68 protein-coding genes, 1 tRNA gene and 1 riboswitch (1 of these 70 only partly in view) are annotated in these 82,097 nt (G+C 48.7%); of the genes, 36 read left to right on the top strand and 33 right to left on the bottom strand.

Going from position 1 to position 82,097, the window contains the following annotated elements; all coding sequences use genetic code 11:
- A tRNA-Asn gene (locus QL223_RS20665) sits at positions 1 to 76 on the bottom strand.
- Between the two features lie 756 nt (positions 77 to 832).
- Between QL223_RS20665 and QL223_RS20660 the strand changes: the two genes are divergently transcribed.
- Both QL223_RS20660 and QL223_RS20655 read left to right on the top strand, forming a co-directional pair.
- A complete protein-coding gene (locus tag QL223_RS20660) occupies positions 833 to 1,600 on the top strand; it encodes a class II aldolase/adducin family protein (RefSeq protein WP_281545814.1) in 768 nt (255 codons plus the stop codon).
- A gap of 33 nt (positions 1,601 to 1,633) precedes the next feature.
- A complete protein-coding gene (locus QL223_RS20655) occupies positions 1,634 to 2,809 on the top strand; it encodes a mandelate racemase/muconate lactonizing enzyme family protein (protein WP_002541964.1) in 1,176 nt (391 codons plus the stop codon).
- Between the two features lie 82 nt (positions 2,810 to 2,891).
- Here the strand turns inward: QL223_RS20655 and QL223_RS20650 are convergent, their stop codons facing one another.
- Positions 2,892 to 3,737, bottom strand: coding sequence for an amidohydrolase family protein (locus tag QL223_RS20650; protein WP_281545813.1), 846 nt, complete (start codon positions 3,735 to 3,737; stop codon positions 2,892 to 2,894).
- 2 nt (positions 3,738 to 3,739) lie between these two features.
- A complete protein-coding gene (locus tag QL223_RS20645; RefSeq protein WP_281545812.1) occupies positions 3,740 to 4,468 on the bottom strand; it encodes an SDR family oxidoreductase in 729 nt (242 codons plus the stop codon).
- Positions 4,469 to 4,644: 176 nt separating this feature from the next.
- On the opposite strand from QL223_RS20645, the gene uvrB reads away from it, so the two are divergent.
- From uvrB to QL223_RS20630, 3 genes are all read left to right on the top strand, one after another.
- Positions 4,645 to 6,669 carry an excinuclease ABC subunit UvrB gene (gene uvrB / locus QL223_RS20640; RefSeq protein ID WP_281545811.1) on the top strand — a complete coding sequence of 675 codons (2,025 nt, stop codon included), beginning with the start codon at positions 4,645 to 4,647 and terminating at the stop codon, positions 6,667 to 6,669.
- Positions 6,670 to 6,972: 303 nt separating this feature from the next.
- Positions 6,973 to 8,424: a quorum-sensing sigma-54 dependent transcriptional regulator LuxO gene (luxO, locus tag QL223_RS20635; RefSeq protein WP_002541958.1), complete on the top strand. Its 1,452-nt coding sequence runs from the start codon at positions 6,973 to 6,975 to the stop codon at positions 8,422 to 8,424.
- A gap of 3 nt (positions 8,425 to 8,427) precedes the next feature.
- The gene (locus QL223_RS20630) at positions 8,428 to 8,787 is read left to right on the top strand and encodes an Hpt domain-containing protein (protein ID WP_002541956.1); all 360 of its coding nucleotides are present in this window, start codon (positions 8,428 to 8,430) and stop codon (positions 8,785 to 8,787) included.
- On the opposite strand, the gene yvcK is transcribed toward QL223_RS20630, so the two are convergent.
- Together yvcK and QL223_RS20620 are read right to left on the bottom strand one after the other, a co-directional pair.
- On the bottom strand, positions 8,749 to 9,636 hold the full coding sequence (gene yvcK, locus QL223_RS20625; RefSeq protein ID WP_281545810.1) for a uridine diphosphate-N-acetylglucosamine-binding protein YvcK: 888 nt from the start codon (positions 9,634 to 9,636) through the stop codon (positions 8,749 to 8,751). The genes QL223_RS20630 and yvcK overlap by 39 nt on opposite strands.
- Before the next feature lie 163 nt (positions 9,637 to 9,799).
- Positions 9,800 to 10,369: an LON peptidase substrate-binding domain-containing protein gene (locus tag QL223_RS20620; RefSeq protein WP_002541953.1), complete on the bottom strand. Its 570-nt coding sequence runs from the start codon at positions 10,367 to 10,369 to the stop codon at positions 9,800 to 9,802.
- Between the two features lie 485 nt (positions 10,370 to 10,854).
- Positions 10,855 to 10,990, top strand: a riboswitch (molybdenum cofactor riboswitch).
- Between QL223_RS20620 and moaA the strand changes: the two genes are divergently transcribed.
- The 5 genes from moaA (at position 10,979) to moaE (ending at position 13,684) form a co-directional block, all read left to right on the top strand.
- Positions 10,979 to 11,965 (top strand): GTP 3',8-cyclase MoaA, encoded by a 987-nt coding sequence (gene moaA, locus QL223_RS20615; protein ID WP_002541951.1) that lies wholly within the window; start codon positions 10,979 to 10,981, stop codon positions 11,963 to 11,965. (Overlaps the previous riboswitch by 12 nt.)
- A gap of 37 nt (positions 11,966 to 12,002) precedes the next feature.
- On the top strand, positions 12,003 to 12,515 hold the full coding sequence (gene moaB / locus QL223_RS20610) for a molybdenum cofactor biosynthesis protein B (RefSeq protein WP_002541950.1): 513 nt from the start codon (positions 12,003 to 12,005) through the stop codon (positions 12,513 to 12,515).
- Between the two features lie 3 nt (positions 12,516 to 12,518).
- Complete coding sequence (moaC, locus tag QL223_RS20605) at positions 12,519 to 12,998, top strand: cyclic pyranopterin monophosphate synthase MoaC (RefSeq protein WP_039850558.1); 480 nt, start codon at positions 12,519 to 12,521, stop codon at positions 12,996 to 12,998.
- Entirely contained in the window at positions 12,995 to 13,240 is a 246-nt protein-coding gene (moaD, locus tag QL223_RS20600; RefSeq protein ID WP_002541946.1) for a molybdopterin synthase sulfur carrier subunit, read from the top strand. Before moaC ends, moaD begins: the two co-directional genes overlap by 4 nt.
- A gap of 3 nt (positions 13,241 to 13,243) precedes the next feature.
- Positions 13,244 to 13,684 (top strand): molybdopterin synthase catalytic subunit MoaE, encoded by a 441-nt coding sequence (gene moaE, locus QL223_RS20595; protein WP_046307874.1) that lies wholly within the window; start codon positions 13,244 to 13,246, stop codon positions 13,682 to 13,684.
- A 77-nt stretch (positions 13,685 to 13,761) separates the two neighbouring features.
- On the opposite strand, the gene QL223_RS20590 is transcribed toward moaE, so the two are convergent.
- Positions 13,762 to 16,278 (bottom strand): glycosyl hydrolase family 18 protein, encoded by a 2,517-nt coding sequence (locus QL223_RS20590; protein WP_281545809.1) that lies wholly within the window; start codon positions 16,276 to 16,278, stop codon positions 13,762 to 13,764.
- A gap of 789 nt (positions 16,279 to 17,067) precedes the next feature.
- Between QL223_RS20590 and QL223_RS20585 the strand changes: the two genes are divergently transcribed.
- The 6 genes from QL223_RS20585 to oppF all read left to right on the top strand — a co-directional run bounded on the left by QL223_RS20585 (position 17,068) and on the right by oppF (position 23,412).
- The gene (locus QL223_RS20585; protein ID WP_281545808.1) at positions 17,068 to 17,226 is read left to right on the top strand and encodes a hypothetical protein; all 159 of its coding nucleotides are present in this window, start codon (positions 17,068 to 17,070) and stop codon (positions 17,224 to 17,226) included.
- 654 nt (positions 17,227 to 17,880) lie between these two features.
- Positions 17,881 to 19,521 (top strand): ABC transporter substrate-binding protein, encoded by a 1,641-nt coding sequence (locus QL223_RS20580; protein WP_002539136.1) that lies wholly within the window; start codon positions 17,881 to 17,883, stop codon positions 19,519 to 19,521.
- 72 nt (positions 19,522 to 19,593) lie between these two features.
- On the top strand, positions 19,594 to 20,517 hold the full coding sequence (oppB, locus tag QL223_RS20575; RefSeq protein WP_002539138.1) for an oligopeptide ABC transporter permease OppB: 924 nt from the start codon (positions 19,594 to 19,596) through the stop codon (positions 20,515 to 20,517).
- Between the two features lie 13 nt (positions 20,518 to 20,530).
- Complete coding sequence (gene oppC, locus QL223_RS20570; RefSeq protein ID WP_281545816.1) at positions 20,531 to 21,442, top strand: oligopeptide ABC transporter permease OppC; 912 nt, start codon at positions 20,531 to 20,533, stop codon at positions 21,440 to 21,442.
- Between the two features lie 9 nt (positions 21,443 to 21,451).
- Positions 21,452 to 22,417, top strand: coding sequence for an ABC transporter ATP-binding protein (locus tag QL223_RS20565; protein WP_281545807.1), 966 nt, complete (start codon positions 21,452 to 21,454; stop codon positions 22,415 to 22,417).
- Positions 22,417 to 23,412, top strand: coding sequence for a murein tripeptide/oligopeptide ABC transporter ATP binding protein OppF (oppF, locus tag QL223_RS20560; RefSeq protein WP_281545806.1), 996 nt, complete (start codon positions 22,417 to 22,419; stop codon positions 23,410 to 23,412). Before QL223_RS20565 ends, oppF begins: the two co-directional genes overlap by 1 nt.
- A 226-nt stretch (positions 23,413 to 23,638) precedes the next feature.
- Here oppF and QL223_RS20555 read toward each other — a convergent pair whose 3' ends face one another.
- From QL223_RS20555 to QL223_RS20535, 5 genes are all read right to left on the bottom strand, one after another.
- Positions 23,639 to 24,772 carry a cupin domain-containing protein gene (locus QL223_RS20555; protein ID WP_281545805.1) on the bottom strand — a complete coding sequence of 378 codons (1,134 nt, stop codon included), beginning with the start codon at positions 24,770 to 24,772 and terminating at the stop codon, positions 23,639 to 23,641.
- Between the two features lie 117 nt (positions 24,773 to 24,889).
- Positions 24,890 to 26,260, bottom strand: coding sequence for an adenylosuccinate lyase (gene purB / locus QL223_RS20550; RefSeq protein WP_062714054.1), 1,371 nt, complete (start codon positions 26,258 to 26,260; stop codon positions 24,890 to 24,892).
- Between the two features lie 22 nt (positions 26,261 to 26,282).
- Positions 26,283 to 26,903: a high frequency lysogenization protein HflD gene (gene hflD / locus QL223_RS20545; RefSeq protein ID WP_281545804.1), complete on the bottom strand. Its 621-nt coding sequence runs from the start codon at positions 26,901 to 26,903 to the stop codon at positions 26,283 to 26,285.
- A gap of 13 nt (positions 26,904 to 26,916) precedes the next feature.
- Positions 26,917 to 28,029 carry a tRNA 2-thiouridine(34) synthase MnmA gene (gene mnmA, locus QL223_RS20540; RefSeq protein ID WP_046305232.1) on the bottom strand — a complete coding sequence of 371 codons (1,113 nt, stop codon included), beginning with the start codon at positions 28,027 to 28,029 and terminating at the stop codon, positions 26,917 to 26,919.
- Between the two features lie 84 nt (positions 28,030 to 28,113).
- Positions 28,114 to 28,773, bottom strand: coding sequence for a pseudouridine synthase (locus QL223_RS20535; RefSeq protein ID WP_281545803.1), 660 nt, complete (start codon positions 28,771 to 28,773; stop codon positions 28,114 to 28,116).
- Between the two features lie 244 nt (positions 28,774 to 29,017).
- Here QL223_RS20535 and icd point away from each other — a divergent pair, with 244 nt between their 5' ends.
- Positions 29,018 to 30,265, top strand: a complete 1,248-nt coding sequence (gene icd / locus QL223_RS20530) for an NADP-dependent isocitrate dehydrogenase (protein ID WP_002539149.1) — start codon at positions 29,018 to 29,020, stop codon at positions 30,263 to 30,265.
- A gap of 48 nt (positions 30,266 to 30,313) precedes the next feature.
- Here the strand turns inward: icd and QL223_RS20525 are convergent, their stop codons facing one another.
- The gene (locus tag QL223_RS20525; protein WP_281545802.1) at positions 30,314 to 31,807 is read right to left on the bottom strand and encodes a cytochrome c peroxidase; all 1,494 of its coding nucleotides are present in this window, start codon (positions 31,805 to 31,807) and stop codon (positions 30,314 to 30,316) included.
- Between the two features lie 323 nt (positions 31,808 to 32,130).
- Positions 32,131 to 32,352, bottom strand: coding sequence for a cold shock domain-containing protein CspD (cspD, locus tag QL223_RS20520; RefSeq protein ID WP_002539152.1), 222 nt, complete (start codon positions 32,350 to 32,352; stop codon positions 32,131 to 32,133).
- Positions 32,353 to 33,165: 813 nt separating this feature from the next.
- Between cspD and clpS the strand changes: the two genes are divergently transcribed.
- Positions 33,166 to 33,486 carry an ATP-dependent Clp protease adapter ClpS gene (clpS, locus tag QL223_RS20515; protein WP_002539153.1) on the top strand — a complete coding sequence of 107 codons (321 nt, stop codon included), beginning with the start codon at positions 33,166 to 33,168 and terminating at the stop codon, positions 33,484 to 33,486.
- 58 nt (positions 33,487 to 33,544) lie between these two features.
- A complete protein-coding gene (gene clpA / locus QL223_RS20510; protein WP_002539155.1) occupies positions 33,545 to 35,809 on the top strand; it encodes an ATP-dependent Clp protease ATP-binding subunit ClpA in 2,265 nt (754 codons plus the stop codon).
- Between the two features lie 88 nt (positions 35,810 to 35,897).
- Here the strand turns inward: clpA and infA are convergent, their stop codons facing one another.
- The 7 genes from infA to ald all read right to left on the bottom strand — a co-directional run bounded on the left by infA (position 35,898) and on the right by ald (position 43,654).
- Positions 35,898 to 36,116, bottom strand: coding sequence for a translation initiation factor IF-1 (infA, locus tag QL223_RS20505; RefSeq protein ID WP_002539157.1), 219 nt, complete (start codon positions 36,114 to 36,116; stop codon positions 35,898 to 35,900).
- 195 nt (positions 36,117 to 36,311) lie between these two features.
- Positions 36,312 to 37,016: an arginyltransferase gene (locus QL223_RS20500; protein ID WP_281545801.1), complete on the bottom strand. Its 705-nt coding sequence runs from the start codon at positions 37,014 to 37,016 to the stop codon at positions 36,312 to 36,314.
- Positions 37,009 to 37,725 (bottom strand): leucyl/phenylalanyl-tRNA--protein transferase, encoded by a 717-nt coding sequence (gene aat, locus QL223_RS20495; protein WP_281545800.1) that lies wholly within the window; start codon positions 37,723 to 37,725, stop codon positions 37,009 to 37,011. The genes QL223_RS20500 and aat overlap by 8 nt, the downstream gene beginning before the upstream one ends.
- A 109-nt stretch (positions 37,726 to 37,834) precedes the next feature.
- Entirely contained in the window at positions 37,835 to 39,556 is a 1,722-nt protein-coding gene (gene cydC / locus QL223_RS20490) for a cysteine/glutathione ABC transporter ATP-binding protein/permease CydC (protein WP_281545799.1), read from the bottom strand.
- Positions 39,549 to 41,318, bottom strand: a complete 1,770-nt coding sequence (gene cydD, locus QL223_RS20485; protein WP_281545798.1) for a cysteine/glutathione ABC transporter permease/ATP-binding protein CydD — start codon at positions 41,316 to 41,318, stop codon at positions 39,549 to 39,551. The genes cydC and cydD overlap by 8 nt, the downstream gene beginning before the upstream one ends.
- A gap of 136 nt (positions 41,319 to 41,454) precedes the next feature.
- Complete coding sequence (gene trxB, locus QL223_RS20480; RefSeq protein WP_281545797.1) at positions 41,455 to 42,417, bottom strand: thioredoxin-disulfide reductase; 963 nt, start codon at positions 42,415 to 42,417, stop codon at positions 41,455 to 41,457.
- Positions 42,418 to 42,538: 121 nt separating this feature from the next.
- The gene (gene ald / locus QL223_RS20475) at positions 42,539 to 43,654 is read right to left on the bottom strand and encodes an alanine dehydrogenase (RefSeq protein WP_281545796.1); all 1,116 of its coding nucleotides are present in this window, start codon (positions 43,652 to 43,654) and stop codon (positions 42,539 to 42,541) included.
- Positions 43,655 to 43,819: 165 nt separating this feature from the next.
- Between ald and lrp the strand changes: the two genes are divergently transcribed.
- From lrp to QL223_RS20445, 6 genes are all read left to right on the top strand, one after another.
- Positions 43,820 to 44,314: a leucine-responsive transcriptional regulator Lrp gene (gene lrp / locus QL223_RS20470; RefSeq protein ID WP_040528471.1), complete on the top strand. Its 495-nt coding sequence runs from the start codon at positions 43,820 to 43,822 to the stop codon at positions 44,312 to 44,314.
- A 263-nt stretch (positions 44,315 to 44,577) separates the two neighbouring features.
- Entirely contained in the window at positions 44,578 to 47,382 is a 2,805-nt protein-coding gene (locus QL223_RS20465) for a DNA translocase FtsK 4TM domain-containing protein (protein WP_281545795.1), read from the top strand.
- 11 nt (positions 47,383 to 47,393) lie between these two features.
- A complete protein-coding gene (gene lolA / locus QL223_RS20460) occupies positions 47,394 to 47,990 on the top strand; it encodes an outer membrane lipoprotein chaperone LolA (protein ID WP_002539169.1) in 597 nt (198 codons plus the stop codon).
- 15 nt (positions 47,991 to 48,005) lie between these two features.
- Positions 48,006 to 49,340, top strand: coding sequence for a replication-associated recombination protein A (locus QL223_RS20455; RefSeq protein ID WP_281545794.1), 1,335 nt, complete (start codon positions 48,006 to 48,008; stop codon positions 49,338 to 49,340).
- Between the two features lie 158 nt (positions 49,341 to 49,498).
- The gene (gene serS, locus QL223_RS20450; protein ID WP_002539172.1) at positions 49,499 to 50,785 is read left to right on the top strand and encodes a serine--tRNA ligase; all 1,287 of its coding nucleotides are present in this window, start codon (positions 49,499 to 49,501) and stop codon (positions 50,783 to 50,785) included.
- A gap of 313 nt (positions 50,786 to 51,098) precedes the next feature.
- Positions 51,099 to 52,661 carry a PAS domain-containing methyl-accepting chemotaxis protein gene (locus tag QL223_RS20445; RefSeq protein WP_281545793.1) on the top strand — a complete coding sequence of 521 codons (1,563 nt, stop codon included), beginning with the start codon at positions 51,099 to 51,101 and terminating at the stop codon, positions 52,659 to 52,661.
- A gap of 69 nt (positions 52,662 to 52,730) precedes the next feature.
- Here QL223_RS20445 and QL223_RS20440 read toward each other — a convergent pair whose 3' ends face one another.
- Positions 52,731 to 53,546 (bottom strand): hypothetical protein, encoded by an 816-nt coding sequence (locus QL223_RS20440; protein ID WP_281545792.1) that lies wholly within the window; start codon positions 53,544 to 53,546, stop codon positions 52,731 to 52,733.
- A 228-nt stretch (positions 53,547 to 53,774) separates the two neighbouring features.
- On the bottom strand, positions 53,775 to 55,811 hold the full coding sequence (metG, locus tag QL223_RS20435) for a methionine--tRNA ligase (RefSeq protein ID WP_281545791.1): 2,037 nt from the start codon (positions 55,809 to 55,811) through the stop codon (positions 53,775 to 53,777).
- Positions 55,812 to 56,017: 206 nt separating this feature from the next.
- On the opposite strand from metG, the gene apbC reads away from it, so the two are divergent.
- The 4 genes from apbC to QL223_RS20415 all read left to right on the top strand — a co-directional run bounded on the left by apbC (position 56,018) and on the right by QL223_RS20415 (position 60,835).
- Positions 56,018 to 57,112 (top strand): iron-sulfur cluster carrier protein ApbC, encoded by a 1,095-nt coding sequence (gene apbC, locus QL223_RS20430; protein ID WP_281545790.1) that lies wholly within the window; start codon positions 56,018 to 56,020, stop codon positions 57,110 to 57,112.
- 186 nt (positions 57,113 to 57,298) lie between these two features.
- Positions 57,299 to 57,940, top strand: a complete 642-nt coding sequence (udk, locus tag QL223_RS20425) for a uridine kinase (protein ID WP_165012848.1) — start codon at positions 57,299 to 57,301, stop codon at positions 57,938 to 57,940.
- Between the two features lie 83 nt (positions 57,941 to 58,023).
- Positions 58,024 to 58,611 (top strand): dCTP deaminase, encoded by a 588-nt coding sequence (gene dcd, locus QL223_RS20420; protein WP_002539182.1) that lies wholly within the window; start codon positions 58,024 to 58,026, stop codon positions 58,609 to 58,611.
- Between the two features lie 82 nt (positions 58,612 to 58,693).
- Complete coding sequence (locus tag QL223_RS20415) at positions 58,694 to 60,835, top strand: AsmA family protein (RefSeq protein WP_281545789.1); 2,142 nt, start codon at positions 58,694 to 58,696, stop codon at positions 60,833 to 60,835.
- A gap of 79 nt (positions 60,836 to 60,914) precedes the next feature.
- On the opposite strand, the gene QL223_RS20410 is transcribed toward QL223_RS20415, so the two are convergent.
- Positions 60,915 to 61,358 carry a CBS domain-containing protein gene (locus QL223_RS20410; protein WP_281545788.1) on the bottom strand — a complete coding sequence of 148 codons (444 nt, stop codon included), beginning with the start codon at positions 61,356 to 61,358 and terminating at the stop codon, positions 60,915 to 60,917.
- A 490-nt stretch (positions 61,359 to 61,848) separates the two neighbouring features.
- Here QL223_RS20410 and QL223_RS20405 point away from each other — a divergent pair, with 490 nt between their 5' ends.
- A complete protein-coding gene (locus QL223_RS20405; RefSeq protein WP_281545787.1) occupies positions 61,849 to 62,892 on the top strand; it encodes a metal-dependent hydrolase in 1,044 nt (347 codons plus the stop codon).
- 55 nt (positions 62,893 to 62,947) lie between these two features.
- Here QL223_RS20405 and cobO read toward each other — a convergent pair whose 3' ends face one another.
- On the bottom strand, positions 62,948 to 63,538 hold the full coding sequence (gene cobO / locus QL223_RS20400; protein WP_281545786.1) for a cob(I)yrinic acid a,c-diamide adenosyltransferase: 591 nt from the start codon (positions 63,536 to 63,538) through the stop codon (positions 62,948 to 62,950).
- 244 nt (positions 63,539 to 63,782) lie between these two features.
- Between cobO and QL223_RS20395 the strand changes: the two genes are divergently transcribed.
- From QL223_RS20395 to QL223_RS20385, 3 genes are all read left to right on the top strand, one after another.
- Positions 63,783 to 64,511 carry a dienelactone hydrolase family protein gene (locus tag QL223_RS20395; protein ID WP_281545785.1) on the top strand — a complete coding sequence of 243 codons (729 nt, stop codon included), beginning with the start codon at positions 63,783 to 63,785 and terminating at the stop codon, positions 64,509 to 64,511.
- 86 nt (positions 64,512 to 64,597) lie between these two features.
- Positions 64,598 to 65,068: a low molecular weight protein-tyrosine-phosphatase gene (locus QL223_RS20390; protein WP_002539190.1), complete on the top strand. Its 471-nt coding sequence runs from the start codon at positions 64,598 to 64,600 to the stop codon at positions 65,066 to 65,068.
- A 160-nt stretch (positions 65,069 to 65,228) separates the two neighbouring features.
- Positions 65,229 to 66,203 carry a LysR substrate-binding domain-containing protein gene (locus tag QL223_RS20385; protein WP_046302957.1) on the top strand — a complete coding sequence of 325 codons (975 nt, stop codon included), beginning with the start codon at positions 65,229 to 65,231 and terminating at the stop codon, positions 66,201 to 66,203.
- A 49-nt stretch (positions 66,204 to 66,252) separates the two neighbouring features.
- On the opposite strand, the gene QL223_RS20380 is transcribed toward QL223_RS20385, so the two are convergent.
- A complete protein-coding gene (locus QL223_RS20380) occupies positions 66,253 to 66,642 on the bottom strand; it encodes a hypothetical protein (protein ID WP_281545784.1) in 390 nt (129 codons plus the stop codon).
- An 8-nt stretch (positions 66,643 to 66,650) separates the two neighbouring features.
- Positions 66,651 to 67,970: a putrescine-ornithine antiporter gene (gene potE / locus QL223_RS20375; protein WP_046302959.1), complete on the bottom strand. Its 1,320-nt coding sequence runs from the start codon at positions 67,968 to 67,970 to the stop codon at positions 66,651 to 66,653.
- 384 nt (positions 67,971 to 68,354) lie between these two features.
- Here potE and adiA point away from each other — a divergent pair, with 384 nt between their 5' ends.
- On the top strand, positions 68,355 to 70,649 hold the full coding sequence (adiA, locus tag QL223_RS20370; RefSeq protein ID WP_281545783.1) for an arginine decarboxylase: 2,295 nt from the start codon (positions 68,355 to 68,357) through the stop codon (positions 70,647 to 70,649).
- A gap of 57 nt (positions 70,650 to 70,706) precedes the next feature.
- On the opposite strand, the gene QL223_RS20365 is transcribed toward adiA, so the two are convergent.
- The 7 genes from QL223_RS20365 to QL223_RS20335 form a co-directional block, all read right to left on the bottom strand.
- Positions 70,707 to 72,176 (bottom strand): multicopper oxidase domain-containing protein, encoded by a 1,470-nt coding sequence (locus tag QL223_RS20365; RefSeq protein ID WP_281545782.1) that lies wholly within the window; start codon positions 72,174 to 72,176, stop codon positions 70,707 to 70,709.
- Between the two features lie 218 nt (positions 72,177 to 72,394).
- Complete coding sequence (locus QL223_RS20360) at positions 72,395 to 73,582, bottom strand: M20 family metallopeptidase (protein WP_281545781.1); 1,188 nt, start codon at positions 73,580 to 73,582, stop codon at positions 72,395 to 72,397.
- The gene (locus QL223_RS20355) at positions 73,583 to 74,032 is read right to left on the bottom strand and encodes a hypothetical protein (protein ID WP_046302963.1); all 450 of its coding nucleotides are present in this window, start codon (positions 74,030 to 74,032) and stop codon (positions 73,583 to 73,585) included.
- Positions 74,033 to 74,035: 3 nt separating this feature from the next.
- A complete protein-coding gene (locus QL223_RS20350) occupies positions 74,036 to 74,860 on the bottom strand; it encodes a DUF3100 domain-containing protein (RefSeq protein WP_002539200.1) in 825 nt (274 codons plus the stop codon).
- 299 nt (positions 74,861 to 75,159) lie between these two features.
- The gene (locus QL223_RS20345; protein WP_281545780.1) at positions 75,160 to 76,458 is read right to left on the bottom strand and encodes an ABC transporter substrate-binding protein; all 1,299 of its coding nucleotides are present in this window, start codon (positions 76,456 to 76,458) and stop codon (positions 75,160 to 75,162) included.
- 10 nt (positions 76,459 to 76,468) lie between these two features.
- On the bottom strand, positions 76,469 to 78,442 hold the full coding sequence (locus tag QL223_RS20340; protein WP_039850096.1) for a methyl-accepting chemotaxis protein: 1,974 nt from the start codon (positions 78,440 to 78,442) through the stop codon (positions 76,469 to 76,471).
- A gap of 377 nt (positions 78,443 to 78,819) precedes the next feature.
- Positions 78,820 to 79,575: a hypothetical protein gene (locus QL223_RS20335; protein WP_002539204.1), complete on the bottom strand. Its 756-nt coding sequence runs from the start codon at positions 79,573 to 79,575 to the stop codon at positions 78,820 to 78,822.
- A gap of 319 nt (positions 79,576 to 79,894) precedes the next feature.
- On the opposite strand from QL223_RS20335, the gene cysB reads away from it, so the two are divergent.
- Together cysB and QL223_RS20325 are read left to right on the top strand one after the other, a co-directional pair.
- Positions 79,895 to 80,869: an HTH-type transcriptional regulator CysB gene (gene cysB / locus QL223_RS20330; RefSeq protein WP_002539206.1), complete on the top strand. Its 975-nt coding sequence runs from the start codon at positions 79,895 to 79,897 to the stop codon at positions 80,867 to 80,869.
- 81 nt (positions 80,870 to 80,950) lie between these two features.
- On the top strand, positions 80,951 to 82,097 hold the 5' portion of the coding sequence (locus tag QL223_RS20325) for a methyltransferase (protein WP_281545779.1). It continues 62 nt past the right edge of the window; only the first 1,147 of its 1,209 coding nucleotides appear in the window; its start codon is at positions 80,951 to 80,953; its stop codon lies off the right edge, out of view.

The raw sequence follows: 82,097 nt of genomic DNA, 5'->3' as shown, positions 1-82,097 counted from the left end.
TGGCTCCCCCTGCTGGACTTGAACCAGCGACATACGGATTAACAGTCCGCCGTTCTACCGACTGAACTAAGGGGGAATCGCTCAAAGCGGGGCGAATCTTAGCTATCGCCCTGTGGGCTGTCAACCACCGAAAACGCACATTTTGAGGAATTTAAATCATCTGCTTAATGTGCGATCAAGATTGGCTGATTTTTTGTTCTGTGGGCTTTGTATGGTGCAAATAAAGGCTTGGATCTCTGTCTATTTAAAAATTTTCAGCCGTCTTCACTACACCTCTAACGGGCGATGTGTTTGCCTATGTCATTACGCTTCGGATAAAGGCTTTACTTAGATTGAACAAAACTTAAGCAATGCTGGGGTTGGGTGTGTCTGCCTGTTGGCTTAAGTGCGCAAGATGGTAACGAGATCCGGTAAATTGATAGTGTGATATAGCTCTCATAAGTGCTTTTCGTGTGCGATCAGTCGATTTACTGTCGAATATGGGAAAAAGGGTTTGACATTTTGGAACACTTTTCTGGTTTGCCTTCGCGAGGGTTACCCACAAAATCTGTGGATAAGTGTGTTAATCAACACTTTTATCCCCATCAGATCTCATTGTTGAGTATGCTGAGTAGAAGAAGAATTGAACGCTTTAGTACGAAAAGCTTTAAATACAAAGTGATTGAATGATTTTTGTCCAGTTGATCGTCGGTAAATGATAATTTCGAGTTGTGCACATTGCCTGTGTTAATTATTTTCTTCCCAAGGCCGCACAAATTCGCCAGTTATTTGCCTGCCGAGCACAAATAAGACAAGCTGAAAGGGCAGGGAACGAGCAAAAAAGGAATAAACTGTGGAAGCGCTACCCAAACTGAACCTCAAAGGAAAAATCAGCGAGATTGAATGGCAACGTCGAGTCGACCTAGCGGCTTGCTATCGTCTCGTCGCCCATATGGGCTGGGATGACCTTATCTATACGCATCTCTCTTTACGTATACCTGATACCGATACTTATCTGGTGAATGCCTTTGGTGTGGCATTTGACGAAGTCACCGCTTCGAATCTAGTAAAAGTCGATTTGGATGGAAATATCCTCGACGACACCCCTTTCAATATTAACCCTGCCGGTTTCACCATTCACAGTGCAATCCATGAAGTGCGTTCTGATGCACACTGTGTGATCCATCTGCATACCAATGAGACCATTGCGGTCGCGAGCCAAAAAGAAGGTTTATTACCGCTTAGCCAGTATTCGATGTTTTCACTGCCTTCGCTTTCTTATCACGGATACGAAGGTCTTGCGGTGAATGCAGATGAGCGAAAGCGATTGCAGGAAGATCTTGGTAACACCAATCATATGTTGCTGGTTAACCATGGTGGTTTAACCTTAGGCCCAACCGTGGGCGACGCCTTCATGCGTTTTTACGATATGCAGCGCGCATGCGAAGTTCAGTTAATGTTGCAGGCAGCAGGCAAAGAAGCCGTTTCTGTTCCTCAGCCTATTCAGAACAATATTTTTGCTCAGGCAAATGTTGTTCATTCCGGTGCGACAGGCGGGCAACTCGCTTGGCCATCACTTCTTCGAAAAGCTTGGCGCATTGACCCAAGCTTTATGGAATAAAGACAAAATAAAAAGACGATTTGGAGTACATGGATGAAAGTCACGTCAGTCGAAGTTTTCGATATTCATTGCCCGGAAAGACCGCCTTGGAACCCGGTATTTGTGCGTATTCACACTGATGAAGGGATCAGTGGTGTGGGCGAGGCAGGCCTTGCTTACGATTTGGGGCATAGCGCAGCCGCAAACATGATTAAAGAAATGGCCGAGGCATTCTTAATTGGTCATGACCCATTTCAGACAGAAATGTTGTGGTCGCGTATGTTGCGAGAGAGTTTCTGGGGATTAGGTGGTGGTCCTGTTGTCTATGCCGCGATGAGTGCGATTGATACTGCGCTTTGGGACATCAAAGGAAAGGCACTTGGCCTTCCTGTCTACCAACTTCTGGGTGGTAAGGTAAATGACAAGCTGCGTACTTATGCTTCTCAGCTTCAGTTTGATTGGGACAAAGAGTTCAAAGCACTGTCACAGCCGGAAGAGTATGCAGAAGCGGCGCTTAAAGCGATTGCTGAAGGTTATGATGCGGTCAAGGTTGACCCCATCATGTACGACAAAGATGGCAACACCTACTACGAGCGCACCAAAATCATTTCCCGTGCAGAAATGAAATTGTACCGCGCGCGTATGAAAGCCATTCGTGAAGCGGTAGGTGACGAAGTGGACATCATTTTTGAATGCCACAGCTTGCCGGGTGCAACAACGGCGATTCAGCTGGGTGAGATCGCTGAAGAGTTCGACTGCATGTATTACGAAGAGCCGGTGAACTACCTCAACCATTCCCTGCATAAGAAGGTGGCTGACCGCGTTAACGTGCCAATTGCCGGTGGCGAGCGTTTGTATAACCGTTGGGGTGTGCGCCCGTATCTGGAAGACCAAAGCGTTGACGTGCTGCAGCCGGATATCGGCCTGTGTGGCGGCTTTACTGAAACGAAGAAAGTCTGTGATTACGCAGATATCTTCGATGTTCGCATTCAGGCGCACGTTTGTGGTGGCCCTGTGGCGACTGCGGCTTCATTGCATCTGGAAACGGCAATTCCTAACTTCCTGATCCACGAGCATCATACATATGCGATTAAGTCCTGGAACCGCGAGCTATGTATTCAGGATCCTCAGCCGGTGAATGGCTTCTTTGAGGTGTCAGAAGAGCCGGGTATTGGCATTGAGTTGAACGATGAAGTGGTCATGCGCTCACCACGTATTGAGATTAAGTAATCGCTCGTTCGGATAGTTAAGAAACAACCCGCCTTTGAGCGGGTTGTTTTTTCTCTACCGTTCAGCCAAAGATCAACAGATCCTAGAAACGATAAAACGTGGAGGCGTTTTGGTACATGATCTTCTGGAAATATTCCCTGGGAAGATTGAGTGCCAGATAGTCCTGCCAAAGCTCGGTGTAAGACGTTCTAAACAGTGTCAGAGGGAAATTGCTCGCCAGCATGACTCGGTCATGTCCAAATGCTGCAACTAAAGTTTCGACGGTTTGTGCAATGGCTTTAACCGAGAAGTGTCTGTCCGTCATTTCCCAACCTGATGCCTTCACCCAAAGGTTATTCAAACCAGAAAGCTTCCCAATATTTTCCTTCCAACCCGATGAATCTGCTGGTGGTGGAAAACCAGCGTGATTAAGGACAACATTGAGAGAAGGTAACTGACCAATGACATCGAGAAATGCTGCAACAGCTCTGTCGTCGTTGGCATCAAACTGTGCTTCGAAAATCAAACCTTCTTTTTCTAGATGGATGAGATTCCGCTTTACCTGCTGATTGCTTAACAAGGCTACTGCGTCATTGTCCAGTATATGTCGGACCCCCACCACAGAGCTCAGCGTTTTTAAGCGTGTCACTTGTTCACTGAAGGCTTCGGAAGAGAGAGTCAGATCAGCGCAGGCAATACTTCTGAATGGCAATTGGCAGGTACTTTCCAGCCATTCAATTTCTCGCCAGGGGGCTTGATTATCGAACCCTGCTTCAACGTGCACAAAGCCCGCGAGTTCTGCGGGTGCAGAAACCTGCAAGTCTGCTTCAGAAAAATCCCTTTGTATAACGGCTTTATCCTGCCAGAAGGGGGGATTGCCAGTTTGTAGCCAATCGTATTTACCTTTGTGGCGATCGAATAAATGCAGGTGAGGATCGATAAACTTCATGGTTATTGTGCCGTGTAGCCGCCATCAACAGCATGAAGGCTGCCCGTGATAAAACTGGCTTTGTCGCTGGCGAGGAATACGACCATGTTGGCTACTTCTTCCGGCTGAGCGATGCGTCCCAGTGGCTGCAAATTACCTTCTTCTTTGTGAACGGCTTCTTTATCTGCACCTGAACGCTCGCAGTAGGCATCAATTGCTTTATGATACAGCGGCGTCTCTGTGGTACCAGCACATACGGCGTTGGCGCGGATGTTGAACTGGGCATAATCGAGCGCAGTGGTTTTTGCCATCGACGCAATCGCGTGCTTACTCAGGTTATAAGCAAAGGAATTGCCTTTAGCGATGGTGCATTGGTCTGAACCAAGAAGCACGATACTGCCAGATTTCGCCGCTTTCATGGTTGGCAGGCAAGCACGAATCGCGTAGTAAGCGCCTTTGACATTGATGCTCATGACGCGATCGAAGTCTTCTTCACTGGTGTTTTCAATGTTTGAGCTGAAATGGACACCAGCGTTACATACCAAGGCATCAATCTGACCTTCGTTAGCAATGACCTGATTAACCGCGGCATTGACAGCAGCTGAGTCCGTCACGTTGCAATCCACCCAGTTTCCGCGAGGGCCTTGCTGAATATCCAGCGAGTAAACGGTGTATCCCTCTGCAATAAATCCATCGACGACCGCTAGGCCGATCCCTGCTGAGCCACCGGTTACTACCGCTACTTTTTTCATTATTTTCCTTAGAGTTTCATGTTGGTGGACTGTGCCGACCTCTTTAGTATGGAAGAGATCTTCGGTGTGGAAACCGAGCGTGTCAACAACTCTGAGCCTTGTCAGCATCTTGTCAGTTGACTTAGGGGAATGAGCGCGCAAAATGAGTGGTTTGATGATTGAGCCACGGAAGCAAGATGGGCAAGACTTTTAAACTGCAATCACCATTTAAACCCGCAGGCGACCAGCCTACCGCCATCAACCAATTGTTGGATGGACTGGATTCTGGTCTTGCACACCAAACGCTGTTGGGTGTGACAGGTTCGGGGAAGACTTACACCATGGCCAATGTGATTGCCGAGGCGGGACGCCCAACCATGATATTGGCGCCTAACAAAACGCTGGCAGCGCAGTTATACGGTGAGATGCGAGAGTTCTTCCCGGAAAATGCGGTGGAGTATTTCGTTTCTTATTACGACTACTACCAACCAGAAGCCTATGTGCCTGCTTCCGACACCTTTATTGAAAAAGATGCGTCTATCAACGAACACGTTGAGCAGATGCGTCTCTCCGCAACCAAAGCCCTGATGGAACGCCGCGATGTCGTGATTGTTGCTTCCGTCTCTGCGATTTACGGTCTGGGTGATCCTGATTCCTATCTCAAGATGATGCTGCACCTGCGCCGTGGTGACATGATAGAGCAGCGCTCGATTCTACGCCGGCTTGCAGAGCTTCAATACACCCGGAACGATCAGGCTTTTAGTCGCGGTACCTTCCGCGTTCGTGGTGAAGTGATTGATATCTTCCCGGCAGAATCTGATCGCGATGCTATTCGCATTGAGCTATTTGATGATGAAGTGGAATGCATCAGTGTCTTCGACCCGCTGACGGGAGCGATTTCTGAACGTAATCTGCCTCGGGCGACGATTTATCCGAAAACCCACTATGTGACGCCGCGTGAGAAAATTCTGGACGCCATTGAGCACATCAAAGTTGAACTGGCTGACCGGAAAAAAGTCTTGTTGGAAAACAATAAGCTGATTGAAGAGCAACGTATTTCCCAGCGAACCCTATTTGACCTCGAAATGATGCAAGAGCTGGGTTATTGCTCAGGGATCGAGAACTACTCTCGCTACTTGAGTGGCCGAACGGAAGGGGAGCCGCCTCCAACACTGTTTGACTACCTGCCTGCTGATGGTCTTCTCATCATCGACGAATCGCATGTGACTGTGCCGCAGATAGGCGCGATGTATAAAGGTGACCGCTCGCGCAAAGAAACGCTGGTGGAGTATGGCTTTCGGTTACCTTCAGCACTGGATAACCGTCCGCTCAAGTTTGACGAGTTCGAAGCACTGGCACCGCAAACCGTCTATGTGTCTGCAACGCCGGGTAAATACGAGCTGGAAAAATCTGATGGGGAAATCGCTGATCAGGTTGTGCGACCGACTGGTCTTCTTGACCCAGAAATAGAAGTGCGTCCAGTAGCGACTCAAGTGGACGATCTGCTGTCAGAAATTCGCCTTCGCACGCAAAAAGATGAGCGTGTATTGGTAACGACGCTGACTAAGCGCATGGCAGAAGACCTCACTGAGTATCTGGAAGAGCATGACGTGCGTGTTCGTTACCTGCACTCAGACATCGATACAGTAGAGAGGGTAGAAATCATCCGGGACTTACGCTTGGGTGAATTTGATGTACTGGTAGGGATTAACTTGCTGCGGGAAGGTCTCGACATGCCAGAGGTGTCACTGGTGGCCATTTTGGATGCGGACAAAGAAGGTTTCCTGCGTTCAGATCGTTCGCTTATTCAGACAATCGGGCGTGCAGCGCGTAACTTAGCAGGTAAAGCCATTCTCTATGGCGACACTATCACGGGCTCGATGCAGCGTGCGATTGAGGAAACCGAGCGTCGCCGCGCCAAACAACAGGCACACAATGAAGAACATGGCATCGTGCCGCAGAAGTTGAATAAGAAAATTGCAGATGTGATGGAACTTGGCGGCAAGCGTCGACCTCAAAAACCGAAAGTGTCTGCATCACTTAAAGCAGTGGCAGAAGAAGATGCGGCCTATGTGGCTAAATCACCTCAACAGATTGAGGCACAGATTCAGAAGTTGGAAGCGCAAATGTATGAGGCTGCCCAGAACCTGGAGTTTGAAACAGCAGCGGGCTTGCGAGACGAAATCGCTGATTTGCGTGCATTATTCATTCGAAACAGCTAAAAAAAAGCCAACCGCAAATAGGTCGGTTGGCTATCTTGTTTCAGTGAACGAAGTGCTCACAAACAACGTCAGTTGGCTAGGTGACCCAGAAGGGTCGCTTTTAATAATGCAGTAAGTGTGCCAACATTTTTACCGCTCAATATCGCAATTTCGGTTCATTAGAACAATCTTATTTGCAATTTCTTTTGCAAATTGCAATGCAAAACGCGCCGATAGTGCTGTGTAGACAAAAATCGGCGTTATACTGGTACTGACTTTCTAATAAAAAGATAGATTTATTTGGGGATCGATGGCGGGGGTTCAATGCTAGATTCTGGCGCCAAAAAACGCATTTTAATGGTGGAAGACACGGCTTCAGTGGCTGCTTTGTACAAGTCTTATCTTAACCCACTTGATGTGGAGGTTGAGATTGCAAGTACTGGCCAAGAGGCCATCCACCACTTTTCTTCAGGCAGCTTTTCATTGGTTCTTTTGGATCTGCGCTTGCCTGATATTTCCGGTTTCGACGTGCTTTCCGAAATTCGACAACACCACCCTGACATTCCGGTGGTGATCATGACTGCGCATGGATCAATTGATGCGGCAGTTGAAGCCATGCGTTACGGGGCGAGTGACTTTCTGATCAAGCCGTGCGAGGCGGACTTGTTACGGGTAACTGTCAATAACGCACTGAAACCAAAGAGTAAAATCGGAGGGCAATCACCTGAGGGAGCATACTACGGCTTTATTGGTCACAGTGTTCCGATGCAGGCGGTTTATCGTGTTATCGACTCGGCAGCACCGAGTAAAGCCACGGTATTCATTACGGGTGAAAGTGGCACAGGTAAAGAGGTGTGTGCGGAGGCCGTGCATGCGGCAAGCTCGCGTGCCAAAAAGCCGTTTGTGGCAATCAACTGTGCAGCGATACCCAAAGATCTCATTGAGAGTGAATTGTTTGGCCATGTAAAAGGTGCCTTTACTGGTGCTGCGTCCGAGCGCGAAGGCGCGGCGGAAATGGCCGATGGTGGTACCCTGTTTTTGGATGAAATCTGCGAAATGGATTTGGATCTTCAATCCAAGCTGCTGCGTTTTATTCAAACGGGAACCTTCCAGAAAGTAGGTTCTTCCAAAGTAAAACAAGTCGATGTGCGGTTTGTTTGTGCGACAAACCGTGACCCTTGGGAAGAAGTGCTGAAGGGCAATTTCCGTGAGGACCTCTACTATCGACTACACGTTATTCCGTTGGCATTGCCTCCTCTGCGTGATCGTGGTGAAGACGTGGTTGAGATCGCGCAATCGTTGTTGCTGATGTTTGCGATGGAGGAAGGAAAAGATTTTCGTACCTTCAATGCTGAGGTGACCAGCCGTCTGTTGACCTACGAATGGCCCGGAAACGTTCGCCAGTTGCAGAACGTTATTCGCAATATTGTCGTGTTACACAATGCGCGAGAAGTCACAGAACAAATGCTGCCACCGCCGCTAAATACAGTTTCTGGTGTCAAAATTGCATCTACTCCTGCTAGAGCAACTGCGCAAGCTGCAATTGCTCCTTCGCGCGACGAAAATTTTGCTGTCGCGCCAGCGTTAGTAAACCAGGGGACAGTGACGAAAGCTGACATTGAACCTCTTTGGTTGGTTGAAAAGCGAGCGATACAAATTGCGATTGACGCGTGTGATGGAAACATCCCGCAGGCTGCAGGCCTGTTGGAAGTGAGCCCATCGACTATTTATCGCAAGCTGCAAAGTTGGCAAGAATCACAAGAAAAAAGGAACTGAGTTATGGCGTCGACAGTGAATCATGAGACGTTGCGGCGGCTGGCGGTTGAAGTAGGCGAAGACACGGTATCTTCGCTTCTCGTGGTATTTAGTGACGAACTAACCCGATATTCAGATCAACTTTCAGAAGCACCAAGCGCAATGCAGGTACGTGAAATTAGCCACGCAATCAAAAGTAGTGCGGCCAGTTTCGGCGCAGACGAATTGGCAGAATTGGCACGTGAGTGTGAATCTCGTGTCAAACAAGGCCAAGAATCATGGGTTCATGACCAATTGCCTCGTCTGACAACAATGCTGCAGGGTACTGCAGTTCAATATAAAGCGTTAGCAGGTCAGCAAGATCTGCTCGATCGACTGGGATAATTTGTCCCTGTCATGACGCCACTGGTGGTTGGCAGAGGCCAAGTCTGCCACCACTTGCTGGTGCTCATCGCCGAGCTCTTCATCGATATCCGGTCCCAATACCAAATCTATTCCGCGACCACCCATAGAGCGTTCACACCAATTCAGCATGGTTTTGAGAGACATTTGCCCTGCAGGCCCCTGTTCCTTTCCTAGATTTCGGATAAAGATAACTTTGGCTTGCGTTTGCTTGAGTGCCCGGTTTATTTCCGGCAACAACAGAGGCGGCATGACACTGGTGAGGAAGCTTCCAGGTCCCAATACCACCAGATCTGCTTCTTGAATAGCCATTACCGCTTCTTTGGTTGCTGGAACAACCGGTTCCAACATCAAACGAGCTGGTGGTTCAGGTAATTCATCGACATCTGTTTCGCCTGCAATCACTTCCCCTGTGCTGGTTTGCGCAGCCAGATCGGCAGGGTGCTCAGACATCGGAACAATATGGGTGGATACTTTGAGCATATCCCGAATGAGGTTGATAGCCTCAAGTGGGCGGATAGACAGGTTGTCCAATGCTGTCAGCATTAAATTGCCCAAGTTATGACCATCAAGCTCACCGTTACCTTTAAACCGGTACTCGAATATCATTGAACCGATTGAAGGTTCAGTGATCAGCTGATTAATGCAGTTTCGGGTATCACCCCAGGCAATCCCGCCCTGGCAGGCACGTATCCGGCCGGTAGAGCCGCCATTGTCTGTTGTTGTTACAACACCTGTGACATGCTCTCCGTGCTCGCGCAACGCTGACAAGACACGACCTAGGCCATGCCCACCGCCAACAGCAACGATTTTTTGTTTTGGTTGTTTCATCGCACTTCGTTTTTAATCATTTCTATTGCCAATAATAAGGTATGACTCGAAAAAGAATTCGGTTTCTCTCGCTTTTTTAACCGATTTTTAAGTTTCTGGTCACGCAAAGAACAAAAAAAGACCAGTCTGAACTGGTCTTTTTAAGCGGTGAGGGTGGGAAAGATTAGTGAGGATCTTTCATCAGGCTGAGCAGGTATTCTGCGGTGTCACTGCAGGTATGAGCAGCCATGAGAACTTGTTTTTCACTCGCGGGTATTGGTAGCAATTCCAACCAGCGCTGACAAAGCCAGCTTAAGTCATCAAAGTTTGGTTTTTTGTGCAACGAGCTCAGCTCAGGATAGCGCTCAAACATAATCAGCAGGCGCTCTGCCAAAGGTTGAGCGTCGTTACTGACTGCACGTTCCGGCCATGCTGGCAGAGTTTGGCAGACGGCTTCGACAACGCCAGCTTCGTTTTCCTTAATGCTGTCGATCACAAAGCTTTCGTGACCGCATACTGTTATCGTTAGCGCTCCGCTATCTGCAGCCACGCTGAAATCTTCGATAGTGACCCTTGTTCCAATACCTGCGCCAATAGGGCTGGTTTCGTCCATGCAAACGCCGATGTCCATGCCGTTACGCATCGCATACTTCACGGTGTTCAACTGTTCTCCCGGTGTCACGCGCAACGGCAGACGGCCGGAAGGAAGGATATGACGGTTGTTGAAGAGGATTGGCAAAGTAATTGTCATCATTAGCTCCCGGTTTTTGCTGGTGGCTTAGCACTTCTTCCCTGAGCCACCTTTTCTTATGTGTTTAATCGGAACTACTTAAATACCCGTGTCGTACAATCGATAGTGCAATTTCAATGCCCAGACATTACATGACTGATTTTACGGACATTTCATTTTCCGTGTCGCAAAATGCAATTCGAATTTGCGATTGGCGAACTATCAAAATGCAATGACATCACGTTTTGCCTTGATTGAGTATGGATCGGAAAAGAGGTGTTGGCTTGAAATTTCCGTTTCCAAGTCCAAATAGACATCCCACACATCGGTTGTGACAAAATTGTGCGTTAAGGTTCCGTCTCAGATCTGTTTGTGTTTTGAGACAGTGAGTAAAAAGTTAAGGCGTTGGCATATCTGCACGAAAGTGAGGGACATTTCTTGTTAGCAAAAGATAAATTTTGCTAGATTATGCATAAAGCTCCGGTCTTATTGTTATCAATGACAATACCGGACGCAGGTAACTCCGAAGCCTATCTCGCTAAGTTCGCCAGAATATGCGGGTTAGGCCGTGACCCTGAGTCACCAGGGCGGCCATAGAAATGTGTCCGTCTCCCGTATTTGGAAAGGTGTTTCGTGGCTGTTCAATTTGAAGATTCCTTCAATCGCAAGTTTTATTACTTGAGGTTGTCTATTACTGATGTCTGTAACTTCCGTTGCACGTATTGTTTGCCGGACGGTTATAAGCCTACGCAAAAAAACTCAAGCTTCCTGACGTTGGATGAGCTTCATCGCGTGGTAGCTGCGTTTGCTGATTGTGGTACCTCTAAAGTGCGTATCACGGGCGGGGAACCCACGCTGCGCAAAGATTTCACTGACATTGTTTCGATGATCTCCGCGCAGAAGGGCATTGAGAAAATTGCCATGACAACCAATGGCTATCGTCTTGAGAAGTATGCACAGGAATGGCATAAGGCGGGTCTGACTAATATCAACGTCAGTGTTGATAGTCTTGATCCTCGTATGTTCCATCAGATCACCGGTGAGAATAAATTCCATCAGGTGATGCGTGGTATTGATGCCGCTTTCGATGCGGGGTTTGAGCAGGTAAAGGTCAACGCTGTGTTGCTGAAAGACCTGAACAGCGGAGAGTTACCCGCCTTTCTGAATTGGATAAAAGATAAGCCAATCCAACTACGATTCATCGAGTTGATGCAAACGGGCGAGATGAATTCCCTGTTTGAGAATCACCACGTGTCTGGTGTGTCTATCCGAAATCACTTGATCGCTAATGGTTGGATTATGAAGGTCCGCAATCAAAGCGATGGTCCAGCAGAGGTATTCTGCCATCCAGACTATACCGGTGAGATTGGTCTCATCATGCCATACAAGAAAGATTTCTGTGATTCTTGCAATCGTCTCCGCGTCTCTGCCGTGGGCAAGCTCCACATGTGCTTGTTTGGTGATTACGGTGTCGAACTCCGTGACTTGCTTCAGGACGATACGCAGGAAAAGGCGCTGATTGCACGTATTCAGAACGCTTTGGCAAACAAAAAGCAAAGTCATTTTCTAGATCAGGGGCACACAGGCATGACGCCGCACCTGGCTTCTATCGGCGGATAACGCCGTTCAAGACATCATTCATTGAGGTTCAAATTTTATGGGTCACGCTGTTACTGAGTTTTCCCCTGCAAAAATTGCAGTTCTGACTGTTTCCGACACTCGCACTGAAGAAAACGATACGTCAGGCAAGTTCCTGGTTGATGCGCTGCAAGATGCGGGTCATCAACTGGCGGATAAAAAAATCGTTATTGATGACATTTACAAGATCCGCGCGATTGTTTCCCAGTGGATTGCTGACGAAAACGTACAGGCTGTGTTGATCACTGGTGGTACTGGGTTTACCTCCCGCGACAGCACGCCAGAGGCGCTGAAACCACTTTTCGACAAAGAAGTGGAAGGTTTTGGTGAGCTGTTTCGCGCGATTTCTTACCAAGAAATTGGCACGTCAACCATTCAGTCTCGCGCGATTGCCGGTTTTGCTAACCACACTGTCATTTTTGGGATGCCAGGTTCAACAGGGGCATGCCGCACTGGTTGGAATGGCATTATTAAGCAGCAGTTGGATGCGAGCCATCGTCCATGTAACTTCATGCCGCACTTAGGTAAATAGTTCATGAGCGGCTTTACACATATTAATGCCTCTGGAGAGGCAAACATGGTGGATGTTTCCGCGAAAGCGGAAACGGTTCGAGAGGCACGCGCGGAAGCATTTGTGACCATGGCGGCGGATACACTGGCGCTAATTGTTTCAGGCAAGCACCACAAAGGTGATGTGTTCGCAACTGCACGTATAGCCGGCATTCAAGCTGCTAAGCGCACATGGGACTTGATTCCTCTTTGTCATCCTTTGATGTTGTCGAAAGTGGAAGTATCACTGGAGGCTTTGCCAGAAACTTCGCAGGTGCGTATCGAATCGGTTTGTAAGCTTTCCGGTAAAACAGGTGTTGAAATGGAAGCGTTGACGGCTGCTTCAGTGGCAGCACTGACAATCTACGACATGTGTAAGGCTGTGCAAAAAGACATGGTTATCAGTCAGGTTCGTCTGCTGGAAAAAACAGGCGGCAAATCAGGACACTTTAAGGTGGAAGGATGATTCAGGTACTCTTTTTTGCGCAAGTTAAAGAGCTTGTCGGTACGGCATCACTGACACTGGAAGGTGAATTCCAGTCAGCGGAAGAAATCCGCACGCATCTTGCCGCAAAAGGCGACAAATGGGCTCTTGCTCTAGAGCAGGGTAAGCTTCTGGTAGCAATCAACCAGACCATTTCTGAGTTGTCATCGCCAGTGAAAGCAGGTGACGAGGTTGCCTTTTTCCCACCGGTGACCGGAGGCTGATAAATGATCTCGGTACAAGAACAGGATTTCTCCGTCGCAGAAGAATACCAGCGATTGAATGATCATGCTGGCGATGGCGCTATCGTGACCTTCATCGGCAAAGTTCGCGACATGAATCTTGGCGACAATGTCACGGGTCTGACCCTGGAGCATTACCCGGGCATGACGGAAAAGTCCTTGGCTGAGATTGTTGAGCAAGCCAAGTCACGATGGCCGCTGACACATGTTCGTGTTATCCACCGTGTAGGTGCCCTAGATATCGGTGACCAAATTGTGTTTGTGGGTGTTTCCAGTGCGCACCGTGGCGCTGCGTTTGAAGCATGTGAGTTTGTGATGGATTACCTGAAAACCAAAGCGCCATTCTGGAAAAAAGAACGCCTGACTGATCAAGAGCGCTGGATTGAAGCGCGAGACAGTGATGAGGATGCAGCAAAGCGCTGGTAGTTATTATTAGGCTTCATTTAAACAAAGAAAGGGATGCAAATGCATCCCTTTTTCTTTCTAGTGGTTATAGGTTCAGATTACTGGCAGCTTGCCGCGCCCAGTTCTTTCCAAACACCCCATTGGCCAGTTGTGCCAGGTTCTTCGTTGGTGGTCCACCACTTGGCAGAGTACTCAACACCTTTATGAGTCACAACGTCACCTGAGTTGTAAACGGTACCTTTCGCCCAAGCGTTAGGACAAGTCACTACAGGCTCATCTTTCGCGACGACAACCGATACGGTTGCAGAGTCGGTCAGTTTGCCATCTGATACGGTCACTGAGAATGTCAGTGTTGTATCTACTGAGTAGCTACCCGCGGTGAAAGTCAGTGAAGCGCCGTTTTGTGCTGCAGTCACACCCGCTGGAACATCCCAGGTATAAGTCAGTGCATCATTGTTTGCGTCGCTTGAACCGCTAGCATCCACCAGAACCACATCACCTGCATTCGCTGTAGCTGGTGCTGTCAGCACTGCTACTGGTGCTTCGTTGACTGGATCAACAACTTTTGCTTTAGCAGTCACCACAACGGTATCGGTTGCGGTTGCGCCTTCATTGTCTGTTACAGTCAGTGAGAACACGAACTGGGTATCAGTAGTCACGGCTGGGATATCCGCAGATGCGGTTGCAGTGCTTGCGCCAGTCAGTGTAACTGAAGGGCCTGAAGTTTGTTTCCAGCTGTACGAAACAACTTGTCCGTCAGTATCTTTCGACGCTGAGCCATCAAGCGCTACAGTACCCGCTGCGTTAACGGTAACATCGGCGCCAGCATTGGCGACAGGTGCTTTGTTAACAGGGTCAACAGGGCCACCTTTAAGTGACTCTTGCATTGCGTTCAGGATATCACCGTTGTCTGCATCGATTTCCCAAGCAAACAGACCCGCGAAGTTGTTTTGGCGGACGTAGGCACCTTTAGCCATCACAGAGCGCTTGTTGTCGTAAGTGACAAGATCACCGTTTGATGGATCCCAGGCCCAAGGTGCTTCAGCTTGTTCATCATAACCAAGAACAACACCAGCTTTGTTCTCGTAGTCAGTCACGATATCTTTGTAATCGATAACACCCGCTTCCCAAGAACCCGCAATTTTGCCGTTACCTACACCCGTCATTGGGTTAGTTGGATCTGACATGCTTGCTTCAGTTACACCTGTCCAGCCACGGCCGTACATCGCTGCACCAATAACCAATTTTTCAGGTGGAACGCCTTTTTCAAGCAGCAGATTTACGCCGTTTTTCGTAGTGTATGCAGGGCCTTTACGTGGTTTACCTTCTGCATCGACACCTTTACCTGCACACTCGTCAGCAGACATATGGCTGCCACAATCCAGTGCTGCCTGGTGACCTACAACATTGTTCCAACCACCGTAGTAGTCATAAGTCATGGCGAAGATGTAATCCATATAAGGAACAGCATCTACATAGTTAACATTGGCAATCTTGTCGTAGCCAACACCAACCGCTGAGGTCAGTTCGTACGTGCGGCCAGTTTCAGCAGAAAGCTCGTCCAGCATTGCACGTAGTTCTTGCATCAGTACCGCGTAAGTGTCGCCATCTTTCGCCGGGTCGCCTAGGTTCGGGTTAGCACCCAGACCGCCTGGGTATTCCCAGTCGATGTCTACGCCGTCATAGAATTTCCAGGTTTGCAGGAATTTCTTCACCGAAGCCACAAACTTGTCACGCTTAGCTTTATCGCCAAACTCGTAGAATGGGTCAGACAGTGTCCAGCCGCCGATAGAAGGCAGGATTTTCAGATCAGGGTAACGCTGTTTCAGCGCCATGATCTGGCCATAGGTGCCTTTGTAAGAAGAAGAGTAGCTCTGGCCTGATTGCGGGTGAGGCATTTGAACTGCCGCCCAAGGGTCGTGAATAACGACTTCGTAATCTGGTAAGCCAGCACATGCTCGGTTCAATGCAGCCAGCGGGCCATCATCAAGAGAAGGGTTGTTACCACAAATTGGCACGAAGCCATAAATGATGTGAGTCAGATTTTGCGCTGGAATTTTGTCTACTGGGAATTTGCGACCGTAAACGCCCCACTCAACAAAGTATGCACCAACAACAGTGTTTGCTGGCGTGGTGTAGTTACCATTGTTAGGGTCAACGTTCATTGGCAGTGGATCAAGGTGGCTGCCATCTGTGTCTGCAACAACAATCTGTTTTGGTGCACTTTGGGTACAAGCTTGCGCAGCACCAGTACCGCTACACAGCTCTACTACCATGTCATATTTGCCGCCTTTAGCGACCTGTACAATGGCAGATTCTTTCTGGCTGGCAGATGGAGTGACTGACGCTTCATGAGCAACTTGGCCGTTAAGGAGTACTCGCCAAGTATCACCTGGTTCACCGGACCAGCGATCCCATGAAACCGGTACTTCTGCGTAAGGTTTTACAGTTACCAAGTCTTTATAAGCCGTCGCCGCATCACTGACTTCGATAATCGCAAAGTTTGTTTCACCCCAAGCAATAATGGGTGCGCCAGGTGCCGCCATGACTGGCGCGGCGGTAGCACTGGCGATAGAGGCTGCAAGTAGCCCCTTTAGAAAAGCCCGTTTGTTCATCTTAATATCCCTCGAAAATTTATTGCGAGAATTATCTATTCATCGCATCAATATGAGCCAATCTGCGCTGACTCTGTCCTGATACTTGGTAAGAAACGGATTTAAAGCAAAATCAGAGGGTAAGGAATTAGAGGTGTGGAAGATAAAAAAGTAATGAGCTCGTTACATTGCGGATTGTTTTTGAACAGGTCATCACAAAAATCGCTCACTTTATCGTCTTGGCGAATTAAGTTTGCAGGAAAAAAATAACCTCTCAGTAGAGAGGTTATTCATTTACATAATGAACTGTGTATCAACGGGTGCCTTTTGCTTTTTCTTCGTTTGCCTGCTTTTTGGCAGAAGGAATAAAGCCATGTCGGACGCGAGAGCACAGAGGTCTAGATTGGGAACCGGCAGGTCTCATTTTCGTGATCGTCTCTTTGTTTAATTGTTGATTAATTCTGGTTGTTGCACCTCAGTGCCGATAAAACAAACTTTCATTACATCGGTACAGAGACATAGTGCGCAATATTTAAGACTTTCACAATTCAATCTGTGTCACATCTCAAATTAGAACGAATAAATTCTAACCAGCATTTTTTTTATTACCGTACGTTATTAAAACATCATAATTTGTAGTGTTTTTCAGTACCTACGTGCTCGCATTCTCATTGTTTCAAATGTGGAGCGGGCGAGTGAGTAGGTTTTGCTACACTTTTATGGCTAGACCAGAGCACATGTCGTGTTTCTGGACTCACAAATATGCACCGCAGTAAGTGTGTCATAGTGGAATCAATCAGGAGGATCACAATGGGACATAGACGTATCAGCAACAAAAAGATGAAGCAGATGCTGCAGGAAGTTCTACCGGATGATGTTGTTCAGGGAAAAACTGGAACTCTCGTTGAAGGCAAAGAACAGAAAAGTGCTAATCAGGATCCTCTTCAAACACAAGATCAGCAAAAATAGCCAATTTCCCAACTCACAAGGTCAACAGACCTCAATAAGCCAGTTGATTCCAGCTGGCTTATTTATTCCCTTCGCGAATGTGCGACACATTCCTTGGCAACTTTGTCCAATATTTACCCAATAACAACTTATGTTATGCGGCGAAAATAGTTCAATAACTTTTTAAATCAACGAGTTGAAATTGTGGTTCTGTAAGTTGTTGATCTTTTTTGCTGAAGATTTCGTCGCTGAGAGGGTGTTTTTATTTAATTTTATTCAAGATGAGTGAATGTTTAAGCGTTTGATTGTTTTTTAAACAAGCCTTATTAACGATTTTTGTTGTAAAGGATACCGATAAAACCAGACTTTAATGCTTAAAAAATATGCTTTTTAGGCGATATCTACAATATTTCACTTTGATTGCATCTGAAGGTGAAGCATATGTTCAATGTAGTGCAATGAAATAGTGATAGATGCTGATAATGCTCGTTATGTTAGATATATGTGACTTTTTTTGTCGTTTTTGTGGCAAATTGCTTTGATGCTTGGTAATGTTCCAAACAATTCTCCGTAAAGAACCTATATTTTGTGGCGGTAAGCAGCTTAATTCGCTTCCCGTTTTATGGTCGCGGAGAGTGTCATGGATGCAACTGAAGGATAAATTGGAGTATCTGCATGTATAAGAACAAAATCACTCAGGCGCTGTTGCTTAGCGCTGGTATGGCAGTAGCCGCCACCTCTTTCACTGCGACTGCAGCTGACGTACCTGCCGGTGTGAAACTGTCACCTAAGCAAGAGCTCGTTCGTGGTAACGGTACCGAAGTGGCGTCTCTTGACCCACATAAAGTAGAAGGTGTGCCTGAGTCTCATGTATTGCGTGACCTGATGGAAGGTCTGGTCATTCAGGATGCCGTTGGTAACACAATTCCAGGTGTTGCTGAGTCATGGAGCACTGAAGATAACAAGACGTTCACTTTCAAAATCCGTAAAGATGCGAAGTGGTCTAACGGTGACCCAATTACAGCGCATGATTTCGAATACAGCTTTAAGCGTGTCGTTGATCCAAACACCGCGTCTCCTTACGCTTGGTACATCGAAAAAACCCAGATGAAAGGCGCGAAAGACATTATCGCCGGGAAAAAATCGATTGAAGAGCTGGGTGTTAAAGCGATTGATGATCAAACCCTGGTTGTCGAAACTGACGTTCCTTTGCCTTACTTCGTTAAGATGATGGCTCACACCACCATGTACCCAGTTCACAAGGGCACGGTTGAGAAACACGGTGATTCTTGGACTAAGCCTGGTAACTTCGTGGGTAACGGTGCATTTGTTCTGTCTGATTGGGTGGTGAACGAGAAGATCGTTCTTGAGCGCAACGAAAACTACTGGGACAACAAAGACACTGTTCTTGATCAGGTAACTTTCCTGCCAATCGAAAACCAGAATGCGGAAATGAACCGCTTCCTGTCTGGCGAAATCGATATCACATATGAAGTGCCTAACGAGCAGTTCCGCCGCCTGGCTAAGCAATACCCAGACAATGTCGTCGTTTCTCCAAGCCTGTGTACTTACTACTACGGCTTCAATACCCAGAAACCACCTTTTGATGATGTACGTGTTCGTAAGGCACTGTCTTACACTATCGACCGTGACATCATCACTAAAGCGATTCTTGGCCAAGGCCAGAAACCTGCTTACGCTTTGACTCACAGCGGCATCACTGGTTTTGCTCCAGAAGCACCTGAGTACGCGAAGATGACGCAGAAAGAGCGCATCGCTGAGGCTCAGAAGCTGCTGGCAGATGCAGGCTTCGGTTCTGGTAACCCGCTGGATTTCACACTGCTTTATAACACCAGTGAAAACCACAAGAAGATTGCAGTAGCGATTCAGTCTATGTGGAAAAAATCTCTGGGTAACTTCGTTAACGTAACGCTTGAAAACCAAGAGTGGAAAACGTACCTGGATAGCAGCAAGCAAGGCAACTTTGATGTTCGTCGTGCAGGCTGGTGTGCGGATTACAACGAAGCGTCTACTTTCTTGGTTATCGCGATGACCGAGAACGGTTCAAATGACCAGAAATATTCAAGTGAAGTGTTTGATAAAGCGATGAGCGATGCTATCCGCGTAGCGAAAGATGAAGCTGAGCGTAATGGATACTACGCGATTGCTGAAGCGCAGCTGGCTCAAGATATGCCTATCGCACCTATCTACCAATACGTACAACCTCGCTTGGTTGGAACGCACGTAGGTGGCTACCCAGACCAGAACCCGCAAGACAATATCTACTCGAAAGATATGTTCATCATCGCAGAATAATAATAGCGCCACTCCATGCGTCTGTGGCCAAGCTACAGACGCATGTTTTTTCGAACATAAGTAGGATGCTTTATGTTTAGATTGATTTTGACTCGTACACTGGAAGCGATACCAACTCTCTTGGTATTGATTACGATTTCCTTCTTTTTAATGCGTTTCGCGCCCGGAAATCCCTTTTCTTCGGAAAAAACATTGCCGCAAGAGGTAATGCAAAACATTAATGCCAAATACGGACTGGATAAGCCGTTGTTTGAGCAATACACCACCTATCTTGGCAACGTGGTACTGCGTGGTGACTTTGGTCCTTCTTTTAAATACAAAGACTATACCGTCAACGAACTGATCGCCTCTGCTCTGCCTGTTTCTGCAAAAGTAGGTTTTTATGCATTTATCGTGACCGTCATCATCGGGGTCACTGTCGGTACCATCGCCGCCTTGCGGCAAAACAGTTGGGTGGACTACCTCATCATGTCCACGTCGATGTTTGGGGTTGTGTTGCCGTCTTTCGTTCTTGCCCCAGTATTGATCTATATCTTTTCCATCGGCCTGGGTTGGCTCCCTGCTGGTGGTTGGAATGGCGGTGCCATCCAGTACATGATTCTGCCGATTGTTGCCATGTCGTTCCTGTATATCGCAACGTTTGCCCGTATTACACGTGGCAGCATGATTGAAACCTTGAACAGCAACTTCATCCGAACCGCGAAAGCGAAAGGCCTGAGCATGAGATACATCGTTATCAAGCACGCTCTGCGTCCAGCGCTCCTGCCGGTGGTCTCTTACATGGGGCCAGCGTTCGTGGGCATCATCACTGGCTCGGTGGTTATCGAAACCATCTTTGGTTTGCCAGGGATCGGAAAACTGTTCGTTAACGCAGCGTTCAACCGTGATTACTCGCTGGTTTTGGGTGTCACTATCCTGATTGGTGCGCTGTTTATTATCTTCAACGCTATCGTCGATATTCTTCTGGCGTGGCTGGATCCGAAGATTCGTTATTGAGGTTTGAATCATGATTTTAAAAAGAGAAGAAAATAACGAAGCTATCGAAAATTTCTCGGCGAAGCTGGAAGTAGAAGGTCGAAGCCTTTGGCAAGATGCGCGTATCCGATTCATGCGCAACAAAGCGGCAATGACCAGTCTGTTCATCCTGATGTGTATTACTGCATGGGTACTGATTGGCCCAATGTTTGCGACATACACTTTCGACGATACCGATTGGTATGCGATGCACGCTGCACCGTCTCTCGGCGAAGAAGGCCATATTTTTGGTACCGATGCGCTGGGTCGTGACATCTATGTCCGTACTCTGGTTGGTGGTCAAATCTCACTGATGGTAGGTCTGATGGGCGCCTTGGTGGCGGTTGTGATTGGTACCATTTACGGTGCAACGTCCGGCTACATTGGTGGTCGTACTGACCGTGTGATGATGCGTATCCTGGAAATTCTGAATGCGATTCCGTTCATGTTCCTGGTTATCGTATTGGTGACCTTCTTTGGCCGTAACATCTTCCTGATTTTTGTGGCTATCGGTGCCATTGCCTGGCTGGATATGGCACGTATCGTACGCGGCCAGACACTCAGCTTGCGTAACAAGGAATTCATTGAAGCGGCCCACGTATGTGGTGTTAGCACCAAGAATATTATCCTCCGTCATATCGTACCGAACGTGCTGGGTATCGTAGCGGTTTACTCAACCCTGCTTATCCCAACCATGATTCTCATTGAGTCATTCCTGAGCTTCCTTGGCTTAGGTGTTCAAGAGCCAATGACGAGCTGGGGCGCGCTGCTACAGGAAGGTTCTCAAACCATGGAACTGGCAATCTGGCAGTTGGCTTTCCCAACGCTGTTTATGGTCACCACACTGCTCTGCTTTAACTATGTGGGTGATGGTCTGCGTGACGCGCTGGATCCGAAGGATCGATAAGGAGGAAGTATGAGCCTGTTAGATGTAAAAGATCTGCGCGTAGAGTTTAAAACCCAGGATGGGTCTGTGACCGCAGTTAACGACCTGAACTTCTCACTCGATCGTGGCGAAACGCTGGGTATCGTCGGTGAGTCGGGTTCAGGTAAAAGTCAGACCGTGTTCTCTATCATGGGTTTGCTGGCGAAAAACGGCGTTGTTTCCGGCAGCGCAAAATTTGAAGGCAACGAGATCCTGAACCTTCCAGAGAAGGAATTGAACAAAATCCGCGCGGAACAAATCGCGATGATTTTCCAGGATCCAATGACCTCATTGAACCCGTTTATGAAAGTCAGCGATCAGCTGATGGAAGTTCTCATGCTTCATAAAGGCATGGGGAAAGCGGAAGCATTCGAAGAGTCTGTTCGCATGTTGGAAGCGGTGAAAATTCCTGAAGCGCGCAAGCGTATCACTATGTACCCGCATGAATTCTCAGGCGGTATGCGTCAGCGTGTGATGATTGCGATGGCGCTACTGTGCCGACCAAAACTGCTGATTGCTGATGAACCAACCACTGCCCTTGATGTGACCGTACAGGCACAGATCATGGAGCTGTTGAACGAGCTGAAATCAGAATTCAATACTGCCATCATCATGATCACCCACGATCTGGGCGTCGTCGCTGGCTCTTGTGACAAAGTGCTGGTCATGTACGCGGGCCGTACCATGGAATACGGTAAGGTCGATGAGATTTTTTACAAACCAAGCCACCCATACACAGAAGGACTATTAAAGGCGATTCCACGTCTGGATACGGAAGGTGAAATTCTACCGACTATTCCGGGCAACCCGCCAAACCTTCTGAAACTGCCAACGGGCTGTCCGTATCAGGACCGCTGCCATCGCGTTGGTGATCGTTGTAAGAGCGAATCGCCTATCCTGACGCCTTTTGCTGATGGACGTCTGCGTGCATGTTTTTCTGATCAGGAGGCTTGGTAATGGGTGCAATGGATAAAAAACTGCTACTGGATATTGAAGACCTGAAAGTGCACTTCAATATTGCGTCCAAGTCAGTATGGCCTTGGGCAAAGCCTACGGCATTGAAAGCCGTTGATGGCGTAGATATCAAGCTATATGAGGGTGAAACCTTAGGTGTCGTGGGCGAGTCAGGCTGTGGTAAATCCACCTTCGCCCGTGCTGTGATTGGTTTGGTGCAGGCGACGGAAGGTCAGGTTGTCTGGTTGGGTCAGGACTTGACCAAGCTGGAAGGGAACGACCTGCGTGAGAAGCGCAAAGAAATCCAGATGATTTTCCAGGACCCACTGGCATCCCTTAACCCACGTATGACTGTGGGGGATATCATCGCTGAGCCGCTGAAAACCTTCTATCCAGAACTGTCTAAGGATGAAGTGAAACAGCAGGTGCAGGCAATGATGACCCGTGTTGGTCTGCTGCCGAACGTGATTAACCGTTACCCGCATGAGTTTTCGGGTGGCCAGTGTCAGCGTATTGGTATTGCCCGTGCGCTTATCCTGAAACCTAAGCTGGTGATCTGTGACGAGCCGGTTTCTGCATTGGACGTGTCGATTCAGGCGCAGGTGGTGAACCTGCTGAAAGAACTGCAAAAAGAAATGGGCCTGAGCCTTATCTTTATTGCGCATGACCTTTCGGTAGTGAAGCACATTTCTGATCGCGTTCTGGTGATGTATCTGGGTAACGCTGTGGAACTCGCGGAAGGCAAGGAGCTTTTCGACAACCCGCAGCACCCGTATACCAAAGCCCTGATGTCTGCGGTTCCCGTACCGGATCCTGTGAAAGAGCGGAACAAAGAAATTCAACTGTTGGAAGGCGAGCTGCCTTCGCCGATGAACCCGCCTTCGGGTTGTGTATTCCGCACCCGTTGCCCTCAAGCAACAGACGCGTGTGCACAGACGAAACCAAGGCTGGCAGGGACGGATTTGCATTCTGTTTCATGTCTGCAGGTTCATCTTTAATACCAATCACAGTAGGTGGGTGATCAGAAATAGCGCAGGAAAAATGCTCGAGAGCAAGGCGAAAAATTTCGATAAGTAGTTATTCTACAATCAAATTTTCCAACGCAGTTATCGAGCATTTTAACAAGCTAGGATGAGCAGATATTTACTACGATTGGTATAACAGATATCTGATACGAAAAAGCCTTCCAAACGGAAGGCTTTTTTATTTCTATATTTCGGCGTATTAGGCTTGCGGGTACCACAATCCTTGATTGCAGAAATCAAGCAACAGTGCCAAAAGGGCAGGGTTGTTAGCGATTGCACCCAAATCTTCGCCCGAGAAGTATTCCATATCACAGAAGACCTTCGCCGCCGCTTCACAACCTTCTGGCAGTTCAATGGTTTCGCCGTTGATGAAAAGCAGTGAAGGATTGTTCTCATGGTACAACGCTTTAAGACCAGACACTTTTTCCAGATATAAACCGTCTTCCATAAACTGTTGAAGCTCATCAGATTGCCATGGTGGATCTGCTGGCATGATGTCTAGCTCGTGGCGAGACTGACTGAGTTGCTCACCCATCCATCGCGCTTTGGCATCTTCATCGTTGATCAGCTTCATCAGCATGTCGTTCAGCGCATTGTATTCTGCCGTTGGGATCATGCCGTGCTCATCACGGGTTTGAATATTCGGATCGTAGAAGTGCTTGTCACCCAATTCGTTGGTCAGCACGAAATCTGCAAAGCCGTTAAGAAGCTCTTGTTTCTTCGGCGAGCGATAACCTACTGAATAGCTGAGTGATACTTCAATAGTATTGCCTTCGTGCGGGAAGCCCGGCGGAATATACAGGATGTCACCTGGCTCAAGGATCTCGTCGATAATCGGGTCGAAGCCTTCAATCTGGCGGAGGCCAGTGTGGTGATTGGCATCTTTGTATTCGCCTTTATCACCGACACGCCAGCGACGCTTACCCATGCCCTGGCAGATAAACACGTCATATTGGTCAATGTGCGGACCCACGCCGCCTTCCGGCATAGACAGACAAACCATCACATCATCGAACAGCCAGTTCGGCAGACCGCGGAAAGGCTCTGACAACGCACGCGGCCCTGGATGCCAATGATTGGCTGCCTGCACGATCAGCTGGGAATGCGTGTCTGGGAAGCTTTCAAAGCTCTCAAATGGCCCATGTTGAACTTCCCAGTTACCATCCAGATTGGATACAAAGCGGGAATCGATTTCTTCTTCCATCGCCAGACCCGCTACTTCATCCGGGCTGATAGGATCTTCAAAATCGATGAAACCGTTTTTAATCACAACAGGCTCTTTGTGCCAGAAGCGGGTAAGGAAATCGTTCAGATCAAAATTTAACTGATACATAGTGGGATTGCTGTTTCTCGGGATTGGGGGCAATTATATACCCTTGGGTGTAGGAAGACAGACAAAATAAAAAGCCCGAATACTGGCGTATTCGGGCTTTCAGACTGAAATGCTGAATTACAGCGCGTCAGTCAGCTTGATTGCATCACCGATGTAGTTGGCTGGCGTCATCTCTTTCAGACGCGCTTTTTCATGCTCTGGCAGATCCAGGCCATCGATGAATGCACGCATACCTTCACCGTCTACACGCTTACCACGAGTCAGTTCTTTCAACTTCTCGTAAGGCTTCTCGATGCCGTAGCGACGCATTACGGTTTGTACCGGCTCGGCCAGTACTTCCCAGTTCTTGTCCAGCTCAGCTTCCAGCGCTTCACGGTTCACTTCCAGCTTGCTGATACCTTTCAGGGTAGAGGTGTAAGCGATGATCGCATAGCCTACGCCTACGCCCAGGTTACGCAGCACGGTTGAATCCGTCAGGTCACGCTGCCAGCGAGAAATTGGCAGTTTCTGTGCCAAGTGGCCGAATACTGCGTTCGCCAGACCCAGGTTACCTTCTGAGTTTTCGAAGTCGATTGGGTTAACTTTGTGCGGCATGGTTGAAGAGCCGATTTCACCTGCAATGGTCTTCTGCTTGAAGTGCCCCAGTGCGATGTAACCCCATACGTCACGGTCGAAATCGATCAGAATGGTGTTGAAGCGAGCAATCGCATCGAACAGCTCTGCGATGTAATCGTGCGGTTCGATTTGCGTGGTGTACGGGTTCCAGGTAACACCCAGGGATTCAGTGATGAACTCTTCGCTAAACTGGTGCCAGTCAACTTCTGGGTATGCAGACAGGTGTGCGTTGTAGTTACCTACGGCACCGTTGATTTTGCCCAGAATCTCAACACTTTCGATTTGCTTGTATTGACGTTCCATACGGTACGCCACGTTCGCCATTTCTTTACCCATAGTCGATGGAGAGGCTGGCTGGCCGTGGGTACGTGACAGAAGAGGAACATCGCGGTATTCAACAGCCAGTGCTTTAATCGCGTCAATCACGTTGCGGATTTCTGGCAGGATCACTTGCTCACGTGCTTCTTTCAGCATCAGAGCGTGAGAAGTATTGTTGATGTCTTCTGAGGTACATGCAAAGTGAATGAACTCATTAACCGCGTTCAACTCTGCATTGTCTGCAACTTTTTCTTTCAGGAAATACTCAACCGCTTTTACGTCGTGGTTGGTGGTACGCTCAATCTCTTTGATGCGCTGTGCATCTTCTTCGCTGAATTCTGCAGCGATTTTGTCGAGTAGTGCGTTTGCGTCTGCGCTGAATGCCGGTACTTCCTTGATGGCATCTGTTGCAGCCAGCTTCTGCAGCCAACGGACTTCTACGATAGTACGGTACTTCAGCAGACCAAATTCACTGAAGATAGAACGTAACGCAATCGTTTTCGTCCCGTAGCGGCCATCAACCGGTGAAACAGCTGTCAATGCTGACAGTTCCATGGGCTTTCTCCTGAATTAAATATTACGAATTTCTGGCTAGGATGATTTTGGCTTGCTCGATCATTTGCTTACGGCCAAAGATAAGGTGGCGACGTTTGCCCCCTACCTGACGCCAAAGCACTGCGCCACGGATACCTGCAAGCAACAGGGCGCGCACTTTGTGTTGTACGCCGGTTTGTTGCAGTTGGGTAGGGTTACCGGTTACCTGAATACGTGGGCCCAGCGGGCTGATGGTGTCGAGGTAAATACTGGCAAGGTTGCTGATCATTTGATCATCGAGCAGTTCAAAGTGTTGGACCTGACGCTGGACAGTTTCGATGCGATCCGAAAGCTGCGCAAGGCTGTCACGGCGACCGGACAGCTTGCGTTCCAACGCGAGGAGATTGATCAGATAACGGGTAAGCTCACTGCCACCCGGACTGTTATCTAATTCATTAATCAGTGTGTTCAAACCAATGGTGAGGTTTTCTTCGTTGCCGAAAACCTCCAAAGTTGAAGACGGATTCGTGAGGATAATACTGTTCAAGCTGGCACTGAGAGCGTCGTAATCACAACTTCCCTTGCGTGCTATCTCCTGAACCAGTTTGACGGATTGACAGATACCTGCGAACGCGATGGTACGATCAAACAAAGTATTAGCCACAGATGAGTGCTCCTTAAATACGCTGTTCGATGATGCCGCCACCCAGGCAAACATCACCGCTATAGAATACCGCTGATTGACCAGGAGTCACCGCTGATTGCGGTTCATCAAAAATCACTTTGATCTGGTCACCATCAATGGGTTCGATGGTACATGATATGTCTTGCTGGCGGTATCGCGTTTTTACGGTGCACTTCAATGGTTCGGTAATCGTTTCACGATCTACCCAATGTAGTTGACCTGCCACCAAGCCTTTTGAGAACAGGCGAGGGTGGTCGTGACCTTGAGCAACGATAAGAACGTTGCGTTCAACATCTTTATCAACCACATACCAAGGCGCTTCGTTGCCGTTGCCACCTTTTTGGCCACCGATGTGAAGACCTTTGCGCTGACCCAAAGTGTGGTACATCAGGCCTTGGTGTTCACCAATCTCGTCGCCATCAACGGTTTCAATGATGCCTGGCTGCGCCGGTAGGTACTTCGACAGAAAGTCTGTGAACTTGCGCTCACCGATAAAGCAAATGCCAGTGGAGTCCTTTTTCTTCGCGGTGATCAGATCTTGCTCTTCGGCAATGCGGCGAACTTCAGGCTTTTCCAAATCGCCAACCGGGAACAAACTGCGCGCGACTTGATCGTGGCTCAGTGTGTATAGGAAGTAGCTTTGGTCTTTGTTGCTATCAAGGCCACGAAGCATTTGTGCTTTTTCGCCTTCCTGGGTAGGGAAAGTGCGGCGCACATAGTGGCCCATCGCGATATAGTCAGCTTCCAGCACTTCATCGGCGAACTCGAGGAAGGCTTTGAATTTAATTTCTTTATTGCACAGGATATCCGGGTTCGGTGTACGACCTGCTTTGTATTCGGTCAGGAAGTGCTCGAACACGTTATCCCAGTACTCTGCGGCGAAGTTGATGGTGTGCAGGGTAATCCCCAGCTTGTCACACACGGCCTGTGCATCGGCCAGATCTTCCGCTGCCGAACAGTACTCGTCGTTATCATCTTCTTCCCAGTTTTTCATGAAAAGGCCTTCTACCTGATAGCCTTGTTGCTTCAGTAGGTAGGCGGACACTGAGGAATCGACGCCGCCGGACATACCGACAATAACTTTTTTGCTGCTGTTATCTGACATGACGAAATTTCTAGCTCCAATAAAATCGGGGGCAGAGTTTAACAGAAACCTTTACGCGGTTACAGATGAGATGTGAGTCACAATTTAATCGCGTGCAGGCGGTGGCACTTCACGCCATTCACCGGGTTGCAAGTCATCGACGGTCCAGTTACCCATTTTGTATCTCACCAGACGTAAGGTGGGGTGACCCACTGCAGCGGTCATTCGGCGAACCTGTCTGTTTCGGCCTTCTGTCAGCGTGATGGCTAGCCAGGTTGTCGGCACGGAAGGACGATGGCGAATAGGTGGATTGCGATCCCAAATAGTGGGTTCAGCCATGACTTCCACTCCAGCAGGGAGTGTCCAGCCGTCGTTAAGCTCCACACCATCACGAAGAGCATTCAGCGATTCTTCGGAAGGCTCACCTTCTACCTGTACCCAGTAAGTTTTGGCGGACTTGGATTGTGGCTGGGTCAGGCGCGCCTGCAAAATGCCGTCGTTGGTTAACACTAACAAGCCTTCGCTATCTTTATCGAGGCGTCCTGCAGGATAAACGTCCTTCACTGGAATGAAGTCGGCCAAGGTCGAATCCCCCGGCTCGCCCGTGAACTGTGTCAGGGTGTTGAAAGGTTTATTGAATAGAATAACTTTCGTCGGCCCTTTCGGACGCGAAGGTTTATCAGTGCGTCGGCGTGAAGTGCGTCGGAAATTCGGCTTTGAAGATGGCGGTTTAGCGCCTCTTTTAGGGGTGGTTTTAAACGTCATTAAGTCGTGTCAATCAGGTCTAGTAACAAATGAGACCTTGGTATTATACATGGAATTATGTGATTGGCGTGTTGCGGGAATTACAGTATTCTTTTGCCCGCATGTTATGCCCGTTGACCTTGGGTATGTACCAGACAGAACAATTAACTGACGTGCTACAAGGACTTAAAAGTGCGTCGAAGTGCGACAGAAAATTGTTCTGTTTGGTGAGCGCAAAATAACAAATGGACGCTAGGAGAATTAAATGGAAAGTAAAGTAGTCGTGCCAGCTGGTGAGAAAATTGCGGTAGAAAACGGCAAGCTGGTCGTTCCTAACAACCCAGTTATCCCTTACATCGAAGGTGATGGTATTGGTGTTGACGTTAGTCCTGCAATGCTCAAAGTTGTAGATGCGGCAGTAGAAAAAGCTTATGGCGGTGACCGTAAGATCTCCTGGATGGAAATCTACACTGGTGAGAAGTCGACTCAAGTCTACGGTGAAGACCAATGGCTGCCGACTGAAACACTGGATTTTATTCGTGAATACAAAGTTGCTATTAAAGGCCCTCTGACTACCCCTGTTGGCGGTGGTATCCGTTCTTTGAACGTTGCACTGCGTCAGGAACTGGATCTGTACATCTGTGCACGTCCAGTACGTTACTTCGATGGCGTGCCAAGCCCTCTGAAACAACCAGAACTGACTGACATGGTTATCTACCGTGAAAACTCGGAAGATATCTATGCGGGTGTTGAGTTTAAAGCTGGCACTGCAGAAGCAGACAAAGTCATCAAATTCCTTAAAGAAGAAATGGGTGCAACGAAAATCCGTTTCGACGAGGAGTGTGGTATTGGTATCAAGCCAGTATCTGAAGAAGGTACTAAGCGTCTGGTTCGTGCTGCTATCCAGTACACTATCGACAACGAGCGTGACTCGATGACTCTGGTGCACAAAGGTAACATCATGAAGTTTACCGAAGGTGCGTTTAAAGACTGGGGTTACGAAGTAGCGAAAGAAGAATTCGGTGCTGAGCTGCTGGACGGTGGTCCATGGATGACTCTGAAAAACCCTAACACGGGCAAAGAGATCATCATCAAAGACGTTATCGCGGACGCATTCCTGCAGCAAATCCTGCTGCGCCCAGCGGAGTACGATGTGATTGCAACCATGAACCTGAACGGTGACTACGTATCAGATGCGCTTGCTGCGCAAGTTGGTGGTATTGGTATTGCCCCTGGTGCAAACATCGGCGACGGCATCGCACTGTTCGAAGCAACTCACGGTACTGCACCTAAGTACGCGGGTCAGGACAAAGTGAACCCAGGTTCTCTGATCCTGTCTGCAGAAATGATGCTGCGTCACATGGGTTGGACTGAAGCTGCTGACCTGATCATCAGCTCAATGGAAAAAGCGATCAGCAACAAGACTGTGACCTATGACTTTGAGCGTCTGATGGATGGCGCAACCCTGCGTAAGTGTTCTGAGTTCGCACAAGACATGATCGACCAAATGTAATTTGGCTCTCGATTGATTGAAAACCCGGCTTATGCCGGGTTTTTTATTTTAAAGCGGGTTTAAATTGCTATCGACAGCGTGGACACGCAAGCCATCGGGGTCAATGTCGTCATCAACCAGCCAGGGCTCTAAGCATTCACGGTTTTGAGTGCAGGGGTCAGTGAGCGCTCGCAGGAAGGATGCTAAGTCGTTAATGTCGGTCGAACCATAGAAGTAAGGTGATTTGAGTTTACTCAGGCCCATCGCCTGTTGGAAGAACATGGTCCAAAGTGCTTCATAGGTATTTGCTCTACGATCTGCCTGCTGAATATTGGGCTGTGGGCCATCGTATGTGTACAGTACGCCGGAATAAAATGGGTCCATATGATGCCGGATGACTCCCTCCAGCGTATTGAAAGCGCCGCTGTGGCCATAGGGAGAAGTCATTTCTACATTCAGCAATGAGGGAGTCCTGAAGGCATAAGCATCGCGGAAGAGTAAATTTTCCCTATATCTGCCAAAGTCATGGGTACCCGTTTCTCCATCGCCTTTACCACGGCCAATTTGTGGCATGGCGATATTGTGGAATCCTTCATCTGTCATTAAATCGCCTTGGTGGCATGACTGGCAATCGAACCCACCTTCAAAGCGGTCAGCGAAGAACTTTAATGCCCCTCGTTTTTCTTGTAGGGATAAGGCGGTCTTGTCGCCTTTGATATATTGATACCATCTATTGTCGACAAAAGACTGGGAGCGCATGTATTCGCCCAGAACTTCGCGAATAGTTGCGCTGTTTATTACCTCTTCTAAAGGCGCATCCTGTTTGTTAAAAGTCTGCCGGAATAAGGTTGGCCATTGATTGATAATTAGTGGCTCAAGCTCTCCACGTAGTCTGGCAGCAATTAAGTCGCGGATTTCTTGATTGCTCTTGTCCTGTGCGAATGAAAACCCCCTCATTTCTTCTTGTGGTGTGATTGGAAAACCTGCTTGCGCATGGGAAAGATTGGCACCTGCATCACTGTCAGGATTACCTATTCCCGAGTCAGGCGTGCTGATAGGGCCAATCGCCCCATGCTGAAACGGCACAGGGAGAAGTGCTTCAACTCGCCCGTCATGAAATAGGTGGCGGTCCCAGAATCCCAGATTGAAAGAGGTGGGCACATTACGCGGCATAGTAGGTCCACCATCATAGTTCACAGCCGTTGAGCGATGCTGTCGACCTGGCCCCAGTAAGTCTGGGTTGACTGAGTCTACACCTATAGCTATCGATAAGGCATCTGCACCCCCGAGCGTGGGATGATGACAGCTGACACAAGCTGTATCGAAGTTGCCGCTTTGGATTTTGCTAAAGAACAGCAGTTTCCCGAGCTGCGCTTTTGGTGTGTTAATTGAAGGGATGGTGCGATGCTTACTAGGATCGCCAGTCAGTGAGTATTGGGCGATCTTATTCGTCAGGGCATTGTCTACCCATTGCTCGCTCTGAAAGTCGATAAAGGAAGCATGGGTGATGGATGAAAAGAGTAAGATCAGGGTTAGTACAGTTGAATAGATTTTTGTCTTCATAGGTCCTCCAACAAACATCATGTTGTGCTCTTACGGCACTAGAATGACGCTATCTCAATGTACTCGTATATCTGCACAGCAATGAGTTCCACAGTTGGGAATAGTTTTAATTTTTCAGGGATTTAACAGTCATGTTATCGACTCTGAGGCATGAGGGCAGTCGAACGGATGAAACCGGGTAGCGAAAGAGCTGGAGTATTGTAATAAAGGGGAGTGGGTGAGGGTTTCAAGGGTATGATCAGCACAAATAAAAAAGAGCGAACGTAACGTTCGCTCTTTCAATTCTCGACCTTCCGGCAGCGAAAAAGTTTATAGCAACACTATTATTTTAAAGCTTCGTTCTCGACAGGAACGATTTGGCTGGCGTGGTAACCTTTCGGACCTTCCTGTACCTCGTAGTTCACAGTCTGACCCGCTTTTAGCGTGCGGTAGCCGTCCATTTGTATTGTGGAGTAGTGCGCGAAAATATCGCCATCACCTTCGTCAGGGCAAATGAACCCAAACCCTTTAGCGTTGTTAAACCATTTAACTGTACCAGTTGCCATGCGAAACATCCCTCTTGCATTCAAATTGCATAACTATGAGTAAAACCAACCAGTGCAATCACGTTACTCAGAAGTAATTGATGCAGTATGTTTTTACTTCAATTCCCACTCTAGTAGAAAGATTTAGACAGTCAAGCCTGCTTGCCCCCATATAACAACATTTTAATAAAAATGGCTATTGTTCTGACAGAAGGATGATGGGGGTATCATTTTTGTAAACTTAGTTGCATTAATGAAACGAAAGTTTATTCATTAAGAGGTTGATTGGTGGGCTTAATTTACAACTCCATCAACGATAACCCTTATTGTGGCTCAACGGGGTGGTCATACCAACAGGAATATTGTGAGTAAAACTAGGGTGTTGCCAGTAGTATCACCCCTTGCGAATTAATATGTTAATACACCTATTATTCGATATTTCCAAACGCAATATGAAATCCTGAAACATTCATCTAGCAAATTAAGTTTTGATACTTCGAGACACCTTGATAAAAATGAGACCAAATAATTTTGATTTTTTTTGTATGGAAAAACTGACATTGCGATTTTGCTAAATGCCAGATATTGAAGTGAAATTGAGTGACTATGATGGCGGTCTGATAGTAGATAGGGGGGTGAGCGTGATTTATGTGGTGATTTGCAGGCGAAAATCAGCGCGCCGTAGCAATGAAACGGTTGCTGGAATACAATCTGTGGATTACGTTTTAAATAGTGGTAGAGATTCTTGTGTTAAATGTCTCAATCTATGATTCTGACGTATAAATAGTTGTTTTATAAGAAACACTTGAGCTACCTTAAAGATTGTAATCCCTTATGAGTAAAAAGTACGAATGGATAGTTCCGGATTCCGATGTAAAGGAAGCGGAAGAAACCAAGGTAAAACCGCCATCATTATACAAAGTGGTATTGAATAATGATGATTACACCCCCATGGAGTTTGTAGTGGAGGTGTTGCAGCGGTTCTTTTCTATGGATATAGAGAAAGCAACACAGCTGATGCTTACGGTGCATTACGAAGGTAAAGCTGTTTGTGGCGTATTCACTGCGGAAGTTGCCGAGATGAAAGTCGCACAAGTAATGATGCATGCGAAAGAACATCAACACCCACTGTTGTGCACAATGGAGAAGGCCTAAGTCGCAAACCCGGTTTTTCTCCGGCACACCATAATGTGGTATTTGAGGGAGGTGCCTTATGCTAAACAAAGAACTCGAAGCAAGCCTTAATGGGGCATTTGCAAGAGCACGTGAAAAACGTCATGAGTTCATGACAGTTGAACATCTGCTACTGGCGCTTCTGGAAAACGTCGCGGCTCGAGAAGCTTTACTCGCCTGCCGCGCGGATCTCGATGCTCTGCGTAAAGAGCTGGAAGCATTCATTGAACAAACCACTCCACTTATCCCTGTCGACGATGATAACCGTGAAACACAGCCAACCCTGAGTTTCCAGCGTGTGCTTCAACGTGCCGTTTTCCACGTTCAGTCTTCAGGTCGTAGCGAAGTTAGTGGTGCTAATGTACTGGTCGCGATTTTCAGCGAACAGGAATCGCATGCTGCTTACCTTCTCAAGAAAAATGACATCAGCCGTCTGGATGTCGTTAATTACATTTCACACGGTACAACCAAGTCTTCCAGCAGCGATGAAGAATTACCGGGTGCGGATTTGTCGTCGGATGAAGCGGCGGTTGAAGGTGGTGGCGAAGAACGTCTCGAGAACTTTGCTACAAACCTTAACCAGCTAGCCCGTGTGGGTGGCATCGACCCACTGATTGGCCGGGACAAAGAACTAGAGCGCACCATTCAGGTGCTATGTCGTCGCCGTAAGAATAATCCACTGCTAGTGGGTGAAGCTGGTGTCGGTAAAACAGCCATTGCCGAAGGTCTTGCATGGCGTATCGTTGAAGGTCAGGTGCCGGAAATCATTCAGGACTGTGTGATCTATTCACTGGATATTGGCTCATTGCTTGCCGGTACCAAGTACCGCGGTGATTTCGAAAAGCGCTTCAAGAGCATTTTGAAACAGCTAGAGAAAGAAGATCACGCGGTGCTTTTCATTGATGAAATCCACACCATCATCGGCGCTGGTGCAGCGTCCGGTGGTCAGGTCGATGCTGCCAACCTGATTAAACCACTGCTGTCCAGCGGTAAGCTTCGCTGTATCGGTTCAACGACTTATCAGGAATACAGCAGCATTTTCGAAAAAGAGCGTGCGTTGGCGCGTCGTTTCCAGAAGATCGATGTGGTTGAACCATCATTGGATGACACGACTAAGATCCTGATGGGCCTGAAACCTAAATATGAAGCTCACCACGAAGTTCGTTACACAAACAAAGCGATTCGTGCCGCGGTTGAGCTTTCTGCGAAATACATTAATGAGCGTCATCTACCAGATAAAGCCATTGATGTGATTGATGAAGCGGGCGCACGTTGTCGTCTGGCTCCAGCCAGCAAACGTAAGAAGACCGTGGGTGTGGGTGACATTGAGGCGATGATCGCCAAGATGGCACGTATCCCAGAAAAATCGGTTTCTTCTACTGACCGCGACGTACTCCAGTCACTTGAGCAGAAGCTTAAAATGCTGGTATTCGGACAGGATGATGCAATCAGCGCACTGTGCGAAGCGATCAAACTGAGCCGAGCGGGATTAGGCGCAGAGAACAAGCCAGTGGGCTCATTCCTTTTCGCAGGCCCTACTGGAGTTGGTAAAACGGAAGTGACGGTTCAGCTCGCACGCGCCATGGGTATAGAACTTCAGCGCTTTGATATGTCTGAGTACATGGAGCGTCACACCGTTAGTCGTCTGATTGGTGCGCCTCCAGGTTACGTGGGCTACGATCAGGGCGGTTTGTTGACTGACGCTGTGATTAAGCATCCGCATTGTGTGGTGCTGCTGGATGAGATTGAAAAAGCTCACCCGGATGTCTTTAACCTGCTGCTGCAGGTAATGGATAACGGCACACTGACTGACAATAACGGTCGCAAAGCTGACTTCCGCAATGTGATTCTGGTAATGACGACCAATGCCGGTGTGACCGAAACGGTGCGCAAGTCTATTGGTCTGATCCAACAAGATCACAGCCATGATGCAATGTCGGAAATCAAGAAGGTATTCTCACCTGAATTCCGTAACCGCCTCGATAACATCATTTGGTTCAACCATCTTGATAAGAGCATTATTCTTCAGGTGGTGGATAAGTTCATCGTGGAACTACAGGCTCAATTGGATGCCCGTGGCGTGTCACTGGAAGTGACAGACAAAGCCAAGCTTTGGCTGTCAGAGAAAGGCTATGACAAGTCGATGGGTGCGCGTCCTATGGCGCGAGTCATGCAGGATCATGTGAAGAAGAATCTGGCCAATGAACTGCTGTTTGGCTGCTTGGTCAATGGCGGAACGGTTAAGGTTGGCGTGAAAAACGACAAACTCACGTTCAGCTTCAGCGATGAAATGGAACCAGCCTAAATAGAAAACCGGACGCATAATCGTCCGGTTTTTCAAAACGACAAAAACCCGGCATTGCCGGGTTTTTTGTATTCGCGAGACGTGAGGATTAGCGCGCGCGGAAGATGATGCGACCTTTAGACAGGTCGTAAGGCGTCATCTCAACGGTAACTTTGTCACCGGTCAGGATACGGATGTAGTTTTTGCGCATCTTACCAGAGATGTGAGCAGTGACTACGTGGCCGTTCTCTAGTTCTACGCGAAACATGGTGTTTGGCAGGGTATCCAGAACGGTACCTTGCATTTCAATTACGTCTTCTTTTGCCATTTAATCCTCTTGGGCTACCGATCAGCCAAATTTTGACCGGCAGATAATGCCTTGATTGATTGAGTCTGTAAAGTTTAGGGGCGGAATTTTACCCCTTTGCATCCGTACTGACCAGCAAAAATCAGCTATTGGTTAAGGTTTGGGCGCTTTTCTGCCGGCTGGCTTAAAGAAAATTGAGAGGTGAACACCCAAGGTCTAAAACTGATCGCCATCTATCCAACTGCCTGCCACATAACGCTGGTGAGGTTTGAACTTCTGTTTGTAGTTCATGGCACTGCAGGCATCGATTTGAAAGCCTAAGTATAGCCAGGGGATGTCGTTTTTCCGTGCCTGTTCGATTTGAGCGAGAACGCACAGTGAACCTAGAGACCATGAATGCTCCGGCTCAAAAAAGCTGTAAATGGCGCTATATCCATTCTCGAGAACATCCGTAACTGCAATGGCAATTAACGTCCCATTCTCATAAAGATGCAGGTACTTAGAGGTCTGCCAATCGCTTTGCACAAATGAACTGAAATCCTGCTTGCTCGCGGGATACATGGAGCCATTTCTATGCCGGGCTGAGATATAGCGCTCATAGAGAGCAAACCATTCTTTGTCCATCTTATCCTTAAGCTCAACGGTAAGGCGCTTCAGTTGGCTCAAATGACGTTTTTGGCTTCGGGATGGTATGAATCCAAACGTATCAACGCGAAGGGAGTGACACGCTGTACAGGCGCGACAATAGGGGCGGTATATATTGTTTCCACTGCGACGAAAACCACTTTGCACCAGAAACCCATAACCGCGGTCAGTGTGAAGCTCTGGGTCAAGTACCACGGCAACAGATTCTTCCTGACCGGCCAGATAGCTACAAGAAGAAGGTGCCATTACGCCGATACGTATTGATTGGCTAGCCATGATTGACGTGAATCCATTGCGAACGGAAGAGAGATGCATCGGTGATCTGGTGCTTCAGTTCACTGAGCAGCAGAGTGAAATCATGCCTCTGAACAGGTTCTGCGCCTAACGAAGCGAGGTGATCTGTCATCATCTGACAATCAATCAACTTGCCCCCGTGGTGTCGGAAATGTTCACAGAAATACCAAAGCGCAGTTTTTGATGCGTTGGTTTTCAACGAGAACATGGATTCACCGCAGAAGAGTGAACCGACATTGACGCCGTACAAACCCCCAATCAACTCATCTTCCTGCCATACCTCGACACTATGAGCCGAACCAAGTTGGTGGAGACGGATATAAGCTTCGCGCATTTCAGGTGTAATCCACACCTGATTTTCGCCTCGGATTAGCGCGCAATGCTGAATGACCTGTTCAAACGCCCGGTTGATGGAAACCCGGTAGCCTTGTTTGCGCACATACTTTTTGAGGCTCCGGCTTGGCACAAAAGCGATGGGGTCAATCACTGCCCGTTCCGCTGGTGACCACCAGAGCAATGGTTCATCTTCACCAAACCAAGGGAAGATGCCTTTTGAATACGCTACACGCAATCGTTCTGGCGATAGATCTCCGCCAATAGCCAACAAGCCATCGGGTTCTTCCAGAGCCGATGAAACGGGAGGAAAAAAGTCGGGGTTGTTGTCATCCAATGGCGGCAGGTAGATGGTCATATCATTTCTTTAAGGTCAAAAAAGGGAGCTAAGCTCCCTTTAGTTTATACCCAAACGCCAGTCAAAATCGCTGAATCCAGCATCTTCAGTTTGTTTGGGTATTGAGAGATTATTGAATTCGTTGAAGCAGTTGGCTGTATCGACCGTCTGCTTCTTTCAGGGTTTGGTGAGAGCCCTGTTCGATAATTCGCCCTTCATCCATTAAACACACCTTGTCCATTTCGGTCAGTCCCACCAGACGGTGTGTAATAAACAATACGGTTTTGTCTTTGGCATGGTCGAGCAGCAAAGACAGAATTTGTCGCTCTGTTTTCACATCCAAACCTTCCGTAGGCTCATCAAGCAGCAGGATAGGCGCGTCTCGCAGCAGGGCTCTTGCAATGCCAAGACGACGCCTCTCACCACCGGATAGCTGGCGTCCGCCATCTCCCAGCCAAGTGTCTAAGCCCGGACCTTCCAGCAAAGCAGATAGACCCACTTGTTCGATGACGGATGTTAGCTCTTCATCCGAGGCGTTGGGCTTCGCCATGGAGAGGTTATGACGCACTGCGCCATTGAACACGTCTACGCGCTGGCTGACGACAGCAATTGAGCTTCTCAGTGCAGACTCACGCCAGGTGTCCAACGCGACACCATCAATACAGACGCTGCCTGACGATGGATCCCACGCGCGGGTGATCAACTGTAGCAGGGTAGATTTACCGCAACCAGTTCGACCCAATAGTGCCACTTTTTCACCGGCTTTCACGGACAGTGAAATACCATTCACTGCGGGTTGTTCGGCTCCGTGGTATGAGAAGGTCACATCACTGAAAGTGATATCTCCTTTGGCTGTGTTGTTGTGGCCCATCGGATCAAACGGCGTTTCCGGCTCTGCCTCAATGATTTCGTTTAGACGCTTCGCTGATGTCATTGTCTGGCTCAGGTACTGGAATGCTCCGGCTACAGGCATCATCAATTCGAAGCTTGCCATCGTGGCAAATGCAACCATGGCGACATAAGGATTAGGCAGTTCGCCACCAATGCCATCAGCGGCCAACCAAAGCATAAACACCAGTGTCAGGCCATTGGCTGCCAGCAATACACCATTTGCCAGGCCTGTAATTCGCGCCATTTGTCTTTGTGATGACAAAAGACGTTGCTCTGCTTCTACTGCTGCGTCGCGATAACGATCAGCGGCGCCGAAGATTTGCAGTTCGGCATGACCCTGTAGCCAGTCGAGCAAAGAAATACGCAGTTGCGACTTGGATTGAGTGATTTCAATGCCATGTGACCTACCAAGGTGGTAGAACACCACAGGCAGCACCAACATCAGCGACAGCAAGATGGCACCAAGCGTGAGACCGATAACTGGATCAAACCAATACAGGAAACCACTAATACTCAAAATGCCCAGCACTCCGACAATCAGCGGGCTGACCAGACGAAGATAAACATGATCCATTGCATCCACATCCGCCACCAGACGGTTAAGGATATCGGCGTCGCGCAGGTTTCCGACTTTACCTGGGATAAGTGGCGTCAGTTTCTCAAAGAAGAAGATGCGAAGGTCTGCCAGCAGCTTGAAGGTGGCGTTGTGACTGACAACGCGCTCGCCCCAACGGCCAGCCGTTCTTGCGATAGAAAAGCCGCGCACACCTGCAGCTGGCAGCATGTAGTTGAAGTTTGCTGTCGCCAGCAGGCCTGCGACTGCAGAAGCAGCAATGAACCAACCTGACAGGGTAAGCAAACCAATTGCAGCAGCCAGTGTCGCGAAAGACAACAGCATGCCAAGTGACAAGCCGAACCAGTGCTTTTTGTAGAGTTTCAGGAAGGGAATCAAATCACGCATCGAGATCGCTCCTGTCGACAGCCTGGATCATCTCGGCGAAGACCCCTTCATGTTTCAGTTGTTCGAAGGTGCCTTGTTGCACCAGTTTACCCAGTTGCATCACTAAAATGTTGTCACAACCGCCTAGTTGGTCGATGCGGTGGCTCACCAACAAAGAGGTGGTGTCTTTGGTAGCATGGTCGAGGCTTTCCATGACTAAGCGTTCGCTGGAAGCATCTAGGCTCGCGGTGGGTTCATCAAGCACCCAGAAGCGTCCTTCCTGAAGTAATGCTCTGGCAACCGCGATACGTTGCGCCTGACCGACGGACAACCCAGATGCACGATCACCAACCGAGTGTTCCAGACCCTTCTCGAGTCGCTGGATAAACTCGTCAGCATAAGCTGCTTTGGTTACACGTTGTATTTGCTCATTGGTTGCCATAGGAGCGGCGAGGCAAACATTGTCTTTCACTGAACCATGGAACAACTGCGGATTTTGGCCTACCCAGCTCACCTGCTTGCGCCAGTATGCCAAATCAGCATTTTTCAGCTCCATACCATTCACAGACAGGCTGCCACGATAAGGCAAAAATCCAAGGATTGCGTTAATCAGACTGGTTTTACCTGCGCCACTTTGGCCAACAAGCGCGACCTTTTGACCTTCCCGAATTTCAAAGCTGATAGGGCCGGCGAGAACAGCACCGTCAGGGCTAAGAACTTCGAGATCGGTAGCCTTGATACTGATCGCTTCATCAGACACTTTTGCACTGCCTGATGCTTGATGTTCTGGTGTGGAGTCGAGGAAGTTAACGATGGATTCCGCAGCACCAATCGCTTGTGCTTTCGCGTGATAGAAAGTACCTAGATCGCGCAGTGGTTGGTAAAACTCAGGTGCCAGTACCAGAACAAAAATACCAATGAAGAGGGTAATGCCCATACCGTAATGGCCGAAGTTTAGTTCCCCAATGTAACTGAAACCGAAATACACCGCAGTGACCGCAATAGATAGCGCAGTGAAAAACTCCAGCACGGCGGAGGAGAGGAATGCCAGTCGCAGCACTTCCATGGTGCGTTTGCGGAAGTCTTCTGAAGCGACGCGAAGGTGATTGCTTTCGGCTTCTGCCTGATCGAACAGGCGAATGGTAGAAAGGCCACGTAGGCGATCGTAGAAGTGACCGGAAAGTCGCTGTAACGCTTTAAAATTGCGTCGGTTGGCATCAGCTGCACCCATTCCCACCAATGCCATGAAAAATGGTACGAGTGGTGCAGTCACCAGAAATATCAGACCCGCCGCCCAGTTCAAGGGGAATACAGCAATCAGAATGATAAAGGGAATCAGAACAGCAATGGCCATTTGTGGCAGGTAGCGGGCAAAAAAGTCCTGCATTTCCTCTACCTGTTCGAGTATCAAGCTTGCCCATGTGCCTGCCGGTCTGCCCTGAATCGTGGCAGGACCTAGTTCATGGAGCTTATCGAGGATCAGTTTGCGGATATGAAGACGCACCGCTTCGCCGGCTCGGTAGCCCGCTTGCTCTTTACCCCAACTGCATAGGGCACGAATACAGACAACGATACCGAGTGCGACAAAAGAGAGCCAAAGTTCGGATTTGTCGGCTTTCTCAATGATTAAGTCGTGGAGAATATTGGCGAGCAAAGCTGCTTGGGCAACAAGAAAAAGGCCAGACAAAAATGCCAGCCCAATTGCTGTCATAAGCCAAGTTTTGCCAAGCTTGCTTTGCCCCTTGAGCCATTGAGCGAGCGAGCGCTGTTTCTTTTTATCCATAGTACTTCATTGGTATTTTTATGTTACCGATACGAATGAACCGGGTGGGAGCGATCCCTGTGGCTGATATCGGTCTTTGGAAGGCTGAAATGGCAAAATGATAGGCCCGCATACAAACGGGCCTAACAGAAGTGGATTACTGGGTTTTAGCTTGTGCGTCCAGGAAACGCTCAGCGTCCAGTGCTGCCATACAGCCGGTACCAGCAGAAGTGATTGCCTGACGGTAAATATGGTCCATAACATCACCTGCAGCGAAAACACCTTCAACGCTGGTCTGCGTTGCGTTGCCTTCTAAGCCTGACTGCACCTTGATATAACCATTGTGCATGTCCAGCTGACCTTCAAAAATACCAGTGTTTGGTTTATGGCCAATAGCAACGAATAGACCCATCACATCCAACTCTTCAGTATTGTCAGATTGCGTGTCTTTAATACGAACGCCAGTCACACCCATGTCGTCGCCCAGTACTTCATCCAGAACACGGTCAGTGTGCAGAACGATGTTACCGTTTTCGACTTTATCCATCAGGCGGTTAACCAGAATTTTCTCCGCACGGAAGCTGTCACGACGGTGGATAAGGTGAACTTCTGAAGCGATGTTAGACAGGTAAAGTGCTTCTTCAACAGCCGTGTTACCACCACCAATGACTGCGACTTTTTGGTTGCGGTAGAAGAAACCGTCACATGTCGCACAAGCTGATACGCCGCGCCCTTTGAAGTTTTCCTCTGATTCCATGCCCAAGTACTGAGCAGATGCACCCGTTGCAATGATCAGTGCATCACAGGTGTATTCGCCATTGTCGCCTTTCAGGCGGAAAGGGCGCTGGGTCAGATCCGTTTCGTTGATGTGATCGAAGATGATTTCAGTATCAAACTTCTCAGCGTGCTCTTTCATGCGCTCCATCAGTGCTGGGCCAGTTAGACCTTCAGCGTCACCCGGCCAGTTCTCAACCTCTGTCGTGGTCGTAAGCTGACCGCCCTGTTGCAGACCAGTTACCATCACTGGGTTCAGGTTAGCGCGCGCCGCGTAAACTGCAGCGGTATAACCAGCAGGGCCAGAACCTAAGATAAGAAGGCTTGCATGCTTTACGTTGCTCATTATTTCTCCGGGTGGATTTAGTGTTATGCAATGGAACCGATTGTAGGGAAATTGTAGAGCTAAAGAAAGGGCACCATGCGGTGCCCTTTATCGAAAAATGTTATCTGTTATTACGCTTCAGTTAGGCCAGTGTCGCCTTTGCGTCGACGTATTCCAGATCAAATGCTTCCGCGACTTCACGGATGGTGACTTTGCCGTCGATGACATTCAGGCCATTCAACAGGTTCTGATCAGAAAGCAGCGCGTTACGGTAACCGAGATTCGCCAACTTCACGATATATGGGAGAGTGGCGTTGTTTAGTGCAAATGTAGAGGTACGTGCAACAGCACCAGGCATGTTTGCCACACAGTAGTGAACCACGTCGTCGACAATATACGTTGGGTCGGCATGTGTTGTTGCTTTCGAGGTTTCGAAACAGCCACCTTGGTCGATAGCAACATCGACGACTGCTGCGCCTGGTTTCATGCGTTTGATGTGGTCAGCATTTACCAATTTTGGTGCTGCTGCACCAGGGATAAGCACTGCTCCGATGACCAAATCTGCGGCGAGAACGTGTTTTTCAAGAATTTCTTCTGTTGAATATAAAACTTTTGCGCGTCCCTGAAACTCTTCGTCCAAAGCACGAAGTGTGTCGATGTTGCGGTCTAAAATTGTGACATCTGCCCGCATTCCAACAGCCATTCGAGCTGCATTTGAGCCGACCACGCCGCCGCCTAACACCACAATTTTAGCGGGTTCAACGCCTGGAACACCACCTAGCAGCATACCAGCGCCGCCGCGCGATTTTTCCAACGCCTGAGCACCTGCCTGAATAGACATTCGTCCTGCGACCTCTGACATCGGCGCCAAAAGTGGCAATCTACCCTTAGAATCTGTTACGGTTTCATAGGCTATACAGACAGCTTTGCTCTTGATAAGGTCTTGTGTCTGTGGAAAATCTGGTGCAAGGTGCAAATAGGTAAACAATATTTGCCCTTCGCGAAGCATGGCACGTTCAACTGCCTGTGGCTCTTTAACTTTGACAATCATTTCAGCAGCTGCGAAGACATCTTCTGCAGTTGGAAGAATAGAAGCACCAGCCTTGATGTAGTCATCATCGCTGAAGCCGATACCCGCACCCGCCTGGGACTGGACGTGAACAGTGTGGCCATGGGATATCAGCTCGCGAACGCTGGCAGGGACCATACCGACACGGTACTCGTGGTTTTTGATTTCTTTAGGTACACCAATGATCATCCTGAAACCTCGCTTCTTTGTAGAGTTATTGGCTGTTGTTTTGTAGTATTGTTGTATTTAGAGCTAGTATAGTTCGCCAAAAGCCGGATTTGATGCTAAATATATAAAATATGTTAGAAAAAATGGCATTTAACATTGCAAGGAAGTAAAAAGGTGGAATAAAAAATGGTTGAAGCCAAAAAGAAACCCTCCAAGGAATTGGATCGTATTGACAGAAATATTCTTAATGAACTTCAGAAGGATGGACGTGTTTCTAACGTCGAACTTTCTAAGCGAGTAGGACTGTCGCCAACCCCATGTCTTGAGCGTGTTCGTCGTCTTGAACGACAAGGGTATATCTCTGGATATACCGCGCTATTGAACCCTCAATTTCTCGATGCGTCGCTTCTGGTATTTGTAGAAATTACCCTGAACCGTGGTGCTCCTGATGTGTTCGAACAGTTTAACAAGGCCGTTCAACAACTCGAAGATATTCAGGAATGTCATCTTGTTTCCGGTGATTTTGACTATCTGTTGAAAACGCGCGTATCGGATATGTCTGCATACCGTAAGCTGTTGGGTGAAACCCTGCTGCGCCTTCCAGGTGTTAATGACACCCGAACCTACGTGGTAATGGAAGAAGTGAAACAGACCAATCATCTGGTGATCAAAACGCGTTAACATGCTCACAGCCCTCGGACAAACAGGGCTGAGATTAGTGTTATATTCTACAAACCGAGTAGCTTGCTGCTCGGTTTGTTTTTTTGTTTGGTGTACACTTTTGCAAAAGCATGGGTATTAACCCAGTATTTGCCCGTTATTGAAGCGTTTTTCGTCAAATGGGCATAGGCAATCATAATGAATAATAAAGCCGCTCTATTCAGCCTTAGTGCTGATGGGGTACGAAACGATTTCAGGGCTTAAAGTTAGAAAGATAGGTGATAATGGAGTTCTTCTTGCGTCAGGAGCAGAAACAGACAGACACCTCACGTCGATTAAACGGAAAACAACGTTTGAAAGAGAGCGCACTGATTATCGCGCTGCTGTCTGCTGTCTTCATCCTCGTATCTCTGCTCAGTTACGATTCATCCGACCCATCCTGGTCCCAAACTGCTTGGGATGGCCCAGTACAAAATGCTGCTGGCAACGCAGGTGCCTGGGTGGCTGATACCCTGTTTTTTACATTGGGTACCTTGGCTTATCCGCTTCCTTTTCTTTTGCTTCTCGGTGGCTGGGTTTTCTTCCGCCGTCGGGGAGAATCTGAGCCACTAAATTACACTATCCTAGCGACCCGAATCCTTGGTGTTGTTCTTTTGCTATTGACCAGTTGCGGGTTGGCTGACCTGAACTTTGATGACTTTTGGTTCTTTTCATCCGGTGGTGTCGTCGGCGACGTGCTGACTGAACTTTCAATGCCTCTCTTTAACCTACTGGGGACAACTCTGGTCTTTATGTTCCTGTGGGCTGCGGGTTTTACCCTGTTTACGGGTATTTCCTGGCTGACGATTGTCGATACGTTAGGTGAAAAAACATTGTCGGCCATTACTTGGTTGGTGAACCGTGCTCGTGGTGACAAACCACAGATGATTGGCTCAACCGTTGATACCTCTGAGCTGGCCGATGACATTGATGAATCGGATCCATTGTTCGCCAAGCCGGTTGCAAAAACGCGTGAGTTGGCAGATGTCTCGCTGCTCAACAAAGCACAGCGCGTTGATGACGACGAAAAAGATACGCCAGTTTCCGTTCCACCAGTGATTCATGCAGCAACTGCTGCCGCTGCGGAGCGCAAAGAGCCAGTGATGACGTTAGAACCAGAATTGGATGAGCCAGTTATCGCGCCGGAGCCAAAACCCGTCTTTAACAGCGCCAATCAAGAGACGGACTTTGATGATGACATCAACGCTCTTGATGAGCCCGAATTGGACCGCACCAATTCAGTCTCGATTGAGGAACCTGTTTCAGAGAGTGTTTCAGAAGAGACGTCAGCAGATATCAATGATGCGCCTTGGGATGACGATGTGAACTTTGGCTCAACGGAGTCTGTCGTGATTGAAGAAGCACGAGAAGACATCGTTATAGGTAACACTGATGGGTTGTCAGAACTTGACCGCGCACAGGCAGAATCGGTGATTCCAGACGAAGAAGAGGATCCTTTCCTCGAAACCATTCGTGAAGCACAGAAAAATGCCGCTGGTGCAGTGCATCCGTTCCTTGTCAAAGATGAACCGAACCTGCCGAAGCCGAAAGAGCCGCTGCCAACTATTGATCTTCTTGACCCTCCGCGCAATACAGCAACCCGCGCATCGGATGAAGAGCTGCAGTATCAGGCCCGCTTGATTGAAACGCGCCTTGAAGAATACAAAATCAAAGTCACTGTGAAGGGGATTTTCCCTGGGCCGGTTATTACACGCTTTGAACTTGAGCTGGCACCGGGTGTGAAAGTCAGTCGCATCATGAGTTTGTCAAAAGACATTGCCCGTTCGCTTTCAACCAGCGCTGTTCGTGTTGTTGATGTCATTCCGGGTAAACCTTATATCGGCCTCGAATTACCAAATACCAGCCGCGAAACCGTGTTCATGTCTGAAGTGGTAGCGAGTGAACGTTTCCAGTCTTCGAAATCACCGCTTTCAGTGGTTTTGGGTAAAGACATCGCTGGTGAAGCGATTGTGACGGACCTTGCCAAAGCACCGCACATGCTGGTGGCGGGTACAACAGGCTCCGGTAAATCTGTCGGTGTGAATGTGATGATCGTCAGTATGCTCTACAAAGCTGGGCCAGAAGATGTTCGCTTCATCATGATTGACCCGAAAATGTTGGAACTTTCCGTCTACGAAGGTATCCCACATTTGTTGACCGAAGTGGTCACTGACATGAAAGACGCCGCCAATGCGCTTCGCTGGAGCGTGGCGGAGATGGAACGTCGTTACAAACTCATGTCTGCATTAGGTGTTCGAAATATTGCTGGCTACAACGACAAAATCCGCGAAGCGGCAGAAGCCGACCACCCGATTCCTGACCCGCTATGGAAGCCGGGCGACAGCATGGATGAAACCGCACCTGTGTTGGAGAAACTGCCTTACATCGTGGTGATCGTCGACGAATTTGCAGACCTGATGATGGTAGTGGGTAAGAAGGTAGAAGAGCTGATTGCACGTCTTGCCCAGAAAGCACGTGCTGCGGGTATTCACCTTGTGCTGGCTACCCAGCGTCCATCGGTGGACGTGATTACAGGTTTGATTAAAGCAAACATTCCGACACGCATGGCGTTTACGGTATCAACCAAAACAGACTCGCGAACCATTCTGGATCAGGGTGGGGCAGAATCCCTGCTGGGTATGGGTGACATGCTGTTTATGCCCAATGGTTCAAACCATCCGGCGCGCGTGCATGGTGCCTTCGTTAACGATGATGAAGTTCACCGCGTGGTCAGCAACTGGAAGGCGCGTGGCAAGCCTCAGTACATTTCAGAAATTACCAGCGGTGATCAGGGTAGCGATGGTTTGTTGCCGGGTGAAGCTCCAGAGGGCGGGGACGGCGAAGAGCTGGATCAGTTGTTTGACCAAGTGGTTGAGTTTGTGACCGAATCTCGTCGCGCGTCAGTCTCAGGAGTACAGCGCCGCTTTAAAATCGGTTATAACCGTGCCGCGCGAATTGTTGAACAGTTGGAAGCGCAGGGCATTGTCAGCCCGCCAGGCCATAACTCGAATCGTGAGGTGTTGGCACCGCCACCACCGCCAAGAGATTGATTGGAATAAGAATGAAAAAAATGTTGTTCTCTTTGCTGCTGGTTGCACCTGCAGTGTTTGCAAATCCGCAGCAAGAGCTGAATTCTCGCTTGTCAAAACTCAACAGCTTTACAGCAAATTTTGAACAGACAGTAACCAGCCCAGAAGGGGATGTAATCAGCGAAGGCGAAGGCAGTCTCGCTATGAAGCGCCCAAACCTGTTCAATTGGGAAACGGTGACGCCAGATGAAAATTACCTGATTTCAGATGGTGAAACACTGTGGTACTACAGCCCTTTCATTGAACAAGTCACTGCTATGCGGTTGGACGATGCCACTTCACAGACGCCTTTTGTTTTGCTGACCCGCAATAACCCGAGTGACTGGGCAAACTACGACGTGGAGCAGGATGGCGATACTTTCACTTTGTCTCCAAAAGAAGCCTCAAATTTGGGTGAGTTTGTTGTTAGTGTGAAACCTGACGGCAAAATTACCGAATTTGCCGTGGTGGAGCAGGACGGACAGCAAAGTCGCTTTGCACTGGATGACGTGAAGAATGTCACTCCGAAAGCGTCACTGTTCAGCTTTACTGTTCCGGAAGGTGTTGAGCTGGATGACCAGCGACAGTAATCAGAGAAAGCTAATTTGAGTAACCTCAGTCTGGATTTTGCGGACGACTTTCGCCCCTTGGCCGCGCGTATGCGGCCAACTAACCTCGCCGAATACATAGGCCAAAAACACCTCCTCGATGAAGGCAAACCTCTGCGCCGTGCTCTCGAAAGCGGCCAGCTGCATTCAATGATCCTTTGGGGGCCGCCTGGTACGGGTAAAACCACGCTGGCAGAAGTCGCCGCAGGTTATGCCAACGCAGAAATTGAACGGGTATCTGCTGTTACATCCGGTGTAAAAGATATTCGTCTTGCGATTGATAAAGCCAAAGAAAACCAATTGGTCGGCAGACGGACGATTCTGTTTGTTGACGAGGTGCATCGCTTCAACAAAAGCCAGCAGGATGCCTTTCTGCCGCATATTGAAGATGGCACCATCACCTTTATCGGTGCAACGACGGAAAACCCGTCATTCGAGCTGAACAACGCACTGCTCTCAAGAGCGCGAGTTTACAAGCTCAAATCTCTCGATACTGACGATGTGTTGGAAGTGATCGATCAGGCACTGTCTGACAACGAGCGTGGACTGGGTGCAGAAAAACTGGAATTCGCTGAGGGTGTCAAAGCGCAATTGGCTGATTTTACCTCTGGTGATGCGCGAATGACGCTGAACTATCTGGAACTCTTGTCTGACATGGCAGAACCAGACGCCAGCGGTAAGAAGCTAATCACCTTGCCGTTGCTCGCCGAAGTAGCCGGAGAGAAGATTGCACGCTTTGATAACAAGGGTGATCTTTGGTACGACCTGATTTCCGCCTTTCACAAGTCGGTCCGTGGTTCTGATCCAGATGCTGCCTTGTACTGGTACGCCAGAATCATCACTGCTGGTGGTGACCCGCTCTATGTTGCCCGTCGTCTGCTCGCCATTGCCTCTGAAGACATTGGCAATGCGGATCCGCGTGCAATGGAAATAGCCATTAACGCCTGGGATTGTTTTACCCGGGTCGGACCGGCAGAAGGCGAACGTGCCATTGCGCAGGCAACGGTTTACATGGCATGTGCAGCAAAAAGTAATTCAGTTTATGTCGCATGGAAAGCGGCTTTGCGTGATGCCAAAATGCACCCTGATTATGAAGTGCCAAACCACCTTCGCAATGCGCCAACGACTCTGATGAAAGAAATGGGGTATGGCGATGGGTATCGATATGCCCATGATGAGCCAAATGCGTATGCCGCAGGAGAGAGCTATTTCCCTGAAGAAATGAAAGGCACGCGTTACTACCAGCCAGTGAATCGGGGGATGGAAATCAAAATTGCAGAAAAGCTGGCGTTTCTTGAGCAGTTGAATGCAAATAGCCCTCGAAAACGCTAGGAAATAAAGGTCAATTTGGGTATTGTTTTACCCAATAAATGTGGTGGTTAAAGTTACCCATCTCAGGAAGAAAAATCCTTTCAATTTGACGTTGCCATAATAGTGCGTGGCAGCGTCAACTTCTTTTAAGGCACTGTTTAACGATTCACAGGATTAACATGCTGGATTCAAAACTACTTCGTACCGAGCTGGACGCAACAGCTGAAAAACTGGCACGTCGTGGCTTCAAGCTTGACGTTGACACTCTCCGCAATCTGGAAGAAAAGCGCAAATCGCTGCAAGTACGCACCGAGGAGCTGCAAGCTGAGCGTAATGCACGATCCAAGTCCATCGGTCAGGCGAAGGCGAAAGGTGAAGATATCCAGCCACTGCTGGCAGCGGTAGAAAACCTGGGCGACGAGCTGAACAAAGCGAAAGCGGAACTGGCTGAGCTTCAGGACCAATTGAATGACATCACTATGGGTGTGCCAAACATCGCTGATGATGCAGTGCCAGTAGGTAAAGATGAATCTGAAAACGTAGAAATCTCTGTTTGGGGTGAGCCGAAAACTTACGATTTTGAAGTGAAAGACCACGTTGATCTGGGCGAGCTGACTGGCGGTCTGGATTTTGCGAGCGCAGTGAAACTGTCTGGCTCACGTTTCATCGTAATGAAAGGCCAAATGGCGCGCCTGCACCGTGCAATTGCCCAGTTCATGCTGGATCTTCACACCACTGAGCACGGTTACACCGAAATGTACGTGCCTTATTTGGTGAATGCAGACAGTCTGTTTGGTACTGGTCAACTGCCAAAATTCGGTGAAGACCTGTTCCACACTCAACCTGCGACCGAAGAAGGCGTGGGCATGTCTCTGATCCCAACCGCTGAAGTGCCGCTGACCAACATGGTTCGTGACACCATCGTGGAAGAAGCCGAGCTGCCTATCCGAATGACCGCTCACACGCCGTGTTTCCGTTCAGAAGCTGGCTCATACGGTCGTGATACCCGTGGCCTTATCCGTATGCACCAGTTCGATAAAGTCGAGTTGGTACAAATCGTTAAGCCAGAAGATTCAATGGCGGCCCTGGAAGAACTGACTGGTCACGCTGAGAAAGTTCTACAACTGCTGAATCTGCCTTACCGTAAGGTGATTCTGTGTACCGGTGACATGGGCTTCGGCTCAACAAAGACTTACGATCTGGAAGTGTGGGTACCTGCTCAAGGTACTTACCGTGAAATTTCATCTTGTTCTAACATGGGTGATTTCCAGGCACGTCGTATGCAGGCGCGCTTCCGTCGTAAGGCTGAGAAGAAACCGGAATTGCTGCACACACTTAACGGCTCAGGACTGGCGGTTGGTCGCACCATGGTAGCAATCCTTGAAAACTACCAGTTGGAAGATGGTCGCATTGAAGTGCCAGAAGTACTTCGTCCTTACATGGGTGGCCTGACTCACATCGGTTAATACAATCGAAATCTTAAAAAAAACCGGCCTCCACGGCCGGTTTTTTATTGAAAACAGAAAATTACCCTTTTTTCATTGCCTAGTTTTTAATGCATTAAGTTTGAAAGTGTACACTTAATGAGCAACATATTAATACACCTTAATATTGATGAAACTATTTTTATATTTTCGAGAAACAATCATGTAAATCAGAAAGTTAATAAAGTATTAATTAATTTGTGGTTATTTGTTTGCAACCTTATCATTTCCTTCCTGTTTATTCGTCTACTATTACTTATTAGAAATCGTCGCAACTAAGAAAGGGTAGTGTCGTATGCGAGTCAATAATCCTGTAACGGATAAAGAAATAAAGTTCCCCACCGATTACAATTTGCTCTCAACAACCGATCCACGCGGTATCGTTAAGTACGCGAGTAAGGATTTTTGCGAAGTGGCGGGCTACACGTTAGACGAAATTGTGGGTCAACCACACAACCTTGTTCGTCACCCCAGCATGCCGCCTGCAGCATTCCAGAACATGTGGGACTTTATCAAAGCCGGTAACAACTGGATGGGCTTGGTAAAGAACCGCACTAAAGACGGCGATTACTACTGGGTGAATGCGTTCGCTTCTCCTATCAAACAAAACGGTCAGATTGTTGAATTTCAGTCTGTTCGAACCACGCCAGACCGCAAAGCGGTAGAGCGTGCTGAAAAAGTGTATCCACAGTTGCTGGCTGGCAAAACACCATCGGCGCTCAAGATGCCGCGCACTCGTATGTGGCAACGAGCAGCAATGTGGTTTATACCAGGCGCAATATTGGCGGGTGCTGCTGGCTTCTTTGCCGGGTTTGCCGCAGCCATCGCGGTGCAATTTGTTTTCTCGATACTGGCAATGTTTATGCTGACACGCCGCTTAGAAAACGTGACCAAACTGGCGAAAGAAGCCTACGACAACCCATTGATGGAGTATCTCTACAATGGAGCGATCGATGATGTTTCTGAAATAGAATTGGCACTCAAGATGCGTGCAGCCGAAATAAACGCTGTTGTTGGTCGAATTCTCGATGGAAGCGATCAAGTGTTGAATGCAGCGGCCAATGCTAAGGCAAATGGTGAAAGAACCGCCAGTAATCTTGAAAATCAAAATGCGGAAACCGAACAGATTGCCGCGGCAATTAACGAAATGTCGGCGACAGCAAACGATATGTCAGGAAATACTCAGAGCGCCTCCGATGCCGCGACGGAAGCTCAGGATGCCACCCTCACTGGTATGGAAACAGTTGGCCAGACGGTTGATGCTATCCAGAACCTCGCTAAGCAGCTTAGTGACGCATCAAGCGTGATATCCGAGCTGGAAGAGCACGGCAAGCGCATTGGCTCCGTATCTGATGTCATCCAAGGTATCGCAGAGCAAACCAATTTGTTGGCACTTAACGCAGCTATTGAGGCAGCGCGAGCCGGTGAACAAGGTCGAGGCTTCGCGGTGGTTGCAGACGAAGTTCGCGCACTTGCACAACGCACACAAGAGTCGACTTCTGAAATCCAAGACGTCATTTCTTTGATTCAGAACGGCACGCAACAAGCAGTTGATGCCATGGAACGAGGTACAACCTTATCAGGTGAGTGTGTGACCAGCGCTGAGAAAGCGGGTGATGCGCTTCGTCGTTCGCAGGAGTTGGTGTCTGATATCAACGATCGTAACCATCAGGTAGCGACTGCGGTTGAAGAGCAAGCGGCGGTATCTAACGAGATGAACGGCAATATTCAGTCTGTTTCTGAGCTATCACATCAGTCTTTGAATATTGCGAAAGAGACAGTTCAGGAAGCTCAAGGATTGGTTGAAGCCTTGTCTGCCCAGAAACAACTTGTGGGTCAGTTCCGACGAGTCGGCTAGCAAAACCAGATACAAAAAAGGTCAGCCACTAGGCTGACCTTTTTTATTTGTTTATTTTCTGAAGGGCACTCATCCTGTTTTTAAAGGAAGCGCTTTGATGTCTTCTGAAGTTACAGCGACTGACTCGTTATCGGCAGTACGAACAATCAATTCGCGGTCAAACAGGTGCAGTAAAATGACGCTTAAATCCTGACTGATTTTAATCAGAGAAGATGCTGGAATTTCTTCTTCCGTTGAGCGAATAACGGAATCAAAGCGGTTATCTACGCGATCAAAAGCCAAGGTCGCATCTCCGCTCGACATCAATGAAAGTTGATGCATCCGCTTTTGTAAGATTCGGCTTTGCAAATTCACGGACTGCCACGCAGCTGTTTTACCTTCCATCAAGCGCATCACGGCTTGTTCGTAACGAAGCTGCGCTTCTTTAGTATCAATCCAGGTTTGCCAGAACGCTTGATATTCTTCATAGGTCGCATCGAGTGTTCCTTCTGCCAGATAAGAGCGTGTCACTTCATCGATGATGTAAATGAGGTGGTCTGAAGCTCTATGGTGTATCGCGTACCAGCCAGCTTTAGATTGATTCGGAAGTGACGACAACACCTGTTCCATCCGAGACTTCAATACACGGAACAAAGGGCGTTGAGGGTTATTACACTCAACCAGTAATTGATCGCAGTACTCGGCAATCTCATTGCGAGCTTTGCTGGCTTGAGGTGATTGTGGGCAGCGGATGTAGCGGGTGTTGTGGTCATGCAGCATCCAAAGCAATGAACGAAGATCGCTGATTTGCGAACGGTAGTGGTCGCGTCGGGATTTCTGTGAGCTCGACAGGCCTTTCGTCATGCGAACTAACCAGTTTGGAGTGATGATAGATAACAGTGCCATAACTTGTTCCTCTTTCCTGAGTGCCTGAACAAGTAGTGCAGTGTGTGTGCCAATTAATAAAACATTTAAAAACAACGGGTTATGTTTTTATGCCGAATTTTCTGACCAGCAATGGCGCAGAATCTAACCAACTTGGTGCAAAAGTGTGATGAGAGTCGACAAAATATTCCCTTGGATGCACAAACAAAAAAGGAGCCGTCAGGCTCCTTTTCGATTTCTGCGTCGTGATTACATCACACGCATACCTGCTTGTGCACCTTCGTGAGGTTCAAGCAGCCACAGATCTTTGCCGCCTGGGCCAGCGGCCAGAATCATGCCTTCTGACATACCGAACTTCATCTTACGCGGTTTCAGGTTAGCCACCACGACAGTGTATTTGCCAACCAGATCTTCTGGGTTATACGCAGACTTAATACCAGAGAACACCTGACGGGTCTCACCGCCGATATCTAGCTCGAATTTCAGCAGTTTGTCAGCTTTCGGCACAGATTCGCAAGAAATGATCTTTGCGATACGCAGGTCCACTTTCGCAAAGTCACCAAACTCGATTTCATCTGCAATTGGCTCTTCTTCCAAAGGACCTTTGGCTTTTTCAGCCACCGCTTTCTCGGCTGCTGCATCTTCTTTAGATGCTTCAACCATCTCTTCAACTTTCTTCGGATCGATGCGGCTGAACAGCGCTTTGAACGCTTCAACTTTATGAGCAGTCAGCGGCGTTGCAATACCATCCCAGCTCAGGGTTTCGTTCAGGAATGCTTCTGAACGCTCTGCCAGTTCTGGCATCACTGGCTTCAGGTAAGTCATCAGTACACGGAACAGGTTGATACCCATGGTACAGATTCCTTGAAGCTCAGCATCTTTGCCTTCTTCTTTGGCGACGACCCAAGGTGCTTTCTCGTCAACGTATTGGTTTGCTTTGTCAGCCAGTGCCATGATTTCACGGATAGCACGGCTGAACTCGCGGTTTTCAAACAGTTCGCCAATACGGCTAGCTGCAGAAGTGAACTCTTCATAAAGTGCTGGCTCTGCACATTCAGCAGACAGCATGCCGTCGAAGCGTTTCGCGATGAAGCCTGCGTTACGAGATGCAAGGTTAACCACTTTGTTTACGATGTCAGAGTTAACACGCTGAACGAAGTCTTCCAGATTCAGATCAAGATCGTCGATGCGGTTGTTCAGTTTGGCTGCGTAGTAGTAGCGCAGACACTCTGGATCCAGGTGTTTCAGGTAAGTGCTCGCCTTAATGAAAGTGCCTTTCGACTTCGACATCTTCGCGCCATTAACGGTCACATAGCCGTGAACGAACACGTTGTTTGGCTTGCGGAAGCCCGCGCCTTCCAGCATGGCTGGCCAGAATAGGCTGTGGAAGTAAACGATGTCTTTGCCAATGAAGTGGTAAAGTTCAGCGTCGCTGTCTTTGTTCCAGTATTCGTCGAAATCGACATTGCCATTCTTATTACAGAAGTTCTTGAATGAACCCATGTATCCGATTGGCGCGTCCAGCCATACGTAGAAGTATTTGCCTGGCTCACCCGGGATTTCAAAACCGAAGTAAGGCGCGTCACGGGAGATGTCCCACTGCTGCAGGCCAGACTCGAACCACTCGTTCATTTTGTTCGCCATTTCTTCCTGCAACGCACCAGATTTGGTCCATGCTTTCAGCATGTCTTCGAACTGTGGCAGGTCAAAGAAGAAGTGAACAGAATCTTTCAGTACTGGGGTTGCGCCACTCACTGCTGATTTAGGGTTAATCAATTCAGTTGGGCTGTAGGTTTCACCACAGTTATCGCAGTTGTCACCATACTGATCTTCAGACTTACATTTCGGGCAAGTGCCTTTAACGAAACGGTCTGGAAGGAACATTTCTTTCTCAGGGTCAAACAGCTGAGAAATCGTACGGCTATTGATATAGCCCTTGTTCTTCAGTTGGGTGTAGATGTAAGACGCCAGCTCACGGTTTTCTTCACTGTGCGTGCTGTGGTAGTTGTCAAAGCTGATGTCAAAGCCCGCGAAGTCTGCTTCGTGTTCTTTCTGCATTTCAGCGATCATGGCTTCAGGCTCGATACCCAATTGCTGAGCTTTCAGCATGATTGGCGTACCGTGTGCGTCGTCTGCACAGATAAAGTTTACAGTGTTGCCACGCAGGCGCTGATAACGCACCCACACGTCTGCCTGAATATGCTCGAGCATATGACCCAAATGGATAGAGCCATTCGCGTAAGGCAGGGCACAGGTAACCAGAATTTTACGTTGGTTTGCAGCCATAATTTAGATAGTTCGCTTTTGACAATTGAATCGAATGAATGGCGCAAATCTTACCTGATCAGGCCCAGAAAACATAGTTTGAAGCGCTTGAGAGACAGAGAAAATGGTCATTAGCAACAGTATCGAATAACCCTTCTGCCTAAAGGGTGTGAAATCGTAAAAAATTCATTAGGCTAGAAGAATCATTACTGAAGAGTGCATGTCCTATGTTTTTCGGCCGCAATAAGAATTCACAACCTGACTTGGATACCGTGAAAACGTTCCTTAATCAATTTACCCATGCTTCGCTTGTTGAAGGTTGGGCAGATAAACAAGGCATGGTGACTCAAGCAAAAAGCGGTGAGTTAAAAGTCTCGTTCCCCTTTGCTGCATCTTCTTTGATCCAAGCGTTAAAAGACTGGATTGAAACGCAGAAAACAGCGGGTGAGGATGTCCCTACGCTAGTCATCGAGCAGAAAGTTGCACCACTCAAAGCGGGCGAAAAACCGCTTATCAAAGGGGTGAAGAATGTCATTGTCGTGAGTTCTGCAAAAGGCGGCGTAGGTAAATCGACAACATCAGTGAACCTTGCGCTAGCCCTCCGCGCTCAAGGGGCCAAAGTCGGTATCCTTGATGCAGACATCTATGGCCCCTCACTGCCAATCATGTTGGGTACCAAGGGCAAACAGCCGACAACATTAGATGGCAAAACCATGGAGCCAGTTGAGGCGCATGGCCTTTTCAGTAATTCCATTGGCTATTTAGTACCGGATGAGAATGCTATGGTGTGGCGCGGCCCAATGGCATCAAAGGCCTTCGCGCAACTCGTCAACGAAACACATTGGCCGGATGTGGATTATCTGGTGGTGGACATGCCACCGGGCACCGGTGATATCCAATTGAGTCTGGCGCAGCAATTTCCCGTCACGGCAGCTGTCGTGGTCACCACGCCTCAGGATCTTGCTTTAGCGGATGCCATCAAAGGTGTAGCCATGTTTGAGAAGGTCGCGGTTCCGGTCCTCGGAGTGGTAGAGAACATGAGCTACCATATCTGCAGTCAGTGTGGTCACCATGAGCCGATCTTTGGTCAAGGCGGCGCGGTGAAAATGGCAAATGACTATGGCTTGTCGCTGTTAGCTCAAGTTCCCCTTCACATCAGTATTCGAGAAGATATTGACGCTGGCGCACCTACTGTCGCCAGCAAGCCAGAAAGTGAACATGCTGACGTCTATCTCGCACTGGCAGAGAAAGTCGCGAGTCATCTGTTCTGGCATGGAGAGCGTGTGGCAGATCAAATATCCATCACCACAGTGAGTGAATAGCAAGTACATTACTGACAAGTTTCATATTGAGAGCGAGAATTGGTGCGCAATTCGTGTGCACAGTGATGAAACAATATGCATCTTGCTTTTATTTGAGATCTGAATCACACATTTAGATGGCGTGAGGGAGTTCAACTCCCTATAATCAGGCGGTTTATTTATCGCCAACTCTCCGGGTATTCATTTATGAGTGACAACAACCAATGTGTCATTATCGGTATTGCAGGCGCATCTGCATCCGGTAAAAGTCTGATCGCTAGTACTATTTATCAAGAACTAAAAGAAAAAGTTGGCGATCATCAGATCGGTGTTATCACGGAAGACCGCTATTATCGCGACCAAGGTCACCTCAGCATGGAAGAGCGTGTCAAAACCAACTACGACCATCCCCAAGCCTTGGACCATGATCTGCTGTGCAAGCACCTTCAAGACCTGATGGAAGGCAAAGCGGTTGAAGTCCCTCAATACAGCTACGCTGAACACACCCGCATGGAAGAGACCACCCCATTGACGCCTAAGAAGGTGATCATACTGGAAGGTATTCTTCTGCTGACTGACCCACGCCTTCGTGACCTGATGCATGCGAGCATCTTTATGGATACCCCACTGGACATCTGTCTGCTTCGTCGTGTGAAACGTGATGTGGCTGAGCGTGGCCGCACCATGGAATCAGTACTTCAGCAGTATCAGCAAACAGTTCGTCCAATGTTCATGCAATTTATCGAGCCATCAAAACAGTATGCGGACATCATCGTTCCGCGCGGTGGTAAGAACCGAATAGCGATTGATGTGCTCAAAGCACACATCGCCAAATTGCTGAAAGCATAAAAGAAAAGCCGGTTGAGACCGGCTTTTTTTATACCTGAAGTTGGTTAAAAATAAACAAAGGCCATTATTCGAAGGACCGTGCGATGAGATTAAGTGACAGACACATCAAAGAATATCTCGATGATGGCAAGATCGTCATTGAACCTAGACCTTCTGACGATGCTATCTCTGGTGTCACAGCAGATGTGACCTTAGACAACAAGTTTCGTGTCTTTAGTGAGCATGGCGCGCCGTTTATTGATTTATCCGGTCCAAGGGAAGAAGTCTCCGCACAGCTTGAAAAGGTGATGAGCGATGAAATCGAAATCGCGGAAGGCGAGGCATTCTTTCTTCATCCGGGGCAATTAGCACTGGCGGTAACTCATGAAGTCGTGACGTTGCCAGACGATATCGTGGGCTGGTTGGACGGACGCTCTTCCCTTGCGAGGCTTGGGTTGATGGTGCATGTCACAGCCCATCGCATAGATCCTGGTTGGCAAGGCAAGATTGTGCTGGAGTTCTACAACAGCGGACGGCTGCCTCTGGCACTTCGACCTGGTATGCCAATTGGTGCGCTAAGCTTTGAAACCATGACCAGCCCAGCGGAGCGCCCTTATCATAAACGGCAGAATGCTAAGTATAAAAATCAACAGGGTGCGGTGGCATCACGGATTGATGAGGACCAGAAATGACTGAAATTGCTGAACTTAGAGCAGAAATTTTTGTCCATTTTGGTTAACCTCAACCGCATCTCAAAAGGAAATGTGCATCATCATGAAAAAGCTTCTCTACATTCTACTCGGACTGGTGCTGTTGGTGGTCGTGGCCATTGGTGCGATCGTTGCATTCATCAACCCCAATGATTTCAAACCGTTGATCACTGACGAAGTGAAAAAAGCGACAGGACGTGAGCTGGTTATTGATGGCGATATCAGTTGGCGTTTCTGGCCTAGCTTAGGCCTGTCCGTTGAGCAACTGGCGTTCAAAAACCCCGAGGGCTTTGCCGAGCCTGACATGCTGAAACTGAAAAAAGCGGAGATGTCAGTAGCGGTCATGCCGCTGCTGTCAGATACGTTGGATATCGGTCTTGTCAGCTTGCATGGCACTCACGTGTTCATTCAGACCTTGCCAAATGGGGTGAGCAACCTAGATGGCCTGAGCGGCGAGCAAAGCGCAGAAACAACTCCGTCAGAGAGCAATACTCAGTCGGCCTCTGAGCCTGCACCCGCTGGTGAACCAGCAAAAGCGTGGACGATTTCCATCGGCGGTTTGGAGTTGCTGGATGCCAGCGCCACCGTGCGGGATGACAAAACGCATACCAGCAGTGAAATCAGCTCACTGAACCTGACTATCGGTAAGCTTGAAACCGGTATTTGGGTGCCAATCGAATTTGATGTGGTGGGCAAACAGAACGCTTTGGCTTTCTCCGCCAAGGGTGACGCTGAAGCCATGATCGACAAAGAGATCATGAAATCTCAGCTTCGCACTCTCACATTGGAAGCCAGCGCCAATGATGCGGCGACAAAACTGGAAAATTTCACGCTGAAAGCAGATCGCCTCGGTCTTGCGATTCCTATGGTGTTTGATTTTGCGGCCAAGGGTAATGCCAGCGACATGTCGTTTGACGCACAAGGTAAAACCACGGTGCAAGTCGACGAAGCGATTTCTCTGATCACCGCAAAAGCGCTGGAACTGAACACGACAGTAGCAGGCAAGTCATTGCCTCGTCCTGAAATGAAAATCAGTATGGGCGGTGACGTGGCCTTCGATAACAAGGCGCAGAAACTGTCTCTGGAAAATCTGAAAGCGGCAGTCGACGAACTGAATTTTGATGGTAAAGCGTCAGTTGCACTGGCAGATATTCCAGCCATTCGATTTGACGTTCACAGCCCGAAAATCAACCTGGATACTTTTCCTGGAGGCAAAGCGGCCGCAGCAGAAGATAAGCCAGTAGCATTGGGTGGCTCTCAAGGCGGCTCTGCTGAAAAGCCAGTGGAGAAGAAACCGCTTAGTGATGTTGAACCTGACCTCTCTGCTCTGAAAGGGTTGGATATTGCAGGTAAAATCGTTATTGATGACTTCGTTGCCAGCAATGTGGAAGTTACTGATGTGATTGTCAACTTTGCCGTGAATCGTGGCAAGGTTGATGTGAAACAGTTCGACGCCAAGCTATACGGTGGGACAATCAAGGTGGAAGGCAAGCTTGATGCGACCACTTCTCCTGCCCGTTATCAGGTGAAAAAAGACATCAAGAACGTCAATGTTCTCCCACTTCTTCAGGCGGCAGCAAATCAGGATATGTTAGCGGGTAAAGGTAGCATTGATGCAAACGTCAGTGGCGTTGGCCTGTCTGAAAAGCGCTTGCGTACAGGCATTACCGGCACGGTAGCGATTAACTTTGCGGACGGTGCCATCAACGGCATCAACATTCCTGAAATGATCCGTGAAGCGAAAGCAACGCTGAAAGGCCAGCGTGCAGAGTATGTGGAAGAAACCCGTAAGACAGACTTCAGCGCACTGACAGCGACATTCAACCTCGGCAAAGGTATCGCTTCTACCCGTAATATGAAGATGGAAGCGCCAGCGCTGCGCGTTCGTAGCGAAGGCCAAACCAATCTGGTGAAAGAAGACCTCGACTTTGAAGTGTTTGTCTCTGTGGTAGGCACCAGTAAAGGTCAGGGTGGTAAAGATATCGATGAACTCAAGGATGTCACGATTCCTGTGAAGATTGGCGGTACGTGGACAGCGCCTAGCTATAACCTCGATGTAAAAGCATTGCTGACCTCTAACAAAGTGCTGGAAGAAAAAGCGCGCAAAGAAGCGGAGCGCGGTTTGAAAAAGCTGTTGGGTGATAAAGCAGAGGACGACAAAGTGAAGGATGCGGCCAACAAGCTACTTCAAGGTTTGTTCAACTAACGCTGACGTTATATTGATAAGGCTCATGAATGCAGAAAGCCGCGTAATGCGGCTTTCTTTTTGTAAAGATCAACAGCCCCTAAGCACGAAGCTTTTTCTGACTCTTCTCGCGCTGAAGCATATCTTGTAATGCGCCGAGCAAGTCGACGGCAGACAAAATACCGACCAGCGTCTCCGTTTTATCCAGAACTGGCAGGGCACCGATATTGTGATCGAGTAGCTTCTGGTTCGCTTTGGAAAGGGTTTCGTAGGTGTGACAGGAAATCACATCTGTCACCATTACATCACCCACATTGAGGTCATCTGAAAGCAGATAAGGGTGTTCGATGTCAGGCGCTTCATCGGCCCAGTTGGGACGACGCAGTTGTCGGTCACTGATGATCCCAACCAATTCGTCGTTTTCTACGACAGGAAGGTGGCGAATGTCTTTGTCCCTCATGAGGAAATACGCTTCACGCACTCCCATGTTTGGGCTGATGGTCACCAGTTTACGTGTCATGTAATCGGAAACTTTTCCTGGCATCGTGTAGACCTCTCCTCATTGTTTGGATTGACTCCTTTAAACCTACAAAAAGTAAGGACGTAATGTTGGGAGGCATCGCCCAGAAATCCAGTAGGAACAGATCTGCGCCAACACAGTTATTCGTTTCAATTTGTGTATACCCAAACAACCTGAAGATACAGGATTCAGCGAGATTGACTGGCGTTGTGATTGCGGCGTTCCTTTGCAGGTGTAGTCATCTCCATCAAAAAGGAACAACAAAGAGCACGGCGTCAGTCAACTCGCCCAAAGGGAGGCCATCAATGCGCCCACTTCTTCGTTAAACTCCACGGAAATAGAATGACTATTCCTCGCGGAATTTACCTCGAATTGAACGCATTGATGACCTCTGAATTCAAGTATCTTCAGGTCGTTTGGGTATATTTGCTTCACCCAGTCAGAATGTGCGCTAGAATCAGCCACCTGAACAAGAAAAAGAAATGCCTTCAGCTTTAAAGGAAAACGAACGTTCATGGACTCTATTTCTCAGGCAGCCCTTGGTGCTGCAGTCGCCGGTTTAGTCGCCGGTAAGCGTTGCTCTCCAAAAGTGCTTCTTGCCGGCGCCGCACTCGGCACACTACCCGATCTGGACGTGGTGCTGGATTATGGCGACCCGATTTCCAATATGATTAAACACCGTGGGTTTAGTCATTCCCTGTTTGTTCTGTTCCCGTTTGCTGCCGTATTGGCGGTTTTCTGGCAGCGATTTTTCGCCAAAGAATGGCCGCTATGGCAACTCTGGGCCTTGTTTACTGCAGCGTTGGTGACGCATCCGATTCTGGATTCTTTTACGACTTATGGCACCCAACTGTTCTGGCCATTAGATACACCACCTGTGGCTATTTCCAGCATCTTTATTATTGACCCGCTGTACACCATTCCACTGCTTATTGCAGTGTTGGCCGCATTTATCTGGCGTAGCCGTGCTGCCAAACTCTGTGGCGTGGGGCTGGCGATTTCTACGCTTTATCTCGCCTGGTCGCTTGTAGCGATTGGCGTGGTTAAAGACCGAGTGGAAGAAAATGTGGCAGGCACGCACCTTGAAGAACAGCCCGTGTTTATTGGACCGACACCTTTCAACACCGTGCTTTGGCGCGTGGTGGTGTTGGATGATGATAAATACTGGGAAGGCCTGACATCTTTGCTGGATGAAGACCCAACCATCGATTGGATGCCAATGGTACGAGGCGATTGGGCATTCCCGAGCAAGCCGGAACTACTCACAAACTTTGAAAACTTCACCCGTGGCTTTGTGCGTTACGAGCAAGATGGTGATGCGTTAACCGCGACGGATTTGCGCCTTGGCATGGCCATGTACCATCCTTTCAGCTTTGTGGTGGCAGAGCAGGGTGAGAATCAGGTTTGGCAATTGGTGCCGCCAGTGCAATTGGATCCAGGCCCAGTGTTGCCGCGACAAATCCCTGCACTGTGGATGCGCCTGCTGGGCTGGCAAAGTATTGATGCCATGCTTTGCAATGAACATGATTGCTTCCGTGACGACTTGTCATCCAACTAACAGTAAGCCCAGCAATGCTGGGCTTTCTTCTATCTAGTGTCGCGGAAAGGGCTAATTACCAATCGATGCCTTTGCGTACCTTGATGCCAGAATCAAAAGCATGCTTCACATTGCGAACTTCAGAGACCGTATCTGCCATCTCAGTCAGTGTTCGGTGAGCAGCGCGGCCAGTAATAATGACGGACTGCTCGCTAGGGCGGTTTTCCAGCGCTTCTACCACTTCATCCAGATCGACGTAGCCATAGGTGACCATGTAGGTCATTTCGTCCAGCAGAACGACGTCGTAACTTGGGTCTGCCAACATGCGCTTACATTCCTGCCAGACTTCCTGAGCCGCTTGGGTGTCAGCGGCTTTATCTTGTGTGTCCCAGGTAAAGCCGGTTGCCATGACGTGGAATTCAACACCGCATTTTTCCAGCAGATTGCGCTCGCCACATTCCCAAGTGCCTTTTATGAATTGGGCCACACCGCATTTCTGACCGTGACCAGTCGCGCGAGTGATCATGCCGAACCCTGAAGTCGATTTCCCTTTGCCGTTTCCGGTAATCACCAACAGTAAACCTTTCTCAATCTGTGCAGCGGCAACGCGCTCGTCGACTTGTTCTTTGACTTTTTGTTGTCGGGCTTTGTAGCGCTCATCGCTCATTAGATTTTCTTCCTTTCAAAATAATTTGGCTGAAGCAGTATGGGTGGCCAGTAAGGTTGGATCACAACATACCAAAACCCACTTGTATTGGAAGAGTGTAAATCTGAGTAAATCGCTCTGGTATTGGCGTTCGTACAGAAATTGGTCAACTACAATCAGTCAGAATATACCCAAACAATCTTAAGATGCAGGATTCAGCGAGCATCTTCAGGTCGTTTGGGTATGAAACCACGAGGGATAAAAGATGAAAAAGTTAGGATGGCTGTTGGTGGCCCTGCCTTTTAGTGTAATGGCAGGGGAAGTGGTCGATTACAGTGCTAATGGTATGGCCTTAGAGGGTTACTACGCGCCTGCTGATGGCGACGTTAAAGGCTCAGTGATTTTAATCCATGACTGGGATGGACTGACTGGCTATGAGCAGAAGCGCGCCGATATGCTGTCTTCGATGGGCTACAACACCTTTGCGGTTGACCTATATGGCAAAGGCAACCGTCCTGTTGATACCAATGCCAAGAAAGCGGAAACAGGAAAGCTTTATAAAGATCGGGAGAAAATGCGAACCCTGATTCTGGCGGGTTTAAATAAAGCCCGGGAAATGGGTGTAGAAGATGTGGTAGTTGCAGGTTATTGCTTTGGAGGCGCGGCAACGCTAGAGCTTGCTCGCTCTGGCAAAGGCAGTGGTATCAATGGTTATGCCACTTTCCACGGTGGACTGGCGACACCAAGCGATCAGAGTTATGCCAAAGACACGGCACCGATTTTCATCTCCCACGGCGGTGCAGACAGTGCAATTCCAATGAGTGATGTGGCGGATCTCTCTGAAGAACTGGAAGCCGCGGGTATACCGTATCTGATTGAAGTCTATTCAGGTGCACCTCACGCTTTTACAGTGTTTGAGTCTCCTCGTTATCGTGAAGTGGCGGATAAGCGCTCTTGGGCGACCTTCACTGGCTTCCTGGAAGAAAATCTGTAGGGCCTCTCAAACACCGGTCTCAGTGGTTTTGCTCTCCGTTCCTTGATTCGTTACAGTGTTCGTAATGAATGGGGAACGGAGTGCCAATGTCTAATAACAAACCGAAAATTCTCGTTGTCTGTATGGGTAACATTTGTCGTTCGCCTACCGGAGAAGCAATACTCCGTGCCAAAGCCAAGGCACGCGGTTTGGATGTTGAAATCGATTCGGCAGGCACCATCGGTTATCACTCAGGCGCTAAGCCTGATGAAAGAGCAAGGAAAGCCGGAGAAGCCAGAGGCTATGATTTCACGGGCATATACTCGCGTCAGGTTGAAGATGATGACTTTGAAAAGTTCGACATGATTCTGGCTTCTGACAAAGCGAACCTTGCTGACCTGCTGGACCGTTGCCCAGATCATCTTCGTGACAGAGTTTCTTTGTTTTTGAGCCATGGCAACTCATCGCTGGCTGAAATTCCAGACCCATACTATGGCGGCTCAAAAGGCTTTGAGCTGGTGTTGGATCTCATCGAAGAAGCCAGCGACAGTGTGCTGGATGAAGTGATGGCGAAATAAACCTCTGAGTCTTGCTGAAGCCCGCTGACAGCGGGCTTTTTCGTCTTTAACGGAACAATGTTCGCAGCAACCAGCAAATTCCCACCTTAGTGCTTGTTTAAACTTGATCGCTCTTATAAATTTAAGATCTATAGCTGATAGCTTTTTGTGAGGTAAGGGATTGAAACTTCAGCAGCTTAAATATCTAAAAGCGATAAAGGACAACAATTTAAACGTGTCCGCGGCCTCCCAGTCACTTTTTACGACCCAGCCAGGTGTAAGTAAACAGGTTGGATTACTGGAAAAAGAGCTGGGTGTGAGGATTTTTGAACGTCGTGGTAAGAACCTCAGCGGTATTACCCCGATCGGTGAACGAATCCTTGAGCAGGTTGAACGCATGCTGGCGCTGGAGCAAAAAATCAAAGCGTTGGCAAACGAGCATCTGGATCCGAGTGTAGGTACGCTGAATATCTACACCACGCATACCATTGCACGTTATCTGCTGCCAAACAGCGTGTCCTACTTCACCAAGAAATACCCGAACATCAATTTCCACTTGCATCCAACACTGCCGTTGCAAACCAAAGGCGTGATAAGCAAAGGGCATTCTGACTTTTCCATCGTGGCCCACGATATTGGTGCAGACAACGATTTAATCCAGCTGCCTGCGTACCTCTGGACGATGGGATTGGTGGTGCCGGAAGATCATCCTCTGGCGGATGTCCGCAAGCCAACGCTCAAGCAATTATCTGAATACCCGATTCTGAGTTACGAGCCGGGTTCAACGGGTCGTCAGGTTCAGGATGAGGCCTTCAGACGCGCGGGTATCAATCCAAACTACTTTATGACGGTGATGGATGCTGACGTGATCAAACGTTATGTCCAGCTTGGTTTTGGTATCGGCATTATCTCTACCTTGGCAGCACGCGACATTGAAAACACAGGCCTGACTTATATTAACCTCGATCACTTGTTTGAGCCGTGTAACGCTTGGATTTGCTTTTCGAAAGATATCCTGCTGCAAAATTACATGTACGACTTCCTGATGTCGTTTTCGCCTCATCTGACCAAAACGCTGATGGAAAGTGTGTTGATGCAAAACAGCAGCGAGAAAGTCGACAAGCTGTTCGAAGGGCTTGAGCTCCCCGTTTACTAACCTGAAAGAAAAGTGAAGAACGCCAGCGAATATGCTGGCGTTTTTACGTTCAATTGTCGGAGGTCTTCCCACTTTCCGGCGGTGGTGTCCGAATGACTCTGCCCTGATTGTTATTGAGTTCCGGATGATCCACTAACAGGTGCTTGCGGATTGCAGGAGGCTCAGGTTCATTTTCCGGGTGGTTCTGATGGAAGATTGGGGTTTTCGGCCGATAGACATGGTGCGGCCTACCATCTTCCAGCACACTGTCGGGAATGCGTTTACCAATGATGATTTCTATCGCTGTCATGGCATCATCCGTAGGGAGCGTCACGGTTTCTGATTCTTCAACCACCACTTCCTCGGCAGCGTGCAGAGCAAGTGGTGAAATCGCGACAACCGCACCGATCAAAAGGAACGTCGCCAGTTTCTTCATTGTTTGGGCTTCAATGTCTGACATATTTCCTCCTAAGCGGGCGTGCCGTCATTTCTGTCACGTGCAGCAACGAATCCATAGAAGATGTAGCCGAACATGGTGAGGATAGAGCCCCAGAACACGGCAGATTGACCACAGGCATACACGCCGTAAATGCTGTAAATCACGGCGAATGTCCCGATCGTTGCTGCCGTTTTATACTCTTTCTGGCTGACATTCTGCTTGCGGAGAATGACTTCGAGACCAGTCAGCGACAGTATGTATGGGACCATATTGATGAATACCGCTAGGTTAAGCAGCACATTGAACTGTTTGACCAAGTTTGGCGAAATCGTCATCACAGCCAGCAACAACTCGAGACCCAGCATGATCAACATGCCTTTGATGGGCGCATTGTTTTTATTCACTTCACCAAACACTTTCGGGAACAGACGAATGTCCGCAGCGGCTTTAGATACCTGTGCATTGGTAAACTGCCAACCAAGTAAGGAACCGATACAGGCAATCACGGCCAGTGCGGTGATAATACTGCCCACAGTTTCGTTAAACATGTAGGTATAAACCAACCCGAAAGGCGCATCGGATTTGGCAAGTTCGGCATTCGGGATAATCCCCTGAATCACGGACGTCGATGTGATGTAAACGATGGCGGTGAAGCTGGTGGCGAGCATACAGGCCAAAGGAACATTCTTTTCGGGGTTTTCTACGGCCCCCGAGTTGGCTCCGGCTGACTCTATCCCCAAAAAAGCCCAGAGGGTTAATGCTATGCCTGATGACACCGCGGTGATGGTCGTGTCCTGATGGGGATTCCACGCTTCGGCGAAAACATCAGGCTTGAACCAGAACCAACCGGCAACGGATAAGCCAACCACGGGAATGATGATGCCCCAGACCGTAATGGCTGAGATTTGCCCGGTGATTTTTGGCCCCCAGAAGTTGGCTACCATGGTGACAACCAAAATGGCGACCACAGCAATAAAGGTGTGAATTGGGGTGGTTTTAATCCAAGGGAAGAAGGGCACCAAATAACCAGCCGCAGACACGGCAATCGCCACCGCACTGATCACCAGACAGACATAATAGGTATACGAAGCAATAAAAAACGATGATTTCCCGTGTGCTTCGTTGGCATAGGCCGACATGCCGCCGTCTTTGTTACAGTACATACCGCACTTGGCGAAGGCATAGGCAATACACATTGCGCCTAATGCTGTCACAACCCATGAAAGCAGCGAAATTGCCCCGGTTTGAGCCAAGCTTGCTGGCAGCATGATGATGCCAGAGCCCATCATGTTTACAGTCACTATGGTGGTTAATCCCACCAGTCCCATTTTATTTTGTTCTGACGCCATACTGATTCTCCACTGCATTATTTGGGCAAGAAATGCAGGTTTTCAGCCTTGCTGCATACACGTTCGATTGACGATCTCCCGCCGCTGCATCGAAACAAGTGAAAAGGCTTTGCCTGTCGAATTGAAAGTAGAAGTGGAGAGGTGAGGTGTTTGGTTCTTTTACAAGACAAAAGCACAGTTCGTCCTAATGAAACTCATTACACACATTTCTGTAAGCCAATAAAAATAGGGGATTGATGATACGCTCTGTCGGCAATGCATCAACTTTCACTTTGGTTTTTTCTTCAAATTTGTCTTTTTTGCGACTTTGTCAGCCATAGGGCTCTTCTATGGTGAATGAGACTCAAACAAAACACTTCTCCTCATTCAGTGTCGGAGCTGGCTATGAAAACCTACGGAAAGAAATTTAATGTTCTGATTTTGGAAGAAGCCCATAAAGAAGGTGTAGTGGGTAATGCGATTGAAAGGCTGATTGCAGAGCTGGAAAGCAGCGGTGCAAGAGTCATGGTGGCGACAAGCTTTGATGATTGTTATTCGGTGATTTTTTCGAATACTGCGCTTGATTGTCTGATGCTCACATCAGCCATGAGTGGTTCCCAAAGCGAAGAAAATGAGCGATTTTATGTGCTGATAGAAAAGCTCAACCGTCGTCAGCAAAATGTTCCTGTGTTCCTGCTGGCTGAGCGTAAGAAAATCACCCTTCACGTTACTCGTGAAATGATGGAAAAAGTCGATGAGTTCGCCTGGATTCTGGAAGACACGCCAGATTTCATCGCAGGCCGCGCCGTCGCCGCAATGAACCGCTACCGTAAGCAGCTACTGCCTCCACTCATGTCCGCATTGATGAGGTATGACGATATTCATGAGTATTCATGGGCAGCACCGGGCCACCAAGGTGGGGTAGGCTTTACTAAGACCCCAGCCGGGCAGCGCTTTTACAACTACTACGGTGAGGGACTGTTCCGCACCGACATGGGGATCGAACGTGGCAGCTTAGGTTCATTACTCGACCACACAGGCTACTTTGGTGACAGTGAGCGCTATGCAGCCAAGGTCTTTGGCGCTGACCAATCTTACTCGCTGGTGACGGGTACATCAGGCTCCAACCGCACCATTATGTCCGCCTGTATGAACGAGAATGATCTGGTGATTTGCGACCGCAACTGTCACAAGTCGATAGAGCAGGGACTGATGCTCTCTGGCGCGCGGCCTGTTTACCTGCTGCCAACACGCAACCGCTACGGCATTATCGGCCCTATCTATCCTGACCAGCTCTCCAAGCAGGTTCTCGACCAGCGTGCCAAAGATTACTCACTCACCAAAGATTACGCCGACCAACGTGCTGTTTATGCTGTGCTGACAAACTGTACCTATGACGGTCTTTGCTACAACGCTGAAAGGGCACAGGACATTCTGGCCGAGAGCAGTGACCGTATTCATTTCGATGAAGCTTGGTACGGTTATGCACGCTTTAACCCGATTTATGACAAACACTACGCGATGCGCGGCGAGCCAACCGAAGATCCGGATGCACCAACCGTGTTTGCGACTCACTCTACCCACAAACTGCTGAATGCCTTGTCCCAAGCGTCTTGGCTGCATGTGAGAAACGGTAAAGGCGCCATCAGCTTTGAACGCTTCAATCAGGCGTACATGATGCACGCGACCACTTCTCCGCTGTATGCGATTTGTGCATCGAACGATATTGCCGTATCGCAGATGGCGGGTAATCGTGGCCATTCGTTGACGCTGGAAGTGATTCGAGAAGCAGTGGATTTCCGTCAGGCGATGGGGCGGCTGAATCGTGAATACACAGAAAATGGCGATTGGTTCTTCACGCCGTGGAATGCGGACACTGTCAAAGACCCACAAACCGGGGAAACGTACGCCTTCGAAGATGCGCCTGCAGACTTGCTATGCGAGAGTCAGGATGCCTGGGTGATGCATCCTGGCGATAACTGGCATGGTTTCAAAGACATGCCTGCAGACTGGTGTATGCTCGATCCAATCAAGGTCAGTATTCTCGCGCCGGGTATGGGAGATGATGGCAAACTGCTTGATAAAGGTGTGCCAGCTGCACTGGTTACACTCTACCTCGGACGCTTCGGTATAGTGCCGACCCGTACCACTGATTTTCAGGTGATGTTCCTCTTCTCAATGGGTATCACCAAAGGTAAGTGGGCGACACTGGTCAATACGCTGATGGGCTTCAAGCGTCACTACGACAATAACACTCCGCTGGTGGATTCACTGCCTGACTTGGCATCAGATTTCCCCGATGTCTATGGCGACATGGGGCTTAAGGATTTGGGCGATAAGATTTTCAGTTACCTGAAGCAGCATAATCCGGGTGAAGTATTGAACGCGGCTTATGAAACCTTGCCAGAAGCCGTGATGACACCACGCGCCGCCTATCAGGCTATCGTGGCTGATAACGTTGAAATGGTACCTTCGCATCAACTCGTTGGGCGTGTTGCCGCCAATGCGGTTATCCCATATCCACCGGGCATTCCGATGTTAATGTCCGGAGAGAGCTTCGGTGACGAGAACAGTCCGCAAATCAAGTACCTCAAGAGCCTAGAAGTGTGGGATGAAGAATTCCCGGGCTTTGAAAAAGAAACCGAAGGGACAGAGATGCATGATGGTATCTATCATGTGATGTGTGTGAAATCGGTTTAAACGCCAAAGAAAAGGGGAAGCCAATGGCTTCCCCTTACTCGTTGAGTTCCAACAGGTTTACTTAACGACGGTGAATTGTCCCATCATTCCCATATCCTCATGCTCCAGAATATGGCAGTGGTACATGTATGGCCATTGTTCGGGAGCCTCATATTCGAACTTCAGCAGAATTTCGGCCTCACCATTTGGATAGATGGTGTCTTTCCAACCTTGGTCTTCTGGCGCTGGCGGGTTTCCGTTCATCGACAAGATCAAAAAAGACGTGCCGTGCATGTGGAATGGATGCCTACCTGAATTGATTGTCCACTTTTCCAGCTGCCCTAACTTGGATTCATGGTTAATGACTTTCATATCCATTTTCTGACCGTTGATGGACATATCATCCAGCTCAAAAATACGCTCTACCTCTACGTCTTTTTCAAGGTAAGGGGTAATGGTATTGAGTTGTTTGGGTAACGCAGATGCTAGTGCCTCGAGCGAGCTATCAACCCGGAGTTCAAGAACAGATTGGCTTTCTGAAAAAGTAATGAGGGCAGCGTTAAATCCGTTGTAGTTCTGCGGTAGCAGCCTTGCCAGTAACCTCTGGTTTTCGACGGCTGACATATCAACGACGATGTCATTCCGTTCTCCAGGTGCCATTTTCAAAGATGTTATTTCTACCGGGGAGGCCAGCAAGCCGCCTTCTGTCGCTATTTTATAGAAAGGTTGGTCGCCTTCCAGATAGAACTCATACGAGCGGGCGTTGGAGCCGTTGAGTAAACGCAATCTGACAAAAGATTGAGGTACCATCGTGTAGGGATTGATGGTGCCATTGACCACAAGCGTGCCTTCTCTCAAATCCTCCGGCATGTCGTTAGCCGGGTATGGCGTCATCTTTCCATTAACGAAGTTTCTGTCCTGAATGACCAAAGGTATGTCATCAACGCCGTAGGTGTTTGGTAGCCCCAAAGACAGTGAATGCTCATCCTCGATGAGATAAAAACCCGCCAGTCCAGAATGAACCTGCTTGGCAGTGGAGCCTTTAAGGTGTGGGTGATACCAGTTAGTGGAAGCCTGCTGTGAGACAGGAATGGTTACGTTCCATGTATCTCCGGGCAGGATTTTGTTTTGTGGACCGCCGTCAATCTTTCCTACAACGTGTAAGCCATGACCATGAATATTAGTCGGTTCATCAAGATGATTGGTAAACGCAATGTCTGTACTTTCGCCGTTGTACATTTTTATTGTTGGACCCAGATAGCCACCATTGTAGCCACTGGTTTTACTCTTAACCCCGGGATAAAACTCGTGCTCGCCATCTTTGATATCGATGACTATCGGGCCATTTTGAGTTCGGCTGTCAATGAGTGTAGGAATACTCAAGGGTGTTACTGCTGCTGCAGCTGGTGGAGAAGCGCGCAGAGCAGTGCTGGCAACAATAGCAGCAAAAATCAGTGCGGAGACCAATAGCATGACTATGGCCACGCGTCGGCTGGCAAAACCTTTCTGGCGCTTATATGCACCTTTTATTTGTCTGAAACAGGTCATCCTTTTCCCTAAATAACTTAAATATGTTTTGGTGGCGGATTATTTAATATCAGACTGTATTGGTCCATTTAGAGCCTAGCTCAAAAGTGATACAAACAAGAAAAAGACTACGTGTTGTCCAGATTCCACCGTCTTTAGGTATAAGAAGTTGTAGAGAATAGAAAAAAGGCCAGAGCAAAAAGCGTCTGGCCTTTGGTTATTTATGGGGGAAGTTAAGCTTAGTGGCAGGCGATATGGATAAAAATCTGCGCACCGACTAAAAGGAAGTCGTCATCCACGTAGTAAGGGTTTGAGTGCAGGTAATTACAGATGCCTGCCTCTTTGTTACCGCTACCGAGGAAGAACATCGCGCCTTTGCGATCTTCTGCTGCATTCACCATCAGGCTGAAATCTTCAGAACCTGTCATTGGATTGCCATTTGGATCCAGACGGTCAGCAGGCACGATAGCGCGCGCCGCATCCACCACGCGCTGGTAAGCGTCTGGGTGGTTGATGACTGCTGGGTAGCCTTCGCAAACCATCGTGGTTTTGAAGCCACGGATTTCACTTTCTTTTACGAAAGTTTCAAAGCTGTCTTTCAGGATCTGATCAGTTTCAGCGTCCATTGCGCGGATGGTGCCGCGAGCCTGTGCGTAGTCAGGCACAGCGTTAGGAATGCTGCCGCCGTTGAACATACCACAACCGAATACAGCAGGGCTGAACGGGTTAGTGCGCTTGGCGACGATGTAGTCCATGTCCATGATGATACGGCTGGCTTCGCGAATCGCATCCAGACCTTTCTGTGGGGTTGAACCGTGAGCAGAAACGCCATGAACGTCCAAAGTCCACGCAGAGCCATAAGAAGACATGATGCCGTTGTTGATTTTCACGAAGCCGTATTCCAGAGCCGCGTCATTGTGCAGTGCATACACTTCCGCGACGCCTTCCATACAACCCAGCTCAACCATTTTGCTTGCGCCCGGTACACGCATGTCTTCTTCTGCCATTTGGAAGATGAAGCGCACGTTGTGTTTCAGCTCAGCTTGGTTTTCGGCCAGGTATTTCGCTGTGGTCAGGATGATCGCCATATGGGTATCGTGACCACAGTTGTGTGAGCGGCCTTCATGCGTCGAACGGTATTCGTTGTCTGTCATGTCGTCCATTTCCAGTGCGTCCATGTCCGCACGGAAGCCAACGCGTTTCCACTCAGGGTTTACGGTCAGATCAGCGATGAAGCCAGTGAAACCTTCGTAAGTGGTCAGGCTGTAACCCATCTCAGTCATCAGCGCCTGGCAGTAAGCCGTGGTTTTGAACTCCTCACCGGAGATCTCAGGGATCTGATGAAGGTCACGACGTGTGTTGATGCTGAACTCATGCAGGCCAAGCAGCTTGCTGTCCAGATTGAAGTTTGAGTACTTAGCCGACATTTAGATAATCCCTTTCATTTGGAAGCCGATTTGTGCAATTACAGACGCGCCGAAGAAACAGCTGGTCGCTACAATCAGGAAGATAACGATAACTTTCCAAGACATCTTTTTCAGCTCTTCCATCTGTCCGCCAACAGACAGACCTGCAAATGCCAGTAGCGGCACACACACAGACAGGAACTGGATCTTACCCACTGATTCCAGGAAGTAAGTGCGAACCGGCGTCTCAGGCAGACAAATCAGAATACCGATAATGGTCGCGTAGGCGAACGTTGGAAGTGAAGAAGGAATGAACTTCTTCGCAACCAGAGAGAGGAACACAATCACAGACATGGCAATGAAGCTGTGGACCATCTCAGTCGGCGCAGTGCCGTTGGTCAGAAATTGGGTAAAGCCAGCCAGTACAATCGCAAGCGAGACCAGCTTCATGTCATTCATAATCACTTTCATGGCTTATTTACCTTTATTACAAATTTTGTACATCAGCTCAGCCAATGGAAGGCCAAGGAAAGTCAGCGACAGTGCGCCCAGAACAGATGACAGCAGGTTAGATGCCGCAGCAATACTCAGCACTTGTTGTGCCAGCGCTGGCTCGAGACCTGATACCAGTGCGCCTGATGCAGCGCTCAGCATTGAGCCAGAACCTACGCCTGAACCTGCAGCCAGTGCCAGTGGGTGAAGACCCGTCAGCGGCGCGATACTGCCCAGTACAGAGAACCACAGGGTGCCGATAACAGAACCACACAGATAGATAGCCAGTACACCAACGTACTCTGGGCTGCCTGTGCCGAATTTACCCTGGATAACTGCGATAGAAGGCTCACGGCTGATCGATGAACATGCACCGATTGCTTTGCGGTCGAACTTGAATTTCACGGCCAAAGGAATGGCAATCAGGATTGGAAGCAGGTTACCCAGCTCTTGGAACAGCAGTGGAACACCCGCATCGATGATCATGTCCAGGTTAGGGATAATCATGCCCGCGTATTGGGTCCCCAGCACCAGCAGGCAGTAACCCACCATCTTGCCGCAGAAACCTTCTTCTTTCTCAGTGAAGACTTTGCCCCACGCTTTGATCTTGGACTTGGTCCAGTTTACTGACAGTGCCATACCGAACATCACGGCAAACAGCATTGGCAGGATAGAAATAGTGGCAAACCCCAGATCAATCTTCTTGGTACCGATAACAAACTGGGATAGGAAAATCAGTGCGGATACCGCGATGACACTGGTCATGATGACGCGTGCCTGACCGCTTTTGTTTTCTTCTGTGCTCATAGTTATTCAACAGTAAAAGTGGAAATCGACGCTGATTATAGGGAGGGATGAAAAGCGAAACGTGAACAAGATCAACGGTCGGTATCGGGATCTAGATGAAAACTAAATATGATATTCCCTTACGGAATTAGTGGTTATAGGTCGGTAAAATGCGCTTAGGTTTGGTGCTTAAACTGTTGGTTTTCAGTGTCATTCGGTAACCGGATTAACCGTCCGGCTCAGCTTGGATAACAAGAGTGGCAAGCCCTAGAAAAAAGAAAACCCGGCGCGAGGGCCGGGTTTGAGTTCGTCAATATTGATTACAACAAAGGCGCACAGTTACAGTTGCCGTTTGAGGCACTTTGCTTGCTTTCTTTCTGAGGCTGATACCATTCCTCAAGGCCATCTTGCAGTTGCTTAGCGGCTTGAGCAGGGCTCATTTGGCCTGTCATCACACCCACACTGGTTTCCCAAATTTCAAGTTCGAAGTTTGGCTCTCCACGGGACAGAACCTGTGCCGAGTTACGGATGGTCGAATCACACTGGTCGCGCCAGGAGATCATCTCCTGAGCAATCGGGTCTTTCACATCAAAGAAGTGGTTAGACAGCGAGAAGAAGCCAGAGATTTCGTTGGTCAGAAGCTCTGCGAACTCTGCGGTGGTCATCCATTTCAGGAAGGTCTCAGCCGCTTCTGGGTTCTTAGACTTTGAGTAGATGCCCATACCAAGGTCTGTGTGGTCGCTGAAATAACAAGCATCGCCGCGTTTCTCAACTGGTGGCGGGAACACGCCCATGTTGACTTTTCCACGGAAAGTGCCGATATCCCAAGAACCTGCTGGGTATACCGCCGCTTTGCCATCAGCAAACATTTTGATCGCGTCGTTATAGCCGCGCTTATCAAAGTCATCGCCCATGTAGCTTGCCCATTTCCCGAGCTCGCGGAAGGTATCGCGGTAAGGTTTGCTGTCAACGCGCTCTTTACCCGTCAGCAGACCGTCACGGCCATCTTCACCTTTCCAGTAGGTTGGACCAATGTTCTGGAAGCCCATCGTTGCAGCTTCCCATTTGTCCTTGGTGCCCATTGCCAGTGGCAGGTAACCCGCACGCTTGGCTTTTTCCAGCGCCCAGTAGAAATCAGCTTTAGTCACTGGTTCATTCACGCCGACTTCTTTAAAGATGTCTTTGTTGTAAAAGAAACCATGAATAACAGATGCCATTGGCAAACAGAACGTCTGTGCGCCAGAGTCCGTCTGCCAAGGTGCCAGAGCGAAACTCGGGAAGTTCTCCATGCCTTCCATTTCAGTCACTTCTTTCAAAAGACCGCGCTCGAAAAGACCCAGAGAGCCATCAAAAGGGCGGCAGGCAATCAGGTCACCTGCGGATTCACTTTTAAAGCGGGCTTCCATGTCACCGTTCCATTTAGAGGCATCCAGATCTGGTGGTGAGCGGTATTCCACTTTGATGTTCGGGTAGTGTTTGTTGAACGCTGGGATGATTTTTTCGTTCCACACTGCGTCATCACTACGCCATGAATCAATCACCAGCGTGGTTTGTGTATTCGCCAACGTTGAAGCGGCAAAGGTGAGTGCTGCGATAGGCAGCAGGGCTAATTTCTTCATTCTCTGCTCCTTAAACGCGGAAGTTTGCAATCAGGTTTTGCTGGTCTTGTGCCAGGTCTGCCAGAGCTTCACTGCTCGAAGCTGATGCGCGTGCATCTTTCTCTGCTTCGTAGGCGACGTGCGCGATACCGTTGATGTGTTCTGCGACATCATGGCTCACCTTGATCTGCTCTTCGGTGGCTTGAGCAACATGCACTGCCATCTCATGGATAGACTTCATGCGTGACACGATGTCTTGCAGGGTTTCATCCGTCAGGCGCGTCTGGGTCAGACACTCTTCCATTTGCTTCTGACTGCTGCTCATGGTTTCCGCCATACGTGACGCATTACCTTGCAGGTTGTTGATCATCAGCTGGATTTCTTCCGTCGACTGCTGGGTGCGAGTCGCGAGAGCGCGCACTTCGTCTGCAACCACCGCAAAACCACGGCCATGAGAGCCTGCACGTGCTGCTTCAATCGCTGCGTTGAGTGCCAGCAGGTTGGTTTGTTCTGCGATGTCTTGAATCACGTGCAGGATTGAGCCGATGTTGTTGGAGTACTGGTTCAGCTGTTGGGTGTTGTTCACGGCTTCTTCAATGTTGCCAGAGAGCTGTTCAGTCAGCTGACGGCTGCGGGAGACCTGTGAACGACCACTGTTCGCCGCATCGTTAGTGCTTTCTACTTCTGATACGGTCAGCTCAGTAGAGCGGGAGATTTCCTTGGCGCTCACTTCCATCTCAGAAATCGCCGCAGCGACTTGGTCGGTACGGGATTTCTGGTCTTCCACGCGTGACATGGCACTTTCGCTAACGTTCGCCGCGCGACTTGCTTCATCCAGTAGGTGCTGTGCGCCATCGCCGAATTTTGCCAGCGTTTGTGACATGGTGTTCGCCAGTTCATCTATTGAGCGGCTCAGCTCACCGAACTCATCCTGTGCGTTGTAATTTGCACGGGTGCGCATGTCGCCGTCGGTCATTTTGTCCAGCACGTTTCGGATGAGTGCCAGTGGTTTCTGAATACTACGCGTGGTGCTGACACCAACCCAAAGACTGACAACTGCGGCAATAGAGGTCATCAGGAATACATAGAAAAACGCTTCGCTCACCGCGGATTCTGCATCTTCACGACTGCTGGTCGCCAGTTGCTGTGCATACTGAGCGTAACCTTCAAGCTGGCCTTGAATATCATCCATCAAACGGTTTGTGCGTTGGTTCTCTTGCTGGAGACGCGCGTTGATTTGTTGTTGTTGGCTCAAGACATCAATCAGACCCTTGTCTCCCAATGTTAGGGATTCAACTTTCTTCAGATTGCGTGAGTAACGGGCTTTAACATCATCTTCTACGTTAATCAGCTCAAGGCGTTTGAACGCGATTTCGATGTCCTTTGCCATGGTGGCACGAAGCTTATCAAGGTTGGTGTCTTGATCAGCTCGGCGCAGCATTTTCAGGTCACGGGCAATACCGCTGGTAATGAGTTCTGCGCGGTTGTGCAGTGAGCGCTTCACAGAAGCTTTTTGCAAAAGAAGGTTAGCAGCCCACTGGTAGGTATCCTCTAAACGCAGGAATTTAAGATCCAACGCTTCTCGCTCAGCGATCAGCTGGTTGGATTGCTTCTGCAGTTCAATCAGTACTTTTGCTTGCTCAAAGTAGCCATTTGACGCCTGAGCGATCGCATTTAGTTGCTGACGTTCAGCGTCGGTTGGGCGGCCCTGTTGAGCAGTATTGAGCGTGTCGAAGAAGCGGCGTTTTTGCTCTTCGAACGTTTGGTCAATCTGACTCGCTTCAGATGGGTCGTTATGAAACGTTCTGACCAACAGATTGGTGTGCATCAACTGAGTGATCAGGTTTCCGGATGCGACCACCATTGGAGTGGATTGGTCGGTGATTTGTTCAACTTTGCCCTGTAGGGTCTTGGCGTTGAACAGGCTAACGCTGCTAAGTAATGCCATTAATACGAACATTAAGACAAAACCTGCAACTGTTCTCTGTACGACGGACAACTTCATTGTTCTCTCACTCTACGACAGTCTGGCGATGGGGATTCAAACACTGCGCGGCATAGCACGGCAGCCTTGAGTCACAACGGCTTCCAAATTTTCGCCTCTAAATAAAGGCTTAGGAGAAACCAAAAAAAGGCCGAGGATTGTGACATCAAACATTCATATCGGCACACCGTACGTTGTTCTTTAATGAAAAAATGCTATCTGACGCACAAATAATTCGCGGATTAAAATAAATACTGAACAAGTGTATCGAAAGTGATTCTTGTGTGTATGGATTACTGGCCGTTTAGTCTGGAGGTGTATGGGTTTGCGGTGACGAGTGACAGGCACAAAAAAAGCCCCTTGTACGGGGCTTTTTAATAAGAAAGGGGGTTAATGTGTTACCACTTTTTCTTAGGCGCAAACAGTTCGTCCAACTCGTCGCCTTCTTTTTCTTTTGGTTGTTGGGCAGCAGTGGTTTTATTCAGCGCGGAATTGACATCTTCCAGCATGGCGGAGAGGCTTTCTTTCGCTGATTGACAGTAAGGGTCATTCTTAGCGCTCACCACATCCAACGCCTTTTTCAGCAACTGTTGGGCTGTACCCATCTGGCCTTTGATCTTCGCATCGTTTACACGTTTCAACACATTCTCGATGTTGATCTTCATTTGCATCTGCTCGAGGCGCGAGTTCTCTGCCACGAACGCTTGTGTTTGCATGCGACCTTTGGTGTGCTCAGCTTTGATGACTGCGCGCAGACGTTTGACCAATTTCAGCATTGAAATGGCTTCGCGATCGCTGTCTGGTACACGGAAAGAAGTAGACTCTTTGTTTTGATAAGCCTGTTTGATTTGGTTAATTTGCTGCTGCACATCTGCGATGCGTTGAGGTAGGGAACGATCGCTCTTGTCTATCTCATGCATGGTTTTAAGGGCGTCGAGAATTTTCTGGTTTAAACAAACCAGCAGGGTTCCGCTATAAGGCAGGTTATGTGCGTTACCGATCAGCTCTTCAGTGGCATCAATAACTGCAATATATTTAGCCATTTCTTGGCGCTTTGATGACTCTACGCGCTGGCGCTGTTGGGCCATGATGTTGTAGCCAACAATAAGACCAAGCAAAATGACGCAGAGGCCAACAATTAAGGCGATATTCATAAGTGAGCGTCGATAATCCCAGTTAAAACGATGACTGCCTAAGATACACGATCTGCAGATAGGGTCATAGTTTGTTAGTACTATTTTCGATCTTAGCTAAATTCTGACGTAGCGTAACCCTTTTCTCCAACTTACTGCGTTTGAACGCACGTTTATTCACAGCGCTATCATTAAGTTATTTCCCACATTCCTTGTTTATAAAGCCTGACCGGACAAGGTATTTTGGGCGCTGTATAAAGGTTACGTGCTATAAGGCTACGCCTCCGCTAATTTTAGCGCTATAACAGCATTAGTCCCATTTATTGCTTGCTGCAACATTATGAAATTACAACAACTAAAATATATCGTCGAAGTGGTTAACCACGACCTCAATGTTTCTTCTACCGCAGAAAGCCTCTATACCTCCCAACCCGGCATCAGCAAGCAAATTCGTTCGCTAGAGGATGAACTGGGTGTGCAGATTTTTGGTCGCAGTGGGAAACACCTGACCAAATTGACGCCAGCAGGCAGCCAGATTGTCGAGATTGCGCGGGATATACTCTCCCGCGTCGACAGCATTAAATCGGTGGCGCAGGAATACACCAATCCAGAGCGTGGCCAACTGAACATTGCAACAACCCATACACAGGCAAGATATGCCTTGCCCGACGTGATTTCACGATTCGTGAAGCGTTATCCGAAAGTGTCCCTACACATGCATCAAGGCGCGCCGAGTCAAATTGCGGATTTTGTTTTAAAAGGTGCGTCTGACTTTGCCATTGCGACGGAAGCATCACATCTTTATGAAGATCTATTGATGCTGCCTTGTTATCACTGGACGCGTTCTTTGATCGTTCGGAAAGATCACCCACTGGCGCAGCGATCTTCTATATCTATTTACGATATTGCTCAGTACCCGCTGGTGACTTATGTGTTTGGTTTTACCGGGCGCTCTAGTTTGGATACAGCGTTCAACAAAGCCAAACTCAAGCCGAATATTGTGTTTACCGCCACCGATGCGGATGTGATTAAAACCTATGTGCGTTTGGGGGTCGGTATTGGTGTGATGGCTCGAATGGCCTATGACAATGAATTAGATAGGGATTTGGTGGCGATAGATGCCAGCCATATTTTTGATGCCAGCACGACACGTATTGGGTTTAGAAGGGGGACTGTCCTTCGCAGCTATATGTATGACTTTATCGAGAGTTTCGCACCACACCTGACACGGGAAACGATTGAAAAAGTGATGCAGATGAAAGACCCCAACGAGGTCGAGCGGTTCTTCGACCAGTTTGACCTCCCTGTGCGTTAGCCAGCTCTGCATCTTCAGCTTGTTTGGGTATATACTTCGCCTGTTTTTCCGGTGATCCCGCATTGCGGGTGGAGTACTTTCTTGTCAGTACCCTTCGATGTTCTCTCTGAACGCTTTACTCAATTAGATACTTTACTGTCTGCGCACAAGGCGTTTTGGCAGGGCGTCCCCTTTGATTGTCTCGACTTGCCGTGGCGTGAGAGCCACCCAGAACTTTGCGAATGGTTGGATGCACAATCTCTCGATGAACTGGAAAACTGGAAAGCAGACCCTGCAGCGTTGTCCAAGGTACTCAGCAAATGGCTTCCTGATGCAGAAGCGCTGGTTGGTTTATCGGCAACAACGCCTCAAAATTCTAGTGGTGTTCCTTGTGACGCCCATTGGTCGACTGGCGTTCCCGGCCGTAAATGGTCACAAATCAGCACGTTTACCTCGGCTGTACATGGTGGAGAGGGGGAGCGTTGGCTGGAATGGTGCGCGGGGAAAGGATATCTCGGGCGTATTCTCGCGGTGACGAAAAATGCCAATGTTACCAGCCTGGAATGGCAACAAGCGCTTTGTGAAGATGGGCAGGCATATGCCGACAAACATAAGCTGCCGATGCAGTTTGTTCAGGGCGACGCCTTTGCAAAAGAAAGCCAACAGCTGGTAGAAAACTGTGATCATGCGGTGGCGTTGCACGCTTGCGGCGATTTACACGTGACACTGTTACGTCACGCAGTGGAAGCCAAACCGACTTCGGTGTCGATTTCGCCATGTTGCTACCACCTGATCCAGAGCAAGCAGTATCAGCCCCTATCTTCGTTAGCAAAAGCATCCGAATTGTCGCTCACCAAACATGACTTAAAGCTTCCCTTGCAGGAAACCGTGACGGCTGGGCAAACCGTAAGGAACAAACGCTTTATCGAAGTCAGCTTTCGATTGGGCTTTGATGCCCTGCAGAGACACCTATCTAAAACTGAGAAGTACCTTCCGGTTCCTAATGTACAAAAGTCTTTGTTAAATGAGGGGTTTGAGGCATTCTGCTGTTGGGCTGCTGAACAAAAAGGCATCACTTTGCCAAAAGATGTCCACTTCGATGATTTCCTTAAAATCGGAGAAAGCCGGTTCCACACCGTAGAGAAAATGGAGACCGTTCGGACATTGTTCCGTCGTCCACTCGAAATATGGTTGGTTCTCGACCGAGCCCTGTATTTGACGGAAAACGGCTACCACACTGACATCTCTA

Source organism: Grimontia sp. SpTr1 (assembly GCF_947387585.1).
Classification (GTDB): Bacteria; Pseudomonadota; Gammaproteobacteria; order Enterobacterales; family Vibrionaceae; genus Enterovibrio; species Enterovibrio indicus.
This window is presented reverse-complemented; position numbering and strand designations above follow the sequence as displayed.

Bases quoted from the DNA above. Each gene is read 5' to 3' on its own strand.
- QL223_RS20345 (WP_281545780.1), bottom strand. From the start codon at position 76,458: ATGAAGAAATTAGCCCTGCTGCCTATCGCAGCACTCACCTTTGCCGCT.
- cydC (WP_281545799.1), bottom strand. From the start codon at position 39,556: ATGCGTGATTTGATTCCCTTCCTGAAACTCTACAAAAAGCACTGGTTC.
- trxB (WP_281545797.1), bottom strand. From the start codon at position 42,417: ATGAGCAACGTAAAGCATGCAAGCCTTCTTATCTTAGGTTCTGGCCCT.
- QL223_RS20525 (WP_281545802.1), bottom strand. From the start codon at position 31,807: ATGAAGACAAAAATCTATTCAACTGTACTAACCCTGATCTTACTCTTT.
- clpS (WP_002539153.1), top strand. From the start codon at position 33,166: ATGAGTAAAAAGTACGAATGGATAGTTCCGGATTCCGATGTAAAGGAA.
- clpA (WP_002539155.1), top strand. From the start codon at position 33,545: ATGCTAAACAAAGAACTCGAAGCAAGCCTTAATGGGGCATTTGCAAGA.
- QL223_RS20585 (WP_281545808.1), top strand. From the start codon at position 17,068: ATGGGACATAGACGTATCAGCAACAAAAAGATGAAGCAGATGCTGCAG.
- QL223_RS20565 (WP_281545807.1), top strand. From the start codon at position 21,452: ATGAGCCTGTTAGATGTAAAAGATCTGCGCGTAGAGTTTAAAACCCAG.
- luxO (WP_002541958.1), top strand. From the start codon at position 6,973: ATGCTAGATTCTGGCGCCAAAAAACGCATTTTAATGGTGGAAGACACG.
- QL223_RS20580 (WP_002539136.1), top strand. From the start codon at position 17,881: ATGTATAAGAACAAAATCACTCAGGCGCTGTTGCTTAGCGCTGGTATG.
- icd (WP_002539149.1), top strand. From the start codon at position 29,018: ATGGAAAGTAAAGTAGTCGTGCCAGCTGGTGAGAAAATTGCGGTAGAA.
- infA (WP_002539157.1), bottom strand. From the start codon at position 36,116: ATGGCAAAAGAAGACGTAATTGAAATGCAAGGTACCGTTCTGGATACC.
- QL223_RS20405 (WP_281545787.1), top strand. From the start codon at position 61,849: ATGGACTCTATTTCTCAGGCAGCCCTTGGTGCTGCAGTCGCCGGTTTA.
- QL223_RS20500 (WP_281545801.1), bottom strand. From the start codon at position 37,016: ATGGCTAGCCAATCAATACGTATCGGCGTAATGGCACCTTCTTCTTGT.
- purB (WP_062714054.1), bottom strand. From the start codon at position 26,260: ATGGAACTGTCAGCATTGACAGCTGTTTCACCGGTTGATGGCCGCTAC.
- QL223_RS20360 (WP_281545781.1), bottom strand. From the start codon at position 73,582: ATGTCGGCTAAGTACTCAAACTTCAATCTGGACAGCAAGCTGCTTGGC.
- lrp (WP_040528471.1), top strand. From the start codon at position 43,820: ATGGTTGAAGCCAAAAAGAAACCCTCCAAGGAATTGGATCGTATTGAC.
- cobO (WP_281545786.1), bottom strand. From the start codon at position 63,538: ATGAGCGATGAGCGCTACAAAGCCCGACAACAAAAAGTCAAAGAACAA.
- QL223_RS20350 (WP_002539200.1), bottom strand. From the start codon at position 74,860: ATGAGCACAGAAGAAAACAAAAGCGGTCAGGCACGCGTCATCATGACC.
- dcd (WP_002539182.1), top strand. From the start codon at position 58,024: ATGAGATTAAGTGACAGACACATCAAAGAATATCTCGATGATGGCAAG.
- QL223_RS20465 (WP_281545795.1), top strand. From the start codon at position 44,578: ATGGAGTTCTTCTTGCGTCAGGAGCAGAAACAGACAGACACCTCACGT.
- QL223_RS20590 (WP_281545809.1), bottom strand. From the start codon at position 16,278: ATGAACAAACGGGCTTTTCTAAAGGGGCTACTTGCAGCCTCTATCGCC.
- QL223_RS20630 (WP_002541956.1), top strand. From the start codon at position 8,428: ATGGCGTCGACAGTGAATCATGAGACGTTGCGGCGGCTGGCGGTTGAA.
- apbC (WP_281545790.1), top strand. From the start codon at position 56,018: ATGTTTTTCGGCCGCAATAAGAATTCACAACCTGACTTGGATACCGTG.
- lolA (WP_002539169.1), top strand. From the start codon at position 47,394: ATGAAAAAAATGTTGTTCTCTTTGCTGCTGGTTGCACCTGCAGTGTTT.
- mnmA (WP_046305232.1), bottom strand. From the start codon at position 28,029: ATGTCAGATAACAGCAGCAAAAAAGTTATTGTCGGTATGTCCGGCGGC.
- adiA (WP_281545783.1), top strand. From the start codon at position 68,355: ATGAAAACCTACGGAAAGAAATTTAATGTTCTGATTTTGGAAGAAGCC.
- QL223_RS20410 (WP_281545788.1), bottom strand. From the start codon at position 61,358: ATGCCAGGAAAAGTTTCCGATTACATGACACGTAAACTGGTGACCATC.
- cydD (WP_281545798.1), bottom strand. From the start codon at position 41,318: ATGGATAAAAAGAAACAGCGCTCGCTCGCTCAATGGCTCAAGGGGCAA.
- QL223_RS20620 (WP_002541953.1), bottom strand. From the start codon at position 10,369: ATGATGACAATTACTTTGCCAATCCTCTTCAACAACCGTCATATCCTT.
- udk (WP_165012848.1), top strand. From the start codon at position 57,299: ATGAGTGACAACAACCAATGTGTCATTATCGGTATTGCAGGCGCATCT.
- metG (WP_281545791.1), bottom strand. From the start codon at position 55,811: ATGGCTGCAAACCAACGTAAAATTCTGGTTACCTGTGCCCTGCCTTAC.
- QL223_RS20335 (WP_002539204.1), bottom strand. From the start codon at position 79,575: ATGAATATCGCCTTAATTGTTGGCCTCTGCGTCATTTTGCTTGGTCTT.
- QL223_RS20415 (WP_281545789.1), top strand. From the start codon at position 58,694: ATGAAAAAGCTTCTCTACATTCTACTCGGACTGGTGCTGTTGGTGGTC.
- serS (WP_002539172.1), top strand. From the start codon at position 49,499: ATGCTGGATTCAAAACTACTTCGTACCGAGCTGGACGCAACAGCTGAA.
- QL223_RS20555 (WP_281545805.1), bottom strand. From the start codon at position 24,772: ATGTATCAGTTAAATTTTGATCTGAACGATTTCCTTACCCGCTTCTGG.
- potE (WP_046302959.1), bottom strand. From the start codon at position 67,970: ATGGCGTCAGAACAAAATAAAATGGGACTGGTGGGATTAACCACCATA.
- cysB (WP_002539206.1), top strand. From the start codon at position 79,895: ATGAAATTACAACAACTAAAATATATCGTCGAAGTGGTTAACCACGAC.
- QL223_RS20445 (WP_281545793.1), top strand. From the start codon at position 51,099: ATGCGAGTCAATAATCCTGTAACGGATAAAGAAATAAAGTTCCCCACC.
- QL223_RS20390 (WP_002539190.1), top strand. From the start codon at position 64,598: ATGTCTAATAACAAACCGAAAATTCTCGTTGTCTGTATGGGTAACATT.
- moaB (WP_002541950.1), top strand. From the start codon at position 12,003: ATGGGTCACGCTGTTACTGAGTTTTCCCCTGCAAAAATTGCAGTTCTG.
- QL223_RS20655 (WP_002541964.1), top strand. From the start codon at position 1,634: ATGAAAGTCACGTCAGTCGAAGTTTTCGATATTCATTGCCCGGAAAGA.
- ald (WP_281545796.1), bottom strand. From the start codon at position 43,654: ATGATCATTGGTGTACCTAAAGAAATCAAAAACCACGAGTACCGTGTC.
- moaC (WP_039850558.1), top strand. From the start codon at position 12,519: ATGAGCGGCTTTACACATATTAATGCCTCTGGAGAGGCAAACATGGTG.
- uvrB (WP_281545811.1), top strand. From the start codon at position 4,645: ATGGGCAAGACTTTTAAACTGCAATCACCATTTAAACCCGCAGGCGAC.
- aat (WP_281545800.1), bottom strand. From the start codon at position 37,725: ATGACCATCTACCTGCCGCCATTGGATGACAACAACCCCGACTTTTTT.
- QL223_RS20440 (WP_281545792.1), bottom strand. From the start codon at position 53,546: ATGGCACTGTTATCTATCATCACTCCAAACTGGTTAGTTCGCATGACG.
- QL223_RS20650 (WP_281545813.1), bottom strand. From the start codon at position 3,737: ATGAAGTTTATCGATCCTCACCTGCATTTATTCGATCGCCACAAAGGT.
- yvcK (WP_281545810.1), bottom strand. From the start codon at position 9,636: ATGAAACAACCAAAACAAAAAATCGTTGCTGTTGGCGGTGGGCATGGC.
- QL223_RS20340 (WP_039850096.1), bottom strand. From the start codon at position 78,442: ATGAAGTTGTCCGTCGTACAGAGAACAGTTGCAGGTTTTGTCTTAATG.
- oppB (WP_002539138.1), top strand. From the start codon at position 19,594: ATGTTTAGATTGATTTTGACTCGTACACTGGAAGCGATACCAACTCTC.
- QL223_RS20395 (WP_281545785.1), top strand. From the start codon at position 63,783: ATGAAAAAGTTAGGATGGCTGTTGGTGGCCCTGCCTTTTAGTGTAATG.
- QL223_RS20355 (WP_046302963.1), bottom strand. From the start codon at position 74,032: ATGAAAGTGATTATGAATGACATGAAGCTGGTCTCGCTTGCGATTGTA.
- QL223_RS20645 (WP_281545812.1), bottom strand. From the start codon at position 4,468: ATGAAAAAAGTAGCGGTAGTAACCGGTGGCTCAGCAGGGATCGGCCTA.
- moaE (WP_046307874.1), top strand. From the start codon at position 13,244: ATGATCTCGGTACAAGAACAGGATTTCTCCGTCGCAGAAGAATACCAG.
- cspD (WP_002539152.1), bottom strand. From the start codon at position 32,352: ATGGCAACTGGTACAGTTAAATGGTTTAACAACGCTAAAGGGTTTGGG.
- QL223_RS20380 (WP_281545784.1), bottom strand. From the start codon at position 66,642: ATGTCAGACATTGAAGCCCAAACAATGAAGAAACTGGCGACGTTCCTT.
- oppF (WP_281545806.1), top strand. From the start codon at position 22,417: ATGGGTGCAATGGATAAAAAACTGCTACTGGATATTGAAGACCTGAAA.
- QL223_RS20365 (WP_281545782.1), bottom strand. From the start codon at position 72,176: ATGACCTGTTTCAGACAAATAAAAGGTGCATATAAGCGCCAGAAAGGT.
- QL223_RS20535 (WP_281545803.1), bottom strand. From the start codon at position 28,773: ATGACGTTTAAAACCACCCCTAAAAGAGGCGCTAAACCGCCATCTTCA.
- moaD (WP_002541946.1), top strand. From the start codon at position 12,995: ATGATTCAGGTACTCTTTTTTGCGCAAGTTAAAGAGCTTGTCGGTACG.